This window comes from Spirosoma humi (genome assembly GCF_054776575.1).
In genome coordinates this window covers 1,613,927-1,729,269 of record NZ_BAAHBR010000008.1, presented here as the reverse complement: position 1 = coordinate 1,729,269, position 115,343 = coordinate 1,613,927, and the positions used below count along the sequence as shown (strand labels likewise).

92 protein-coding genes (2 of these 92 running past the window's edge) are annotated in these 115,343 nt (G+C 51.0%); 54 read left to right on the top strand and 38 right to left on the bottom strand.

Features of this window, described 5'->3' with window-relative positions; genetic code table 11:
* On the bottom strand, nucleotides 1-207 hold the 5' end (the start) of the coding sequence (locus ACYU8Y_RS15840; protein WP_460938901.1) for a nucleoside permease. 1,017 nt of this gene lie to the left of the window's left edge; 207 of the gene's 1,224 nt are visible here — the first part of the coding sequence; the start codon lies at nucleotides 205-207; its stop codon lies beyond the left edge, outside the window.
* Nucleotides 208-395: 188 nt separating this feature from the next.
* Between ACYU8Y_RS15840 and ACYU8Y_RS15835 the strand changes: the two genes are divergently transcribed.
* The gene (locus ACYU8Y_RS15835; protein WP_460938899.1) at nucleotides 396-1,115 is read left to right on the top strand and encodes a DUF4292 domain-containing protein; all 720 of its coding nucleotides are present in this window, start codon (nucleotides 396-398) and stop codon (nucleotides 1,113-1,115) included.
* Nucleotides 1,116-1,300: 185 nt separating this feature from the next.
* On the top strand, nucleotides 1,301-3,511 hold the full coding sequence (locus ACYU8Y_RS15830) for a M28 family peptidase (protein WP_460938897.1): 2,211 nt from the start codon (nucleotides 1,301-1,303) through the stop codon (nucleotides 3,509-3,511).
* 74 nt (nucleotides 3,512-3,585) lie between these two features.
* Here the strand turns inward: ACYU8Y_RS15830 and ACYU8Y_RS15825 are convergent, their stop codons facing one another.
* Both ACYU8Y_RS15825 and mutS read right to left on the bottom strand, forming a co-directional pair.
* Nucleotides 3,586-4,089, bottom strand: a complete 504-nt coding sequence (locus ACYU8Y_RS15825) for a Rad52/Rad22 family DNA repair protein (protein ID WP_460938895.1) — start codon at nucleotides 4,087-4,089, stop codon at nucleotides 3,586-3,588.
* A gap of 31 nt (nucleotides 4,090-4,120) precedes the next feature.
* A complete protein-coding gene (gene mutS / locus ACYU8Y_RS15820) occupies nucleotides 4,121-6,796 on the bottom strand; it encodes a DNA mismatch repair protein MutS (RefSeq protein WP_460938893.1) in 2,676 nt (891 codons plus the stop codon).
* A 361-nt stretch (nucleotides 6,797-7,157) separates the two neighbouring features.
* Between mutS and ACYU8Y_RS15815 the strand changes: the two genes are divergently transcribed.
* From ACYU8Y_RS15815 to ACYU8Y_RS15805, 3 genes are all read left to right on the top strand, one after another.
* Nucleotides 7,158-7,688 (top strand): RNA methyltransferase, encoded by a 531-nt coding sequence (locus ACYU8Y_RS15815; protein ID WP_460938891.1) that lies wholly within the window; start codon nucleotides 7,158-7,160, stop codon nucleotides 7,686-7,688.
* Nucleotides 7,689-7,762: 74 nt separating this feature from the next.
* Nucleotides 7,763-8,239 (top strand): hypothetical protein, encoded by a 477-nt coding sequence (locus ACYU8Y_RS15810; RefSeq protein ID WP_460938889.1) that lies wholly within the window; start codon nucleotides 7,763-7,765, stop codon nucleotides 8,237-8,239.
* 185 nt (nucleotides 8,240-8,424) lie between these two features.
* Nucleotides 8,425-9,354: a sensor histidine kinase gene (locus ACYU8Y_RS15805; protein ID WP_460938887.1), complete on the top strand. Its 930-nt coding sequence runs from the start codon at nucleotides 8,425-8,427 to the stop codon at nucleotides 9,352-9,354.
* Nucleotides 9,355-9,437: 83 nt separating this feature from the next.
* On the opposite strand, the gene ACYU8Y_RS15800 is transcribed toward ACYU8Y_RS15805, so the two are convergent.
* The 3 genes from ACYU8Y_RS15800 to ACYU8Y_RS15790 are packed head-to-tail and all read right to left on the bottom strand — an operon-like array spanning nucleotide 9,438 to nucleotide 15,290.
* Complete coding sequence (locus ACYU8Y_RS15800; protein ID WP_460938885.1) at nucleotides 9,438-13,208, bottom strand: PVC-type heme-binding CxxCH protein; 3,771 nt, start codon at nucleotides 13,206-13,208, stop codon at nucleotides 9,438-9,440.
* Between the two features lie 33 nt (nucleotides 13,209-13,241).
* The gene (locus ACYU8Y_RS15795; RefSeq protein WP_460938883.1) at nucleotides 13,242-14,357 is read right to left on the bottom strand and encodes a Gfo/Idh/MocA family protein; all 1,116 of its coding nucleotides are present in this window, start codon (nucleotides 14,355-14,357) and stop codon (nucleotides 13,242-13,244) included.
* 57 nt (nucleotides 14,358-14,414) lie between these two features.
* Nucleotides 14,415-15,290, bottom strand: a complete 876-nt coding sequence (locus ACYU8Y_RS15790; protein WP_460938881.1) for a sugar phosphate isomerase/epimerase family protein — start codon at nucleotides 15,288-15,290, stop codon at nucleotides 14,415-14,417.
* A gap of 135 nt (nucleotides 15,291-15,425) precedes the next feature.
* Here ACYU8Y_RS15790 and ACYU8Y_RS15785 point away from each other — a divergent pair, with 135 nt between their 5' ends.
* Entirely contained in the window at nucleotides 15,426-16,298 is an 873-nt protein-coding gene (locus ACYU8Y_RS15785; RefSeq protein WP_460938879.1) for an AraC family transcriptional regulator, read from the top strand.
* Between the two features lie 52 nt (nucleotides 16,299-16,350).
* On the opposite strand, the gene ACYU8Y_RS15780 is transcribed toward ACYU8Y_RS15785, so the two are convergent.
* Together ACYU8Y_RS15780 and radA are read right to left on the bottom strand one after the other, a co-directional pair.
* Entirely contained in the window at nucleotides 16,351-17,244 is an 894-nt protein-coding gene (locus ACYU8Y_RS15780; RefSeq protein WP_460938877.1) for an alpha/beta fold hydrolase, read from the bottom strand.
* Nucleotides 17,245-17,361: 117 nt separating this feature from the next.
* Nucleotides 17,362-18,747 (bottom strand): DNA repair protein RadA, encoded by a 1,386-nt coding sequence (radA, locus tag ACYU8Y_RS15775; RefSeq protein ID WP_460938875.1) that lies wholly within the window; start codon nucleotides 18,745-18,747, stop codon nucleotides 17,362-17,364.
* A 250-nt stretch (nucleotides 18,748-18,997) separates the two neighbouring features.
* Here radA and ACYU8Y_RS15770 point away from each other — a divergent pair, with 250 nt between their 5' ends.
* Nucleotides 18,998-19,672: a porin family protein gene (locus tag ACYU8Y_RS15770; protein ID WP_460938873.1), complete on the top strand. Its 675-nt coding sequence runs from the start codon at nucleotides 18,998-19,000 to the stop codon at nucleotides 19,670-19,672.
* 99 nt (nucleotides 19,673-19,771) lie between these two features.
* Here the strand turns inward: ACYU8Y_RS15770 and ACYU8Y_RS15765 are convergent, their stop codons facing one another.
* On the bottom strand, nucleotides 19,772-20,191 hold the full coding sequence (locus ACYU8Y_RS15765; RefSeq protein ID WP_460938871.1) for a LytR/AlgR family response regulator transcription factor: 420 nt from the start codon (nucleotides 20,189-20,191) through the stop codon (nucleotides 19,772-19,774).
* Between the two features lie 242 nt (nucleotides 20,192-20,433).
* Nucleotides 20,434-20,865, bottom strand: a complete 432-nt coding sequence (locus tag ACYU8Y_RS15760) for a LytR/AlgR family response regulator transcription factor (protein ID WP_460938869.1) — start codon at nucleotides 20,863-20,865, stop codon at nucleotides 20,434-20,436.
* A 366-nt stretch (nucleotides 20,866-21,231) separates the two neighbouring features.
* Between ACYU8Y_RS15760 and pheS the strand changes: the two genes are divergently transcribed.
* The 4 genes from pheS to ACYU8Y_RS15740 all read left to right on the top strand — a co-directional run bounded on the left by pheS (nucleotide 21,232) and on the right by ACYU8Y_RS15740 (nucleotide 25,347).
* On the top strand, nucleotides 21,232-22,272 hold the full coding sequence (gene pheS, locus ACYU8Y_RS15755; RefSeq protein ID WP_460938867.1) for a phenylalanine--tRNA ligase subunit alpha: 1,041 nt from the start codon (nucleotides 21,232-21,234) through the stop codon (nucleotides 22,270-22,272).
* A 94-nt stretch (nucleotides 22,273-22,366) separates the two neighbouring features.
* Nucleotides 22,367-23,578, top strand: a complete 1,212-nt coding sequence (locus ACYU8Y_RS15750) for an exodeoxyribonuclease VII large subunit (protein ID WP_460938865.1) — start codon at nucleotides 22,367-22,369, stop codon at nucleotides 23,576-23,578.
* Between the two features lie 84 nt (nucleotides 23,579-23,662).
* A complete protein-coding gene (gene xseB, locus ACYU8Y_RS15745) occupies nucleotides 23,663-23,851 on the top strand; it encodes an exodeoxyribonuclease VII small subunit (protein WP_460938863.1) in 189 nt (62 codons plus the stop codon).
* 149 nt (nucleotides 23,852-24,000) lie between these two features.
* On the top strand, nucleotides 24,001-25,347 hold the full coding sequence (locus ACYU8Y_RS15740; RefSeq protein ID WP_460938861.1) for a DUF937 domain-containing protein: 1,347 nt from the start codon (nucleotides 24,001-24,003) through the stop codon (nucleotides 25,345-25,347).
* 52 nt (nucleotides 25,348-25,399) lie between these two features.
* Here the strand turns inward: ACYU8Y_RS15740 and ACYU8Y_RS15735 are convergent, their stop codons facing one another.
* Nucleotides 25,400-25,957, bottom strand: a complete 558-nt coding sequence (locus ACYU8Y_RS15735; RefSeq protein ID WP_460938859.1) for a DUF4136 domain-containing protein — start codon at nucleotides 25,955-25,957, stop codon at nucleotides 25,400-25,402.
* A 153-nt stretch (nucleotides 25,958-26,110) separates the two neighbouring features.
* On the opposite strand from ACYU8Y_RS15735, the gene ACYU8Y_RS15730 reads away from it, so the two are divergent.
* From ACYU8Y_RS15730 to ACYU8Y_RS15705, 6 genes are all read left to right on the top strand, one after another.
* The gene (locus ACYU8Y_RS15730) at nucleotides 26,111-27,193 is read left to right on the top strand and encodes an SDR family NAD(P)-dependent oxidoreductase (RefSeq protein WP_460938857.1); all 1,083 of its coding nucleotides are present in this window, start codon (nucleotides 26,111-26,113) and stop codon (nucleotides 27,191-27,193) included.
* A gap of 66 nt (nucleotides 27,194-27,259) precedes the next feature.
* Nucleotides 27,260-28,210, top strand: a complete 951-nt coding sequence (locus tag ACYU8Y_RS15725; RefSeq protein WP_460938855.1) for a tryptophan-rich sensory protein — start codon at nucleotides 27,260-27,262, stop codon at nucleotides 28,208-28,210.
* A gap of 265 nt (nucleotides 28,211-28,475) precedes the next feature.
* Entirely contained in the window at nucleotides 28,476-31,097 is a 2,622-nt protein-coding gene (gene clpB / locus ACYU8Y_RS15720; RefSeq protein ID WP_460938853.1) for an ATP-dependent chaperone ClpB, read from the top strand.
* Between the two features lie 218 nt (nucleotides 31,098-31,315).
* Entirely contained in the window at nucleotides 31,316-31,531 is a 216-nt protein-coding gene (locus ACYU8Y_RS15715; protein ID WP_460938851.1) for a hypothetical protein, read from the top strand.
* 136 nt (nucleotides 31,532-31,667) lie between these two features.
* Nucleotides 31,668-33,194 (top strand): FAD-dependent oxidoreductase, encoded by a 1,527-nt coding sequence (locus tag ACYU8Y_RS15710; protein WP_460938849.1) that lies wholly within the window; start codon nucleotides 31,668-31,670, stop codon nucleotides 33,192-33,194.
* Between the two features lie 24 nt (nucleotides 33,195-33,218).
* Entirely contained in the window at nucleotides 33,219-33,863 is a 645-nt protein-coding gene (locus ACYU8Y_RS15705; RefSeq protein WP_460938847.1) for a TetR/AcrR family transcriptional regulator, read from the top strand.
* Between the two features lie 57 nt (nucleotides 33,864-33,920).
* On the opposite strand, the gene ACYU8Y_RS15700 is transcribed toward ACYU8Y_RS15705, so the two are convergent.
* Nucleotides 33,921-34,664, bottom strand: coding sequence for a M48 family metallopeptidase (locus tag ACYU8Y_RS15700; protein WP_460938845.1), 744 nt, complete (start codon nucleotides 34,662-34,664; stop codon nucleotides 33,921-33,923).
* A 291-nt stretch (nucleotides 34,665-34,955) separates the two neighbouring features.
* On the opposite strand from ACYU8Y_RS15700, the gene ACYU8Y_RS15695 reads away from it, so the two are divergent.
* The gene (locus tag ACYU8Y_RS15695) at nucleotides 34,956-35,357 is read left to right on the top strand and encodes a Dabb family protein (RefSeq protein ID WP_460938843.1); all 402 of its coding nucleotides are present in this window, start codon (nucleotides 34,956-34,958) and stop codon (nucleotides 35,355-35,357) included.
* Nucleotides 35,358-35,419: 62 nt separating this feature from the next.
* Here ACYU8Y_RS15695 and ACYU8Y_RS15690 read toward each other — a convergent pair whose 3' ends face one another.
* The gene (locus ACYU8Y_RS15690) at nucleotides 35,420-36,892 is read right to left on the bottom strand and encodes an MFS transporter (RefSeq protein ID WP_460938840.1); all 1,473 of its coding nucleotides are present in this window, start codon (nucleotides 36,890-36,892) and stop codon (nucleotides 35,420-35,422) included.
* A 161-nt stretch (nucleotides 36,893-37,053) separates the two neighbouring features.
* Between ACYU8Y_RS15690 and ACYU8Y_RS15685 the strand changes: the two genes are divergently transcribed.
* Nucleotides 37,054-38,196 (top strand): acetamidase/formamidase family protein, encoded by a 1,143-nt coding sequence (locus tag ACYU8Y_RS15685; RefSeq protein WP_460938838.1) that lies wholly within the window; start codon nucleotides 37,054-37,056, stop codon nucleotides 38,194-38,196.
* Between the two features lie 24 nt (nucleotides 38,197-38,220).
* Here ACYU8Y_RS15685 and ACYU8Y_RS15680 read toward each other — a convergent pair whose 3' ends face one another.
* Nucleotides 38,221-38,643 carry a hypothetical protein gene (locus ACYU8Y_RS15680; RefSeq protein WP_460938836.1) on the bottom strand — a complete coding sequence of 141 codons (423 nt, stop codon included), beginning with the start codon at nucleotides 38,641-38,643 and terminating at the stop codon, nucleotides 38,221-38,223.
* Between the two features lie 87 nt (nucleotides 38,644-38,730).
* Nucleotides 38,731-40,395 (bottom strand): ArnT family glycosyltransferase, encoded by a 1,665-nt coding sequence (locus tag ACYU8Y_RS15675; protein WP_460938834.1) that lies wholly within the window; start codon nucleotides 40,393-40,395, stop codon nucleotides 38,731-38,733.
* 279 nt (nucleotides 40,396-40,674) lie between these two features.
* Between ACYU8Y_RS15675 and pgi the strand changes: the two genes are divergently transcribed.
* The 5 genes from pgi to ACYU8Y_RS15650 all read left to right on the top strand — a co-directional run bounded on the left by pgi (nucleotide 40,675) and on the right by ACYU8Y_RS15650 (nucleotide 45,689).
* Nucleotides 40,675-42,333, top strand: a complete 1,659-nt coding sequence (gene pgi / locus ACYU8Y_RS15670; protein ID WP_460938832.1) for a glucose-6-phosphate isomerase — start codon at nucleotides 40,675-40,677, stop codon at nucleotides 42,331-42,333.
* Between the two features lie 162 nt (nucleotides 42,334-42,495).
* Complete coding sequence (locus tag ACYU8Y_RS15665; protein ID WP_460938830.1) at nucleotides 42,496-43,356, top strand: porin family protein; 861 nt, start codon at nucleotides 42,496-42,498, stop codon at nucleotides 43,354-43,356.
* Nucleotides 43,357-43,497: 141 nt separating this feature from the next.
* Nucleotides 43,498-44,400 (top strand): hypothetical protein, encoded by a 903-nt coding sequence (locus ACYU8Y_RS15660; RefSeq protein WP_460938828.1) that lies wholly within the window; start codon nucleotides 43,498-43,500, stop codon nucleotides 44,398-44,400.
* A 154-nt stretch (nucleotides 44,401-44,554) separates the two neighbouring features.
* Nucleotides 44,555-45,121: a precorrin-2 dehydrogenase/sirohydrochlorin ferrochelatase family protein gene (locus ACYU8Y_RS15655; RefSeq protein WP_460938826.1), complete on the top strand. Its 567-nt coding sequence runs from the start codon at nucleotides 44,555-44,557 to the stop codon at nucleotides 45,119-45,121.
* A 19-nt stretch (nucleotides 45,122-45,140) separates the two neighbouring features.
* Nucleotides 45,141-45,689 (top strand): NADPH-dependent FMN reductase, encoded by a 549-nt coding sequence (locus ACYU8Y_RS15650; protein WP_460938824.1) that lies wholly within the window; start codon nucleotides 45,141-45,143, stop codon nucleotides 45,687-45,689.
* Nucleotides 45,690-45,692: 3 nt separating this feature from the next.
* On the opposite strand, the gene ACYU8Y_RS15645 is transcribed toward ACYU8Y_RS15650, so the two are convergent.
* The 6 genes from ACYU8Y_RS15645 to dtd all read right to left on the bottom strand — a co-directional run bounded on the left by ACYU8Y_RS15645 (nucleotide 45,693) and on the right by dtd (nucleotide 52,159).
* Nucleotides 45,693-46,028, bottom strand: coding sequence for an MGMT family protein (locus tag ACYU8Y_RS15645; protein WP_460938822.1), 336 nt, complete (start codon nucleotides 46,026-46,028; stop codon nucleotides 45,693-45,695).
* 98 nt (nucleotides 46,029-46,126) lie between these two features.
* Complete coding sequence (locus ACYU8Y_RS15640; protein WP_460938820.1) at nucleotides 46,127-47,287, bottom strand: serine hydrolase domain-containing protein; 1,161 nt, start codon at nucleotides 47,285-47,287, stop codon at nucleotides 46,127-46,129.
* 572 nt (nucleotides 47,288-47,859) lie between these two features.
* Entirely contained in the window at nucleotides 47,860-48,432 is a 573-nt protein-coding gene (locus tag ACYU8Y_RS15635; RefSeq protein WP_460938818.1) for a DUF3109 family protein, read from the bottom strand.
* Nucleotides 48,433-48,539: 107 nt separating this feature from the next.
* A complete protein-coding gene (locus ACYU8Y_RS15630) occupies nucleotides 48,540-50,963 on the bottom strand; it encodes a LysM peptidoglycan-binding domain-containing protein (protein WP_460938816.1) in 2,424 nt (807 codons plus the stop codon).
* A gap of 16 nt (nucleotides 50,964-50,979) precedes the next feature.
* Nucleotides 50,980-51,624 carry an O-methyltransferase gene (locus tag ACYU8Y_RS15625; RefSeq protein ID WP_460938814.1) on the bottom strand — a complete coding sequence of 215 codons (645 nt, stop codon included), beginning with the start codon at nucleotides 51,622-51,624 and terminating at the stop codon, nucleotides 50,980-50,982.
* Between the two features lie 82 nt (nucleotides 51,625-51,706).
* Nucleotides 51,707-52,159 carry a D-aminoacyl-tRNA deacylase gene (dtd, locus tag ACYU8Y_RS15620; RefSeq protein ID WP_460938812.1) on the bottom strand — a complete coding sequence of 151 codons (453 nt, stop codon included), beginning with the start codon at nucleotides 52,157-52,159 and terminating at the stop codon, nucleotides 51,707-51,709.
* Between the two features lie 302 nt (nucleotides 52,160-52,461).
* Between dtd and ACYU8Y_RS15615 the strand changes: the two genes are divergently transcribed.
* Entirely contained in the window at nucleotides 52,462-52,674 is a 213-nt protein-coding gene (locus tag ACYU8Y_RS15615) for a hypothetical protein (protein WP_460938810.1), read from the top strand.
* A gap of 71 nt (nucleotides 52,675-52,745) precedes the next feature.
* A complete protein-coding gene (locus tag ACYU8Y_RS15610) occupies nucleotides 52,746-53,042 on the top strand; it encodes a hypothetical protein (RefSeq protein WP_460938809.1) in 297 nt (98 codons plus the stop codon).
* A gap of 17 nt (nucleotides 53,043-53,059) precedes the next feature.
* Here ACYU8Y_RS15610 and ACYU8Y_RS15605 read toward each other — a convergent pair whose 3' ends face one another.
* On the bottom strand, nucleotides 53,060-54,976 hold the full coding sequence (locus tag ACYU8Y_RS15605; protein ID WP_460938807.1) for a S9 family peptidase: 1,917 nt from the start codon (nucleotides 54,974-54,976) through the stop codon (nucleotides 53,060-53,062).
* A 277-nt stretch (nucleotides 54,977-55,253) separates the two neighbouring features.
* Between ACYU8Y_RS15605 and ACYU8Y_RS15600 the strand changes: the two genes are divergently transcribed.
* Nucleotides 55,254-56,039 (top strand): DUF2490 domain-containing protein, encoded by a 786-nt coding sequence (locus ACYU8Y_RS15600; RefSeq protein ID WP_460938805.1) that lies wholly within the window; start codon nucleotides 55,254-55,256, stop codon nucleotides 56,037-56,039.
* On the opposite strand, the gene ACYU8Y_RS15595 is transcribed toward ACYU8Y_RS15600, so the two are convergent.
* Together ACYU8Y_RS15595 and ACYU8Y_RS15590 are read right to left on the bottom strand one after the other, a co-directional pair.
* On the bottom strand, nucleotides 56,036-57,304 hold the full coding sequence (locus ACYU8Y_RS15595) for a sensor histidine kinase (protein ID WP_460938803.1): 1,269 nt from the start codon (nucleotides 57,302-57,304) through the stop codon (nucleotides 56,036-56,038). The genes ACYU8Y_RS15600 and ACYU8Y_RS15595 overlap by 4 nt on opposite strands.
* Nucleotides 57,301-57,978, bottom strand: a complete 678-nt coding sequence (locus ACYU8Y_RS15590; RefSeq protein ID WP_460938801.1) for a response regulator transcription factor — start codon at nucleotides 57,976-57,978, stop codon at nucleotides 57,301-57,303. Before ACYU8Y_RS15590 ends, ACYU8Y_RS15595 begins: the two co-directional genes overlap by 4 nt.
* 344 nt (nucleotides 57,979-58,322) lie before the next feature.
* On the opposite strand from ACYU8Y_RS15590, the gene ACYU8Y_RS15585 reads away from it, so the two are divergent.
* The 4 genes from ACYU8Y_RS15585 (at nucleotide 58,323) to ACYU8Y_RS15570 (ending at nucleotide 64,911) form a co-directional block, all read left to right on the top strand.
* Entirely contained in the window at nucleotides 58,323-59,759 is a 1,437-nt protein-coding gene (locus ACYU8Y_RS15585) for a TolC family protein (protein ID WP_460938799.1), read from the top strand.
* Nucleotides 59,760-59,770: 11 nt separating this feature from the next.
* Nucleotides 59,771-62,998 carry an efflux RND transporter permease subunit gene (locus ACYU8Y_RS15580; protein WP_460938797.1) on the top strand — a complete coding sequence of 1,076 codons (3,228 nt, stop codon included), beginning with the start codon at nucleotides 59,771-59,773 and terminating at the stop codon, nucleotides 62,996-62,998.
* Nucleotides 62,999-63,131: 133 nt separating this feature from the next.
* Nucleotides 63,132-64,274 (top strand): efflux RND transporter periplasmic adaptor subunit, encoded by a 1,143-nt coding sequence (locus ACYU8Y_RS15575; protein WP_460938795.1) that lies wholly within the window; start codon nucleotides 63,132-63,134, stop codon nucleotides 64,272-64,274.
* 151 nt (nucleotides 64,275-64,425) lie between these two features.
* Nucleotides 64,426-64,911: an ankyrin repeat domain-containing protein gene (locus ACYU8Y_RS15570; protein WP_460938793.1), complete on the top strand. Its 486-nt coding sequence runs from the start codon at nucleotides 64,426-64,428 to the stop codon at nucleotides 64,909-64,911.
* Nucleotides 64,912-64,976: 65 nt separating this feature from the next.
* Here the strand turns inward: ACYU8Y_RS15570 and ACYU8Y_RS15565 are convergent, their stop codons facing one another.
* Nucleotides 64,977-65,693: an SDR family oxidoreductase gene (locus ACYU8Y_RS15565; protein WP_460938791.1), complete on the bottom strand. Its 717-nt coding sequence runs from the start codon at nucleotides 65,691-65,693 to the stop codon at nucleotides 64,977-64,979.
* A gap of 255 nt (nucleotides 65,694-65,948) precedes the next feature.
* Between ACYU8Y_RS15565 and ACYU8Y_RS15560 the strand changes: the two genes are divergently transcribed.
* Complete coding sequence (locus ACYU8Y_RS15560; protein ID WP_460938789.1) at nucleotides 65,949-67,304, top strand: glycoside hydrolase family 88/105 protein; 1,356 nt, start codon at nucleotides 65,949-65,951, stop codon at nucleotides 67,302-67,304.
* 203 nt (nucleotides 67,305-67,507) lie between these two features.
* On the opposite strand, the gene ACYU8Y_RS15555 is transcribed toward ACYU8Y_RS15560, so the two are convergent.
* The gene (locus tag ACYU8Y_RS15555; protein ID WP_460938787.1) at nucleotides 67,508-67,948 is read right to left on the bottom strand and encodes a nuclear transport factor 2 family protein; all 441 of its coding nucleotides are present in this window, start codon (nucleotides 67,946-67,948) and stop codon (nucleotides 67,508-67,510) included.
* A gap of 237 nt (nucleotides 67,949-68,185) precedes the next feature.
* Here ACYU8Y_RS15555 and ACYU8Y_RS15550 point away from each other — a divergent pair, with 237 nt between their 5' ends.
* The 14 genes from ACYU8Y_RS15550 (at nucleotide 68,186) to ACYU8Y_RS15485 (ending at nucleotide 91,739) form a co-directional block, all read left to right on the top strand.
* Entirely contained in the window at nucleotides 68,186-70,114 is a 1,929-nt protein-coding gene (locus ACYU8Y_RS15550) for a tetratricopeptide repeat-containing sensor histidine kinase (protein ID WP_460938785.1), read from the top strand.
* 58 nt (nucleotides 70,115-70,172) lie between these two features.
* Nucleotides 70,173-72,098 carry a tetratricopeptide repeat-containing sensor histidine kinase gene (locus ACYU8Y_RS15545; protein WP_460938784.1) on the top strand — a complete coding sequence of 642 codons (1,926 nt, stop codon included), beginning with the start codon at nucleotides 70,173-70,175 and terminating at the stop codon, nucleotides 72,096-72,098.
* A gap of 114 nt (nucleotides 72,099-72,212) precedes the next feature.
* The gene (locus ACYU8Y_RS15540) at nucleotides 72,213-72,689 is read left to right on the top strand and encodes a DUF6252 domain-containing protein (protein ID WP_460938782.1); all 477 of its coding nucleotides are present in this window, start codon (nucleotides 72,213-72,215) and stop codon (nucleotides 72,687-72,689) included.
* A 3-nt stretch (nucleotides 72,690-72,692) separates the two neighbouring features.
* The gene (locus tag ACYU8Y_RS15535) at nucleotides 72,693-73,334 is read left to right on the top strand and encodes a response regulator (protein WP_460938780.1); all 642 of its coding nucleotides are present in this window, start codon (nucleotides 72,693-72,695) and stop codon (nucleotides 73,332-73,334) included.
* Nucleotides 73,335-73,435: 101 nt separating this feature from the next.
* Complete coding sequence (locus ACYU8Y_RS15530) at nucleotides 73,436-74,128, top strand: hypothetical protein (RefSeq protein WP_460938778.1); 693 nt, start codon at nucleotides 73,436-73,438, stop codon at nucleotides 74,126-74,128.
* Between the two features lie 59 nt (nucleotides 74,129-74,187).
* Nucleotides 74,188-74,952 carry a hypothetical protein gene (locus ACYU8Y_RS15525; RefSeq protein WP_460938776.1) on the top strand — a complete coding sequence of 255 codons (765 nt, stop codon included), beginning with the start codon at nucleotides 74,188-74,190 and terminating at the stop codon, nucleotides 74,950-74,952.
* Nucleotides 74,953-75,587: 635 nt separating this feature from the next.
* The gene (locus ACYU8Y_RS15520) at nucleotides 75,588-77,282 is read left to right on the top strand and encodes a hypothetical protein (protein WP_460938774.1); all 1,695 of its coding nucleotides are present in this window, start codon (nucleotides 75,588-75,590) and stop codon (nucleotides 77,280-77,282) included.
* Nucleotides 77,266-83,277 carry a hypothetical protein gene (locus ACYU8Y_RS15515; RefSeq protein WP_460938772.1) on the top strand — a complete coding sequence of 2,004 codons (6,012 nt, stop codon included), beginning with the start codon at nucleotides 77,266-77,268 and terminating at the stop codon, nucleotides 83,275-83,277. The genes ACYU8Y_RS15520 and ACYU8Y_RS15515 overlap by 17 nt, the downstream gene beginning before the upstream one ends.
* Nucleotides 83,278-83,298: 21 nt before the next feature.
* Complete coding sequence (locus ACYU8Y_RS15510) at nucleotides 83,299-84,192, top strand: hypothetical protein (protein WP_460938771.1); 894 nt, start codon at nucleotides 83,299-83,301, stop codon at nucleotides 84,190-84,192.
* An 8-nt stretch (nucleotides 84,193-84,200) separates the two neighbouring features.
* Entirely contained in the window at nucleotides 84,201-86,318 is a 2,118-nt protein-coding gene (locus ACYU8Y_RS15505; protein ID WP_460938769.1) for a fibronectin type III domain-containing protein, read from the top strand.
* A 2-nt stretch (nucleotides 86,319-86,320) separates the two neighbouring features.
* Nucleotides 86,321-89,158, top strand: coding sequence for a fibronectin type III domain-containing protein (locus tag ACYU8Y_RS15500; RefSeq protein WP_460938767.1), 2,838 nt, complete (start codon nucleotides 86,321-86,323; stop codon nucleotides 89,156-89,158).
* Nucleotides 89,155-89,595 carry a hypothetical protein gene (locus ACYU8Y_RS15495; RefSeq protein WP_460938766.1) on the top strand — a complete coding sequence of 147 codons (441 nt, stop codon included), beginning with the start codon at nucleotides 89,155-89,157 and terminating at the stop codon, nucleotides 89,593-89,595. Before ACYU8Y_RS15500 ends, ACYU8Y_RS15495 begins: the two co-directional genes overlap by 4 nt.
* 197 nt (nucleotides 89,596-89,792) lie before the next feature.
* Nucleotides 89,793-91,151 carry a cytochrome P450 gene (locus ACYU8Y_RS15490; protein ID WP_460938764.1) on the top strand — a complete coding sequence of 453 codons (1,359 nt, stop codon included), beginning with the start codon at nucleotides 89,793-89,795 and terminating at the stop codon, nucleotides 91,149-91,151.
* Nucleotides 91,152-91,361: 210 nt separating this feature from the next.
* Nucleotides 91,362-91,739: an HPF/RaiA family ribosome-associated protein gene (locus ACYU8Y_RS15485; RefSeq protein ID WP_460938762.1), complete on the top strand. Its 378-nt coding sequence runs from the start codon at nucleotides 91,362-91,364 to the stop codon at nucleotides 91,737-91,739.
* 85 nt (nucleotides 91,740-91,824) lie between these two features.
* Here the strand turns inward: ACYU8Y_RS15485 and metK are convergent, their stop codons facing one another.
* From metK to ACYU8Y_RS15465, 4 genes are all read right to left on the bottom strand, one after another.
* Complete coding sequence (metK, locus tag ACYU8Y_RS15480) at nucleotides 91,825-93,102, bottom strand: methionine adenosyltransferase (RefSeq protein ID WP_460938760.1); 1,278 nt, start codon at nucleotides 93,100-93,102, stop codon at nucleotides 91,825-91,827.
* An 84-nt stretch (nucleotides 93,103-93,186) separates the two neighbouring features.
* Nucleotides 93,187-94,377, bottom strand: coding sequence for a lycopene cyclase family protein (locus ACYU8Y_RS15475; RefSeq protein WP_460938758.1), 1,191 nt, complete (start codon nucleotides 94,375-94,377; stop codon nucleotides 93,187-93,189).
* A 144-nt stretch (nucleotides 94,378-94,521) separates the two neighbouring features.
* Complete coding sequence (gene lipA / locus ACYU8Y_RS15470; RefSeq protein WP_460938756.1) at nucleotides 94,522-95,415, bottom strand: lipoyl synthase; 894 nt, start codon at nucleotides 95,413-95,415, stop codon at nucleotides 94,522-94,524.
* A 132-nt stretch (nucleotides 95,416-95,547) separates the two neighbouring features.
* Nucleotides 95,548-96,333, bottom strand: a complete 786-nt coding sequence (locus tag ACYU8Y_RS15465) for a hypothetical protein (RefSeq protein WP_460938754.1) — start codon at nucleotides 96,331-96,333, stop codon at nucleotides 95,548-95,550.
* A 206-nt stretch (nucleotides 96,334-96,539) separates the two neighbouring features.
* On the opposite strand from ACYU8Y_RS15465, the gene ACYU8Y_RS15460 reads away from it, so the two are divergent.
* Nucleotides 96,540-96,974 carry an OsmC family protein gene (locus ACYU8Y_RS15460; protein ID WP_460938752.1) on the top strand — a complete coding sequence of 145 codons (435 nt, stop codon included), beginning with the start codon at nucleotides 96,540-96,542 and terminating at the stop codon, nucleotides 96,972-96,974.
* A 16-nt stretch (nucleotides 96,975-96,990) separates the two neighbouring features.
* On the opposite strand, the gene ACYU8Y_RS15455 is transcribed toward ACYU8Y_RS15460, so the two are convergent.
* Nucleotides 96,991-97,854: a hypothetical protein gene (locus tag ACYU8Y_RS15455; protein WP_460938750.1), complete on the bottom strand. Its 864-nt coding sequence runs from the start codon at nucleotides 97,852-97,854 to the stop codon at nucleotides 96,991-96,993.
* 507 nt (nucleotides 97,855-98,361) lie between these two features.
* Here ACYU8Y_RS15455 and ACYU8Y_RS15450 point away from each other — a divergent pair.
* The 5 genes from ACYU8Y_RS15450 to ACYU8Y_RS15430 all read left to right on the top strand — a co-directional run bounded on the left by ACYU8Y_RS15450 (nucleotide 98,362) and on the right by ACYU8Y_RS15430 (nucleotide 106,495).
* Complete coding sequence (locus ACYU8Y_RS15450; protein WP_460938748.1) at nucleotides 98,362-99,150, top strand: FecR family protein; 789 nt, start codon at nucleotides 98,362-98,364, stop codon at nucleotides 99,148-99,150.
* 29 nt (nucleotides 99,151-99,179) lie between these two features.
* Nucleotides 99,180-102,335 carry a SusC/RagA family TonB-linked outer membrane protein gene (locus tag ACYU8Y_RS15445; protein WP_460938746.1) on the top strand — a complete coding sequence of 1,052 codons (3,156 nt, stop codon included), beginning with the start codon at nucleotides 99,180-99,182 and terminating at the stop codon, nucleotides 102,333-102,335.
* A 78-nt stretch (nucleotides 102,336-102,413) separates the two neighbouring features.
* Nucleotides 102,414-104,093 (top strand): RagB/SusD family nutrient uptake outer membrane protein, encoded by a 1,680-nt coding sequence (locus ACYU8Y_RS15440; RefSeq protein WP_460938744.1) that lies wholly within the window; start codon nucleotides 102,414-102,416, stop codon nucleotides 104,091-104,093.
* Between the two features lie 250 nt (nucleotides 104,094-104,343).
* Entirely contained in the window at nucleotides 104,344-105,087 is a 744-nt protein-coding gene (locus ACYU8Y_RS15435; protein WP_460938742.1) for a 3-keto-disaccharide hydrolase, read from the top strand.
* 82 nt (nucleotides 105,088-105,169) lie between these two features.
* On the top strand, nucleotides 105,170-106,495 hold the full coding sequence (locus ACYU8Y_RS15430) for a Gfo/Idh/MocA family protein (protein WP_460938740.1): 1,326 nt from the start codon (nucleotides 105,170-105,172) through the stop codon (nucleotides 106,493-106,495).
* Nucleotides 106,496-106,545: 50 nt separating this feature from the next.
* On the opposite strand, the gene ACYU8Y_RS15425 is transcribed toward ACYU8Y_RS15430, so the two are convergent.
* Complete coding sequence (locus ACYU8Y_RS15425) at nucleotides 106,546-107,835, bottom strand: DUF2851 family protein (RefSeq protein WP_460938738.1); 1,290 nt, start codon at nucleotides 107,833-107,835, stop codon at nucleotides 106,546-106,548.
* A 110-nt stretch (nucleotides 107,836-107,945) separates the two neighbouring features.
* Complete coding sequence (pyrF, locus tag ACYU8Y_RS15420; protein ID WP_460939046.1) at nucleotides 107,946-108,782, bottom strand: orotidine-5'-phosphate decarboxylase; 837 nt, start codon at nucleotides 108,780-108,782, stop codon at nucleotides 107,946-107,948.
* 111 nt (nucleotides 108,783-108,893) lie between these two features.
* On the opposite strand from pyrF, the gene rfbC reads away from it, so the two are divergent.
* Nucleotides 108,894-109,439 carry a dTDP-4-dehydrorhamnose 3,5-epimerase gene (rfbC, locus tag ACYU8Y_RS15415; protein ID WP_460938736.1) on the top strand — a complete coding sequence of 182 codons (546 nt, stop codon included), beginning with the start codon at nucleotides 108,894-108,896 and terminating at the stop codon, nucleotides 109,437-109,439.
* Nucleotides 109,440-109,481: 42 nt separating this feature from the next.
* Here the strand turns inward: rfbC and ACYU8Y_RS15410 are convergent, their stop codons facing one another.
* Nucleotides 109,482-110,174: a type 1 glutamine amidotransferase domain-containing protein gene (locus ACYU8Y_RS15410; RefSeq protein ID WP_460938734.1), complete on the bottom strand. Its 693-nt coding sequence runs from the start codon at nucleotides 110,172-110,174 to the stop codon at nucleotides 109,482-109,484.
* A 272-nt stretch (nucleotides 110,175-110,446) separates the two neighbouring features.
* Here ACYU8Y_RS15410 and ACYU8Y_RS15405 point away from each other — a divergent pair, with 272 nt between their 5' ends.
* On the top strand, nucleotides 110,447-110,842 hold the full coding sequence (locus ACYU8Y_RS15405) for a hypothetical protein (RefSeq protein WP_460938732.1): 396 nt from the start codon (nucleotides 110,447-110,449) through the stop codon (nucleotides 110,840-110,842).
* Between the two features lie 85 nt (nucleotides 110,843-110,927).
* Here ACYU8Y_RS15405 and ACYU8Y_RS15400 read toward each other — a convergent pair whose 3' ends face one another.
* From ACYU8Y_RS15400 to ACYU8Y_RS15385, 4 genes are all read right to left on the bottom strand, one after another.
* Nucleotides 110,928-112,514 carry a hypothetical protein gene (locus ACYU8Y_RS15400; protein ID WP_460938730.1) on the bottom strand — a complete coding sequence of 529 codons (1,587 nt, stop codon included), beginning with the start codon at nucleotides 112,512-112,514 and terminating at the stop codon, nucleotides 110,928-110,930.
* 104 nt (nucleotides 112,515-112,618) lie between these two features.
* Nucleotides 112,619-113,644 carry a DUF6807 domain-containing protein gene (locus ACYU8Y_RS15395; protein WP_460938728.1) on the bottom strand — a complete coding sequence of 342 codons (1,026 nt, stop codon included), beginning with the start codon at nucleotides 113,642-113,644 and terminating at the stop codon, nucleotides 112,619-112,621.
* 121 nt (nucleotides 113,645-113,765) lie between these two features.
* Nucleotides 113,766-114,383, bottom strand: coding sequence for a hypothetical protein (locus ACYU8Y_RS15390; protein WP_460938726.1), 618 nt, complete (start codon nucleotides 114,381-114,383; stop codon nucleotides 113,766-113,768).
* A 56-nt stretch (nucleotides 114,384-114,439) separates the two neighbouring features.
* On the bottom strand, nucleotides 114,440-115,343 hold the final stretch of the coding sequence (locus tag ACYU8Y_RS15385) for a DUF3857 domain-containing transglutaminase family protein (protein WP_460938724.1). Its footprint extends 1,007 nt past the window's final position; only the last 904 of its 1,911 coding nucleotides appear in the window; the start codon falls outside the window, past its right edge — the gene reads right to left on this strand; it ends in the stop codon at nucleotides 114,440-114,442.

Sequence of the window (115,343 nt, the reverse complement as noted above, 5' to 3'; positions counted from 1 at the left end):
CGCAAAGTAGCGGTCGGCAATCATCCCGACGAAGAAAGGGGCGATGATCATAGCCAGTGAAAACGCAGCATATGCATTACCTACCTGATCGCCAGTGGAATGAAGTTGCGTTAAGAGGTATTTACTCATTTGACCGTACCAGGCTCCCCAGACAAAAAACTGGAGAAACATCATGGCAGAAAGCTTGACGCGGGTCGTTGACAGCATTGTAGAGTATACAGTTAGGTTTTAAGCCGATGAAGGTAACGAACGCCCGTCAGCCCTGCAAGCCAACTAGCCCCGAAAGTTGGCAATTGACCCGAAATGAATTTTACTGATTTCGACTATGACAGTACCTGCCGACGTTTTATAAACAGGTTCCGTATCTTTACGAACTATCTGACTAATCTTTTTGCATGAAAAAGCAACTCATTACCCTTGTGGCCCTTGTAGCCATTCCAGCGTTATCTTTTGCGCAGACGGCCTCGGAAGTAATCGACAAAAATATTGCCGCTTTAGGGGGCGCGGATAAAGTGGCTGCGGTTAAGACAGTTCAATTTGATCAGGGCATGAACATCATGGGTATGGACATGACCGCAAAAACAACGACCATTGTCGGCCAGTCATCCCGTACTGATATATCGGCAATGGGCCAGCAAATCACGCAGGTAGTTGATGGTGATAAAGGCTGGGCGATCAATCCTATGTCGGGTGGCTCCGGGGCACAGGCATTACCCGACGATCAGGTTAAGATCCAGAAAGGCAACACTTATATTATTGGCACGGAACTGGTTACAGCGAAGGACAAAAAATATCCGGTCGAACTGGTCGGCAAGGAGAAACTAAACGAAAAAGATGTGTTCAATCTGAAAGTAACGAGACCCGAAGGTGTGGTCAATTACTACGTAGATGCGGCTACTTTCCAATTGGCAGGAAGTAAAGCAACCGTTAGTGTACAGGGCCAAAGCGGTGAGATCAAATCGCAGTACGGTAATTACAAAACGATCGACGGACTAACGTTACCCTCTACGATTGAACTCAACAGTCCTGCCATGCCGGGCCCTGTAACCATGACTTTATTTAACATGGTGTTCAACCCTAAAGTTGATTCGGCAATTTTCGCGATGCCAAAATAATGGGCCTCAAGCCTTGTAAAAACGAGTAGAAATCTATCATTTCTTACGCAAACCATAGGTTTTAATGTATGTTCTTCGAAGAGACGCCAGTAGGCGTCTCTTTTTTTATGCCCATTATTCATTTGTATTTCTGAAATTTAACCGTAGTAAATAGCGATATTTGAGCAGTATACAACCTGATTCTTATGCAAACCACCTCTCTACTCAAAATTGGCTACGGAACGCTTGCTATGCTGTTAGGCGTAGTAACCGCTCGTGCTCAATCAAGTCCGGCACTTAGCGGCTTCGTACCCGCCCGACAGGCGGCCCAGGTCAAGCTCGAAACCGAGTTCAAAGCCAAACAATCGTCGGCTGCGTTTAAGAACCACCTCGAAAAACTCAGCAGCGTACCTCACCTGACCGGTTCGAAAGAAAATGAGCAGGTGCGCGACTACATTGCCGAAACCATGCGCAAGGCGGGCTGGCAGGTGGATATTTACCCGCACGATGTCTTGTTGCCAAAAGGCCCCGGTGAAATTGCCGTCGAACTGGTCGAACCGATTCGTCAGCCCCTGAACATCCGGGAATATCTCTTCAAAGAAGATAAATACAGCAGCGACCCGCGCCTGACGCCCGGTTACAATGCCTGGTCGGGTTCGGGTGATGCCACCGCCGAGGTCGTTTACGCCAACTACGGTCGGAAGGAAGATTTCGAGCAACTGAAAGCCATGGGCATTTCGGTCAAGGGCAAGATCGTTCTGGCCCGCTACGGCGGCAATTTCCGGGGTTACAAAGCCCAGTTCGCCCAGGCAGATGGGGCGGTTGGCGTCATTATTTTTACGGACCCGGCCGATAGTGGCTACATGCGGGGCCTCACTTTTCCCGAAGGGCCTTATTATAGCGAAAGTGTGATTCAGCGGGGTTCTTTGTTGACAACCCCTTACACCGGCGACCCGCTCACCCCCGGTGAAGCAGCTTTGCCGATGGATGCCAAGAACACCCCTAAGCGACTCGATCAGAACGCCATCGGTCTGCACAAAATCCCGGTAACACCCCTCCCCTACGGTTCCGCTACGGAAATTCTGAAGCGGATGGCAGGCGTACGGCCTGTTCCGGCGGGCTGGCAGGGCGGTCTGCCCTACACCTACCGAATCGAAGGTGGCCCTGCCCTGAAAGTGCGGTTGATGGTAAAACAGGAAAAAACGATTCAGCGGATTTATCAGGTGGTAGGCACCCTAACGGGCTCTGAATTCCCGGACGAGTGGATCATTGCCGGTTGTCATTATGATGCCTGGTCGTATGGCGCTACTGATCCAAATTCGGGCACAGCGATGTTGCTGAGTATGACCGAAACAATGGGCAAGCTGGCGAAAGCCGGACAACGGCCCCGGCGCACGATTAAAGTATGTCACTGGGATGCCGAAGAACCGGGGGTGATCGGGTCGGCCGAGTGGAGTGAACAGTTTCGGGATGAACTCTCGCAGAAGGCCGTGGCCTATATGAATTACGATGCGGCTGTATCGGGACGGACGTTTGGCGCAAGTGCATCGCCCTCCATGAAGAAGCTTATCATTGAGGCTACGCAATCTGTTCAATATCCCGACTCGAACAAGACGGTTTACCAACACTGGATGGGCCATAAAGCCGCGGGAAACCCGACTCGCGTAACAGGATCATCGGCTCCGGCGCTGGTAGCCGGAGAGCCAACCATCGGCAACCTCGGTGGCGGTTCCGACCACATTGCGCCGTACATGCACATCGGCATTCCGTCGTTGAGCGCGGGTATGGAGGGACCAACGCTTTATCACTCGCAATACGACGATCTGTATTTCTACGATAAATTCGCCGACCCGACCTATAAAATGGGGCCGATGATGGAGCAGGTTGTCGGTACCATGACCATGCGGTTAGCCAATGCCGACCTGGTTCCTTATGACCTGGCCCGCTACCCAACCGATCTGGCCGTTCATCTGAAAGCTGCCGAAAAAGCCATTCAGACGTACGCGCCAACCTACTCGATTAATCCGCTACTCAATGCCGTTGCTGATATGAAAAAGAATGCCGACGCCTGCGAACTGGCCCGGCAGAACTATCTGCAAAGCGGACGCACGGATAAATTGGTTGAGTTGAACAAGGAATTACGCTTGCTGGAACGGTCATTCATCGATCCAAAAGGGAACGCTTTTGGGGGCTGGTACAAATCGCTTTACGCATCGTCGGACCCAAACAGTGGGTATGCCTCCTGGATGCTGCCTGGCCTGCTCTACGAAGCCTCGCTGAAATCGACGGCCAACCTGCCCGATCTGGAGGCCCGCTATAAAAAAGCGATTCAAACGCTAAGCGACAAGCTGCTCGTCATTTCGCAAGGGATGGGAGGAGGAAACGCCCCGGCTGCCATAGGCAGTGGTAATAAATAAGGAGTAATCGTATCCGTGGCCTGTGAAAACACAGGCCACGGATACATAATTGTGCATCCAGAGACCGTATATTCCTACACCGCTTTCGCCGTTGGTTTCGCGTGTTCGGGTTTGAGCACCACAACGTCGCGCACCGCACCGCCCGAATTGATTTTTTCAACCATTTTGTCCAATAAAGGCGTGGCCCAATTGGGAATATACTTATCCGTTGTTTCGATCATTACTTTCGGGAAATCATACAACGCCCGACCAAGGCCAAACTGCACAGCGCAGCGCTTCATCGCATCACTGATTCCCCCTTTTACAGGCTCAACACTGGTGCGGCTGGCTCCATCCGTTTTCCGGACAATCTCTCCGCCGGGTAAAATAGCTGTGATGGTGCACAGAAAGCCGCCGTCAATTTCCTTGATTTCATTTTGCCATCCCGCCCAGCCAAACTGATCGTCGAACCGCTGCATGACGCAACGGTTAGTAATGTACGGCACGACGATGATCTTCTGACCATCCTTGGTTTGGCTCTGCACCCGCCATTCGATTTCCTGTACCGTCAGTGGGGCAGTTAATGCTTTAAGTTCCATGTTAAGTTATTTGTTGTTTATCTACGTTCATTTACTCTGCCATCTTCAGCAATTCATTTAGCTTCAGCAGCGCTTCAATAGGGGTTAATCTGTTGACATCGATGGCGCGTAGCTTCTCCTTGATGGCTTCAGATTTGGGATCACCGGACTCAATGATGCGCAGGGCCAGTTCCCGTTCCTGGGGTACGGCCTCCCGGATTTTTTCCCGGTTGTTTTCCCGATGGTGCGACGACTCCAGTTGCTTCAGGATCTCGTTGGCCCGGCTAACGATCTGAGCGGGCATACCCGCCATCTGGGCTACGTGAATCCCGAAGCTATGCTCCGAGCCTCCTTCTTTCAGCTTGCGCAGAAAGATCACTTTGTTTCCCAATTCCTTCACCGACACATTGTAGTTTTTGATGCGCGGGTTATCCGTTGCCAGGTCGTTTAGTTCGTGATAGTGCGTGGCAAACAACGTTTTCGGCCGACAGTCGGTTTTGTTATGCAGGTATTCTGTGATGGACCAGGCAATCGAAACGCCGTCGTACGTACTCGTACCACGCCCGATTTCGTCCATCAGAATCAGACTTCGTTCGCTCAGGTTATTCAGAATACTGGCCGTTTCGGTCATTTCGACCATAAACGTACTTTCGCCCCGCGAGAGGTTATCCGACGCGCCCACGCGCGTAAATATTTTGTCGACCAGCCCCAGTTCGGCCACCGATGCCGGCACAAAACTACCCGACTGCGCCATCAAGACAATCAGAGCCGTCTGACGCAGCAGCGCCGACTTACCGGCCATATTGGGCCCGGTAATGATAATAATCTGCTGGGTTTCGTCGTCCAGGTAAATATCGTTGGGAATGTACGGCTCGCCAGGCGGCAACTGCTGTTCAATTACCGGATGTCTTCCGTCTTTAATATTCAACACTTTGCTCTCGTTGATTGACGGGCGGACATACTTATTCTTGACCGCTACCCGGCCAAACGACGCCAGCACATCCAGCACCGACAGCACACGGGCATTCTGCTGAATAGCGCCTACGTACTCACCGGCCGCAATCACCATTTCATTGAACATTCGGGCTTCGATCTGGAAAATCTGTTCCTCAGCATTCAGGATTTTGTCCTCATATTCTTTGAGTTCCGGCGTAATGTAACGTTCGGCGTTGACCAGTGTTTGCTTCCGGATCCACTCTTCAGGAACGCGATTTTTGTGGGCGTGGGTTACTTCCAGGTAATACCCGAATACTTTGTTATACGCAATTTTGAGGGAGCTTATGCCCGTTCGCTGCACCTCGCGTTCCTGCAATTGCAACAGGTAATCTTTCCCCGAATAGGCAATGGCCGTCAGTTCGTCCAGCTCGGCGTTGATGCCGGGCTTAATCATGCCACCCTGGTTGGAAAGTGTCGGTGGATCTTCGCGCAGTTCCGTTTCGATCCGGTCGAGAAGAAACGAAACGGGGTTCAACTGATCAGCGTACTTTTTTAACGATCCGGAATGAAGCCCAGGCGATTCATGCTGACTCAGCGCCGTAATCAGCAGTTCTTTGATGGGCAGCACGTGTTGCAGCGATCGTTTCAATTGCAGCAACTCGCGCGGACTTATCCGCCGAACGGCCACTTTCGATACTAGGCGCTCCAGATCGCCGATTTGCCGCAAATGCGTTACCATCGCATCGGCCAGGTCGATATCGTTGACGAGGAGTTCGACCATGTTGAGTCGTTCGTCGATCAGGGCTTTCTCCTTCAGCGGCAGGTTAAGCCACTTACGAAGCAACCGAGCGCCCATCGGCGTTACGGTCTGGTCAAGAATCTGAATCAACGGAATGCCTCCCTCCTGCTGGGCAGCCGTCAATTCGAGGTTGCGGATTGTGAAGCGATCCAGCCAGACATACCGGTCTTCTTCCAGCCGGGTGACACGGGTTATGTGTTGTAAATCTTTATGCTCTGTCTCGTTCAGGTAATGCAGAATGACGCCAGCCGCAATGATTCCATCGGGTAGCCCATCAATACCAAATCCTTTGAGGGATGTCGTCTGAAAATGCTGTTTCAGAAAGTTGTACCCAAAGTCATAGGTAAATGCCCAGTCTTCGAGCGTATACGTGTGAAATTTATCACCGAATAACGTGGCGAATTCCTGCCGATTGCGCTTGCAATAAAGGACTTCCGACGGATTAAAACTTTGCAATAATTTATCGACATAAGCAGCATTTCCCTGCGATGCCAGAAACTCGCCCGTTGAAATATCCAGAAAAGAGATACCAAACTGATCATCCGGATTACCGGCTCCGCTCTTACCAAAATGGACGGCTGCCAGGTAATTGTTACGCCGGGTATCAAGCACGTTGTCGTTGAACGACACACCGGGCGTGACCAGCTCGGTAACCCCGCGCCGAACGATTCCTTTGGCTACCGATGGGTCTTCCAGTTGATCACAAATGGCAACGCGCTCACCCGCCCGGACGAGTTTAGGCAAGTGGGTATCAAGGGAATGGTGAGGAAAACCAGCCAGTTCCTCGTTCGATCCGCCATTGTTCCGTTTGGTCAGGGTAATGCCCAAAATCTTGCTGGCCCGAACGGCATCCTCACCAAACGTTTCGTAGAAATCTCCGACACGAAAAAGCAGCAGTGCGCCGGGATATTTGGCTTTAATCTGGTTGTATTGACGGTTGAGGGGCGTTTCGGTTTTCTTAACCTGGGGCTTTGCTGCGGTGGCTGATTTCACTGATTTTTGTTGGATTGTCGTAAACAAAAATAGTGATTTTTCAGGGCAAAAGCGAGTGATTTGCCCTACACCTCTGTTCTTTGTCCCTTCACAAAAACGACGACCGTGTCTCAATTCCCACACCTTTGCACCACGCCTGCAAGGTGAAGAGGCAAGCCCTGGCGGAGAGGCCCCCTGCATCCGCATTGCATGACTTCTGCAACGCGAAACGTTAGGACAACGCCAGTGTTACCTAAATGAATAGCAAAATCCGTTTACGGCTGTTGGCCGCATCCTCCGGACTTTCCATCGAGTTCGCGCATGAAGATTGTGTCTATAACGCGCTACATTTGCGACTCAAATAGCTATTCGTCTTTATCCAATGCCTCCTCGCAAACTCGCTCTCGACGAACTTAACCGCCTGTCCGTCTCCGCCTTCAAAGACACCGAAAAATTCCCGTACTGCCTGATTTTAGATGATGTCCGAAGCCTGAACAACGTAGGATCGGTCTTTCGTACTGCCGATGCGTTTCGGGCCGAGAAACTTTACCTGGGCGGTATTACGGGGCAACCTCCCCACCGCGACATTACCAAGACAGCGCTCGGTGCCACCGAGTCTGTCGCCTGGCAACACGTTCCCGATGTGGTAACCCTAGTCAAACAACTACAGGCGAAGGGATGGCTTGTAGCGGCTGTGGAGCAAGCTGAAGGCAGTACCTCGCTGGCCAATTTCGCCCCCGTATCAAACAAACCCTATGCGTTTGTGTTGGGTAATGAGGTAACGGGCGTCCAGGATGAGGTTATTCAGGTAGCGGATCTGGTACTCGAAATTCCCCAGTTTGGCACCAAGCACTCGTTGAATATTGCCGTCACAGCCGGAATTGTTTGCTGGGATTTTCTTCAGAAAATGTAACAAAAACTTAACATTAGGCTTTAGATTGTCACGAAAAAATCGTATTTATTTGTAAATTTTTTCTTTTGAATCAAATGGCAAACAAAACTGCAAAAACCAAACACAAATCGCTGGCATCCGACATTGCCAGTACGATTGAAACCAAACTCAGCGAAGCGGGTGAGGCTACCAAAAAAATGAAAAAATCCATCGAGAAATCGGCGGACAAACTAGCCAAAAAACTAGCTAAATTGATGCAGAAGGCCGAAAAAAAGGCCACGAAGCCAGTTAAGTCGAGTGAAAAGAAATTAAAAAAAGAAGCGTCTAAAGCGAAGAAAAACGCTCAAAAGGCCGAGAAAAACGCCAAACGTACCGCCAAAAAGGCCGTTGCACTGGTTTCTGAAGCGGTTGACACGGCGACCAAAGCGCCAGCGCCAAAAACAACGTCTCGCCCAGTACGCACTCAATCAACGGCAGCAAAACCAGCCACCCCGAAAACTACCCGCTCAGCACCCGTCAAAACGACGAACAATGCGGCAGAACCCGCGGCAATTCCAGAAGAAAATTCTTAATCCCATTCAATACAACCCCTATTTATGGAATGCCCGCTTTTGGCGGGCATTTTCATTGTACCCTATTCTTTTTATAGGCATTTTCGTGTGACATTTACTATGAGACTTCGTCTACCATAGGCTATATCTGCTTTTGGTTATAGCACCTTTCTGCCACAGACGATTAATTCAATCAAGACGGCATTATGCCCAATCGTTATACTGCCTTTCCTTTATTAATTCCTGTTCTTGCCCTGCTACTTTTAGCTGGCTTTCTGCTCAAAATGTGGCTCTCTATGCCAACGACAGCCTCCGGTGGAAATCCAGCATCACCATGGGTCATCCTGTTTGGTCTGATTCTGATTATACAGACACTGGCCGGATATGGAATATGGTGGTGGCTACGCAGGCGTCAGCGATCGATGGTACGAACCGATGTCTTGCATTCAATTGTCCATGAATTCCAGACGCCGATTACGGCCATACGAATGGCCGCCGACATTCTGGACTCCCCCATTGCGCACAATCAGCCGGAGCGAACCGAAAAATACGTTCGTATCATTCGGGAAGAAACAGAAAGGCTACAACACCAGGTCGAAACGATGCTAACATTGGCTCGCGCTGATCAGAATACGTTAACGCTCAACCTGGAGCCAATTCAGTTACATCAACTGCTTCACTCTGTGGCCGAACGGCATGGCGAATACCTGACATTGAGATTACTCGACGCAGATTCGCACATTCTGGCCGACCGGCTTCATCTAACGAATGTGCTGCATAACCTGCTTGATAACGCTATAAAATATAGTTCGAACCAACCCCAAATCATGATTCAGACCCGAGTCGATACTGATGGCCTGACCATCGCTGTCAGTGACAAGGGGGTGGGCATTCCCGCCAAGTTGATCAACCAGATTTTCCAGCCTTTTTTTCGGGTTCACGCCCGAGATCAACCAAGTGTCAAAGGCTTTGGCTTAGGACTGAGTTATGTGCAGCGAATTGTTCAGTCGCATAAGTGGACAGTATGGGTGAAAAGTGAACAGGGAAAAGGCAGCGAATTTATGATCCAGATTCCTCCTCCTTCCATTTTACCGCCAGCCTCTAAAGTTATTCTGAGCCGTCGAACGGCCATCTGACAATACGAAGAGATGGATAAAGACAATGGGCAGCTACCACGTGGTAGCTGCCCATTGTCTTTATTATCCGAGTGCAAAACGGGTTATTTTGCGCTTATGCCGGTAGTTGCTTTCGTTACCTTCATCACGCCATTCATGATCCGCCAGTGGCCGGGGAATGTACAGACAAATGGGTAATCGCCGGGCGTAGCTGGTGCCGTGAACTTAAGCCGGTACGTTTGGTCCGGGTTCACTAACGGCGTCGCTGCGATAACCTGCGCGATTGAGGGAACATAGTTCTTTTCAGCACCATCTTTAGCCGTAATGAGCTTATCGGCAGCGGCCCCGATAATGTCCATACTCTTTGGTTTTCCGATGACCAGATTATGCTGCATGGCATCGGGGTTTTCCAATACGATCTCGACCTGTTTACCGGCGGTGACGGTAAACTCTTTCTTGTCGTAGCGCATCTCTTCACGAACCGTTTTCATCCGAACGACTTCCACGTTTGGATCAACAGGTTCGCTTTTCGACAAGCCCCAAACTTCATACAGGCGGGCCAGGCGTTCGCGGTTGTCGGTTGATACACTATTCGTCAAGCTGGCCAGAAACGTCTTATCCGCGTCGCGAATTTGAGCCGTTTGCTTCATGTTCCAGCCGTCCAGAACCCCTTTCATGATCGCTTCGCCCTGTACAGAACCCAGCTTCTGGCTTTGCCGCAGTAAAGCAACGATCGAATCCACAGGGGCTACGGACGCATAGCTGCGCGTGGCCCGCTCCAGTGCATAAGCACTCAGGCTTTGCGGGGCGCGGTAGGTAAGCGTATGGGTGGCATTGTTGTTCTGTTCGTTGCTTTCCGCGATGGCGTTTTCCCGGTCGAGCATAACGGAGATCGTGTAGTCACCCGCCCGCTCGAACAGCACACCCATATCGCCAACCCAGGGGCCATTGTTCGATTTGCTGATGGTGACCGTTTCGCCGGGTTTGATACCGGTAGCGTGCGTCACACTCACAAAGTTAATTTTGGCCTCTTCCAGATCACCTTTTGGCCCTTCAATTCGAACGGCCATTGGAATAACGGTCCCTTCCGGAATGGCAACGCCCCCCGCGTTGGTAACGTCTACAAAAATACGGGCACCCTCCCGAACCGATGGCGACTCGGGTGTTGTCCGAATGGCCGCCACCACCAGATCCGGCTGATTACCGGCCGGACTTACCGTTGTTCGTTGCTCGGGTGCGTTGGGGCCGTGCCCTTTGGCCGAATGGCTGTTCATGTCGTGGGCAGGCTTCGGCTGCGATGGAGCGTTTATGGCTAGTTGCCCCATGTATTTTTTCAAGAGCTGACCATTCTGGCCCGTTAATGCACAGGCAAAGGCATCGGGCAACCAACGATCATTCGTTTCAATGGCTTTATCGAGACGCGCCAGAATTGCGTTTTCGGTAGCGTCACTTTGCGGTGATTCCGACAGGGCTAGTACCGTATTCAGCACAACCAGCGGTTCTTTATCGTTCAGCAAATCTGCCTTCAGCAATGTGTTGACGGTTTCCTGCGTGTGCGGCAACACCTGAATGGCCGTTTTGCGCACACCCGCATCCTGGTGTTTCAACGCTGCCGTAGCAGCCAGTGTGGCGGTGTTGTTCGATCCGTCCAGTTCACCCAGTCCCTGCAACGTCCACAGCGCATGGATGGCGGCCGGATTGATACCAATTTCATCGACTGACGGATCATTTACCAGCGCAATAAGCTGAGGAACGACGTCCTTGTTATTTCGTTCGATGAGCAAACGCTGCGCCGTTGTCCGCCAGAACATATTCGTGTTTTTGAGGGCGGCTACTAATTCCGCCGGTCGACTTCCTTTGCTTAAGGTCATCGGCGTATAAGCCGGTGCATTTTTATACCCGACGCGATAGATTCGGCCATGCGTAAAATCACGGAGGGGCGTGTCATACGCATTACCCGAACCGTTGGTAGCTCCTTTGGGCGTAGGGTTGTGCTGGATGATAAAACTATACCAGTCAACGACCCAGACAGCGCCATCGGGCCCAACTTCGGCGAAAACCGGCGCAAACCATTCGTCGGCACCCGCCACCAGATTAAAGCCTTCAGCATCTTCGAAATTAGTCCCTGTTTTCTGCATCACATTCTGGTGCAGGATGTGGCCCGTCGGTTCAGAAACAAAGGCAATTTTATTCCAGTATTTCTTTGGAAAAGCGCGGGCGGTATACAAGTTATGTCCCGCAGCGGCCGTAAACCCGCCAAATACGTCCACCTGGCGGACCTTTTCCGTGATGGGCTTCATATCCTTGTGCGTGTCCGTGCTGCGGCTCCCGTTTTCGCGAATGTGTGCCGCACCATGGTAATAGCGGTTGGGTATGGCCATATACCAGCCATGCGAGTTGTTGGCGGTTGACCCGAAAATATCGCCCGTTTCCGAAAAACCCAGTCCCCAGGTGTTGTTCGACGTGCTGGTCATGTATTCAAGCTTCGATCCGTCGGGTTTGAAGCGGAAGAAACCCTGCGAGAACTTGACGCTATCGGCACCGACTTTTCCTTTAAAGCCCGCATAGCCTACGCTACCCCAGATCCAGTTATCGAACCCGTAGTGTAAATTACTTGGCCCGGCATGGGTATCGTACGTTCCGAATCCGGTAAAGACAATCTTCTTCACATCGGCCTTATCATCCCCGTTGGTATCCTGCAAGAACAACATATGCGGTGCCTGCGAAACATACAGGCCCCCATTGCCGAAAGCCATCCCGGTTGGAATGCTTAGCCCCTCAGCGAAGTTGGTGAACTTGTCGGCCTTCCCATCTTTGTCGGTATCTTCACAAATAACGATGTAATCCGACCCGCCTTCGGGCTTGCGCTCATTGGGGTAATCTTTTGTGACCAGGGCATAAAGCCGTCCGCGTTCATCCCAGGCCATCGCAATGGGGTGCATCACGTTGGGTTCATGCGCAAATAAATCGAGGGTAAAGTCGACGGGAACCTGAAGGTGTTTCATCGACTCTTCCGGCGAAAGCGGCTTCTGCTGTAGTTGCGGACCAGGGCGTTTTTCGTAGTTCGGCAGTTGCGCTTCGGTATAAGCAAACGGCTGCGGTTTCAGGTCATCATGCCTCTTCTTTACCTCATCACCGACGGCCCACAAGATACCCCGCTCCAGCAACTGCTGAAATCCGGGTTGGCTCCAGGTCCGTTCATCATGGCCATAAGCGGTATAAAACACACGTCCTTTACCATACTGGCGCGTCCAGGTGTAGGGTTCTTCCTTAACGCCCGGCTTATCGGCAGCCTGAACGGCTTTGATGTCACGAACAGCCAACACGTTGTTGTCCGCCTGTAAATGGCTATGCAGATACGTTTCGTCGTAGGCCTTAAACGAAGGCAAGCCCGCTACGATTGGGTTATTAGGTTGCGTAAAATGGGTCTGAATCGTGTCCATCTTATGCCGCCAGAACTGCCCACCCACAACCTTATCGACGTATTCGGTCGAGTTACGGAAGCAGTAAGACGCACAGTGAACAGGAATAAGGCCCTTACCCGAGGCCACATAGTCCAGCAACGCTTTTTCCTGCGGCTTTCCAATACTGTCCCAGTTGGCAAAAATCAGCAGACCATCGTATTTGTTGAGGTTGTCCGCATTCAGGTCCTCCAACTTGTCTGTATAAGTGATATTAATGCCCTTGCTGCCCAGTGCGGCCATCAATTGCGGCACCCGCTCGATGGGTCGATGGTGGCCGTTGTCGCCCAGAAATAAAATTTCCGTCCGGCGCGGCTTAAGCAGGTCCTGCCGACTAGCGGTTTGTGTCGCCGTTTGGCGAGCACATTGGGCAAGAACCAGCACTACCCCAATTGCAGTGAGTATCTTTTTCATAGCTTTTCGTATAACCGGCCGGCAAGGACGGTCCTAGATCGTAAAATCAGGTAACTTAATTAGTGCTCCACCCTGTAAAGCCGACTCGTGGGCCAGAATACCCACGCTCGTCCAGTTGGCCGACTGCGCTGCGTTTGGAAATGGATCACGGTCTTCAACGATGGCCGAGACAAACTCATGCACCATGTGCGGGTGTGAGCCGCCGTGGCCGCCCCCCTGCGTAAACGACAGATGTTGCTTTTCGTCGGCGTCGTACACGCCTTTCGTCGTGAAGCCAGCAATTTCGGCGGGCAGTAATCGGGCATAATCCGGTACGGTAACTTTCTCCGGAATTTCCGTTTCCGGTTTTTTGGCGGTGTGAATGACTGGTTGCTCCTCTTCGATCAACTGCCATTCAAACGATTTTTTATCCCCGTACACTTCGAAGCTTTCCCGGTATTGCCGCGCCACGTCGAACAACGATCGATACACATAAGCCGACAAATCGCTGTTTTTAAACTTGATATGCGCCGACTCGACCGCAAACGGCGAGTTGTGAATTTTGGCCAGCTCCTCCCGAATCGTACCCGATCCAAAACAGGATACGTAATCGGCTTCGAGTTTGAGCAAACCGGCCACCGGACCTACGCAGTGTGTTGCGTAATGCATGGGCGGCAAACCCGGCCAGTAGTCGGGCCACCCATCCATATCCTGCTGGTGGCTGGCTTTCAGAAACTGCACTTTGCCCAGCTCTCCCTTCTCGTATAACTCCTTCACAAACAGAAACTCACGGCTGTAAACCACGGTCTCCATCATCATGTATTTTTTACCCGATTCCTTACAGGCTTTCACAATTTCCATACACTCCTCAACGGTCGTAGCCATAGGCACCGTACAGGCTACGTGTTTACCCGCCCGAAGGGCTTTCAGGCTTTGCTCCGCATGGTTAGGAATGGGGGAATTGATGTGCACAGCATCAATGGCTGGATCGGCCAGCAATTCGTCGTAGTTACTGTAACGGGTTGAGATACCGTACGCGTCCCCAATTTCATTCAGTTTTTCGACGTTGCGCTGGCAAATGGCATACATATTGGCATGAGGATGCCGCCGATAAATGGGAATAAATTCGGCTCCAAATCCGAGTCCGACAATAGCGATGTTCAGTTTCATAAAGAGTGAAAGAATGAATGAGTGAAAGAGCGAAAAAAATAAAAAGCGATTATCGGTCTACAGTTGGAGCAATTCGCTCTTTCTCCCTTTCGCTTTTTCACTCTTTATAAACGCCAGTCCATCAACGGCCAACTGCTCGGGCGATTCGAACATAGGTCGGAAAATATGCGTAGCCGCTGCCAGTTCGGGAGGGTTTGGGCCAAACGCTTCAATGGCAATAGGCCCCTGGTAATTGATCTCTTTCAGTACGTCGAATACATCATCGAAATGGACATGGCCCTTACCGGGTGTGGAACGATCGTTTTCCGAAATCTGTACATGAACCAGATACGGTGCACACACTCGTAAGGCATCGCCTATGTTTTTCTCCTCTATATTGGCGTGGAACGTATCGAAAGCCGCCCGGCAGTTTGGGTGGTTGACCATTTCTATGTACCGGACCAGATCGTCAGCGCAGGTCAGCAAATACGTTTCGAACCGGTTGAGGTATTCGGCGGCCAAGACAACACCCTGCGTCTGGGCATAGTCGGCGACTTCACGCATGCTGATCACCGACCAGTTCCATTCGTCGGCCGTAGCGGGTTTACCCGTAAACACGTTGAAACCAGCGTAAAACGGCCCCATCAGGATTTGCGCACCAACCAGGACGCAGCAGTCAATCACTTCTTTTAGGTGCTTTATACCCGCCTGCCGAACCGAGGCATCAGGACTTATCAGGTTATGCTCCGGGCCACAAAGCGTACAGGCCTGAACCATCAGCCCTACCTCCTTAAGTTGCTGGCCAATGCGCGTCCACTTCTCATTATTACCCGGCGTATTGATGGGGATTTCGACAAAATCGAAGCCACTCCGTTTCAGAAATGCGAATGTATCAGCTAAATCTTCGTCCATAGACATTGTCCAGACGAACATATTCATTCCTATCTTATTCATATTCGTTCCATAAAAAATCAAACAAATATAAATAGTCCTTATCTTCGCCGTTTAGCCTTAATTGGCTAATATTAACTCTATTTTTGCCCGCTTTATAATTATTGAGCGTAATTTGTGTTAAAAACTAACTACTGAATGAAACAGCCTCTTCGTAAAGACCTTGAGCCTGTCGCGGCCTCATTCATTGTAAAAAAATTAGTGGAGCCTCACTTCGACCCTAACTGGCACTTTCATCCGCAGTACCAGTTGTTTCTGGTGGAAGAAGGAACGGGGACGCGCTTTATCGGCGATTCAATTAAACCGTTCGGCCCGGGCGACCTGGTTTTTCTGGGGCCGAACCTGCCGCATCTCTGGCGCAGCGACCAGATTTACTTTGATCGGCAGTCAGAATTAAAAACCCGGGGTATTGTCGTTTACTTTACCGAAGACTTTCTGGGAAATGATTTCTTTGCCAGGCAGGAAATGGCGCAGATTCGTCAGTTGCTCGATCAGGCCCGGCAAGGTCTTGAGTGGACGAAGCATACGCGCAGTCGGGCAGAAACCGCCCTCCATCAGTTAACAAATCAAGCCGTTGGCTTCGACCGGGTGCTTAGCCTGCTGGCGCTGCTTAACGATCTTTCCCGCGCCACCGATTACCGCTATTTGACCAGTCCAGGTTATACGAATACGGTGAAGCCGACCGAAACCGACCGAATGCAATTGGTACATGACTATGTACTGGGGCATTTCCCGGATGACCTCAGCCTGGATACGATTGCCGACCTGGCCGGGATGACCTCACCGGCTTTTTGCCGGTATTTTAAAACGCGGGCTAATAAAACGTTCTCGGAGTTTGTCTCGGAGGTTCGTATCGGGCACGCCTGCAAATTATTGATGAACGGAAAGCTGAACATCACCCAGATCAGCTTTGAGAGTGGCTTCCGAACATTGTCGAATTTCAACCGGCAGTTCAAGGATATTACCGGCCAGACCCCATCAGCTTATGTAAAAACGTACCGGCAGTTATAAAAAGCGGCCTGCCCTTTTCGAAGGGCAGGCCGCTTTTTATAATAATCCAGGCTTAGTACAGCGTCGTTGATCCTACTGACTCGTGCGCAACAACACCCTCCTGAATAAAGGCAAGTAAGTCGGCGGTTAACCGGTCCTTCTCGGTAATGAACAAGCCGTGAGGGGCGCCATCATAAACAAGGTACTGCGCATTTGGCAATGCATTGGCCGTCCGTTCACCCGATGCCTCAATGGGTACCGTTTTATCGGCATCACCATGAATGATCAACGCAGGCACCTGAATTTGGGCCAAGTCATCCCGGAAATCCGTCTCGGAAAATGATTTGGCACATTCCAGCGTAGCCTTATGAGAAGCCACATAAGCCCGGGCAAAATCACCATCGAGGTGGGCCTGGCTTACGGGATTACTCAATAAGCTGACCCCGTAGAACTGCTTGCCAAACGTTTTCAGAAAATCCGCCCGATCTTTCTGAATATTTTCGGCGATTTCATCGAATACGTCCTTATCCACTCCGTCTGGATTGTCTTCTGTTTTGAGCAAATAAGGTGTTACGGCACTGACAAAGGCAACTTTAGCTACTCGGGCACCACCGTGGCGGCTCATGTAACGGGCCACTTCGCCCCCGCCCATCGAAAAACCAACCAGCGTTACATTTTGCAGGTTCAATTCATCAAGAACGGCTTTTAAATCATCGGCCAGTGTATCGTAATCATAACCGTCCCAGGGTTGGCTCGATTTACCAAAGCCCCGGCGGTCATATGCCACAACACGAAGGCCGTGTGCGGGTAATTCAGCCAGTTGGTAATCCCACATTTCGTGGCTCAGCGGCCATCCATGAATCAGGACAACCGTTGACCCGGAAACACCGGTACTGGTTCCCAGGTCCTGGTAAAAAAGTTTGATGTCGTTCCCGGAAGCATCCGTTCCTGCTTTAATGTAGCTCATAACGTAGTCACTTTTCTAGTTGAGTTGTTCTATTCAGTTTATAGAACTGTAATAGCAGAAAATAGTTAGAACGAAATACCTATTCTCTGCTTTTCCGTTAAGTAGTAGACGCTTTCGTTACATCAGCACGCCCTGAAATACCTCGTCCAGACGGGATACAGGCTTAATATTGATTTTATATCCTTTGGTGTCGAGCCCTTTTAAATTATACTTCGAGATAAACATCTGCTTGAAACCCAGCTTTTCAGCTTCCGCAATGCGGGATTCGATACGACTCACGGCACGCACCTCTCCCCCCAGCCCGATCTCAGCCGCGAAAGCCACCGACGGCGGAATAGCAATGTCTTCGTAACTCGACACAATTGCCGCGCAAACGGCCAGATCGATAGCCGGATCTTCGACCCGTAACCCACCGGCAATGTTGAGGAATACGTCCTGCTGACCAAGCCGAAAGCCGCCACGCTTCTCCAGAACGGCTAGCAGCATATTCAGCCGTTTGGCGTCGAATCCGGTGCTGCTGCGCTGTGGCGTGCCATACGTAGCGACGCTTACCAGCGCCTGACTCTCGATCATCAGCGGCCGGTTACCTTCCAGCATTGACCCAATGGTAACGCCACTCAGGGCTTCGTCGCGCTGTGAGATCAGAATTTCGGACGGGTTCGTGACTTGCCGAAGCCCGCTACCAAGCATTTCGTAAATCCCCAGTTCATCGGTACTCCCGAAGCGGTTTTTGTTGGTCCGTAGAATTCGGTAAGTCGTATGGCGGTCACCTTCAAAGGTCAGTACGGTATCGACCATGTGTTCCAGCACTTTCGGACCAGCCAAGGTTCCCTCTTTGGTAATATGGCCAATCATAAACACAGGAATGCCACTTTCCTTGGCATACTTCATGAACTCGGCCGCGCATTCGCGGACCTGCGACACGCTCCCCGCCCCCGACTCCACCAACGACGACTGCATGGTTTGGATTGAGTCGATAATCAGGATTTCAGGTTCAAAATGTTCCGCTACCCGAAAGATATTCTGAGTAGATGTTTCGGTCATCACGTGGCAGTCGCTGGTCGGAGCATCCAGACGTTCGGCCCGCATCTTGATCTGCTGCTCACTTTCTTCGCCGGATACGTACAATACGCGCATACCCGTCAGGCTGAGGGCAATTTGCAGCAACAAGGTCGACTTTCCAATACCCGGCTCACCGCCGATCAAGACGAGTGATCCGGCCACAATACCGCCCCCTAACACCCGATTCAGTTCACTATCGACGGTATAAATTCGCGGTTGCTCTTCATAATTGATCGCGTGAAGCGCCTTGGGCTTAGCTGCTACCTTCAGACCACCCGGCCCGGACGACGGGCTACGCCAGCCGCCTTTCTCGGGCTCGTCTTTCTGAACGACTTCTTCAACAATACTATTCCATTCGCCACACGATGGGCAGCGGCCCATCCACTTTCCGGACTGGTGACCACAATTTTGACAAAAAAAAGTAGTTTTTAACTTGGCCATTTGATGCTATATGACTTGTCGGCAAACCGCCTTGACGCTATTATTCAGAGTAAAGCTGTAGGATCAATTAAACCCTCAGGGCAAGAGGCAATCCAATCGCCAGACATCGCTTCAGCGACTCATCTTACATGGGTTATTCGGTACTTATAGAACGCCGTTCGCTCGAAATAAGTTGGTGTTCCGTACCGTCCATGCTCAAATATCGTTTACTAAATCGTTTACTAAGAAGTACATCATTCTACCAACAACAATGAAAAAAATCCTGCTTTTCGCATCTCTCACATTGCTACCTGCCCTGTCGTTTGCTCAGGGAGGTTTTCAAATCGGTATTAAGGGAGGAGTTAATCTTTCTAAGCTTAGCTTTGGCAATTTCATCAATACAAGCGCTAATCCCAATGGCTCACCAAACGTAAGTGTTGATGGGCAGACCTTTCGTAATAACCTGAGTGACAGCTTCAATAGTAAAACGGGTACGTCATTTGGTATTTATACGCGCTTTGGTAAGAACCTCTTCATTCAGCCCGAATTACTGTACTCGACACGGGCGGGCCAGTTTGGGGTTATTCGGAATGGACAAACGGAAACGGTCACGGTTAAAACCACCAGTTTCGATGTGCCGCTCCTGCTGGGGATCAAAGGCGGCCCGATTCGGGTTATGGCTGGACCGGTCATTTCGTTCCGGATCGACGATAACCAGAAATTGGGGCAAGCCCTGAGCCAATACACAAGTGGCAGCTTAAACGATGCCTGGGCTAAAGCTTACTACGGATACCAGGTAGGCGGAGGTCTCGATCTTGGCTCTTTTGGCCTCGACGTTCGCTATGAAGGAAACATCTCCGATATCGCTCAGATTGAAGATAATCAGGGTAAATTCAGCCAACGCCTGAAATCATGGCAGGTTACGCTGGCTTACCGGCTGTTTTAACAAGCCGTACGTTTTAGAAAGCTACGCGATAAATAAGGGGCTGATATGCTATGTAAAACCAGCACGTCAGCCCCTTTCGTATAAGCTATTCATGGAATTCTAGTTCAACAGTTTGAGCCAGTACTGGGCCAGTCGTTGCGTGATATCTTTCATACGCCGACGAGAAATCGCCACCTCCCGGCCATCGGCCATCCGCACCTGCCGTTCACGATTGAAAATGTTCCGCTGAACGTAGGCCAGGTTAACGATGTATGATTTGTGAATACGCAGAAAGAGTGAGCCATCCAGCGTTTTCTCAAATTCTTTCAGAGTCTTCGATACCAGATACCGTTTCCGATCGCGGGTGTACAGGAACGTGTAGTTCCCTTCTCCCTGTAAACACAGGACATCATCGACTGAAATGAAAATTGTACGATTAAGGTACGGTAACGCAATACGTTGTGTACCACGCTGATAAGACGTTGGAAATTGTGGGACGACGGCTAAGGGTTGTGCAGAGGAGAAAATAGAAGCTTCCATAGTGGAGAATAGTTTTGGTTCGGCGTTTATGATGAAACAAAACTACCCGATGGGGGCTGGTTCAAAAAAAATAGTCTGATTGGCAAGGGCTACCAAATAACGGTAACCAATTGCTAATCAGACTATTGCACTAGATATGGTGCGTAGCATCGGGGGAATTTACCCAGCCTTTTGCGTAAAACTACGTAGTGGCAATATGCATTATTTACGGCCACTTTTCGAGTAAAACCCAGTTAGGCAAATTAACTAACAGCAACGGGACGGAAGTCGCGGATACGATCAACGAATACCTGCGCCCGCCGACGGGAGATTTTCACTTGCTGACCATCGGTCAATTCAAGTTCACCTTCTTTCTTAATAAAAAACTTACGAACAAAACCTAGATTTACAATACAGGATTTGTGCACCCGAACGAACGCCTGCCCATCAAGTAATGTTTCGTATTCTTTTAATGTACGGGAAACTAACATTTTAGTCCCGTCCTTCAAAAAGAAATTCGTGTAATTGCCACAACCTTCCAGACGAACAATTTCATCGACAGATACGGTACGTTTCCGATCATAAAATGGAATGAGAAGTTTTTGGAGACAGGTTGAATCGGCAATTTTTTCCACACTATTGTGGAAAGGTCTGGACAAACTATCAAAGAGGGAGTCGTTAACGAATGCGTTCATAGTCGTTCTATAAGATGATTGTGTATTAATAGTTAGAGGCTGACATTCAGATACTTATTGCACTATTTCGAGATTCGAAACGGCTCCCTATATCCTCCGCCGTATACCATACAGTTACAACAATCAGACCTACTTGGGGAAAATGGACGACAAAGGGAAAACTTACGTCACCTAATCCCTTATCAATCAGCCATCGTTTACCGATTAATCAACAAATTATAAGCTCATTTCAGGTACCCTTATACGTTTACGGGTGTCAAGCGCCGGGTAATAACGACCCCAACTGGCTTAACTCCACTCTAGAGGCCCTACGCTCTCCTGAGTTTTGCTTACCTTTGTTAAAGCAAGTAGTGAAACACGTAGCGTATGCTGGATAAAGTAAAAGACCTACACCAGGAAATTAAGCAATTCGACATCAACACGCCGGAGCAACTAGAGTTGTTCCGGATGAAGTTTATCAGCCGTAAAGGGGTTATTACGGAGCTGTTCGAAGGTCTGAAAAGCGTTCCGCAGGCGGATCGGCGGGCGGTTGGGCAGGAGCTAAACGGCCTTAAAAACCTCGCCCAGGAACGATTTGAAACATCTAGTCAACTGGTTGATGAGCAACGGGCCTCAGCGAACAGCGCCCCTCCCGTTGATTTAACCCTGCCAACTATACCGAACCTAACGGGTACACAGCACCCATTGAGCCTGGTTCGGCAGCGAATTATTCAGATTTTCGAACGAATCGGCTTCAACGTAGCCGATGGGCCCGAGATTGAATCGGACTGGTACAACTTTGGCGCGCTCAATTTTCCCGACAATCACCCGGCCCGCGATATGCAGGACACGTTCTTTGTCGAGAAAACCTCGGAAGGGGCGTCATCCGATATGTTGCTGCGTACCCATACGTCCAACGTACAGATCAGGTTGATGGAGCGGCAGAAACCGCCTATCCGATCCATTATGCCGGGGCGGGTATATCGCAATGAAACCATTTCGGCGCGGGCGCACTGCATGTTCCACCAGGTGGAAGGCATTTATATCGACCGAAACGTAGGTTTTAAAGACCTGAAAGATACGCTCTATCATTTCGTAAAGGAGATGTTCGAACCCGGAACGCAGATTCGTTTCCGGCCCTCCTACTTTCCGTTTACCGAACCGAGTGCCGAGATTGACATATCCTGTCAAATCTGCGGAGGTAAAGGCTGTAATATTTGTAAGCATTCGGGCTGGGTCGAAATTGCCGGTTCGGGTATGGTTGATCCACAGGTGATTGCCAACTGCGGCATTGATCCGGAAGAGTATACAGGCTTTGCCTTCGGAATGGGCATCGAACGCATCACGCAGTTGAAATACGTCGTGAACGACCTGCGGCTCTATACCGAAAACGACGTGCGCTTCCTGCGCCAGTTCGAAGGACTTTAACTTAATTTTGAATGAGCGAATGACTGAGTGATTGAATAGCTGGCGCAAACGCTTATTCAATCACTCAGTCATTCGCTCATTCGCTCATTCTAGTATGTCTCCCATTCGCCTTTCTGATTTAGCCTTTACGCTCGAAGCCGTTGTAGACGAAGCATTCGGCCAGAAAGCCGTATGGGTTGTGGCCGAAACCAGCGATATAAAAAATTATCCTGATCGGGGCTACTGCTTTCTGACATTAGTTGAGCGGGATGCCACGGGCGCGTCGGGCCGGGAAACACTGGCCAAACTCGATGCCGCTATCTGGCGGAAGAATTACCACGCGATCAGCGATTTCGAGCGGGCAACAGGCGTAGCGTTTGCCCGAAATATTCAACTGCTGCTGCTGGTATCGGTAGGCTTTAGCCCCGTATATGGCTTGCGGCTCGAAATTCTGAAAATCGACCCCTCCTATACGCTGGGCAATCTCGAACGGGAACGGCAAACGGTACTCGATACGCTGGTTAAGAATCACCCCGATTTGGTTTGGCTCGAAGCCGGGCAGTATATAACCGCCAATCAGCTCCTTCCCCGTCCGGCCGTTATCCAGCGGGTAGCGCTTATTACGGCTCCCAACTCGGATGGCTGGCGCGATTTCCGCCATGAGCTTGCTCAGAATCCATTTGGCTACGATTTTGTCATTGACGAATACCTGACGCAAGTGCAGGGACAGGGGGCCGAGCGGGCTATTTGTGGTCAGCTGGCTCGTATCGACAGCAGTGGTATACCGTACGATGCCGTTGTTATTGTGCGTGGGGGTGGCTCACAACTGGATTTTGGTTCGTTCGACACGTATCTGATGGGGCAGACAGTGGCGGGATTTACCATTCCGATTCTGGCGGGTATCGGTCACGAACGCAACGTAAGCATCACCGATTTACTTTGTCACCAGAGCGTAAAAACGCCCACCAAAGCCGCTGGCTTTTTGATCGACCATAATCGCCAATTTGAAGAAACCTGCCTTCAGTTGCGCGACCGTTTACGCGTGATTGCCCGCGATACGCTGCAGACAGCCCGCGAGGAACTGGACCGTGAAACAGAGCGCCTTCGGTTCGTTTCGCAGACTTATTTTCGCGAATGCCATACGAACCTTACCGAGAAAGCGGTTACCTTACGGCACCTCGACCCATCCAATGTACTCCGTCGCGGTTATGCGCTATTGCTTCGTAATGGCCGAATTTTAACTCAATCAGCGGATGTTCAACCTGGCGAAACGCTTGAGGTGCAGATGCGTGACGGACTGATCACGACTAAAGTTATAGGTTTGTAGAAAGTGCTTACGCGCTTCCATGAACCTTGACGGGTGGCTTTGCTGTAGCTGGCTGCCCTTTCATTTTTTATCTGACGAGAACGAATGACATACCAGGAAGCGTACGACCAGCTTAGCACGCTGGTTTATGAAATTGAAAATGAGGAAGTACCGCTCGATGAGCTACCCGAAAAAATTCGGCTGGCGACTGACTTGATCACCTTTTGTCAGGATCGGCTCCGGGCGGTTGAAACGGAATATCAGGAAGTTATCGAACGACTGCCCAAGCGCTGACATGCGGAATTTATTAATGGCCTATGTGTAACCTTTGCCAAACCTTGCCTAATTTTAACCCCAGGGTCAATATATTAAGGTGCTCAGCGTCGTTTTAGGCTATGAGGTAGTAGACAGCACCATTTTTTGCCTGATCGAGCCGTTATTCTATGAATTTATTTGCCAACCTAACTACTGTTTTCAATCCGGAGGTTTTGTCGCGTATTGCCGATTACATCGACGAGCCAATCGAAAAGACCAGCAAAGCCGTCGATGGCCTTGTGTATACAATTATGGGCGGGCTGATGAAACGCACAACGAGTGAAATTGGCGTCAATCAGTTATATAACCATATTCAGAAGGGCCGTTATGATGGCGCTTCTCTCGAGAACCTGCTCACCGTTCTTCGGGACCCCGCTTATACCAATACGCTTATTACGCAGGGCAATGATGTCATCAGCCACTTACTGCCTGCTATGAAAAGCTCGATTGGCAGCATGATTTCGAGCTATGCCGGTATCCGTAATTCGTCGGCTATTTCGCTGTTGGGCCTCACAACCACCCTGGTTCTGCATGTGCTTGGCAAACAAGTGAAAGATCAAAAACTAGATGCCGATGGCTTGGCGGCTGCCCTTTTTGCTGAACGGGAAACGCTGGTCAGTAAAGTTCCTGAAGAATTTATGCCCCGGCTGGTCGAGAAAGTTGGGCTTCAGCAGATCGTAGCCGGGCTGGCAGCACCCGCCCGGCGTGTTGCCGTCGAATCATCGGGCCGGACAGTTTCTACCGCTACCCGTCCGGCAGTTAGTTATGATCTTACTGACGATTCGGATAACGATAGTGGGGCATTGACCAAATGGGGCGTTGGGGCCCTCATCGCCGTAGCGCTTGCGTTTGGAGGGTATTACCTGTATCAAAATACGCAGAAATATTCAAACGACGGACAAGAATTAACCGACGCTGCGTCTGTGTCGAGCGACACGATTCAAGCCGATACCGTAACCCGATCACTTGCGGTGCCGAAGGAGCCCGTTGCCAAAACAGCCCCAAAAGCAACGTCAGCCGTTTCCGCTTCCCTTTCGGCCGCGCCAGGTAGCACAAGTCTTGCAGCGGCTACTGGCACTGGTAGTCTGGCACAGGAAATGACGCCCTACCTGAGTAATCCGGCCTTACCCAAAGGGCGGGTGTTTCCTTTATCGGGTGTTGCTTTCCAGCCAGGGTCTTTGTCAATGACCCCCGGCTCGCAGGCAACCATCACAGAATTGGCTACCTTATTAAAAACGTATCCTCAGTTGCAGGTATTGCTGGTTGGTTATGCAAACGATGCGCAGGGCGGTTTCACCAATAAAAGCCTATCGTTCAAACGGGTCAATATCTTAAAGCAGCAGCTTGTAACATCCGGTATCAATTTCCAGCGCATCGACGCTATCGGGCGGGGAACAGGCGTTGCAAAAAATGATACGACAGGACCACCCAAACCGACATTGCGTAAAATTATGTTGAAGGTCGTTTCGAAATAGACGATACAAGACAACAAAAACGGCTTCTCTGGCAACGGTGGAGCCGTTTTTATTAGGATGCCTTTCCGGGAAACTTACTAAACACTTTACCCACCGCTTCATTGATCTGGTCGGGCGTCACGCCTTTCTTACTCAATATACTCGATACGGCAGCATCCCATAACAGATTCTCCCGGCGCGCATCAACGATGTGTAAACTGAGCGTTCCTTCCCGATACGTACCAACCGGAACGTCCTGACTTTGCCAGTGATACCGGCGCTGCCCAATGTAGCGCGGGGCTTCGTAAATGGTGGTTGGACGCGTCTGCGTTTTTTCGTTGACAACTGTACCGATATTCACCAGTAGATCTGGCTGGCCTGACGCAGAACCACCCACTTGCCGAAACCCTCGATTAATCATTTCCGCAGCGACAGCCCGCTTTACTTGCTCCATCGTTGCCTGATAAGTGGTGCCGGGGCTTGGGTCAATCCGATTGGTATCCACAAAGGCGAACGTTCGGTACGTCGACCAGTTTGCGGAACTATCCCGTTCATTTTTGACAATCCGGTAACTGGAGCAACCTGCTGCTACTCCCATAAATAGAATAAGAAGACTAACGACTGTTTTCATAACGTCTCAATTTGTAGCGTATGAACGTATTGTAAGCCCATTTTGTGTCAAAAATTTAGACGCTGGCCCACGCCCAAACGGTTGATCATCGAAACAACTTGCGACGGTTGCAGTTCCATAAGGGTGCGTAAACTCCACTAACTAATTACACGTATGAATCCAGAAACAGGAAAAACTGCTCTTATAACGGGGGCTTCCAGCGGAATCGGTCAGGAATTGGCCAAACTCTTTGCACAGGATGGCTACAATCTAATTTTAGTAGGTCGTAGTGACGATAAACTGGATCGACTGGGCGAAGTATTCAAAAGTAATTATGGTACTCAGCACGTTACGGTCATTCATAAAGACCTGGCCCAGGAAGATGCCGCTCAGGACGTCTATGACCAGATAAAAGCCAAAGGCATTACGGTCGATGTCCTGGTCAATGATGCGGGTGTTGGCTTATATGGCCTGTTTGCCACGGATACGGACTGGGAGCGCGAGAAGTCAATGATTCACCTTAACGTGCTGTCGTTAACCCAAATGACGAAGCTGTTCCTGTATGACATGCTGGCTCGTAATGAAGGTAAAATTCTGAATTTGGCTTCCCTACTGTCCATCACGCCTACCCCGTTAATGGCGGTCTATGCAGGCACAAAAGCCTACGTATACAACTTCACCCAGTCGCTGGTAAACGAACTGAAAGATACCAATGTGACGATTACGGCGCTTCTGCCCAATGCGACAGATACCGATTTCTTCAACAAAGCCGACGCCGAGAATACGAAAGTAACCGACGAATTGCAGGATCCCGTTATGGTTGCCAAGGCAGGTTACGATGCGCTCATGGCGGGCAAGCCCAAAATAGTGCCTGGTGGCTTCAAGAATAAATCGTACGAAGTTATGGCCTATGTGGCCCCTCAGGAAACGCTGGCCGCGCTGATGCGCGACAAGATGTCGCAAAAACCTGAGCCCGAAGAAAAAGAAGCATCTATTTCCTTAGCCTGGGGCATTGGGTTCGGCATTGCAGTCATTGCCGGCATTGCCCTGACAATTGGCTACAAAAACACCAGCGACTTTCAGAAAGCCCGCTATCGGTATAAAGCCAAATCATTAGGCGACTCTTTGTCGGATACGCTGTCCTCGGCCTTAAATACAGCCGTGAGTAGCGTTGTTGATGCGTATCAGACGACGAAAGAGAAAGCGCAGAAATTGGCGGACAAGGAAGAGAAAGTACAGGAAGAAGTAGTTGCCTAAACCAGCTAGCCGCACCCGTAAGCATTACGAATGCTTACGGGTGCGAATCACTCCCGCTCAAATATTATGAAAAACTCATCGTTTTGGCGTATTGCAACGGCCGTCTTCGCCGTGGGCAGCATACTTTACACGACGGCATCCAGCAGCCGCTCCCGGCGACAGAGCAGAGAGCGTCATGAAGCCGGTCTGGGAGGTTCTGAATATGAATACGATGTACCGATCGAATATGAAAATGTGTTTGAGAAAAACATGATCGTTCCGGCAGGTTGGTCGTTCGGTGTTGTGTGGTCTACAATCTATTCCGGCCTGGGAGCGCTGATGGTTCATCAGGCATTGCACTCGCAAGAATATAACCCGCGTTATACGAAGGCGTTACCCTGGTGGTGGACGAGCTGGACACTCAATGCTATTTTTGGCCGCTTCTTCTCGCAGAACGATCCGCGAAGCATTGTCATTTCCGATCTTGTTACGAAGTTCAATTTACCGGCAGCTCTGGCCTTGCACCAGAGTCTGGAAATTGGCCAAACAGACGTACCCGCTCCCGAAAAGTATCTTCGTATTCCCGTAAGTCTTTACGCTGGCTGGTTAACTACGGCCACGGTAGTAGGCACCCCTAATACACTACTGACGGTTAATGCCTGGGAGCCAGACGAAGAACGGGACCAACCCATATCTGCCGGTATTCTGATAGCGACGGCTGGCGCGGGTTACCTGATTGCCCGTCGGCTCAACGATCCTTGGTACATGCTGCCATTCGTGGCCGGATTCGGTGGTATTGCGACACGTCAGCTGAAGAAGGAGCCGGTTGTTGGCTGGACAGGTGCTCTTTTGGCGGCTGCCTACGCAGGCTTGCTTGCCTACTGGCTACCCAAAGGTAAATTTCACGAATACGAGCGAATCATCGTCCACGATACCGAAGTAGAGGTGCTGGCCGACCCCGTCGAAACCTGGGAACCGCACAAAACGGCCATTGCCAGAGAACGAATGAAACCCATTGAGGCCGAAGGGCTTGATTAGCTCATCAAAGCCGCTTTACGATTGTAGGGCGGTTTTTTTTATGAGCTAGTTGCTATGATTCATAAGGCCGGGTACTGTCCGAACAGGGACAGGATAAGGCATATACAATTCCTCACTAAAAATATGTCCCATTTTGAGCAATTAATAAGACATTATGGCCTAAAAAACAGGGCTACAGTGCTTTTATACGCCAAAATGTCCGAAAAAACAGCCCGGCCCGCGATTTGTTAGTATACTGTCGTCAAGTAAACTACCCTATACCATCATGGACTTCAAGAATTACACCATAAAAGCACAGGAGGTCGTGCAGAAGGCATCGGAGATCGCCCTGGGCAACGGCCAGCAGGGGATCGAAACCGGTCATTTGCTACAGGCAATTCTGTCGGAAGATGAGAACGTTATTGGTTTCGTCGCCAAAAAAGCGGGAATCAATTTAAAAAATACCAGCGGTGCTCTGGACGCTATCCTGACCACCTACCCCAAGGTTTCGGGCGGAAATGCTAGTGTCTATCTGTCGAATGACACGACTGCGGCCCTCGCTAAAGCCAGTAGTTATACCAAAGAATTCGGCGACGAATTTGTGAGCGTAGAGCTTATGTTTTTGGGACTAATGGCCGGTAAAGACCAAATTGCAACGTTATTGAAAGATGCCGGTTTCAATGAGAAACAAACGAAAGCGGCTATCAACGAACTTAGAAAAGGAAATTCGGTGAAAGATCAGAACGCAGAAGCTAAATATCAATCGCTGGAACGGTTCAGCATCAACCTGAACGAACGAGCCAGAACCGGTAAGATTGACCCGGTCATTGGCCGTGATGAAGAAATTCGGCGGGTGCTGCAAATTTTGAGCCGCCGGACCAAAAATAATCCCATCCTGCTGGGCGAGCCCGGCGTTGGTAAAACGGCCATCGTTGAAGGGCTGGCCCAACGAATCGTGTCGGGTGACGTTCCGGAAAACCTGAAAACCAAAACTATCGTCTCGCTCGATATGGGTCTGCTCATTGCCGGGGCCAAATACAAAGGCGAGTTTGAAGAACGGCTGAAGGCTGTTATCAAGGAAGTTACGGATTCGGATGGGCAGATTATTCTGTTCATCGACGAGATTCACACGCTCATTGGGGCGGGTGCCGGTGGTGAAGGGGCTATGGACGCAGCAAACCTGCTGAAACCAGCCCTGTCGCGTGGTGAATTGCATACCATTGGTGCCACCACGCTGAAAGAGTACCAGAAATACATCGAGAAAGATAAGGCGCTCGAACGCCGGTTCCAGGCCGTGATGGTTGATGAACCGGACATGACTGATGCCATTTCGATTCTGCGCGGTATCAAAGAAAAATACGAACTGCACCACGGCGTTCGGATTAAAGACGATGCGGTCATTGCCGCCGTTGAGCTTTCGACACGGTACATAAGCGATCGTTTTCTTCCCGACAAAGCCATTGACCTGATGGATGAAGCGGCCGCCAAGCTGCGCCTGGAAATGGATTCGGTTCCTGAAGAACTCGATGAACTGAACCGCCGGATCATGCAGTTGGAAATTGAACGCGAGGCCATTCGGCGTGAGAACGACAAGGAAAAAGAAACGCTGCTCAACAAGCAGATCGAAGATCTCAGCGAACAACGTAACGACCTGAAAGCCAAATGGGAATCGGAAAAAGAATCGGTCAACGAAGGCCGGACGCTGAAAGAGCAACTCGATCAGCTTCGTTTTGAAGCCGACCAGGCCGAACGCTCCGGCGATTATGGTAAAGTTGCCGAAATTCGCTATGGTCGTATACCGGAAATTGAAGCGAAGCTTAATGCACTCGCCAAAGAAGGAACTGGGCAGGAGAATTCTGAGCGAATGATGCAGGAAGAAGTTAGCGCCGATGACATTGCCGAAGTAGTTGCGAAATGGACAGGCATTCCGGTATCGAAAATGCTGCAAAGCGACCGCGAAAAACTGCTCAACCTGGAAAAAGAGCTGGGCAAACGCGTAGCAGGTCAGGCAGAAGCCATTGAGGTAGTAGCCGATGCTGTTCGCCGGAGCCGGGCCGGTATGCAGGACCCCAAACGGCCGATCGGCTCGTTTATCTTCCTCGGCACCACGGGTGTTGGTAAAACCGAAGTTGCCCGGACGCTGGCCGAATACCTGTTCAACGATGAGAATGCGCTGGTACGCATCGATATGTCGGAGTATCAGGAACGCCACGCCGTGAGTCGCCTGATTGGTGCACCTCCGGGATACGTGGGCTACGACGAAGGTGGCCAGTTGACCGAAGCCGTCCGTCGGAAACCATACTCCGTTGTACTGCTCGATGAAATTGAAAAGGCACACCCCGATGTCTGGAACATTCTGCTGCAAGTGCTCGACGAAGGACGCCTAACGGACAACAAAGGCCGTGTAGCGAATTTCAAGAACACGATCATCATCATGACCTCGAACATTGGCAGTCACCTGATTCAGGAGAAGTTTACCGAAGATGAAGGCTGGAACCACTCGCTGGTACTGGACGAAGCGAAATCGGCCGTGATGGAATTGCTCAAACAAACCATACGACCCGAGTTCCTGAACCGGATCGACGAGATTGTGATGTTCGAGCCGCTGACGAAGGCCAACATCCGCAAGATTGTAGACATTCAGTTCCGTCAGATCAAGCAGCGTCTGAACGAAAACGGCGTTCAGCTCGATGCTACCGACGAAGTGCTGGACAAATTGGGCGAAGAAGGATTCGATCCGCAGTTTGGTGCCCGTCCGCTGAAGCGGGTATTACAACGCCGGGTACTCAATGAGCTGTCCAAGAGCATTCTGTCGGGCGAAGTCAAAAAAGACTCCGTTGTGCTGATGGAACTCAATAGTGACGGCGAGATCGCCTTTACTAATCTGGATGCGGAAATTGAACTGTAATTAATTAATAATGAAAAGCCCGGTTGCTGCGAAGTAACCGGGCTTTTTTGTTTACATCCATTTAGTAATCTGTAGCGTTTTTGACACTGAAAAGTGCAGCAATGAAAATGGAAACGCTGGTGCTTGTTAAGAAAGTAGTAGTTTAACCGATGAGTATCCATATAATCTGCCATAGAGATTTCAACGAATACTGAATCGTATATCGCAGCCAGCAAGCTATGCCAAAACACGAGTTTAAAGTGAATGACTGGGTAACGCTAGTCGATGAAGAGGCTATAAACGAGCAACAAGCCGTCAACCCCGATATTGACTGGCCTGTACCGGTCATTAGTCAATACGGGGAACGGGTTCACTGCTGGAACAGCAAACGGCGCGAATTTACCATTACCCTCAGCGCCACCGAAATTCGGAAGGTAGAACCACCCAACAGGTGAATACTGACTAGAATTAGGAGGAAGCCAGAATTGCTCAGCCAGTCGATATAAGGGTTGAACTTATGCATTATCCATCACGTTGACTCCTCATATTATTTAATGACTCAATAGTCATTAACTTAAAAAAGGAACGGATATGGCAAAGACAGACATTCTCATTGTTGGGGCTGGCCCCACCGGCTTGGTTCTGGCCTTATGGCTCACCAGGCAAGGACTTCGCGTCAGGATTATTGATAAGAGCAGTGGACCGGGTGAGACTTCGCGCGCTATGGCTGTTCAGGCCCGAACGCTTGAATTCTATCGTCAGCTCAACATGGCCGATGCGGTCGTAGCGGCTGGTTACAAAACCCCGGCTATGAACATGTGGGCACGCGGAAAGCGGAAAGCTCAGATCAAACTGGTTGATGCGGGCAATGATATCTCGCCCTATCCCTTTGTACTGGTCTATCCTCAGGATCGCCACGAGCGATTCTTAGTGGATCGGCTGCAGGCACTGGGAATCGAAGTCGAGCGACAGACCGAACTGGTCTTCTTCGAAGACAACGGAGATAAGGTTACCGCTCTCCTGAAGCATAAAGACGGACATGAAGAAACCTGCGAAGCACTATACCTGGCTGGCTGCGACGGCGCTCGCTCGCCGGTTCGTCACCAAATTGGCAGCGGGTTCGAGGGCGGCACCTACAAACAGTTATTCTATGTAGCCGACGTTTCAGCCAGCGGAATCGAGCCAGGCGGGGAAGCCCATATTGCTTTCGACAAATCTGAATTCGTCTTGATGATGTCCTATGGTCAGCCTGGTCAATACCGATTGATTGGCACTGTTCGTGACGAACGCGCCGAACACCCCGAAAACCTCACGTTCGAGGATGTTGGCCATGAGGCCATAAATGGCCTTCACGTCAAAATCAATAACGTGAACTGGTTCTCCACCTATCGGGTTCACCACCGCGTTACGGATCGTTTCCGCCAGGGCCGTGTCTTTTTGCTCGGCGATGCCGCACACGTACACAGCCCGGCTGGGGGCCAGGGTATGAATACGGGAATTCTGGACGCGATCAACCTAGCCTGGAAACTTACAGCCGTGGTGAAAGGGAAAGCGCCCGATAGTCTGCTCGACAGCTATGAGACAGAGCGTCAGGCATTCGCGCATAAGCTTGTCGAAACTACCGATCGCCTATTCACGTTTGCCACAGCCGAAGGCGGTTTTGCTGACTTTGTACGGACGCGCATAGCTCCCATCTTCGCCAGTATCGCGTATAAAATGGAAGACGTGCGGGAGTATATGTTCCGGGTCGTATCACAAACGACGCTGAATTACCACGAAAGTCCGTTGAGTGTCGGCAAAGCTGGTAGCGTTCAGGGCGGAGACCGGTTGCCCTGGGTACCGCTTCCGGGTGCAGACAATTATGAACCGCTCTCGACAATCGGGTGGCAGGTGCATGTCTATGGCGAACCTTCAGCGAATCTAAACGCCTGGTGCAATCAACATCAGCTCCCACTTCATCGTTTTGTCTGGCAGCCTGAGCACGAGAAAGCCGGACTGGCGAAAGACGCAGTCTATATATTGCGGCCTGACACCTACGTTGCTCTGGCGGACCCGAACGCATCGACAGCAACACTAGAGCGGTATTTTAATGAGCGCGGAATTAATCCAGATGCTTAAGGCTCATGGGGAGAACTAGACGTTATGGACAATAAACCTAAGTGGAATCGGCGTAAGGAGGCACGCCCAACCGAGATTATTGAAGCAGCCATGCAAGTGTTTATCGAACAGGGCTTTGCAGCTGCTAAACTGGACGATGTTGCCAAGCGTGCCGGCATCGTCAAAGGAACGTTGTATCGTTATTACGACACGAAAGAAGACCTGTTTCGGGCAGTCGTGCAGTTTGCGGTCGAGACCCACCTGCAAGCGATCGAACAGGTGGCCAGTGCTTTTCAGGGGTCACTTCGCGAACTCGTACCGACCCTGCTCATACGGGCAGCCGAGGGGATGGGCCAGAGCCATATCCCGGCTCTGGCCCGGCTGGTCATTAGCGAGAGCCGCAGCTTTCCTGACCTTGCCCGCATTTGGCACGACAATATTGTGGCTAAACTGCTTTCGCTGCTAACAAGTCTGATTACCGAAGCACAAGCCCGTGGCGAGGTCCAGTCCGGTGATCCAAAGGTTCACGCGTTCTCGATTGTCGGCCCGATAGTGATGGCGTTACTATTCCATGAGGTACTCGGTACAGCCAGTGACCATGCCCCGGACCTGGGCACCCTTGCCAGACAACATGCAGAAACGGTGCTACGGGGTCTGATGGTCGCGCCCGCTGACTCTTCGAATCCATAGGAAACTTCCGTAAAACCGAGCAAGAAGCGATTAACCCGTTAATCGCTTCTTAGCTGGTTACTTCGCTAACCCATCTCGCCGGGCACGATCGCGGACACGCTGAGCGCGACTCTGGCTATCGGGGTGAGTTGATACAATCGACGCTAGCTTGCCACTCTTCGCCCCGCCGTTCAGTTTGGCAAGTTTCTCAAACGACGTAGCCAGTGCCATCACATTATACCCATTACGCTTCAGGAAATCGTAGCTATAATCATCCGCTTCGGTTTCCTGCTGGCGACTGAATTTGGCACTCATTAAGTAGTCAGCCACATCGCCTAGCTGCGATTGAGCTATCTTTCCTATTGTCCCTGATCGTGAAGCGATCCCTGTGCGAACAGCCGACATTTGAAGGCCTCTCTTCATAGCATCTTTGGAGTCATGGTTGATCACGTGGCCAATTTCATGGCCCATAATCGCGAGTAATTCGTTATCGCTCATAATATCCATCAGCCCCTTGAAAACACGTACGCTTCCATCGGCGGTAGCAAAAGCGTTGACATCAGGCACTTTATACACTTTGTAATTGAGCGGCAAGCCGCCCATAGTCTGGTGGCGACTAACGATCTTGTTCAGACGTAATGTGTAGGGATCGTTGGCCGCAGCTACGGGGTTCTTAGCATCCATTTCCTTGATAGCCTGCCGCGATAGGTCGGCGACCTGAGCGTCAGAAACAGTAGCTGAGCTAACCGCCTGCATTAACGCCTGCATCAGGCTTGGGTTTGTATTTGTCTGAGCCTGGCTCGTGAAGGGTAGCCAGCTCATGGTAGTAATTAATAAGATGACACGTTTCATAAGCTGAGTTTTTGAGTGAATAAAGGGCTATTAATGGTAACAAATTCATTCTATAGACATGTCAAACGCCCAAAAGTTTATTATAAGGATAGAAACAGAGCGCGTTTGTAGTCTTACAAGGTACTATTGACGGCTAGCGATAACCTTACAAACTGCTTTTTCGTACTGATTTTCAGCCGGATTTGCCTAAAGCTAAATCGTTTGGCATTTTTGCTTCCGAAAACAATCGTTTTGTCGCAAATCCAATAACCAGATTAATACATGAAAGAGCAATCGCGGAGAAGCTTCGTAAAAAAGAGTGTTGCGGCCGGGTTAGGCGCCGGGCTTCCATCGGTTACAAGTGCCCCAAAGGAAATATTCGTCCACCATGTTCTGTTTTACTTAAAAAACGCTGGCAGTGAAGCCGATAAAGCCAAGCTGCTGGAGGGCCTGAATAAGCTGGCAAAATGCCCCACCATTAAAATGGTCAACATCGGTACACCCGCAGCGACGAACCGTGAGGTCATTGAGCGGTCTTATACCTACTCATGGCTGTGCTTTTTCGACAGCCCCGCCGATGAGGAAGCTTACCAGAAACACCCTATCCACGATGATTTCCGGAAGAACTACGCGTCACTCTGGGAAAAAGTGGTCATCTATGATTCGATTGGACCGAAGCGATAACCTGATTGTTGAATGGGTGCCCGCAGATTTTCCATTAGCCCCTGCGGGCATCCAATCGAACATCAAGTAGCCAGACCAGCCGTTTGCCCATCGGCAGTCGTGACGGCTGCCGGCTGAGCGGACCTGCCACGCGTTAGCGAAATAAGGGCTCCGGTCAGCACCAGTCCTGCCATCGTGAGGTAGGCATAGTGCATCCCCAAAAGTTGAGCGGCTGTGGCTTCGGGCGTTATTTCGTGCGCCAGTGCATACCGATTGCGGGTACTGTACCAAACGGCAGCGGCCAGCGCAATACCAACTACAAATCCCAGGTTGCGCATAAACGCAATCATGCTGCTGGCAATACCACGTTGTTCCAGCGGGGCCGCATTGAGGGCACTACTACTGTTGGGCGACTGAAATAAGCCAAAACCCAGACTCACCAGTGCACTTCGCCAGACCACGTCTTTCCAGTCCCAGCTGGCATCCAAAAACGAAAAGGCAAAATAGCCGCCTGCCGTCATCAACAAACCAAAACTTGATAACCACCGGGTGCTGACACGGCCAGACAGGTAGCCCCCCAACGGAGCAATAACACTGAGTGTCAACGGGCCCGCTAACAAAATCAGTCCCGCCCGCCCAGGATTTAAGGCTAGTATCTGCTGCAGAAAAAAAGGAATCACAAATAGGTTGCCCCCGGAGGCAATAAATCCGCAGAACGCGGCCAGAATAGCCGCCGTAAAAGGCCGGATACGGAACAGGTTGAGCCGTAACATAGGTTCGCTGACCCGCATTTCCCAGATTAAAAAAAGCACCAGCAGAATACCACCAATCGACAGCAGTCCGATAACAAGTGTATCATCCCAGCCATAACTAGGTTCCGGGCCGAAATCCAGCCCGGTAAGTAAGCTGACAACCCCTACCAGAAATAACCCCGCCCCAACCAGATCGAACCGTTGATTCGTTACTTTAGGACTTTCGGGCAGTATTGTCCAGGCCCGCCAGATGGCCAGCAAGCCAATGGGGACGTTTACGAAGAATATACTCGACCAGCCAAATTTGCCGAGCAAAAAGCCACCGATAACGGGTCCCGCGCTGGAACCAGCGGCTACAATGGAGCCCATCAGGCCTAAAGCCTGTCCCCGCTCCTGAGGAGCAAATGTATCACTGATTATGGCCGGACCCACGGCATAGATCATGGATGCGCCGATTCCCTGAAGCACCCGAAACCCCACCAGCGACCACAAGTTCCAGGCTAGCCCGCAAAGCAGCGATCCCAGCACAAACACGCAGAAACCGGTGATGTACAATTGCCGACGGCCGACCCAGTCCGACAGTTTACCCATAATAAGGAGCGTACTGGTCGTTGTCAGGAGATAACACAAGACGATCCACTCTACACTATCGCCAGCGCCCAGTTCCCGGCGGATAGTCGGCAGGGCAATGTTGACAATGCTACTGTCGAGCGTAGACATGAACGTACCAAACATGATCGTTCCCAGAATAATCCACTTGTTGGGCGCAGACGAAGCACTGGTTGAAACGGGCTGTACAGACACAGAGAAATCAGATTAATTCTGGAACGTAACTGGCTAAATAAGCGGGTTGTTCAGGATACAGACACGTTAATTCAGACTGAATGACGGCTTCGCTACCCAATTGCCCGCCGATTCCCTATCTTACTACGCCTATTCAACAATCTCGTTTCCCATACAACCTCATGAAAACATCCCGGCGTTCTTTTTTACACAAAACTACCCGAAATGGCCTGGCGCTCCTCTCAACAGGCAGTCTGACTGCCGAAGCCGTACTTGATTCCAAAACGGCGAACACTACCGCAGTACACCCGGCTACGACTCCGCTAAAACCCGATCATGTCGTTCGCTCCCTACCCGAGAATATGGTCTGGGGCTATTTCGGGGCAGATGTCCCGCCGGTGTACAAAGTGAAAGATGGCGATGTAGTTGAGATTCAAACCGTCAATCCGTCGGGTGTGAGCCGCACAAATCCGGAAGAGTTTTACACCAAAAATAACTTACCTCTCGACCAGCACGCGCAGGAAGTGATTGCCATTATGAAAAATGTGAAACCCGAGCCGTCGGGTATTCGCGGACATATGCTCACCGGCCCCATTTATATTGAGGGCGCCCAGCCCGGCGACAGTCTTGAAATCCGAATTCTCGATCTAACCTTTCCGGCGGGCTTTGGCGTCAATAGTGTCTGGCCGGGCGGAGGAGGCATTCCAGACGAAGTTAAAACCCGCGAAACATTTGTTTATCGGTATGACGCCAAACGAAAAACGGGCTCGCTGAAAGAAGGTGTCGATATTCCACTCAAGCCATTTATGGGTGTCATGGCCCTGTCACCTCCCGCCGACATGGGCCGCCAGAGTTCAATTCCACCCGGATTTTATGGGGGTAATCTGGATATCAAGCATTTAGTCAAAGGCACGACCTTATACCTCCCCGTCTCGGTACCGGGCGGGCTGTTCACAACCGGCGATGGACACGGCGCGCAGGGCAACGGTGAAGTGAGTGGCGTGGCTATAGAAACCGCCATCAACCTCACCGTCAAATTCATTGTTCACAAAGGTAAAACGCTGAAACAGCCTCGGGCCGAAACGCCAACCCACTTTATTGCCGTGGGTCTGGATAAAGATCTGAACAAGGCGATGAAAAATGCGCTCTCGGAAGCCTGCGCCTTTATAAAGGATGAACTGGGCTTTACGTTTAACGAAGCGCTGTCCATTGCCAGCACCGGTGTCGATTTTGAAGTTAGTCAGGTAGTGGATCAGACATTGGGCGTTCATGCCATGATCCCTAAGTCGATATTCACCAAGAAGAAATTTGCGTATTGGTCCTAGCGTAACGCGGACGTTTTGTCCGCGTTATTTGGCCACAACCTGTACCACGTACGTTCGAAGAGGTTGCCCGCTTCCGGCGGCATTCATTGGTTTAGCCGAGAAAATAACGTTTGCCGTACCCACCGTAACACCTTTTATCTGAAAAACCGTTGGGCTGGCCCCCGTACGTTTCAGTGTATCAACGGCTGGGGCGAGTTGCTGGCGGGACACTTCCACGACTTCCTGATTATCGGATGTGCCAATCAGCTCGACGGAGTTATCGCCACGGCTTGGGACCGAAATTTCTTTAATTTCGCCAACAGAAACCCGGAGCTTTTTCTGAGAGCCAGTACCTGGCTGGCTGCTTTTAGTACAGGCCAGAAGGCCCCCTGCCAGACCAATTACCCAAACAGATTGGGTCATCCGGCGGAGCCAGGTACGAGCTAATACGACAGGTGATAACGTCATTGGAGTATCCATGCCGGTATAACTCGCGGCCTACCCCAACGGTTTAAATCGAGTCAATTCTGATACGTTTCAGGGAGAGCCTGGGCCTTACTTTGCTTTTCGCTGATAGAAAACGAAGCCATTTTCTTCGCCGGTTTTTCGAACATCGGGCAACGAATCGAGCAGGGTTGGCTGTTCGCTGGCTTTGCGAATAAACAAAACATCTTTGTCTATTCGGCCCCGCAGAAGCCATTCGTCGTTATAGGAGTTGGGATTCGTCACTGGCGGTTTCCGGGTATAGAAATAAGGGCCATAACTATGGTATCCGAAGGTTCGTACGTAGACGTCCTGCCCCTGGGCGCGCTCAAAAAAACGCATGGCCGCATCCTGCGAAATGCCTTCGATACGGCCAATAAAAAACCAGAGTGTCAAGGTAATAAAGATGGCCATACCCCCGAAAAGCGTTACCGATGCACGAGCTGTCTCGCGCTGGTTGAACCAGATGATCGCCAGCACCAGAATGACCAACAGCCAGATACCCGGCAACACCTCCCAACCGGTCCAGTTCACCTTGGCATCCAGGTTGCCCTGGGTAAACGCATCCTGGTCGGCATACGATTTCACGATATCCATACGATGAGCCAGGATGGGCAGGCCAACAATGGCGGCTACATAAATACCGCCGACCACCAGCAAACCCGCCCGCATCCAGTTGTTGAACTGGATTTTGCGTTCTTCCAGTTGCATCAGCGTCAGCGCAGCAAAGTAGGTTAAGGGAAAATAACACAGGGACGAGTAGTGCACGATTTTCGACTGCACAATGCTGAACAGAACCAGCACAACCCAGAACAGGATGAGCATCCATTTTCGGAATTCCCGCTGGTAATTCCGCTCGATAAAAAGCGAACCGAAAGCTCGGATGCCAAAGATAGATGCCGGAAAACAGCCCACCAGCAGAATAATAACGTGATAGGCGGGAAAGCCGACATGGCCCGCATCGGGTGTACTGAACAGCCGAAACTGATAAGCCAGGAAGTTACGCATCAGCTCCGGGCCATGCAGAAAAATATCCAGCCCGTACCACGACAGCGATACAAAGGCCGCAGCCACTGAAAAAGCCAGAAATTGCAAGGGAGAAATAAACCAGCGAAAGCGGCTCAACATCCAGTAAACGAGCAGAACCAGACAGATAATCAGATAGGCTACCGGCCCTTTGGTCATAATTCCCAGGCCCAGTACCAGGCCACCGATCAGAATGTATGTCCACTCATTTTTGGGGACCGTCATCGCCCCCCCAAGGCGTTCCCGTTTCCAGGAGGCAAAGATCAGATTGACTAAACCACCAAAAATGAACAGGTTGAAAAATGGGTCGATAATGCCCGACCGGAAATACAGATGGGGCGTTACCGACCCCAAATAAGCCAGTGCCCACAACCAGCCAAACCGATGGCCATGTAATTTTTGGCCAAGGTTGTAGAGGTAAATCAAGGTGATGATACCACAAATGGCATTGGGTAGCCGCGCCGAAAATTCATTGATACCAAAGAGGTTCATCATAGCCGCCTGAAACCAGAAAAACAGCGGTGGTTTTTCGTAAAATGGCTTGAAATCTATGTGAACGTGCAGATAATCCCCCAGGGCAATCATTTCACGGGCGCACTCGGCAAAGTTGATTTCGTCCCAGTCGAACAGTCGGACGCCCCCCAGAAATGGGATAAAGAACAAGGCCCCTGTAACGAGCAGCACCAACGAATAAAAAAGTTTTTGATTCATTAAGGAAGTATAAAATGTCACTAATGAGCTCCTTTCCCTGGAAAAGAACGTGTAAAAATAGCCGAAAAAAGATTGCCGGGATTACCGATATTCGCGCCGACAAGTCAGTTTATGGTTTTTGGTATTCGTTGTCTCTCAACTCCGTGGCTTGTGTCCCCACGGGCCACTCCATCCGGATGGTAACGTTGGCTGACGCGAAATGGCCTGTGTCCCCACAGGCCAGGGAAACGTTACATACCGAATACCGTAAATCGCAACCGTTATAACCAGCAACCCCTTATGCTCGCTAATCATCGATTCACCAGTTTACCGGCTTATAATCAACTTCAAGCCCATTACGACAGTCTCAAAGATCAGCACATGCGCGATCTGTTCGCCCAGGACCCTGAACGTTTTAATACGTTCACGCGCCAGTTTGAAGACATACTCCTCGACTTCTCCAAAAACCGTATCACCGCCGAGACCCTCGGTTTACTGGAACAATTAGCTGAACAGGCGGGCCTGAAAGACGCCATCGGTAAGATGTTCTCGGGCGATAAAATCAACCGGACCGAAGACCGTGCCGTACTGCACATTGCCCTGCGGAATCGCTCCAACTCCCCTATTCTGGTCGATGGTAACGACGTGATGCCCGAGGTGAACGAAGTGCTGGCGCACATGAAATCGTTTACGGAACGGATCCGGTCGGGCGAGTGGAAAGGGTATACCGGTGAAGCCATTACCGATGTCGTAAACATTGGCATTGGTGGTTCAGACCTTGGCCCCGTTATGGTAACCGAAGCACTGAAACCTTATGCCGATGACAAAAAGCTGCGCGTTCATTTCGTTTCCAACGTTGATGGCGTACACATCTACGAAACGTTGCAGACCGTTCGTCCCGAAACAACGCTGTTCCTGATTGCCTCCAAAACCTTTACCACGCAGGAAACCATGACCAATGCACAAACGGCACGGCAGTGGTTTCTCGATTCGGCTAAGGATGAAGCGGCCATTGCCAAACATTTTGCGGCTCTGTCGACCAATAAGAAAGACGTTGAAAAATTCGGTATCGATCCCGACAATATGTTTGGCTTCTGGGATTGGGTGGGCGGCCGATATTCGCTTTGGTCAGCCATTGGGCTTTCCATTGCGCTGTATGTAGGCTTCGACAAATTCGAGGAGTTACTGGAGGGTGCTCATGCGATGGACGAGCATTTCCGCGACACACCCATTGATCAAAATATTCCCGCTATCCTGGCTTTGGTGGGTATTTGGTATAACAACTTTTTTGGCGCCCAAACCGAAGCCATCCTGCCTTACGATCAGTATATGCACCGCTTTGCGGCTTATTTCCAGCAGGGTGACATGGAAAGTAATGGCAAATCGGTTGACCGCGACGGAAATCCTGTCGATTATCAGACTGGGCCAATCATCTGGGGAGAGCCCGGCACCAACGGCCAGCACGCCTTTTACCAGCTGATTCACCAGGGAACGAAACTGATTCCATGCGATTTTCTAGCACCGGCCATCAGTCAGCGCCCCATCGGCGAACATCATAAAATTTTAATGGCTAATTATTTTGCCCAAACGGAAGCTCTGATGAACGGCAAAACAGAGCAGGAAGCAGCCGACGAATTACGTAAATCAGGCAAGGCCGAAGAGGAGATTCAGTTCCTGGCTCCGTTCAAAATGTTTTCGGGAAATCGACCAACGAATTCTATTTTATTCAAGAAATTAACCCCACGAACGCTTGGCAGTCTGATTGCCATGTACGAGCACAAAATCTTTGTCCAGGGCGTTATTTGGGATATTTTCAGCTTCGATCAATGGGGCGTCGAACTGGGCAAACAGTTAGCCAGCCGCATTCTGCCCGAGCTTCAGAACGATGCCCCTGTCAGCTCACATGATAGCTCGACAAACGGGCTGATGAACGCTTTCAAAGCGATGCGGACAGCGTAGGTATATGAAAGTATGACAGCCTATTTTTTTACTCGTTCGACAAATTAAAATTTTTCAAAAATTAGAATAGTTCAAAACATTGCTAAACGGCGGCCTGTTAATGGGGTGTAATGACAATTACATCCCATTGTTGTATAACTCAACGCAATAAAACAAAACGCTATGAAACGGCAATTTTCACTTTTGGCAGTATGCCTCTGTGGTATCGGCTTTGCAAACGCCCAAACCACAACCAATACCTACTCGACAACAGGTACAACCACGAACGCTTCGTATACATCGCCAGTAACGACCGACAGCACGAATTCGACCAATAACATGTCGAACTCGATGAACACGAACAGCTCAACGACAACGCCTAACACAACGTACTCGACCAACAGTACGCCAACGGACGTTACGACCACCACGACCACTGTCGATACAGATCGTCCGGAGCGTGTGAAAGCGACCAAAGACTACAAAAACTTTGTGTTCGGTATTTACGCTGGGTTGAACTCAACAAAACTTAAAGGCGAATCAACCGGTGGCGACATTTCGGGACGTTTGGGCTATCAGGCTGGTTTCTTTGTGCGGGGCGGTGGCCGGTTCTTCGGTCAATTAGGTGCAGAGTACTTTGCCTCTAGCTCGAACTATTTTACGAGAAATGACGGTCAGACAATCAGCCAGATTCAGGACCAAATCAACATCCAGTACATCCAAATCCCTGTGTATGTTGGTTACAAACTGCTTGAATCGGATCGTGGTATTTCGGCTATCCGGCTGCAAGTTGGGTTAGAGTATGCGAACCGGATTAATTCGAACAGCGGTCAGTTTAACCTGAGCAACTCGGAGATCAAGAGCGGTACCTTCAATGGTCTGGGCCAACTGGGCTTTGATATTGGTCCCCTGCTGATCGACCTTACTTACCATTATGGTTTGAGCGATTCAATCAAAAATCCAACTAACGGGAATGTAACGTCGACTGGTTTCAACGGTTCGTCACGCCGTATCCTGAGCGCAAGCGTTGGGTTTAAATTCTAATATCACGTAGTGAATTAATTAAGGCCGCCTTCCAACGAGGGCGGCTTTTTTATACCGTCAGCACCCCAAGATATCATTTATTCCCCCAAACATTCCCCATCTGTGGGCGGTTGTAGGAATAAATACTCAACGTGTCACACTATGAAAACATTGACTAAAACAGTTCTTCTGGCAGCAGGCGTATGCAGTACGAGCCTTGTATTCGCCCAACAAAATTCGTATGACGACCGCTATGATCGGTACGAACGCAATGATCGCTCGTACCGGCGCGATGAGCGCAGAGATGACCGACGCATGGAAGAGCGGCTCGACGAGCGCCGGGAATATAACCGTCGGGAGCAAGAAGAACCTCGGTACAATAATCGGTACGAAGAACGGCGGGGCGACAGTCGGCGAGATGACCGCATGTATGACGAAGCCGATTTGAGCAAAGCGTACGACGAAGGGTTTGAAGATGGACAGCGCAATCAAATCGTCAGCGAGCGGCAGGAGCGTCGTGAGAACTACAAGCATTTTACCTTTGGCGTATATGGCGGAGCTAACTCAACCCGCTTTGAAGGTGAGACTACCTCGGGACAGGGGTTGACAGGACGGCTAGGTTACCAGCTTGGCTTTCTGGTACGGGCCGGTGGCCGGGTTTATGGCCAGATTGGCGCAGAATACTTAACGTCGAGTTCGCAATTTTACAAAGCAGGTGACGGCCAGGCCGCCAACGCGGGTGAAATCATCGGCAACATTGACCAGCGCTACCTGCATATACCAGCTTACATTGGTGTAAAACTGGCGCAGTCAGATCGTGGCGTATCGGGTATTCGGCTGGCGGTAGGTGCTGAATACGCAACACCATTGAGCACGGACAAAAACGACTTTAACCTGGGTAATGCTGATTTTCAGGCAGCTACGGTAAACGGTCTGGCTAACCTAGGGTTCGATGCAGGCCCAATCACACTGGATTTCGTCTACCACTACGGATTTGCTGACGTGATCACCAGTGGCAACAGCAAGCGCCGGATATTAGGGGTGAACCTGGGATTCAAATTCTAGGTGAATAAGCGTTTCAAGTTGCAAAAGTCGTAAGTCAAAGTAGGTATAGAAGTCGTAAGTTTGTCACGGGACCGTATGGTCTGTCTGACACCCGCGTCTTACTCCTGCTGCGACTTACGACTTTTTTGTATTACGTTATTTACAACCCGTTCTTATGAATACCCTCTTCCCTATTTTTGTCAAGGCTGAAAACCTGCACGTGCTCATTGTGGGTGGAGGGTATGTTGGGCTGGAAAAGCTTGCAGCTCTGCTGGGTAATTCGCCGGAGGCCAACGTTACGCTGGTGGCGTCTGAAATTCGGAGCGAGATCCAGGATATAGCGCGGCAGTATCCGAAACTACACCTCATCCAGGAGTCCTATCACGCTATTTATCTTTCGGATAAAGACCTGGTTATTGTCGGCACCAATGATAAGGCGGTAAATCGGCAGGTGCAGGAAGACTGCAAAGCCAGACGAATTCTGGTCAACGTAGCGGACACACCCGATTTGTGCGATTTTTACCTGAGTTCGGTCGTAAAGAAAGGAGACCTGAAAATCGCCATATCCACCAACGGTAAATCGCCCACATTTGCCAAGCGGTTCCGGGAAGTTCTCGAAGACATTTTACCCGACAGTTTGCAGGAAACCCTGGACAACCTGACGGCCATCCGAAATCAACTTAAAGGTGATTTCGTGCAGAAAATGGAGAAACTAAACGAGATCACAAAGGTGTTGCGGTAGATATCAACGCACCACGGCCATGCACATCCTCGCCATATCAGGTAGTCTTCGGGCTGGCTCTACGAACACAGCGCTCCTACGCACTGCTGCCGAACTGGCTCCGGCTTCGGTAACCGTCACGCTATACGATGGACTGGATACTATTCCTGCTTTCAGCCCTGAACGTGATAAAGAAAACAAAACGGCGTCGATCGATGCACTCCGACAATTACTTCAAGACGCTGATGCTGTGCTTTTTTGTACCCCGGAGTATATTCACGGGATACCGGGTACGTTGAAAAATATGCTCGACTGGCTGGCTTCATCGGGTGAATTTGTTGACAAACCCGTTGGGATTATCAGTGCCGGGCCATCCGATACGGGTGGTTCACGGGCGCATGCCTCGCTGTCGTATACACTTGGAATTCTGACGGCTCAACTGCCTGAAAAAGCTTCGCTCATCGTGCCGTTCGTTAAAACAAAAATCGACGCCAGCGGTCACCTGACCGATCCCATCCTGATTCAGCAAATAAAGGATGTTGTTGAGGCCCTGATCGATGCAGTCCAGTCGAAACAACAGCCAGCCTGACGGCTATAGGGCTAGTTCGACCATAGGGTCCCAAAAACGGGTTTTAAACTCGACGACCCGATCATTATCGACCCGAACGCCTTCATCTTCGAGCAGTTGCTGCATAATAGTTGGTCCGCCGAAGAAGTGTTTTCCCGTTAACACGCCTACACTATTGACCACCCGGTGAGCGGGTACGTCGGGGTGGCTATGACTCCCATTCATGGCCCAGCCCACCATGCGGGCACCGGCCCGCAGGCTCAGGTAACGGGCAATCGTTCCATAGGTTGTCACACGGCCTTTGGGTATCAGGCGGACAACCTCATAGACTTCCTCAAAGTAATCACGTTGTTCGGGCATACACGGCCAGCTAGTTGTTCCGATCGGCAAAGTAAGCATACAGGCCGCACACAAGGAAAGCCTTGGGCTGAATCATCCTGACTATTTTTCGTTGATAGTCATTCGCCTTTAGCTTTCATGCCTGCGATCAACTCCCGGAATAAAACCGGCCACCAATCGATGTTTCCCCATCGTTTCCCAAAACGGACGATGACCGTTTCATGGAGCGGGCTGCAATAAATAAATTGCCCCTGATCGCCCAGCGCAAAAAAATCGGCTTCTTGGTGCGGGCCGTTATGGTACCCCCACCATAAATATTTGTAATAGCCTATCGGGCTGGATATCCACTGCCCAAGGGGTGGTTTGTTGCGGCTCAGGTACCGTTGATAATCGGCCGCTTCGTCGAATAGCGGTGTACTGGTGCTCTGCCTGATCCAGGCTTCCGGAATAATTTGCTGATTCTCAAACCGACCCTGATTTACGTAGAGCAAGCCAAGTCGGGCAAAATCGCGGGCAGTCGCGTTAAAGCCAGTATCCATTTTCGCAAAACCGGAACTACGGCTATCGATATTCCAGGAAGCTGGCCGCTCGGTTCCCATCCGGCTCCATAGTTTCTGCGCGCAATAATCGGGTACAGCCAGGCCCGTGGTGTTCTCCAGTAGGCGCCCCAGCAACAGCAAGTTGTAGGCATTGTAATGATAATAGCGGCCGGCCGGTTCGATGGATTCACAGTGAAGGAGCTGTTGACGTAAATCAGAACTGTACTGAATACGGGCCTCATCGCACCAGGGCATTCCACCTTCTCGGTACAAAAGACCGGAACTCATACAGAGTAAATGCCGGATTGTTAACGCCGGGCTGATGTGATTGGCTAGTTCGGGGAGTTGCGCCAAAACAGGGTTATCCAAACCGGGCAAAGCACCTTCGCTCAAGGCGATTCCTACCAGTGCCGATACTAATGCATGCGTGACCGCTAAGGATGTGACAACACTGGTAGCCGTGTAACCGTCGAAATAATTTTCATAGACCAGCTCGTTCTGATGAATGATCAGAAAGGAAGTTGTGCCCGACTGCCGCAGAAATGACTCCAGTGGCTGTTGGGATGACTTTTGCTGGTGCGTGATCGTTACCGGGCCTACTACCAAGGGCGAACCCGACACCAAAGGCATCAGCCGGTCCGGATTATTGGAAACCAGTTGTTTAGAAAAGCGCCGATGATCGTCGAGATTCGGTAGACTCCAGGCGATACACCGGTATATATACGATAGATTGGTGTCCATGTTCCTTATAACCCACCGACATTTTTTACATCCACTTCTCTTAAACGATTAGCTCCAAAATGCATACAAGATTATCTACAGTACATTCTCCTTAATCTATTAAAACTAAAATAGACGAACTTTATGACACCGTTTTATGAACGAAATATATTTAATGGTTAAAGATATATTCTTTTTTTTATCTGAATCTATGCGGATTTATAATTTTATCTGCCAAAGGGGGCTATCGGAAAATTTAGTACGGGCCTTATTGAATCGCTCAGTCTGGTTGCGTGAGGCTTCACGGCGTGTAGACGGTAAAGGCTATACGTTAAGTTTTACCTAACTTATGATCAGAACAGGCTTTTCTTCGAACCTGCCGGTGAACTAGTATCATTTTTTTATGTAGCGCAACGGCTCAATACTTGCTCGTATGCCCTGATTGTTCAGATCATACTTCTGAAAAACAACCAGGGCAATCAGAACAACTTACGGGCATAAAAAAAGAGGGCCGATTTATCTGGAAGCTGCCTGTCAGTTTGCAGATAAATCGGCCCTCTTTTTTCGGCTGACTATGTGGGCAGCGTAACCCGTTAAATGTCACTTTTCTCTTCGATCGCTTTCGATAAGCGGCCATACCATTCTTCACCGTAGGCCCGCACAAGCGCTTCCCGGACAAATTTGTAAATGGGCACATTCAGTTGTTCACCCAGGCCACAGGCAGGACTACAAATTGGCCAGCGATCATAGTTCAAGGCATGGAATGACTCGTATTTTGTGACACGAATCGGATACAAATGGCAGGAGATGGGCTTTTTCCAATCGACCTTTCCATCATTGTAGGCTTCTTCGATGCCGCACTTGAGAATACCGCGATTATCCCAGGTCGCATACACGCACTCCCGTCCAGCTACGGTTGTGGTTACAAAACCACCGGTTTCGTCGGATTCGTAGCCCCCTCTCTGTTCAATAACCCGAATCCCTTCCGGTGATAAATAGGGCTTTACATCTTCATAAATTCGATCCAGAATAGCGGGTTCGTCGCCTTCCAGGGGCGCGCCCATATCGCCTTCAACGCAACAAGCGCCTTTGCATTTATCTAAGTTACACACAAAGAATTTTTCGGCGACGTCGTCGCTGATGCAGGTATTGTCAATCAGTATCATGTATGTAAAGATACGGGTTGGCTGACAAATTTTTGTAATAACCCCTGCCAATAAAAAAAGCTGTCCCGCTCTGGGACAGCTTTTTTCGAAAAGAGTCATTCAAGCCTTTAAGGTTTCATAATCTTAATTTTCTGCCCCACTTTGACACCGGCATCCGTCAGGTTATTCCAGGTCTGTATCTGCTCGATAGAGACCCCGTAGATTTGCGAAATCCGGAACATGGTTTCACCTTTTGCCACGGTATGATAAGTAACGGCCGACTCAGGTGCCGTGGTTGTTTTGGCCATCACCGATGCCGATGGTTTCACCAGCCGACCGCCGGGGGTGAGTTTCACGGCTAGTTTTTTTCCAACTTCGAGTTTATCGGCGGTGGTCAGATCATTGATGGCAAGCAGCTCATCAACCGTCAAGCCATAGAGTTTGGAAATACTGTAGTACGTCTGGCCTGGTTCTACGGTGTGCGTTGCCGCCGACCGGTTCACAGCAGCAGCCGTCGATGGACGGGTTGAAACCGATTCCGACACCTCTTTGGTTTCCGTTCTGGTTACAGCGGGGGCTTCCGGGCGAGTTTCCGTTCTGGTCACGACGGGGGGAGCCGGGCGGGGTGGTGCTTTGGTTGTTGGCGCGGCAGTCGGAATGGTCAATGACCCATCAGCCTGCTGCTCCCGTGGCCCCTCGTATTTACCCGTTTCGGGGCGGCCCACGTCAGGGCGACCCATATCCGCATCGGCTACCCGAGCTGGCTTCGGGCGGGGAGTACTTGCATAAGTATCCTTGGGTCTTGAGGTAGTCGTTACGGGGTTGCTGTCCACCCTGTCGCGCTCGGGCGTAGTAGCAACCGGTACCGTTTTCGTTGGTTCCGGTCCATCGGGCGTTCGCACAATAACTACCCGCTGCGATCCATCGCTCGTTTCTGACCGATTCGTGCTGGCGGGTACAGGCGGCCGGGTTGTGGTTGGGGCAGGGCTTGTCGTGGGCTGGATAGACGGCCGTTGGGGCTCCGACCGCTGGGGAGTTGCCGGCTCCGATGTACCATCGTTCGGGGTTACTCCGCCACCAACTAATTTGGGCTGATACATTTTTCGTTCCGAAGCATTGCGTGGAATTCCATCACTGCCGGAAACGGGCCGGGCGGCACCACCCGTTGACGCCGATGCCACATCCTGACGTGCGGGAGGAGTTGGCGTGCGGTCGTAGACCGGTGCCGTAGGCGAGTTGATAATTTCGATTGGCTTGTTGTTAGGTCGGCGTTCGCGGAGCCACATAACCCGCCCGGTAGCCAGTTTTTGGACCCGATCCAGGCGGTTGTACCGCATCAATTTTTTTAGCCGAAGTCCGTAGCGTTGCGATATGCTCCGGGCCGTTTCATCCTCGCGAACGGTATGAAAAGGCACCAGTGCCTTTTTGCGTTTCTTCGCCAGGTAATAGACATCATTGACAAGTACCGGATCGCGGTCGCTCATATCATTGTACCGCAAAAAACTCGACAAACTGATTTTGGCTTTCCGTGCCAATGAGCCAGCGTTATCACCGGCCTGCGCCTGAATACCCGGCAAGCCGTTGATCTCGTACAGAACCGGATCGGTTTTGCTGCTCATACCCGTCGTTACGCGCCGTAGCACAGGAAAACCAACGTCATTCTGAACGAACTCGGGCGTTTTTTTCGAATCGACATTTACGATCTTCTGCCGAACATCGTTGATCTGGTCGCTGGCAACAGGGATCGCCATGACGTAGACTTTGTCGGTCGGCACACCATCGCCCAGCACCCAGCGATTGTATTTGCGGAGTTCAAATTCATCGACGCCCAGTTCCTCAGCAATGGAACGCATGGTTTTACCGCCCCCGTTCGGGTATTCGATGAGCGCAAACCGGTTGCTCGTCTGATGGAACTTCAGTGCACTCTCGATGGCTACCTTGTGGGCAAAGAACCGCAGAATGTACCGATCCGTGTTACCGTCCAGGGCTACTTCGCGGGCGTAAGCCCAATCGGGCGGAATCAGCTTGGTAATGCCACCCGCCCCGAGGTAATAGGAATATAGCGAAGCAACCCAGTTGTTGAACTGGCTGTTGTTTTTCTTCAGGTATTTAGCCGCTCCGTGTGTAGAGCTGGTAATGCTTTTTCGCTCGTCGATTTCTTCATCCACGCGCAACCCATTATCAATGGCGGTTTCACGCTTGAACTGCCAGTAGCCAACAGCTGTCGATGACGATACGGCATCGGGTGTGAGCGAACTTTCCTGAACAGCCAGGTACTTAAAATCGGTCGGAACATCTTCGTCGATCAGAATGGACTCGATCATGGGAAAGTACAAAACCACCCGATCAAGTTTAGCTGTCCAGTATTGCCGGTTAGCCAGCAACGCATTCACATCCTGCTGCACAATACGCCGGGCATCGGGATTCAGCCGAACCGATATATCGGCAAACGTTACCTGCTCCGGTACAGTCGGAATCGATGTGGTTTGGGCCGATACCTGTACTCCGATCAGAACGAGGCAAAAGATTAGGGAAGAAGTCAGTTTATTCATTGTCATTGTCAGTAAATCAATTCCGTTTTCTAAGTATCATAATCCCATCCCGGACGGGCAGCAATACGTTCTCTACGCGCGGATCGGCATGAACTTTTTGGTTAAAGGCCTGTACAGCAAGGGTATCCAGGTCCGACGGTTTTACCGGCCCAGCCACCTTGCCAGACCACAAGACATTATCGGCCAGGATGAAGCCGCCGGGTCGCAGCTTGTCAATTATTAGGTCAAAATAAAGAGACAGATTCCGCTTGTCAGCGTCGATAAACACCAAGTCAAACGCTTGGGTTAGGGTTGGCAGTATATCCGCTGCCTGTCCAAGGCGAAAATCAATGGCATCGTTGAGCGGTGACTGCCGCCAGTAGGACCGGGCAAATTCTTCCAGTTCTTCGTTCTGATCGATCGTGATGAGCTTCCCCCCATCGGCCAGCCCTTCGGCCAGGCAGAGGGCCGAGTAGCCCGTGTAGGTACCGATTTCAAGTACGTACCGGGGCCGGATCATCCACGAAATCATTGATAGAAAGCGGCCCTGTATATGCCCCGACAGCATTCGGGGAGCCATTACGTGGGCGTGGGTATTTCGGTTGAGCCGATGCAGCAACTCACTCTCGGGCGAGGTATGGGCATCGGCATAGGCCGTTATATCGGGGGGTAAAAAATCCATTCGGCAAAATTCACCGGCTCACAGTTGGGGTCGGTTTTAGTAAAAGTAACGGATAACGGTAACATATTGGTCATGACTGACCTTAAATCCGATCTTTTGAGTCGATCAAAATAGTTACTGGCCCATCATTGAGCAGAGACACTTTCATATCGGCCCCGAACTCCCCCGTCTGAATTGGGTTTCCCAACTCCGCCGATAATTGAGTCCTCATCGCTTCGTACAAAGGGATAGCCACTTCCGGCCGGGCGGCTTCGATAAAGCTGGGACGGTTCCCTTTTTTGGTACTGGCGTGTAACGTGAACTGGCTAATCAACAAAATATCACCTCCAACGGCTGCCAGATCGAGGTTCATCTTTCCGGCCTCGTCGCTAAAAATTCGCATGCCCACAATTTTTCGACTCAACCAGTCAACATCTTCGCCAGTATCGGAATGGGTAATACCCAGCAGAATGAGAAATCCGGTTCCGATTTGACCTTTTACCTGATTATCAATAGTAACGGAAGCGTGAGAAACGCGTTGAATGACCGCAATCATAGTAGAAACACAATAGGTAAGTCGGCAAAAGTACGTATGGATACGTATACTTGTCGAAGATGCCGTCAACAAGTTTATAAACCACTTCCTCAGAATTGTTATATGTTTACCGCCAGAATACATTAAACTTGCATGAATAAGCCAATTTTAATGTATCCGGTGCCCGGTCAGCCGATCAATTTTTACCGTATACTAGATTATTAAAAAAAGTATCCGTTCTATTTAAACCATTTACAAATTTAGGAGTCATAAGCTTTACGATTACCTGTTAACATTGACGCCCCCTGGCGGACTCACGAATTATGAATAAGACATTCTTTCTACTGATCTTACTTATTGGCGCATCGGCAGCCTTTTTCGGCTACTGCGCCATGATGATTGATTGGATTCAGGATTTTTCAAACGGGATTTACGGGCAGAATCATCTGGAAGCCACGCTCGAATCCGGCGCCTTACTGCTCTACACATTTCTTGGCGTGAAATTTTTCTATCGACACGTGAATTCGCTGAGGTAACCCAAAAGCTTACCTTAATTTTGGTCTCTCAATTAGGAGACTTGAGGGAAACCTCGTAAGACAATACGCGTATGTGGTGGAAGAAAACAAAAGTATACAGTAAACAAATTTTGAAAGACGCGAACCTCGATCCGGTTCCGTTTGTGAAAGAACGGGTTCGTATGGAATTTGCCCGAACCGTTCTGGAACCCTTACCCATTACGCAAACCGACCAGGGCAATCAGGTCGAGTTTCAGGCCGATGCTATTGTTCTGAGCCTACCGGCATGGCAAACGTTGAAAGCAGAACTAACCGCCCTTTCAGAGGCCGTTAGTCCCGCTCAGCGCAGCACCATTACCAAAATCATCGACTCCATTGAAAATGAGTAGTTGTCGTCGGTCGGCAGCTACCTCAGTACATTCGGACTTCGAAGGTATTTATCCAGGAACTCTTTCACCGCTTTATAGGCGGTGATTTCGTTTTCTTTCTTCACGAAACCATGCCCTTCATCCGCAAACGTGACGTACTCGACGGGAACACCGTTTTTCTTCACATTAGCCACGATCTCATCCGATTCAATTTTCAATACGCGCGGGTCATTGGCTCCCTGAATGACCAGTAGAGGCTTTTTGATGCGCTGGGTATGAAACAAGGGCGACTTGTTGTATAAGGCAACGGAGTCTGTTTTCGGATGACCAATTTCTTTAAACATGGCGTCGCGCTGGGGTCCCCACCATTCGGGCATGCTGTTCAGGGTGCGAAGCCAGTTTGCCACACCAAAAATATCGACGCCAACAGCAAAATCGTCGGGCGTGAAGGTCAGGCCGGCCAGCGTCATATAGCCGCCATAGGAGCCGCCCATGATACCGATTCTGGCCGGGTCTACATAGCCCGTAGCGGCCAGCAATTTCTTCGACTCAACACAGTCTTTCAAATCGGCATCGCCATGTTTGCGGTCGTCGGCGGCATAAAACGTTTTGCCGTATCCTGAACTCCCCCGGTTGTTGACGGCCAATACCACATAGCCGCTGTTTACCAGATACTGGACCAAAGGTGAATATGTCAGGCGTGTCTGGCCACCCGGCCCACCATGAATAGACAGAATAGCCGGGAGTTTATCACCAGCGGTTGCCCCTTTCGGTTTATACAGCAACGCAGGCACTTCCATCCCATCGAATGATTTGTAGCGCACAACGTCACCAGCAACCAGGTCGTTGGCATCGATTTCAGGATTCAGGCCCCGCACCAGTGGCGTAACTTTCCCGGATTTGAAGTCGTACGAATAAAGTGTCGCGGGCGAATTAGAACTGTTTACATAAAACGTCATTCGACCTTCGCTGTCGGTAATGTTCACCCCCGTTACGTCGCCACCGGGCAAAGCGGGTAATTTTATGGCTTGATTGGTACGCGTATCAATGATTTTGAGTTCGGTGCGGGCATCGTTGTTTACCGACAACACACGATAGCGGCCATGGTACGACAGGTAATCCGATGAAATATCCCAGTTTGCTTTGTCGAGAACAGTGCTCTGCCCGGTGGCCAGGTCATACACTTTAACATAAGCAAACTCATTGCCTTCGTCTGTCGAAATCAGAAGTTTCTTCCCGTCGGGCGTGAAGCCTTCCGGACTATTATTCACCTCACCTTCGTGTTTGGTCAGCAGTTTGGTTTCCCTGGTTTTTGTGTCATACAGAAACACGTCGCCATTCGTTGTCGTGATGGTTTTGGCCAGCGCGATGTACCGTTTATCAGGCGATACGTCGCCGGGGAAAAAGCCGCCCGGATTTTCAAAGATCAAGCTTGGTTTTAACGTAGTCAGGTTCATTTCATACACATCGAAAGCAGCCCGGTTGCGCTGGTTCGACTGATAAAAGAAACTCTTACGATCATGGCTTAGGCCGGCAAACTGAAATTTAGCTTTTTCGGCGGGTGTCAGATCAGTGACTTTCCCACCTTTCTCCCGCAAATAAATGTGATTCAGTTCGTTACCCCCCTGGTCACTGCTGTACAGTATCCGCCCGTCGGGCAGATAGCCGATGGAAAAAATGGCGTTCGTTTTCGACGTGGTCAACTGTTTGGGCTGCCCCGTCCCATTGAACGGAATTTCGTAGAGATTGAACACGCCATCCTGGTTGCTGCTGAACAGCACCGTCTGCTCGTCGGGCGAGATGTCGGACCCGCCGAATCGGATGGTCTTCATGAACTGCTCGATGGTATATTTCCGAACAGCCGTCGGCTTTGGGGCGGGGCCAGCCAGTGTAAGACCCGCCAGTACACTCAGGCTGATGACCAACAGAGTCCGTGGGAGAAGTTGTCTATTCATAGGAAGACGATTTGCTGAGAAATGAGTTTCTTGCCGAATCTAAGTAGCCGCAAGCTGGGCAAATTTGCTGAATATTTTCTGCGTTACAGGCTGCTTACCAGATTTTTAGCCTATGATTTGAGCGAAAGGTAGTTTTGCGTAATTGCGGGAAACGCATACCCATTTATTGGTTAACGGCCTGGATGTCCAGATTACCAAATTATTAAGGATTAGTCCGCTGGTTTCACACGACAGTAATGGTGAGTAATTTTACGCTACTGTATTATACCAATCCATCGTGACCCGCGTTCAATTTGCTTTTGCCCTACTAACCATACTTCTTGTCAGTAGCGTTAGCCGTAGTCTTGCTCAAACATCGCTCACTCCCTCCTCCCCCTGGGGAACCTGGCTGATCGCCACCGTCCAACTGCCTGCTGGCGAAAAAAAATGGGGTGGTTTTGCCGAAGTACAGGGCCGCGCCAATGGCGTGTTCAACCAATTTTTCTACAATGAATTGAAAGGTGGCGTCAGCTACGACCTTGACAAAAACTTTACGCTGACGGTGGCGGGTGGCCGCTATGCGACGTACGATTATCAGGCCCTATCCGACGGGCCGCTGAATACCGAAAAACGACTGTGGGAACAGCTTATCATTAACCAGTACCTGACCCGGCTGAAATTTGAACATCGCTACCGGGTAGAGCAGCGCTGGTTCACGTTTCGTGATGGAACAACGCCCTACCGAAGTCGTATCCGCTACCGGCTCAACATGTTTGTGCCACTCAATAACCACACAGTCACGGCGAAAACGGCTTTCCTGTCGGTGTACGATGAGGTTTTCCTTAACCCCGTTGGGCCAACATTTGAACGGAACCGACTGTATGCGGGCGTCGGCTACCAGTTCGACCAGCAATGGATTTTGCAACTGGGCTGGGTAAATCAGACCAATTACAACGCGGCTAATTTCGATCAGGGCATCTTCACTCCTCAGTTGGCGACGGGAAAAAACAACCTGGTTGTGGGGCTTACGTACCGGCTGAAACGCCGGAGTACCTCGGAGAGACTCCCGACGCAACCCGATTAAGGCTGCGACCGGGTAAGGCAAAACTGGTGGATGCCGCTGGTTTCCTGGTAGTCGATGTTTAAGCCGTAACTGTTACCGATCTGTCGGATAATGGACAAACCCAGTCCTACCGAGTCGGGACCTGTACTTTCTTTCTTGAACCGCTCGAACAGCCGCTCCGGCGATGATGTCAACTGACCACCCGTATTGCTCAGGCATAACTGATCGGTAGTCGACACCAGATCGATCCGGCCATTGACCAGGTTGTGTTTGATGGCGTTATTGACCAGGTTCGTCACCAGAATATCGGCCAGGGCGGGGGGCAACTCCACCTCAAACGGCTCCACAGCCTGCATACTTACCGACAATTCTTTGAACGATAGTACTTCTTCCATATCCGTTAACTTTTCGGTCAGCAGACTGGCAAGATCGATTGTCTGACTATCGTTGAATTGCCGATTTTCAATTTTGGCCAGCAGCAACAGGCCCTGATTCAGGCGCGATATACGCCGGGAAGCCTGGTAGATACTTTCAATCCAGTGCGTTTGTGTTTCGGTTAGCTGCTCGCTCTGAATGAGTTGTTCCACTTTGGCATTGATAAGCGCCAGGGGAGTCTGCATTTCGTGAGATGCGTTTTCGGTAAACTCCTTCAGACTCCGGTAGTCCTGCTGCATCTTGTCGGCCATCTTCTGTAACACATCGTTCAACTCCTTAAACTCGGTTATCTGGGGTTTATCCAGCGCAAGCGACGTACCACTGCTTAAATCGAAGCCCTTGATACGGGCCAGCGTATCGTAAAAGGGATACCAGAGCCGCCCCGACAGCTTGCCCTGGAACCAGAACGTACCTACCAGCAACAGGCCCAGAAAAAGCATCATCGCCACCGTCATGACTTCAATGAGCCGGTAGGTCTGAATCAGGGATTTACGAATCTCGACCCGATGCACAACGCCCTGAATAGGCTGGTAAAACGTCAGTTGCCGAAAGGGCGTAAGCTCATCATCGTACCGATTCAGAATGAGCGTATCCGAAAACTCCTCCCCATGCGTAGCCTTTCCCGTCACGGGTATCACGTCAATTTTGTTCTCGACAAAATAGGGAATGTTCGACCAGGCGTTGTGGACTCGAACGTACGATTCGAAATCACGCTTCTCGACCCGCAGCCGGTTCTCGACTTCATCGTAAATAACCAGCCGAATGATCTGGTAAAACGCAATCGCCGTCAGCAGGTAGATAACCAGCGAAAAGGCCAGGTAGATTCGATTGGTTTTGGTGAGAAGTTTCAAGATTGACCGAATTTATAGCCGATGCCGTAAATGGATTGTACGTAGTCGGCGGCCCCTTTTTCCAGCAATTTGCGACGAAGATTTTTAATGTGCGAGTACACCATATCGAACGAATCGGCGGAGTCGATGTTGTCGCCCCAGAGGTGTTCGGCAATCGAGGCTTTGGTGAGGGCGACGTCCACATTCGACAGAAAATAAAGCAGCAGATCATATTCTTTCCGGGACAGTGGCGTGGCCTGCCCCGACACGAACACGTTTCGGGTATGAGGCACTACAACGATCTCCCGAAATCGAATTTCAGTATGCCCACCGAATTGCCGTCGGCGCATTAGTGATTTAACCCGGGCGTTGAGCTCCGACAGGTGAAATGGTTTGGTCAGGTAATCGTCAGAGCCAATTTCCAGGCCTTTCAACTTGTCTTCCAGGGCGTTGCGCGCCGATATAATAATTACGCCCGTGGTTGCAATGAGTCGTTTGAGTTTTTCGATGATCTGAAATCCATTGCCATCGGGCAGGGTCAGATCGACGATAACGCAGTCGTAGGTGTACAGGTGAATTTTCTCTTCTGCCTCCTGAAACGTAGCAGCCATTTCGCATATATAGCCGTCCTTCACCATGTACTCCGTGATGCTTTCGGCCAGTCCCTGTTCATCCTCAACAACCAATACTTTCATGACGTTACCCAAGCTAGTAAACCCCTAAAGTAGTCGTCAATGTTGGAAATATTTGGGAGATGATCAGGCCGTCCGTCTCCTGGTTCTGCTTTTTTTGTCATTCTGACGCAGGAAGAATCTTGATATTTCCTTACTTCTGAGTTGGGATAGTTTAAGATTCTTCCTGCGTCAGAATGACAAAAAAAAGCTCATAATTCATTTGTATAAAGTTAAAGCGAGTTACGCTCTCAAAAAATTACGTAAATCAGTCGCCAAACGCCCGTTTTCCCAAATGTTTCCAACATTGCCTTCTTGTTTTGTAGACACCTGGTCGTAAGTCAGCTTAGTTCGGCCGGGTGTTGTCCATGAAAGAGACACCTATCCGTCATTTGTCAAACCGATTCCCGGCCCGTGTTGTCTGTCCCAGAAAGGCAGGCGGGCTACTTCTGTTCAGCATGAGTCTGCTCGCGTTTCAGGCACAAAGCCAGACAACGACGCTCAATCAGATCGTTGACCAGAGCGTTCGGCAGTACCCATTTCTGAAAGCGAAACAAGCCGAAGTCAGCAGCGCCGAGCGACGCATAAAAGCCAGCCGGACAGACCTGTTACCCTCGCTCATTGTCCAGGACCAGTACACCTACGCGACGACCAACAGCCTCAACGGGTCGTTTTTCCCGAATGAAGGCACGGCTATTTCGACGTCGGGTGGCGTTCGGCCAACGGCGATCTCACAGGCTAGTTTTGGCAGCTTTACCAGTGCCGTAATCGAGTGGCGGGCCATTAACTTCGGACGCATTAAAGCCAATATCGCCGTTGCCGAAGCCGATTTGCAACGGAGTCGGGTTGATTACGAAAATGAGATTTTCCAGCATCAGGTTCGCACGATCGACGCCTATCTACTCCTGCTTATCAATCAGAAGCTGGTTCAGATTCAGCGGAGTAACCTGGAGCGGGCGCAAACCTTCAAACGCGTCGTTGATTCAGGCGTCCGGTCGGGAATGCGGGCGGGTGTCGATAGCTCACTGGCTACGGCGGAGGCCGTTCGGGCGCGGTTGCTTCTGTTAAGCAGCCAACAACAGGAACAGGTCCAGCGACTGCGGCTCTCCGAATTGGCCGGACAAATTCAGCCCAATCTACAGGTCGATAGCATGCGCTTTTACACGAGTCTGCCCAACGGCACTTTCCTGTCTGACTCTATCTCGCCCAAAAACCCAACATTGCGGCTATTCCAGTCGCAAATCAATTTATCGGCAGCCCGCAGTCTGGCTACGCAACGATCCGGAATGCCAACGATCTCATTGGTGGGTGTCGGAAATGCCCGTGGGTCCGGTTTTTCGAATCAGGGCGATGTTTTTCTGGCTAACCAGACAAACGGTCTGGGCTATCAGGTCGGGAATTACCTGGTTGGCATTGTGGCCCGCTGGAATCTGACCAATATCCTGCGGGTTCGGCAGGACTATCGCGCGGATCAGTTTCTGGTCGAACGGTCGCGGCAATTATTTACGACCCAACGTCTGCAAATCACCCGGCAATATCAGGAAGCCGAAACGCAGTACCAGGTAGCCCTGGAACAGGCTCGTCAGGCCCCCGTTCAGCTTCAGGCCGCCAAGCAGGCCTACAACCAGGCCAACTCGCGTTACCAGAGCGGCCTGACCGATTTACCGACGTTGCTCCAGAGCGTCGTAACCCTTAACCGCGCCGAAGTCGATGGCTACGTAGCCACCAGTAACGTGTGGCGCTATCTTCTGCTGAAGGCGGCCGCCGAGGGGGACTTATCCCTGTTCATGAACCAGGTTAAATAAACCGAATAACTATGTACAACATCATTCGTTCCGCGCTGAGAAAACCAATTTCGGTGGTTGTGGCGGTCATGGGCCTCCTGTTCTTCTCGGTGATGTCGCTGTTCACCATTCCGGTCGATATTTTCCCGAGCCTCGATCTGCCCACGATCTATGTCGTACAACCGTACGGGGGTATGGCTCCCGATCAGATGGATGGCTTCATTGCAACCCGCTATCAGGATCACTTCCTGTATGTATCGGGCATTCGGGACATCGACGTCAAAACGATTCAGGGCTTATCGCTCATCAAACTCTCGTTCTACCCCGGCACCGACATGGCCCAGGCTGCGGCTGAGGTAGCCAACAACGTTTCGCGCGCCAAAGCCTATATGCCCGAAGGAACCGTGCCGCCCCAGGTAGTTCGGTTCGATGCCAGTTCGGTACCGGTAGGGCAGTTAGTGTTTGAAAGCGCTAGCCGCTCGCTGAATGAAATTCAGGATTATGCCTCATCGCGGGTGCGGCCCATGTTCTCCCGTATTCCGGGCGTATCCAGTCCCCCACCCTTCGGCGGCAACCAGCGAACGGTCATTATCAAAGTCAACCCGCAGTTGGTTCGTAGCTATCAGCTTACGCCCGAGGAGGTTATCAAATCCATTATCATCAACAACCAGCCATCGCCCGCCGGAAATATACGCATTGGAGAGAAAGCCCTCATGACGCCCGTCAACTCACTGGTGAGACGGCCCGAAGACTTCCTCAACATTCCGATTCGGGTAGGTTCTGGCCCTACGGTGTTCGTTCGGGATATTGGTACGGTCGAAGATGGTGCCGACGTAACGGTGGGTTACGCCCTGGTAAACGGTCGCCGGGCGGTGTATATTCCGGTGGTTAAAAAGTCGGATGCCTCTACGCTGGATGTGGTCAGCAACATCCGTAAAGCCATGCCCGACCTTCGCGCTGCGGTGCCGGAAGATGTCAAGATTTCCTACGAATTCGACCAGTCGGTCTACGTGACCAACGCCCTCAAAAGCCTGGTTACGGAAGGCATTTTAGGGGCCGTTCTCACGGGGCTGATGGTGCTGCTGTTTCTGCGCGACTGGCGCAGTGTTATCATTGTGGTAGTCACAATTCCAATTTCGATTCTGTCGGCGGTGATCATGCTGAATCTGTGCGGTCAAACCATCAACATCATGACCTTATCGGGTCTGGCATTGGCCATCGGGATTCTGGTTGACCAGGCCACGGTAACGATCGAGAATATTCACCAGCACCTGGAAACGGGTAAGCCCAAGGCTGTTGCCATCTGGGATGCCTGTAAGGAAATCGTCTTCCCCGAATTTCTGATTTTGCTGGCCATTCTGGCCGTATTCGCTCCGGCTTTCGTCATGAGTGGCGTACCACGTTCCATGTTCCTGCCCCTGTCGTTGTCCGTTGGGTTCGCCATGATTGCGTCGTTTCTGCTTTCGCAAACGTTCGTACCGGTACTGGCGAACTGGCTGCTCAAAAGCCATCCTCCCCATGAAGCACCCACGCTGGCCCTCGATGCACAGGAGCGCCACGCCATGCTGCACGAAGGCGATCATCCGGCAGCCAAGGTCACGGGCTTTGATAAGTTCAAGCAACGGTATTCGTCATTACTGGACAAGGTCCTGAACCGCCGGAAGCTGGTCGTGGGTGGCTATCTCGCCGGTAGTCTGGCCGTTATTGTCGTCTGTTTCATGGTCATTGGCACCGACATTCTGCCCCACGGCAACAGTCACCAGTTTCAGATGCGGCTGCGGATTCCCGATGGGACACGGGTGGAACGCACCGAGACGGCCACGTTGAAAGTACTCGATATCATCAAACAAGCCGTCGGTGCAGACAACGTCGAAATCTCTTCGGCCTACGTCGGCACGGTTCCGTCCAGTTACGGTACGTCCAACATTTTCGTGTTCAACAGTGGTCCGCACGAAGCCGTGTTGCAGGTTTCGTTGAAAGAAGAACACCCCGTGAACATGGACAACCTGAAAGAAGACCTCCGGGCACGCATTGCGAAGGCGTTACCAACCGCCAACATTTCCTTCGAGCCAATCGAGCTGACGGAAAAGATCATGAGTCAGGGCGCATCCACGCCCATCGAAGTGACGGTTGCGGCCAAAGATCTACCGGAAGCTGGTCGGTTTGCTAACAAAATTCGGGAGCGAATGACGAAGATCGACTTTCTGCGCGATGTTCAGATTGCCCAACCGCTGGCCTACCCTATCCTGAAAGTGACGATGAACCGCGAACGGGCAGGCCAGTTGGGCGTTACCTCTACGCAGGTAGCCCGGTCAATGGTAGCGGCAACTTCGTCCAGCCGGTTTACAGATAAAAACCTTTGGCTCGATGAATCGAAAGGGCTGGCCTATCAGGTACAGGTGCAGATCCCGGAATATCAAATGAGCAGCGCCAGCGACATTGGTAATATTCCGCTGAAGAGTGGAGAAATGCACCCGCTCCTGTCCGACGTAGCCACCTTCTCGGAAGGCACAGCACCGGGCGAATACGACCGGGCCGGACCAAACCGTCTCGTCACGATCACGGCCAATTTGCAGAAAAAAGATTTGGGTACGGCCCAGAAAGCCGTTCAGCAGGCCATCAAAGAAGCGGGTGAACCCCCTCGTGGTGTACTGGTCGAACTGGGTGGGCAAACCAGTCTCCTGACCGATACGCTGAGCAGTTTGCAAACGGGTCTACTGGTCGCTATTGTGATTATTTTCTTACTGCTGGCTGCCAACTACCAGTCCTTCAAGCTGTCGCTGGTGATTCTGGCGGCCATTCCGGCGGTGGTAGCCGGAGCCCTGCTCATGCTGCTGGCCTGTGGCGCTACGCTCAACCTGCAATCGTACATGGGTCTGATTATGTCGGTGGGCGTGTCGGTAGCCAACGCCATTCTGATGGTCACGAATGCCGAGAACCTGCGCCTGGAAATTGGCGACACGCGCAAGGCCGTCGTGCTGGCTGCCAACAGCCGGATTCGCCCGATTCTGATGACCAGTATCGCCATGATTGCCGGCATGGTACCGATGGCTTCGGGCCTTGGGGAAGGGGGCGATCAGATTGCCCCGCTTGGTCAGGCCGTTATCGGTGGACTGATTGCCTCGACGCTGGCTGCGTTACTGATTCTGCCCTGCGTATTCACCCAATTCCAGACCAAAGCGACAACCCAGTCGGTGTCTCTTGACCCGGAAGATCCGGAGAGCAAATTCTATCACCACGAACTGAGCACCAGCGCGTAGTCACTAAGTCAAGGCGTGGTCCGTATCCGCACGGACCACGCCTTAACTCAGAGAAGCCCTTCACGACAATTATCCAGTTGCTATGCGACAAGCTAATCCCGAATTTATAATCACTTACTAGCTCATTAATCAAATGAAACTGCTCTTATATCTAATCGGAATAACCTCCGTTGCCGTTGGCTTTACGGCCTGTTCGTCAGCCAGCAGCGATAATAAACCGGCGGCTACCAAAGAACCCGAGGTACAACGGGTTGAGGTGACAACGGTACAAGCTCTACAACCCAGCAACCGGGTTACGCTGCCGGGCGAACTAAAGCCCTGGAACCGGGTAAATATCTTCGCCAAAGTGAAAGGTTTTGTGCGCGAAATCGTCGTCGATCGGGGAACAAGGGTGCACAAAGGACAGGTACTTGCCCGGCTCGACGCACCCGAAGTCATTTCTGAATTGAGTCAGGCGCAGGCGCAGGTTCAGGCACAGGAAGCCACGCTGGTAGAGCAAACAACGCGCGCCCGCGCCAGTCGACTGACCTACAATCGGTTGGTTCAAACGGCCAAGATGGAAGGCGCGGTATCGGCCAATGAACTGGACCAGGCGCTGGCGAAGATGCAGGCCGATAGTGCCATGGTTGCCGTAGCCAGAGGAACGGTGCAGGCCGCCCGCTCCAACTACCAGGCCAAAACGGAACTTCGGCAATACCTCACCATCACCGCCCCTTTCGATGGCATGGTAATCGAACGGAACATCAGCCCCGGCGCTTTGGTTGGTGCGGGCGACAGTGGCAAACCGTTGTTCGTACTGGAAGACAGCCGCACGCTGCGCCTGACGGTCGCCGTTCCCGAAACCTTTGCCAACCAACTTCAGAGGAAAAGTGCCGTTTCGTTCACGGTCAATGCCATGCCCGACCGGCATTTCAATGCCAAGCTGGCTCGTTCGGCCGAAAGTCTGGTCGAAGCCAACCGGGCCATGATGGCCGAATTTGACGTTGCCAACGCATCGCACGAGCTTAAATCAGGTATGTACGCCGAAGTGATGATGCCCGTAGTAAGGTCAGGCAAAACGATGTTCGTTCCGACTACATCGGTGGTGAGTTCGAGCGAAAAAATGTTTGTTATTAAAGTGAACGACAACCGGGCGCAGTGGGTATCGGTTCAGAAAGGCAATGTTGTCGATAGTTTGGTCGAAGTATTCGGCGATCTGCCCGCCGGAACAACCATCGTAAAAAAAGCCTCCGAAGAGATCCGGGACGGACAGGCGATTCAGGCCAGCAGACAATAGATGGACGAGGGCGTCGGCCGTATGTCGTTATCGTTTCCCAAAGCTGACGTACTATCGACCCAGAGCACGCATTTTTTGAAACAAACAATCCGTGTTCTTTTGTTTACTTGTCGGGTAACGTCAATTTCGACGTACTGAACTGCACTTGTCTATGTCTTTTTATTCCTATCGACCCGAAGACCTGCTCTTTGATGCTGCCCGTAAGGGTGACACGGCTTATATCAAAAAACTAATTGACGAACAGATCGATGTAAACATACAGGATGGTAAAGGATTTACACCCCTGATCATAGCCGCCTACGATGGGCACATCGACGCCACGAAAACATTATTGGACGCGAACGCAAACATTAATGCGCAAGATTTGAGTGGCAATACGGCCCTGATGGGCGTTTGCTTTAAAGGCTACCCCGAAATTGCCAGTTTGCTGATCGAACGGGGTGCCGACCTGAACATACAAAATGGAAACGGGGGTACCGCCCTGATGTTTGCCACCTTGTTTGGCCGTAACGCCCTGGTAAAACTGATGCTGGATGCGGGTGCCGACAAATATATTCAGGACAAGCGCGGCCTGACTGCCCTTGATCTGGCTGTTCAGCAGGGCAACGAAGAAGCCTGGCAGCTGCTGAAAGATTAGTTAATTCGCCTTCAGGATGGCGCAAGGCCGGGCCACGTTGGCTCCAGCCTTGCGCCATCCTGAAACTACTTCCCACCCGGCCGCGTCGGGCGAACTTCAATCTTGCTGGGGAGCGTACGGGCGGGCATGTGAATCAGGTCGGCAACGATCTGACCAATGTCTTCCGGCTGTATTTTCCAGGCGTCTTTCTCAGTGGGCTCGTGATCGTTAAAGTAAGTGGCTACCGAGCCGGGCATGATCGTTGTCACTTTGATGCCCTCGCTGCGTAAATCGAGCATAATGGCCTGCGAGAAACCAACCAGGCCAAACTTACTGGCGTTATAGGCCGCACCCTTCTCAAAGAAATTGGTCCCGGCCAGACTCGAGATCGTAATAAAATAGCCCTCGGTTTCTTTCAACGCAGCCAGCGTAGCTTTCGCGGTATAGAACACCCCCGTCAGGTTAATGTCGATGGTTTCGTGCCATTGTTCGGGAGTAAGCTCTTGAATTGGAGCAAAGTGACCTACACCGGCGTTGGCAATGACGTAGTCGAGCTGGCCCCATTGCTGCAAAATAGTGTCGACAGCCCGTTGCTGCGAGGCCAGATCACGGACGTCGGCCGCCAGACCCAGCGCGTAGCCCGGCCTGATTTCATTTAATTTAGCCGCGGCCAATTCAGCGGCCACCGATGAGCGGCTGGTGATAGCCACCTTAATACCATCCCGAATTAAAACCTCGGCAACGCCGTAGCCAATGCCTTTTGAGCCGCCTGTGATGAGCGCGGTTTTGTTGTTGTCTGCCATGAGTAAACCAATGATGTAAGAATCTGGCGAGATAAGTCGCCCAGAAAAACAACCCAAGTAGCCATCCTAAAGTTTTGGAGGTTCTTCGGCAAAATTTAACGGCGCAGGAGGGTACATGATAGAGGATAATTTGCCTCGTGTAATCTTTGATAACTAAATCACAGTATCCAGGATTAACTGACTCACTGCGCTTCCAATCTCTCGACTCCGTTCCTATTGCCTACCTGTACCATCATGCCAACGTACCTATCCACTATGCGTCCACTGGGTCTACTACTGGCGGGCCTTACGGTCGGCCTTACCCTGCACGCTCAGCCGGGCGCACCGAAAGCCAACGATTCGACAACGCCCCTGCATCTGCTCCAACCCGACTATCCGGTGCCTTACGGCCAGCCGAAAGTAGCCGATGTAACGGGGGTTCTGAACCGGATCTACACGTATCTGGAAGCCAACACGCCCACACAACTTATTGACAAAGAGACAAAGAAAGACCTGACTGCCGGCAGTACCTTCAATCCCAACGCAATCTTTAAACCCGGCGATTTTCGGTTAATCAGTTACGAGTGGGGCGTTACGTATGCCGGGATGCTGCTCGCTACGGAAGCCACCGGCGACGGTCGGTACGCGGATTACACCAACAAACGGCTTCAGTTTATTGCCGAGCAGGTCCCATATTTCCGGGCTCAGGTAACGGCTGATCCCAAGGCCAATACGCCAATGCGGTCGGTGATGGCTCCCCACGCCCTCGACGATGCCGGGGCCATGTGTGCTGCCATGATCAAGGCCAGCCGCGCTGGGGGCGTTAAGGCGAACATGCGGCCCCTGATCGACAACTACATCAACTACATCCAGACAAAAGAATTTCGGCTGGCCGATGGCACCCTGGCCCGTAATCGGCCACAACCCAATACGCTCTGGCTCGATGATCTGTTCATGAGTGTTCCGGCGCTGGCTCAAATGGGGAAACTCACCGGCGATCAGACGTACTATGCTGAAGCGGTGAAACAGGTGACGCAGTTTTCGAAACGGATGTTCAACCCGCAGAAAGGGCTGTATATGCACGGCTGGGTGGAGGGCATGAGCGTTCACCCTGAGTTTCACTGGGCGCGGGCTAACGGGTGGGGTATCCTGACAGCGGTCGAATTACTGGATGTATTACCTACCGGCCACCCCGGCCGCCCGGCCATTCTGGACTTGTTGAAAGCGCATGCGAAAGGCCTGGCGGCTCAGCAGTCTGGTTCGGGATTCTGGCATCAACTGCTCGACCGGCCCGACTCCTACCTGGAAACGTCGGCCACAGCCATTTACGTATATGCCTTTGCGCACGCAATCAATCAGGGCTGGCTCGATCCGCTGGCTTATGCCCCCGCAACCCTGCTTGGCTGGAATGCCGTATCGACAAAAGTTACGCAGCATGGTCAGATTGAGGGCGTTTGTGTGGGTACGGGTATGGGTTTCGACCCAGCATTTTACTACCATCGGCCCATCAATGTCTACGCAGCCCACGGCTATGGGCCGGCTTTGCTGGCAGGTGCCGAAATAATCAAGCTACTGAAAAACAAAACGTTTGAAATCAACGACAGTTCGTTGCAACTGACACAGCAGAAATAACGAACACAGGCAGATGCCAATCAGGCAGGAGAGTTCAGGAGAGTCCGTCGGTAGAATCGAGTTAATTTTAATAAATTTATCATAGGTTGTAATCAAACAAGCCCACCAGATTTCTGGCGGGCTTGTTTATGTTTTACTCAGTTTCATACTAAGAGGAGGCTGCGGACACACAGCCCCTGGCGAGATGAAAACACGGGCAAACGTTATATTTTCACGGCCTGACGCGCCAATAATTTCCAGTTTCCTTTCTGCTTCACCCAGACCAGTAAAACCGCCAGTTTGGCCTGACCAGGTTTCCCATCGTTGGCGGTTTCGGCCATGAGTTTATGCCGCACCATGGCGGTGTTGTCTACCACCGTAATGGTTTCTTCGGTTAAATCAATCGTTTTGAAATCCGATGACCCACTGGTGAGGGCTTCGACAAAAGCCTTCTTGTCCTCTATTTTTCCCGTCGAGTGGCCATAACTCAGGTCGTCAGAAGCCAGCGACTCAAGTTTTGCTTTATCAGGGTCAATCATAAGCTGTCGTAATTGCTGAACAGCCTGAGCTACAGCCGCTTGATCTTTGCCCTGTGCCAGGGTCCTGGTGGTTAGCAGGCAGCCTAAAGAAGCGACAAGCGCAACGAGAATGGTTTTTGTATACATCACTGATCGGGGTTACTTGAAAAATACCATTGATAAACAGACTCCGTAAGAGCGTTCTGTCATGGTAGTAAAAGCGGAAGCACAGGATTTTTACCGTATGAGGTGTTCATCAATCGACTTTAACCCCACCGGGCTGCGGTCATAAAGGATTTGGCAGGCGGTTTAAATGACCGTATGCTAAACCATTTATAGTTGACTATGAATTAATTAGTAATTAGCCCCTAAACTCTGTCACCGATGAAAAACGTTTATCTGCTTGTCTATTTCAGTTGTTTAACGATAGGTATTGTTGGGGCACAGGTGCCGCAAAGCCTCGACTCCGTAACGATCTATTTAAAGAATCATACGACTCAGGATACCAACTACGTTCGGGCGCTGAACACCCTGGGCCGGGAACTGCACTCAACTGCCAACCCCGACTATGTACGGGCGGACTCCGTACTCTGGGTATCAGAGCAGCTAGCCATAAAGCTGCAATATGGCCTGGGGCTGGCAAAAGTCTACACCAATCGGGCATCCATTTATTACCTGACAGATCGACCGCAGCAGGCGCTGGAGTATTTTCAGAAAGCCCTGGCAACGGCCGAGAGCAACAAACTCAATCCCCGATTCATTTGCGGGGCCATATCCAACGTAGCCGCGGCTTTGAGTAAGTTAGGACAGTACGATAAAGTAGTGACGATGGAACTCCGCTCGTTGCGGCTTCAGGAACAGCACAATGTACAGCCACGAATCGCCACGACCTATGGCGGTATTGGCAACGCCTTCCGGCAGTTGAATAAACCGCAGGAGGCTCTTACCTATTACCAGCAAGCGCTGGCCATTATGCAGTCGACAAAAAATACGAGTGGCCTGGCCATCATCGAGAACAACATGGCCATTTGTTATGATAACCTCAAGCAGTACGAGAAATCGATTCCTTATTACAAACGAGCGTTAAAGCATGCTCAAGAAGTAAAATTCGAATTGCTTCAGGCCGACATTCTGGTCAATATTGGCCTGGCCCTGAAATTATCGAACCGCCCCAAAGAAGGTATTCCGTTTGTTAAACGCTCGCTGGCCATTGGTCAAAAACAAGGCAACAAAGCCACGATGGCCACGGCCTACTTTAACCTGGGACAGATCTACGAAGACCTCAAATACTACACACCCGCCGAAACGTACTTGAAAAAAGCGCTTCAACTGGCCAGAGAACGCAATAACAAAGAACAGATCGACAACTACACCCAGGGGCTGGCCGACCTGTACGGGGGCATGAAAAACTTCCAGCAGGCCTATGTCTTTCAACTGGAAAAGAACCAGCACATCGACTCGATGACCTCCGTCCGGACCAGTGCCGAAGTGCAGCGGCTGGTAGCCAAATACCAGGCCGAGAAAAAGGAAGCGCAGATAAAATTACTCCGTCAGCAGGCACAGATCCAGAATGAAGAGCTGACCAACAAACGATTACAGACAAATGGACTACTCATTGGTGGTGTACTGCTGCTGCTGCTCGGTGCTGCCGTATCGGCCTGGCTACTGAACCGGGCAAGGATTCGGCGGCTCGAAGAAGCCCAGGCCCTGCGTAAACAGATTGCCCATGACCTGCATGATGAAGTGGGCAGCACCCTAAGCAGCATCTCGCTGCTCAGCGGCATGGTCAAGGGGCTCATCGAACAGAACCGCCCCGAATCGGTGGAGCGGGCGATCCAGAAGATCAATACCGATGCCCGCCAGATTCTGGATGCCATGGACGAAATTATCTGGACCCTTAATCCCGGTAACGATTCGCTGCACCGAATTGCCATCCGGTTGCAAGAGTACGCTCAGCCGCTGATGGAGTCGAAGGATATTCGCTTCTCGCTCGTAGCCGATCCGGCTCTCGACGTTTTGCCCATTTCCATGGAAGTACGCCGAAACCTTTATCTGATTGGCAAGGAAGCCATCAACAACCTGGTCAAGTATTCGCAGGCCAGCCAGGCGACGATGCGCTTCGAACATCAGAAAGAGCAGCTCCGGGTGGTGATCGAAGACAACGGTCGGGGTTTCGACACGGCCCAGCCCAGCCAGCGGACCGGCCAGAGCAGCATGCAGCAGCGGGCCAAAGCCATGGGCGGCTCTTTAGAAGTGCGTTCAGCGCCCGAACAGGGGACTAGTTTAATACTGATCACGGCGCTTGTGGCTTAATAGCCTTGACGTTACGATAGATTGGCTCACATTCGTATAAGTCTGATTTAAATACTCTATGAAAAACAGCTACGTAGGATTTGTTCTTATATTAAATTTATTCATTGGCACACAGACGTTTGGCCAGGTTCCCAAATCACTTGATTCGCTGGAGGTTTACCTACAAACGCATACGGCCACTGATACCAACTACGTGAATGCCCTGCTGCAAACGGGGAAGTTGACGACCCGAATAAAAGCCAATTATGACCGGGCTGACTCGTTGTTGCGGACGGCCGAGACAGTAGCCATTAAATTACAGTTCGGGCTGGGCATTTACCAGGCAAATACCTATTTAGGTGCCAATTACTACCTGTGGGATAAGCCACAACAAACCCTGGACTATCTTCAGAAAGCATTAGCTATTGCTAAAGCCAATAAGCTCCCTCCACGCTTACTGGCAAACGCGATGACCAACCTCGCAACGGCGTATCGCAACGTAAATCAGCACGAAAAAGCACTCGTCATTTCCCTGCGCTCGCTTCGAATGCAGGAGCAGTATGCGATTCTGCCCCGCAATGAAAATACATACATAGGCATCGGCCTTGCTCTGAAAGACACCAGGCGGCCCCGCGAAGCCATCGAGTATTTTCAACAGGCACTCGTGCTCAACCATCAATTGAAAAGCCCTTACGGCATGGCGATTACCGAGCAGAATATCGGCCGATGCTACGATAATCTGGAACAGCCGGAAAAAGCGCTGGCCTACTACCGCAGAGCCCTTAAACACGCCAAAGAGTCCGAATCAGACTTGCTACAGGCCGACATTTTAGTCAATACGGGTTTGGCCCTACGAAAAGTAAACCGACTTGAGGAAGCCAAACACGCCATAGAGCAGGCACTGGCCATTACCACCAAACAGCAGATTAAATCGGCGATGGCTACGGACTACTTTAACCTGGGCCAGGTCTACGAAGAACTAAAAGATTATAAACCAGCGGAGCGGTTCATAAAAAAAGCCCTTCAATTAGCCAATGAACTGAACGATAAAACCAAGATTGGTATCTATACCCAGGGACTGGCCGATTTGTATGGAGGCATGAAAAACTTCCAGCAGGCCTACGCCTTCCAGCTCCAGCGCAACCAGCACATCGACTCGATGACCGCCGTGAGAACCACCGCCGAAGTGCAGCGCCTGCTGGCCCACTACAAAACTCAACAAAAACAAGACCAGATCAACCTGCTCCGCCAGCAGGCCCAGATCCGGGAGGAAGAACTGACCAACAAACGACTCCAAACCAACGCCCTGCTCATCGGCGGACTGCTCACCCTGCTGCTGGGGGCCGCCGTCTCGGCCTGGCTGCTCAACCGGGCCCGCCTGCGCCGACTCCAGGAAGCCCAGACCCTGCGCAAACAGATTGCCCACGACCTGCACGATGAAGTGGGCAGCACCCTGAGCAGCATCTCGCTGTTGAGTGGCATGGTCAAGGGGCTCATCGAACAGAACCGCCCCGAATCGGTGGAGCGGGCGATCCAGAAGATCAACACCGATGCCCGCCAGATTCTGGACGCCATGGACGAGATCATCTGGACCATCAACCCCGGCAACGATTCGCTGCACCGCATCGCCATTCGGTTGCAGGAGTACGCTCAGCCGCTGATGGAGTCGAAGGATATTCGCTTCTCACTGGTGGCCGATCCGGCGCTCGACGTTTTGCCCATCTCGATGGAAGTTCGGCGGAACCTTTATTTGATTGGCAAGGAAGCCATCAACAACCTGGTCAAATATTCAGAAGCAACCCACGCCACCATGCGGTTCGAATATCAGAAAGATCAGCTCAAAGTGGTCATTGAAGACAATGGCCAGGGTTTCGATACCGGCCAGCCAAGTAGCCGAACCGGGCAGCAGAGTATGCAGGAGCGTGCCAAAGCCATGGGCGGCACACTGGCGGTGAAGTCGACGCCCGGCCAGGGCACCCTGCTGCAATTAGTTGTTTACCCATAGGCCTCATACATTTATCCGATTTACGAGCGTCGGTGGATACGCTACTTTTGTCAGACAAGGCCCGACGGTTACGTGACCTGCCCGGATAGCCTCCTGACGCACTACAGCTATCGTATGAAAACGCTCAAAATCGGTTTTGTGCTTGGTCTGATCGCCCTTTCGATCGCCTGCAGCAAAAAAGACGACACCCCCGTTGCATCGGTCAGTACGGGCGTCATGACCGCCCAGATCGATGGCCAATCGTTTACATCGGACCAGGCCAGCGCAACGTATAATAAAGTGAGTAAAGACCTGACCCTTGTCGGCTACAACGGTATCCATATGACCGGGTTCACGCTGGAAAAATTTACGGGTGCTGGCACAATGGCCCTTGTCGATATCAGCAAAACCGGCAGTACGGGCAGCTATATCGACGTGAAGACAAACACAAATTACACAATCCGGGAAGGACGAACGGGCACCGTTACCGTAACGAAGTTTGACGGAAGCAACCTTGAGGGCACGTTTTCCATGAAGACCTACAACAGCCAGCAAAAGCGCGAAGTCGTCGTTACAAATGGAATGTTCAAGGTACCGGTAGAGACTTTATAGCGTATGATTCGTATCTCTATTTTCGATGACAATGACTCGCTGCGCGAAACGCTGGCGCTGGTTTTCGACGCGACCGACGATCTGATCGTGACAGGAAAATACCCGAATGCACTCACGGCGGTCGATGAGGTCGTGTACAACCAGCCGGATGTCATTCTGATGGATATCGACATGCCCGGCCGTACCGGCATCGAAGCCGTCAAGCTCATCCGGGAGCAGACAACACGGCCTAAAATTCTGATGCTCACGGTGTTTGAAGACGTCGACCGCATTTTCGCGGCTATCTCGGCAGGGGCCGTGGGTTATCTTCTAAAAAAAACACCTGCCGATAAAATCATTGATGCCATTCGGGAAGTGATGAACGGAGGAGCCGCGATGACGCCCTCCATTGCGTTCAAAGTCCTGGAAGCCTTTCGCCAGCCAACCGGTTCGTCATCGCGAACCGATGCGTTTTTGCTGACGGATAAAGAGAAAGAAGTGTTGCAGCGCCTGGTGGAAGGCGACAGCTACAAACTCATCGCGCACCATTGCACCATGAGCATGGGAACGGTCCGGACGCACATTGTCAATATCTACGAGAAACTGCATGTCAACTCCAAATCAGAAGCGGTAGCCAAGGCCTTGAAGACGGGATTATTCAAGTGACTGATCTGTCTGCGGCAAGCTAGTATCCCGCCCGTTCTACATCACTGACCTTTGGCAAAGTAAGTTTAAGATCAATTATTCACCCGTAATCCGGTCAATTCATGAAAACGCAGCTACTTCTAGCCTTACTGCTACTCGCCCTGTCCTTTACGGCCTACGCTCAACCGCCTTTTTCGGCCACATTGACGAATCCTACTAGTTCGACAATCAAGTTTGACCCTAAGAAAAAGATTCCTCCGCTTAACCTACCCTGCAAGCTAACCAACGGAAAAGACCGCCCCTACGCCTGCGAGTTTTCGTTCGACAAACTGGAGTTTTATGGAAACGATGGATCGTTGCTGGGAACGGCAAAACGGGTCGCAGGCCAGCCCCAACCGATACAGTTGCCGTTTACCAAAGCGAAAAAGTCGGCTCCTGCCGGACAGTCGGGCCCGATCACGTACACGGTCAAAGCCTACTTTACCCGTCGCAATAAACCGGCGTTTCCGGTCAGTAAAGGATACCAGATTCGTACCTGCAATGTTACGTACTGTTTGCAGTCGGATCAGACTTCTGTCGCCTTGTCGGCGATATCAATGCCCGCGGGTATAAACGAGAAAGCCGTCGTCACCTTCGATCTGCAATGGATCTATGGCAAAAAAGATGGTTTGATGCTCGGCCCCCGCGAGTTGTATATCGAAAATGATGTAACCACGACCAAGTTCAAGGTGTCGACAGAGTTCACCATGCGCGACAAGTCAGAAGCCTGGATCGACATTGCCCCCGTTATCATCGGCGAACCGACCACGAAGTAAGAAGCTGCCGGTCGTCTTTCAACCGTCTATCCGTCCATTTCCGTTGCCCCTGACCAGCCATGCCATCTGCCTTTTTGCCCTTGCTTCTGCTAGCCATTTCGCTATCGGCCTGCCAGTCCAGTTCCACAACCAATAACCAGTCAGAGAGCAGCGGGCCGCCTGCGTCACTTACCGCTACCGTTCCCGAAAAAGAAGCGGGTCACGATCGGGCGGTAGCGGTTTCCAATGATTTCCTGATCGTACCGGGAGAGCGGGTTGGGCCAATAAAGTCGACGACTTCCGAAGCCGAATTGGTAAAACTCTTGGGGCCTTCAGTCGTTACAGCGAGCGACACAATCTACGGCGCCGAAGGAGAGGAATTTATGGGTACGACGCTGTACAAGAACACTTCCGATGAGGTACAAATTATTTATGCGGACGAAAAGCGGACGAAACCCGAAACGATACGCATCCGGCCGCAACTAGTTGACGATGAAGGTCTCCCTATTCCAACCGTAGCACCTACCCGCTGGACAACGGCGGATGGACTACGCATTGGCACTACGCTGAAAGAACTGGAAAAACGAAACGGTAAACCGTTCAAGCTATGGGGGTTCGAATGGGATTATGGGGGCATGGTGTCCAGTTGGCAGGGCGGCAAACTCACACCGCCGAATAAAAAATCATTTGTATCAATCGGGCTCGGCGCTCCGGTTTCCAGAACGCCTGCGCAGGAAAAAGCCTATAATAAGCTCATGGGCGATGGCGAATTTATGTCATCGACCCCAGCCCTGCAAGTCCTGAATCCGGTTGTTGTGAGCATTGGCGTCGGGTTTGCTCAATAGGTTCGCGTACCCATTCTGTTCCTTGCCCTGCCATGATCGCTACCGACATTCAGCTAATTTTGGAGCAGGTTGTTCAACATACGCTCAGCGTGACTGACGCTGAACACTACTTTCTGACCAATTAGAAGCCATCGGTACGCAACCCGAAAACCGTTGCTTCCTGTAGTGGGCTACTGATCGTATTCGGACTGGGCCTGTTTTTGGTGCATCATGCGTGGCAACTACGAACGACTCCGAATCCAGGCAGCTATTCCCAGCAAACAAACGGAACCGTCACCCCGATCGTAGGCAACGCTACCTGGTGTACGAACCAAAATCGCCGGAAACAGGCGCGATCCAATCGTTTTCTGACCAATGGATGGGGCCGCTCCTCGGCCTGAGTTTGCCGGTTTGTTTTCTGTTTATTTTTCTGCTTGCCAGAGCCCGCTCCACTCGTTAAGCGTACGGCAGGTAGTTATACGTATTTCAGCTCGTTGAGCAGCGAACCCCAACAGATATATACCACTAACAATCAACTACTTATATTACAGATCCAGTAGTAACGTAGTTTCCCTATCATACATTTATCCGATTGATGCGCGCAGGGTCTGTCGGTAGTTTTGACACAAGTTAGTCGAGTCAAATCTGCGTTAGGAATGCGTGTACGTATACTACTTTTCTTTTACGGGTTTTGGTTGATCTGCCCTGCCTGGGCGCAAACAAATCCACCAGCGGGAAAGACCTCACCCGTGAAGGTATCGGGTGGACTGAACGCGTATGCAGGCTTCTATACAGTCAGCGGCATTGCCAGCCGAAACCAACCTTCTCCGTTCGGCTTAAGCGGCTCCGTAACGGTCGCTTTACCGGGTGGCATTTCGCTTCCGTTTTCGGCGGTGCTGGGCAATCAGGGCAGCAGTTTCCGGCAACCGTTCAACCAGTTTGGCGTGTCGCCTACCTACAAATGGGCTACGGTACACGCGGGTTATCGGAACGTATCTTTTTCCCCGTTCACGCTGGCGGGCCACACCTTTCTCGGCGGTGGCGTTGAACTGAATCCCGGCAAACTACGGTTAGGGGCGGTCTATGGCCGGTTCAACAAAGCAATCTCCACGAATCTGGCCGAACCCGACATTGTTCCGGCTTACGGTCGAACGGGCTATGCCGTAAAGGTAGGCTACGGCAAACCCGGTAATTACGTCGACCTGATCATGCTGCGGGCCAAAGACGATTCGGCCTCGATCGTGTCAGTCCCGCAGTCTGTTTCCCAGACCGTTACTCCCGCCGAAAATCTGGTGGTTGGCCTGACAACCCGGCTATTGATCGTCAAACACATTACCGTTGAACTGGACGGTGCGCTGAGTGCCTACACCCGCGACGTGCGAAGCAGCCTGGTTTCGGCCGAGGGAAGCAACCCCGTAGCGCGTTTCTTCGGCAGACTCATCACGCCCAGGCTCGCTACGCAGCTTACCCAGGCAACCCAGGCCGCTATTGGCTACCGGGTTCCGAATGCCGGTATCAAACTGCAATACAAACGCATCGATCCTAATTTTCAAACAATGGGGGCTTACTACTTCCAGAGTGATATTGAGAGCTACGCCATTGCCCCTAACCTGAGCCTGATGGACGGGAAGCTCCGCCTGTCGGGCAGTTACGGCATTCAGTACGATAACCTGGCCAATAACAAAAGCGCCCGTACCGGCCGAAAGATTGGTTCGCTGGCGGTTTCCTACAACCCGGCTACGGCCTTTGGCATTGATGTCCAGCTATCCAACTACGGCATCAGTCAGCAAGCCGGTTTCCGACCCCTCATCGACACCATCCGGCTCGCCCAGAACAATCTTTCGGCAACGGTCAACACGCGCTATACGCTTCAGAAAGAAGATGTACTTCAGGTGTTTACCCTCACCACAACCTACCAGAAATTAAGCGATCTGAACACCAATACCGCCAGCCAGACCGAGAACAATAACATCAACCTGAACCTGGGCTATTTCTACCAGCAAACCACCACGGGCTGGGGCTTCAACGGGATGCTGTCTTACACCCAGACGCAGTTGCCGATTGCGGTCGGCGATACCAACCGAACGGTGCGTTTCTTCGGGCCAACACTGGGTGCCACGCAGTCCTTCTTCGAAAAGAAATTAACAACATCCGCCAATGCCAGCTACCTGATCAACCAGCAATCCGGCATAACGGGAAAGGTTATGACGGTATCTGTCAACGGCGGCTATCAGGTGGCGAAACGGCAGACACTCACGGTGTCGCTCAATTATCTGAATTCAAACACGGGTCTTCAGGAACAGACATTCAACGAACTAAGAGGCAATCTCGGCTATGGCATCTCTTTTTAAACAGTTTCTTCTGATAACGACGCTTCTTACCCGCAAAGACGCAACGGTTACGCAACGAACGCGAAGAACCTTAGTCGCCTTGACAATAATCCTGGCGACGGGTACGGGTAAACCGGCCTTTTCGCAAACCTTCCCGCTACAGATTCAGGTAAGTGTGCTACCTCCCTACAGTGCCTATTTGCAGGACTACCCCGGAGCGGGGCAGCAGGTGCGGGTTTTCCTGATCAATACCAGCCGAAATACCTACCAGATTCGCCTATCGGGGCAGCTGACCGGCGACAACGGCATCGAGATTCGCACATCGCCCAACTACCGTCCGCCAAGGCCTTTAACCGTACCACCCGGCCAGACTTTAGTAAGCCGCAACGATCTGGAAGGGCTTTTTGACTTGAACCAGATCGAGGTAACGGGAATCGACAAAAACCGGCTGGCCCGCGGCTTCCCCCTACCCGACGGCACCTATCAGCTTTGCGTGCGGGCCTACAATGAAACGGCGACGAATACAGCCGCAACCGCCTTTGGGCAACCACTTTCGGCTGAGTTCCCGCTGGGCTGCTCAGCCCCTATTCTGGTCCGATCGGTTGAGCCGCCTATACTGATTTCGCCCCTTTGCGATGCGGGCGTGACGGCGACGACTCCGCAGGCCGTTGTCTTTACCTGGACGCCCCCGGTGGGTGTTTCGCCAGCGCAGGTAGACTACACAGTCCGCATTGTGGAGCTACCGCAGGAAAATGTTGACCCGAATGTATTCATTGATGCCGTAGCCCTGCCAAAGTCGGGGGTAGAGGTTCGGAATGTACGAACGAGTACGTTTCTGTACGGCCCCACACAACCGCCCCTGGTGGTAGGCAAGCGCTATGCCTGGCGGGTACAGGCTATCGACCGCTCCCGGAAACTCAATTTTCTGAACGACGGCAAGAGCCCGGTCTGCTCGTTTACGTACGGCGGAGAAGGGGCCATTCCCGCCGAAAAAAAACCGGTAGCTTATGTATATAAATCTGGCTCGATTGGCGCAACATGTTCCTGTAAACAAACCCCTACCGATCAGTCGGTGGATAACAAACCGGCTTTATCAGCCGGTAAAGCGACGGTAGCCGGTTTTCCGCTGACATTTCTGAAAACAGCCGACGGCGTAAAAGAAGTGGACGGTGTCCTAACGGGCAATGGAACCATACCCATGCCCATTGTCAACAATGCCCTATTCAAGTTGCGGGTTCAATTGGTCAATGTGCAGTGCAACGCAGCGGGCGAAGTCATCAGCGGTTACGTTCAGGCGATTCGGACAGACGATTTTCCTGGCATCTTCCCTAAGGCCAGCAAGCCCAGCGTCGATCCGCCCGGCATACCTGTCATCAGTACGGCAAACGCCGACAGCGTAGGGGCTCAGATTCAGAAACTGAGCGAGCAGATGCAAGCATTTCCAGGACATTTACTGTCGCAGGCGGGCGAAGTAGCCAAAAGTGTGGGGATGGAAGTACCGTTCGGAATCGATAAGAAACTTGGCCCCATCAGCACAAACATTGCCATTACTGATGTAATCTTCACCCCCGAAGATGCTTATTTCAACGCCAACACCTTCATCGAATCACCGGGCTTAAGTGCGCAGTTCAACGGAATTCCGCTGGCTGCCTACCACGTTTGCATCAAGCCCGACGGTGCCTGTGGCGACAAAGTACTGTATCTGGCCAAGGACATGGCCGCGTCGAGTCTGCTCACCCTGAAAGGGGGTGCAGTAGCCCTAAAAGCCTTACAGCAAAACGTCACGCACGTTGTGTTCGATGAGAACGGCTTCAAGACGCTCCACATAGCAGCTGGTATCAACACACCGGGATTGCTGCGAAAATCGGATGATCAGCCCATGGAGCTGTTGACAAAATTCGACATTCCGTCATCCGATGCAAAAGACTTTAAGAACTGGATGGCCCAGGTACAGGCCGACGACGACTTCTACGTGAAGGGGCTTTCTGACTTTGTCCTATCGATGAAAGACAAGGATGGAAATCCCCAACCCGCCATTTACGACCACGATGAAACCCAGAATCCGGGTGTCTTACCAGCCAACTACGACCCGGGTAAAGACCCCACCTGGCATGGCCTCTATCTGCCTAAACTCTCTATAAGTATTCCCTTCCTGAAGTCACTCAACAATGGCAAGGAGGTTCCAGTCGGCGTTGACAACATGATTTATGACAGCAATGGTTTCACGGGCGATGCCGTCGCGGGCGACGAAGCTCACCCCCTTATTGCGCTGGGTAACGGTAACATGTCAAGTTGGTATTGCTCGGCCGATCAGCTTCGTCTGAGCTTTTACGAAAGTGGCTTTAAATCGTCCAGCCTCGTGGGCAAAGTGGTGCTACCCGTTTGCAAAGTGGACGACAAAGCGGCTCCGATACCCTATACCTGTACACTTTCCAAACCTGACGGTACGCTGGAGGCTCAGTTCGTTCTCCAGCCCAAGAATCAAATCCATACCGATGTATTTGGCGTGGCCGACATTGCCCTTGATTCGTCATCATCCATTACGGCCAGTTACATGAGCGGTTCCTTTAAGGCCGCAGCCTTGCTATCGGGTAAAATCAGCTTAACAGCCGGACCATTGAAAATGGACCTGGTCAAATTTCAGGAAATGGGTTTATCGACCGATAAGGGCTTTACGATCAAATCGCTTTCAACCGCAAGTCCGCAGAAATTCATTGCCGGTCTGCCGTTTACCATCGATACCCCCAAAGATCAGCCCATCTTTTCGCCAAGAGGGAACAACCAGTACAGCCTCAATTTTGTGGGTGGCCTGGATCTTTCGGAGAACATGGGCCTGAAGGGAAATGTAACGGCTAACCTTATTTTCTCTACGGGTCTACTGAATGGGCGACCGGACTGGAAATATGTAGATACGGACGTAACAGCTGTTTCGGTTGACGGAGCACTCGGCCCGATCTCTGCCACGGGCACAGTGGCCTTTAGCAAGAAGGAAGTTGACCCGACCTACGGGGATGGCTTCCGGGGCGATGTAACCCTGATTATGCCCTTCGGGGCGTTTGGCCTGAAAGGCTACTTCGGTAACGTCAACAATTTCAGCTACTGGGGTGTGGCGGGGGAATATGTGTTACCTTCTGGCGTACCGGGGATTCCCCTGGTGCCGGGCGTGCTGTTTTTCCGAGGGTTTGGCGGGGGCGTTTTCAGCAATATGGCCAAGCAGAACGACGGCAGTTTTAAACCCGTTGCGGGTGAACTCACGTTCAGCGCAAAAGCCATCGTAGGAACGGGCGACGGTACCTTGCTGACGGCAACCGGCGATTTAACGGTTGGCATCACCAAAAGTACAGGCGATGGGGGCGGCTGTTCGGTGAGTTATATTCAGATCGATGCTGACGCTTACCTGCTTTCTAAACCGAATGCCTATAAAAGTGCAATGGCTACGGGTAAGGGGCTCATCAAATGGGATATTGCTCAGGGTCTTTTCAAGGCTGATTTTAGTATAACGGCAGGCTATGGGAGCAAAGGAACCGTTGGGCTGTATGCTACTTCCGAAATCAATTTGCAGGTAAATCCATCGGCAGGTAAATGGTATTTCAGCTTTGGTGAGCCCGACGGGCGGGTGAGTACCGAGCTATGGGTAGCCAATAAACGACTGTTTCAGACGGGGTCTTATTTCATGACGGGAAACGACCTGCACGGCGTAATCTTACCGCCCCAGCCGTATGGTATGGACGATGCCACGCTGAAACAACTTGGCTATACCGATGGGGATGCCGCCCGGCAGGCTTTTGAAACGAAGGTAAAAAGCTTCCTGGCTTTTGGGGTTGGCTACCAGTTGGAACCGCAGAAATATTCACTGGGCCCATTCTACGTCCGTTTTGAAGGAAGCCTCGGTTTCGACGCCTTACTGGCCGAGCGGTCAGGCTGCGACGAAGTTGCCCAGAACGGGCAAGTCGGTTTTAACGGTTGGTATGCGAATGCCCAGGCCTATGCCTATGCGTCCATCTCGTTGGGCATGCATATAGACCTATGGATTTACGAAGGTGATCTGGAGGTGTTAAGCGTATCGGCGGGAATACTCCTGCGCGGTGGGTTGCCCAATCCAATCTGGTTTAAAGGGAATGGCTTTTTCAAATACCGGGCGCTGGCCGGGCGCATTCGGGGGCAGGCCAATATCGAGTTCTGGTACAATAAAGACCTGAAATGCGCGCCTTCGTTCGAGCCACCCAATCCTTTCACCGATCAGCCGCTCATCGCCCGGCTCGGACCGGGGGGGGCCGATAAAGTATCAACCCTGTCGCCGTTTTTTGTCGAGTTCAACTACCCCATGGAGTCGATGATTGACGTGGATGTTATCGATCCCGATGGCAAAGAATTTCGGCAGCGGTTCCGCCTTCGGTTCAAGAATGGACAGCGATTCAATTTTGCCGTAACGAACAACGGGGGCGCTAGTGGCCAGCTCATCAGTTGCTCCGCAGATCCGAACGGAAAGCTGGTCTGGAAAACAAACGATGCGGGGGATATGAACTACGTAGCCTACTATTATCGCAATTCAGCGTTGTTGCCGAATGCCGACTATACAATGACCATCGGTGTAGAGGTATGGGAATACCCGGTCGACAAATACTATGCGCTGCCCAGCAGCCCGACAACGGCCGGCATTTACATGTATCCTAAAACAAAACAGGGCGTTCAGCCAAAACCCGTCGAGCAAACTGAAACCCTGAAATTCAGTACCAAAGACTGTGTCAATACACTTACCAAAGACGGGCCGGAGCCTTCCGTCTCGTTCTCCTACCCATTTGAAGGCCAGCGGTATTTCATGAAAGGGGGGGTGGGTACATCGTTTATCAAACTAACGGCAACCATGTGCTGTGGCGACAAGTTCAATGCCGATCCAAATTACAAACTCATGGCGCGCCTGACTCCATACAATGGGGGCACCTTCGATTCGAAAACGGATGGGCTGCTGGCTCCTGTTTCGGCCAGGAATACGACCAGTGGCGCTGGCGTGAACTTATACGAGTACGCAATGCCCAACGCCGTAAAAAACAAAACGCTCTATAAGTTCGAACTCGTTCGCATTCCCACGGATGGCTACATCGCTCAACTGGAAAAAGACGCCAGAACCAAAGCTAAAAAGGCCGAGAACTGGCACGTAGGGGGCGGTAACACGCAGGGTGTAGGCGCACTTCAGGGGGGCCTGACGCTAAATGGCGTGACCATGCCAAAAACAGATTACGTGGGTGCACCCAGTGGCCCCATGCCAACGGGCATGTCGTCTAGCCAGCCAGGGCAGAACACGACGCAGCAACAGGTCTCGTTTGCTACCCTGCAAAAAGGAATCGATGTAGTTGCCCAGACAGAGCAAACCAACTGGAGCAAAACGCAGGCAGGGTTCCTGATGAATGAGAACACGCTGAAGGAGAGCGACATGAAGGCGTTTAACGTAAAAGTCGGCGAAGGTTCGGAGGGCGACCTGACCGATTATAAACAGTTGTATGAGCAGGTGTTGTATAGCTACTATTTCAAAACGAGCCAGTTCAATACACTGGCTGATAAACTCGCAGCAACATCGCTGATTCCGTTGAAGCAGAATCGTTGGGGGAGCTATGCCTACCAGTTGCCGGTTAGTGGACCCGAAAACTTCGAGTCATTTGAGGTGAGTATAACAAAATTGCCCAACGAATTGAAACTACCTCCGTTCGTGCGCCTGGGAGGTGTCGTGGGGGGTAAATATTTCGATGACGTTATCCTGCCTGCAGCAAGCCAAATTCCGGCCGTAAAGCAAAAGGTGCACGTGGAAAGCGTATTGCCATTAAACGTGGATAACATTGGCAGTATCTATGCCAGTGCGCTGGACGACAGCGATTTCCCTACCCTGAGCGCGCAGGACCTGGCCGACCGGATGCCAACCTTCGCCTATCCACCTGGCAAGGGGCCGGAACCACCCATGTCGAAGGCGACCATTGATAATTTCCTTTCGGGTAGCCGTCCACCCACTGTCATCAAGAAATAACCAGAGACCAAGCTGACTACTATGAAAACGCTATTGCTATTCCTCGTTTTGCTGAGCGCTGTTCTGTCGACAGCCTCTGGTCAGGGCAACCTATCCAATGCCAAATCGGTTGGAAACGCCCCAAAAGCCACGCCCACGAATTTGCCCAGCGATGCCGCAACCATGCTGGTCAATGTCGGTCATTACAATGGCGAAGCGCGTACGCTGGTGGCCGATTATATCCGATCCACTGTAACCATGGGCGATGCCAAAGCCGGTAAGGTAAATGGCGGGGCGGTATCCGCCATTTCGAAGCAGGGGCCTATCGTCATTGGTGGATTGAAAGGCAATGCCGCCCTGGAGAGCTACGTGTTTGGCGAATCGGCTACCGCTGAATCATCCGGGCTCAGCGTTATTTACGATAGTAATCCTGTCGACTGGTACCTTCATGATCTGGCGGGCGGGGAAACAAGCACCGCTTTTTTTGCACTGAAAATCACCTATCGGGCTTGTGAAAATGGCAGTGTGACGTCGAAAAATGCCGCCCTGAACTGTATTATAGAAAGTTATACAAATGCAAAATATCATGTGTTTGATATAGATCTGACTAAAAATCCGGAGTGGCTACAGCGGCAAAGGATCCGGGCCATGGCTACGGCTTATAATTTCGATGTGATGTACAACTACAAAAACTCAGTTGACTACTTCAAGAACATCACCCATCCCGACTTCCTGACGTCTGCCTACGCCATTCAGTTTCAAAGCTTAGATGATGCTTTTTTTCAGCTTGCCGTAAAAAATGACGGTACGGATGGGCTTTTTTCCGATGAAAGGCGCTACGTGAACACCGATCCAAAATACCAGACAGCCCCCCCTATGTTCGATGCTGCTCTGTACTCCTCCCAGAAGAAAGTAAGCTTCATGCTTATCAAATAAATCTAGCCATGTTCCGACTACTCAGTTTTTGTTATCTACTTGTTGGACTAACCACGGTGAGTCTGGCCCAACGACAGCCCAAAGCGACACCATCGGCCAAATCGGCAAAGCCTCGGTCTGCCACAGCAACCGTCTCAGATTCGCTACCACGGGCCCGAGTGGGCGCGTTGGCCCGGTCTTATGGTGACTCGGTAGTGGTTCGCTGGGCACCCGACAATGCGTTGTTATTCAAGGCGGCTACGCGCGGTGGCGGCTACCGCGTTATGCGCATGAGCCAGGCGCCCGGACAGGGCTTGCAACTCGATTACACGCGCACGGTAGCTCCCTGGTCAGTCGATGAATGGAAACAGAGATTTAGTCCGCGCGATTCGCTGGCCGGAGCGTGTCTGCAAGTACTCTGGGGCAAAAACGAAGTCGTTCGGGGCGAGGCCACCTTCGATCAAATTCTTCGGCAAAAACAGCAGGCCGATCTAAGGCTGATGATGGGCCTGACGCTGGCGGATGTGAACCCGCGCTACGCCCGTGCTATGGGATTGGGCATGACCGATACTGATGTTAAACGGGGCGTAACCTATATCTACAGCATTGCCCCCCTCGTCAATCAGCAACAAAACCCGGCCGACTCGGCCTTGGTGTCTGTGACAAATACTGGGCCGTTGCCAAGGCTACAGATGCTACCTGTCGTGGGGCAATCGGGCGACCGGGTTATCAAATTACTCTGGAACCGCGATCTGGCCGACCGCGAGTTCACGGCTTACTACATTGAACGCTCTGATAACAACGGCCAAACCTTCCGCCGGATTACTCGCCGTCCCTGGATTCAGCCGATCGATGGCCCTAACAAACAGGACATTACGTTCCAGGATTCATTGGCACAGAACTATCGGTCTTACCAGTATCGGGTTATTGGCCTGAATCCTTTTGGGGAACAGAGCTTGCCGACAGTAGTAACCGTTCGTGGTGTTGATCGTACACCGCCCGGTGCCGTATCGCAGCTGAAAGCCGAGCACCTTGGGGGGTCCCGTGTTCGGCTCACGTGGCAGCATACCAAAGCCCCAGCCGATTTATCCGGCTACCTTATCGGAAAAGCAACCGCTATTGATGGCCAGTACACACCGTTGATCACGACAACGTTGCCCGCGTCGCAACGGACATTTACCGATACGACAGCTATCCCCTCCCTGCAAGCCTATTACGTAGTCGTAGCCCTGGACACGGCCAAAAACGCCAGTCCGTCGTCGCCCGCCTACTGTATGTTTACCGACAAGTCGGGACCTACCCAGCCGAAGGGGTTGAAAGGGTATATCGACTCAACGGGCTTTGTTCGAATTGTATGGGAACGCAGTAAAGAACCGGATCTTATGGGCTATAAAGTACTGATGGCCAATGATCCGACGCACCTATTTATTCCCGTCACCAAAACCTACCAGTCGGTAGCGTTTTTCGATAATACAACCTCGTTGAATACCCTGACGAAGCGTCTTTATTATCGGGTCGTTGCCTATGACCGCTCTTATAATCCCAGTCCTGCATCAGCAATACTAACCCTTACCCGGCCCGACAAGGTGCGGCCTTCGGCACCCGCGATTAAAAGCTACGTAGCGAGTGATACAACGGTTCAGCTAACCTGGGTTAACTCGGCAAGCGACGATGTATTTCAGCAACGGCTCCTGCGTCGCGGGGCATCCACCGAACGCTGGCACGAATTGGCTCGCTTGCCCCGCAGGCAAACCAGCTACGTTGATGCCAGCATAAAGGCGAACGAAAGTTATCAATATACATTAATAGCGGTTGATTCGGCCGGGTTACAATCGCCGGAATCGTACCCGCTAACCGTTCGAACGCTACAGACCAGGACCCAGCCAGCCCAGCAGCTCCGGGCCAGCCTGACTACCGACCAGAAAGCCGTAGTGCTGAACTGGAAATTACCGAACGACCTCGCCCGCTATGTCATCTACCGTGGCGATAACGGGCAGCCGCTGCGCTCCTACGATGCCGTCAATCGTGAGCACACCTTTACCGACAAAGCCATTCCGAAAGGCCGGTACGAGTATGCCGTAAAAGTGATTTATCAGGATGGCCGCGAATCGGGACTCTCGAATCGGGTGAAAATCGACATCAACTAACCATGAAACTAACTCTATCCTGCCTGTTACTGAGTGTGGCGATGTTGCTATCGACCCGGCTGTTCGCTCAGTCCAACGCCCCTACGGGTCTAACTGGTACGGCACCGGCTTACAACCGGGTGGTACTGACCTGGAAAGACAACTCGACGAATGAAACCAAATTCGAGATCGAGCGAAATAACTTCACCAGTTTCACTAAAATTGGTGAAGTAGCCGCCAACGTTACGACCTATACGGATAACAGCGTGGGGGGCGGCACCTACCGCATTCGGGTCGTTTTCGCGACCGGAGCAACGGGTTTGTCGAACGAATTTACCATCAGCACCCCACCCGAACCGCCGGGAACGCCAACGGGCCTTACGGTAATTGCGCAGAACAGCAACAGCCTTAAACTGACCTGGAGCAATGGCTCCGGCAGCGCTCCCACCGACTACCGGATTGAGCGGGGAACAAGCACGGGCGGCTCGTTTACGTTGTTGCAAACCGTCGCCTACAGTCGTGCCCCTACATTTACCGACAACGGCGTCAATGGTGGCCAGCCGTATTGTTACCGGGTAAGGTCGCAAAACGGGAGTGTCGTATCCGACTTTACAGCGCCCGTTTGTGCTACTCCTCCCCTGGCACCGACCAATGTCAAAAATCTACAGGCAAATGCACTGAGCAGCAGTGCCATTAAACTGACTTGGGATCGCTACGGCAAAGAATCCGGAATCGGCATCGAACGCCGAACGGGCCAGTCGGGCGATTGGCGCCAGATAGCAACTACACTGGCCGACGGGGGTGAATTCACGGACAACAACCTGAGCAGCAACACCGAATACTGTTACCGCATTTCGGAAAGCGGCTATGCGTACTCGGCCACAGCTTGTGCGACCACGCAGCAAAGTGCCCCCAGAGCGCCCGCCCGACTAACCGCTACAGCGGTGTCATCGGCGCAGATTGACCTAACCTGGGCCGATCTGTCGGATAATGAAACAGGTTTTGAACTCCAGCGGGCCGATAGTCCAGGCGCCCAATTTTCAACGATCCAGAACTTAGGCTCCAACGTAACAGCGTTCAGCGATCAGGGCTTACAGGCCAGCCACTCGTATTGCTACCGGGTCCGGGCCGTGAACAGCATTGGGGCCAGCGACTATACGGATAGCCAGTGCGCTACGACACAGGCTCCCCCGGTAGGGGCTCCACAAAATCTGGTTGCTACTGCCACCTCGACAACCCAGATCAATCTGACGTGGGTGGGCGTATCGGGAGCTACCAGCTACCAACTCGAACGAAGTCCCAACGGCAACGATGGCTGGAATAAAGTGGCCGACCCAGCCGGTACTGCCGTCAGTTACGACGATCCAGGATTAACGCCGAATACCCGTTATTACTACCGGATCCGGGCTGTTGTCAATGGCACTCCGGGTCCCTTCAGTAACGTAGCCAACGCCAGTACGCCCGATAGTCCCCCGACAACCCCAGCGCGATTGGTCGCCACGGCGGTTGCCTACAACCAGATCAATCTGGCCTGGGCGGATCTGTCGGGCAACGAAAGTGGATTTCAACTGGAACGGAGCCCGACCGGGAATGATAACTGGAACAAACTGGCGGACCTCGGGGCCAATGTGACGAGTTACGAAGATAAGACCGTTCAACCCCAGACGCATTATTTCTACCGGGTACGCGCAGTCAATGCCGCCGGTCCATCGGATAACTCCAACGTGGCGGATGCGACGACACCCGTCGGGCCGCCCGTGGCAACACAGGACCTTAATGCTACAGCTACGTCAACTACCCAGATCAGTCTGACCTGGAGTGCGATTGCCAATGCCGCCACTATCCTCATTGAACGAAGCCCGGACGGCACGAGTGGCTGGGCGTCCTTAACGACTGTAGCCGGCGCGGCCACCAGCTATACCGACAACAACCTGGCGGTCAATACACATTATTATTACCGAATCAGGGCTGCCAACGCAAGTGGGCAGGGACCGACCAGTAATGTGGCGGATGCGACGACCCCCGATGTACCACCAGCCTCACCAGCCCGTTTGACGGCGACGGCCGCATCACCTAATCAGATCAATCTGGCCTGGGCTGACCTGTCGGGTAATGAAAGCGGTTTCGAGCTTGAGCGCGGTGCCAGCACCAGCGGCACATTCGAAAAAATTGCCGATGTACCAGCTAATACGACCAGTTACGAAGACAAGAATCTGACGGATAACCAGCCGTACTGCTACCGGATTCGGGCAAAGAACGCAGCTGGACCATCGGCCTACAGCGATGCCGCCTGCGCTACCACGCCCCTGGCACCACCTGCCAACCCGACTAACCTGACAGCGCAGGTATCCGACTATGATCAGATTCGGCTAAACTGGTCGGCGTTGGGCGCTTCAGCCGTCACCGTAAGTATCGAACGATCGACAGATCCCACATCCGGGTTCGCGGAAATAAAGCAGCAGCCAGCGAGCCAAACCAGTTACGTAGACATGGGTTTGCAGGAATTTACAACCTATTATTACCGCCTTCGGGCGGTGAATCCGGCGGGCAATTCGGGATATTCGAACGTAGCCAGCGCACGCATTGAAGAAGTAATTATTGCGGTAGAAGACGAATTAGCTACCCATACGACGCTCTATATGAATCAGCGTGACCTGCACATCAAAACCAACTGGTATTCGTCCCTGCGCACTACCATTCAGGTGATGACGGCAACGGGTCTACCTGTGCTCACCGACATTCGAAAAGTGAATCCGACCGATGCCTGGCACTATACCCTCGATCACTTGCCGACGGGTGTTTACATCATTGTCATCGTTGCTGACGGGCGTTCGCTCACCAAACGAATACTAATCCCATGAAAAATAACTTATTTCTTCTCTTCCTTCTGGTGAGTCTTTGCGGTTGCCAGCCCAAGGCAATCAAACCGATCACCGATTTGCTAGGCAAAGTCTGGAAAGCCAACACGGTCAATGAAGCGGACCGGCTGGTGTTTACGCTGGGCGCTGCGACGAACATCAAGCCCGGTTACTCCAACTTCAGGCTGGATTTGAGTCAGCCTACTATCGTTAATCTGAAAGATCTTGACGGTCGGCTCGTCACTGGCACCTGGTCCGTCTCGACTGATAACAAGCGGTTGATTCTGGAGAATCTCAACCCAAAACCAACCAACACCGGTGGCCGCATCGAATACTACATTCTGGCTCAGCCAGATGGGTCATCCCTGCAACTTGAGCGCACCTCGGAAAGTCGAAAAACCGGCAATACAATTGACCAATACGCCTTGATTCCAGAATGAGGCTGTAGTTAACCGCCGTTGACAATAAATGTATTGTCGCCCAGGTTAACCATGAATTTATTGTCAGCCGTCAATGGACTACCGACGACATTCTTAGCACAGTCACTCAACGGGCTAGCGACTACGCCTAGCGATTCTGTGCGGTCGTTCGTATCTTTATTGTCGGCCCGAGCTAGATTCAGGCCAACTTTTTCTGAATGGAAACAAGTACCTACCCTACTCAACCCGTTCCGTTGCATCCTGGTTTGCCCTTCTTGGGCAACACGCTGGCCTTTCTCCGGAATCCGCTTAGCACCCTGGATACGTTGCAGCGAAACCATGACCGCCTGGTTCACCTACGCATTGGCGGCCGGAATCAGTACCTGGTGCTGCAACCCGAAGATGCCAAACACATTTTGCAGGAAAATCACCGGAATTACGGCCGTTCACCAGCCTTTGACATTCTCAAAATCTTCCTGGGCAATGGCCTGCTTACCAGCGATGGCGACTTCTGGCGCAGGCAACGTCGACTGGCCCAACCGGCCTTCCACCGGCAGAAACTGGCCGCATTAACCCAGACAATGATTGCGGAAACGGCCGACTGGATCGACGAACTTAGTGACCATCAGTCGAAGGAGCCCGTCAATGTCTCGCAAGCATTTATGGACGTAACCATGCGCATTGTCTGCAAAACCCTGTTTGGATCAGATACCACCGGCAAACTCGACGGCCTCTCTAACGCACTGGACACGCTCAATTACCTGGCAAATAAGCGAATGCTATCACCACTCCGGTTTCCTTATTCGTGGCCAACCCCCAACAACCAACGGTCTAAACGGGCCCGAAGGCAGGTCGATTCGTTTATTTACGGGCTTATCGACGAACGGCGAAAAGCGCTTGACGAACGCGATGATTTACTGGGCATGCTGCTCAGCGCCGAAGATGAAGAAACGGGAGAGCGGATGTCGGACCAGCAATTGCGGGATGAGTCTGTAACCATTTTTTCGGCCGGTCACGAAACGACGGCGGTTTCGATGGCCTGGACGATCCATCTCCTTACCAAACACCCCGACGTACTGGCCCGACTCAAGGCCGAAAGTCAATCCATGCTGGGCGACGCCCGAACGCCACCACCCGAAGCGTTTCGCACGTTAACCTACACGATGCAGGTAATTCAGGAGTCTCTACGGCTTTATCCACCCGCCTGGATTATGAGCCGACGAGCGCACCAGGACGATTACGTAGGCCCCTACACGATTCCGGCGGGCGATACGGCGCTTGTTTGCCCCTACCTTTTGCACCGCGACCCGGCCAACTGGCCTGTCCCTGATCGGTTCGATCCTGACCGATTTGCGCCGGGTGTCCCTAAAGAACGTTTGCACTCGTATGCTTACCTGCCTTTTGGCGGGGGGCCACGTTTGTGCATCGGCAATCAATTTGCGCTTATGGAGATGCAAATCTTACTGGCCTTATTTGTTCGCCGTTTTACCCTTAAGCCCGTCAATAATCAGCGTATCGTTCCCAAACCATTAATAACCCTGCGGCCGAACCAGGCTATTCGTGCCATTTTAGAGTAACTGTGCAATTATACTTTTCGAAGAACTTTACGCTGAAACCGTTCCACGCGTAACAAAAAGTTTACATATTTCAACCATTTACCTCGTAAAGCACAGAGTACGCGTGAAACAGGGTTGTATCTTTCGTAGGTGCTATTGACTTTCTGATCGATAAAGCCAACCTTAGTTAATCCATTGATGTTCTAATTAATTCACCTTAAAAACGACACGATGAGACTACAAATTAATGCCGTTAAGTTTACGGCCGATCAAAGCCTGTTAGATTTTATCCAGGCTAAACTCGACAAATTAGACACATTCCATGACCGTATTATCGGCGGAGAGGTGTTTCTAAGGCTGGATGGAGCCGACTCCAACAAGGTTAAAGAGAAGATAGTAGAGGTCAGGCTGATGTTGCCGGGCAAAGAACTGTTCGTCAAAGAACATGACAAGAGTTTTGAAAGCGCAACGGACCGCGTGATGGATGTGCTGAAAGACAAGCTTGTTCGGTTCAAACAAAAACGCAATGACATTTCCAGTCCTGCCATTACCGAAGCGAAAACGCAGGTAGAAGACGAAGATGAGGTCTATGAGACCGATGAGTTATAAACGAATGCTTTATTATCATAAGCAGAAAAGCCACTCTTACGGAGTGGCTTTTCTGCTTATGATGCGAATGAAACCCAAACGCATTTTACACACCGAACTCAGCTTTTACCTGATCAACAAAATCCAGTTTTTCCCAGGTAAACAATTCCACTTCGACTTCTTTCGTCTGCCCGTTCGAACCAAACGTTTTTGTCACAACTTCATTTTTGCGGCCCATGTGCCCATAAGCGGCCGTTTCTGAATAAATGGGATTGCGGAGCTTAAGCCGTTGCTCAATAGCATACGGACGCATATCGAAAATGGCAGCTACTTTTTCGGCAATCTCACCATCGTGCATGTCTACTTTCGCGGTGCCGTACGTATTCACGTACAAACCACAGGGCTTGGCAACGCCAATGGCATACGAGACCTGTACGAGTACCTGATCACAAAGACCGGCAGCGACCAGATTCTTGGCAATGTGCCGGGTAGCATAGGCTGCCGAACGGTCTACTTTGGAAGGATCTTTCCCGGAGAAAGCCCCCCCCCCGTGAGCACCTTTGCCCCCGTAAGTATCGACAATAATTTTACGACCCGTCAGTCCTGTATCGCCGTGAGGGCCACCAATAACGAACTTACCCGTTGGGTTGATGTAATACGTAATGTCATCGGTAAACAAACCATGAAGCTCAGCCTTCTGAGCGGCTTTCACGCGTGGAATAACAATGTTGATAATGTCATTCTTGATTTTAGCCAGCATCGTTTCGTCATCTGCGAAATCATCGTGCTGGGTTGACACGACAATAGTATCGATGCGGATTGGCTGGTCGTCGTCCGAATACTCGATCGTTACCTGCGACTTGGCATCTGGCCGAAGGTAAGGCATCAGCTCAAGTTCGTTGTTGCGGATCTGCGACATCTCACGCAGAATAGCGTGGGCCAGATCCAGCGGCAACGGCATGTAGTTATCCGTTTCGTTGGTTGCGTACCCGAACATCATGCCCTGATCGCCCGCACCCTGTGCATTGGCCAGCGTCTCAAAATCGGGGTTCTCCACCTTACGATCAACGCCCTGATTAATATCAGCCGATTGATCGTGAAGGGCTGAGAAAATACCGCATGAGTTGGCCTCAAACATGTATTCGCTCTTGGTATAGCCGATTTTACGAATGACATCACGCGTGATCTTCTGAACGTCCAGATACGTATCCGTCTTAATTTCTCCAGCCAGCACGACCTGACCTGTAGTAACGAGCGTTTCGCAGGCTACTTTACTAGACGGATCGAAGGCCAGAAAATTATCGATCAATGCATCGGAAATTTGGTCAGCGACTTTATCGGGATGTCCCTCGGAAACAGACTCGGAAGTGAAGAGATAAGGCATTGCGCTATCTATAGGACTTGGTTAGAAAGTGCAAAGCTACAAGTTTCTAAGTAGGGGGCAAGTCGCTACCGGTTTCAGATTACCTTATCCGGTTATCTTTCGGCGTAGGACGTCGAAGAAAGCGGCCAGAAACGGCCTGAATGGCATAGTCGCAAACAACTGTAGTTCTTCCATAAATCCGGTTTCTTCATCCAGAAAGGTGAAAACCCGCCCTGGATTCTCGGTGTAAACCCGCGTAAAAATATCATCAGCCGGGTGACGATGCTTCTCCAGTACATTGAGAAAAATGCTATCGTATAGTTTAAACCGGCGGGCAAACCAGGGAGTAGTCCGGTGGGGTTTACCCGTTTTCGCCAGATTTTGGACAATTGTCTGTAAATACCGCTGTGTTCGCTGGAAAGTGTATCCCGTCGACGCTTTGGTGTAGCCGCCCGATGTACCAATCCGAACGATGTGTTCGGACGGATTTTCCAGAGCGGGTTCATCCGACATAGGAATCACACCGGCTTCGGTTTCGGTAATTTCGTAGGAACCAGCCTGTACGTATCGATCAATGTATTGGCGTAGCTCGATCTCGTATTCCTCATCGGTGAGCAGCTTATCGTTGAACAACGTAAACTCAACCAGTGCTGTTCGTTCATCGAATGGCAAAACGTACAGAAATCGGCAATCGCCCTGTTGCGCTACCCGGAAGTCCATGATTTCTGGTTGTTGGGGATCAAAACATACGTGCTCCGTTTTAATGACCCAGCCCTTAAAATGCTGTAATAGATTATGATTTTCGGGCTGATCCAGTTTCAATAAAAATGTACTATCGAACACATAATCAGCAATAAATGGCTCATCATCGGCAATAACGAACCCACCCTGGGGCGTATCTTTTATTCGATTGATAGTTGCCTGCTTCCGTTCGATTGTCGGGTGTTTGGCCAGTTCCTGTAGTATAAACTCGTAGAAATCAATACTCCGCAGCATCTTGTACTGGTACGCGCCCATTTCGATAGGTCCGGCATAGGTCGTTCCGTGAAAGCTGACCGTGTCCCAGGAGCGGAACAGTATAGACCAAAACGGGTTTGACCAGATTGCCGGTTGACTATTGGAACGGGAAGAATCCTGTTTTCGCTCCCAGAAGCACCAGGTGCGGTCGTTGCTGGTTTTCGCTACTCGATCCAGAATTAAAATGCTTCGGTCGCGCAGCGGTGACTGACTCAGGTAATATGCCAGACTCAGACCCGCCATGCCTCCCCCTGCAATGATGAAGTCGTATTTTTTCATGCGGCAAAGAAAAAGTCCGAACCCACGGCCCGGACTCTCTTCTCTAAATCTAGATTACACTTAATTGTTTTAAGAAGGCATAAAAGCGCTGAACAACTGACTCTTATCTACACGCCTGTCATCCCTGGCCGCAACCAACCATTTCTACACATTCACATGCTTCTCCGCATGGTAACTCGACCGAACCAATGGACCGGATTCTACGTATTTCAAGCCACGTTTGAGCCCTTCTTCCCGGTATTTGGCGAACGTTTCGGGATGAATCCACTCAATTACCTCGTGGTGCATTTTGGTTGGCTGCAGGTACTGGCCCAATGTCAGAATGTCGAGCCCATTGGCCGCCAGATCATCCATTGCTTTGGCCACCTCGTCGTAGGTTTCGCCCAATCCGAGCATAATGCCCGTCTTTGTGCGCTGGCCATATTCTTTCGTACGCCGGATCTGCTCCAGGCTACGCTCGTAGCGAGCCTGTGGCCGAACACGCCGATAGAGCCGCTCAACGGTTTCCATGTTGTGCGATACGACCTCCTGGCCTGCTGAAATCATCCGTTCGAGGGCTTCCCAGTTTCCTTTCGTGTCCGGAATCAACGTCTCGATAGTCGTTGCGGGTGAAGCTTCCTTGATGAGCCGCACTGTTTGATACCATATTTCGGCACCCCGATCTTTCAACTCATCCCGATTGACCGATGTGAGCACCGCATGCTTGACCTTCATCAGTACGATAGCTTCGGCAACGCGACGTGGCTCATCGGTGTCGTATTCATTGGGACGGCCTGTGGCGACAGCACAGAACGTACAACTTCTGGTACATACATTGCCCAAAATCATAAACGTAGCCGTACCGGCTCCCCAGCACTCGCCCATATTTGGGCAATTACCGCTCTCGCAAATTGTGTGGAGTTTATGTTCATCCACCAATTTACGGACTTTTGCATATTCGGGGCCGATGGGCAGTTTCACGCGAAGCCAGTCGGGACGTTTCGGTACGCCCGCCCGGTTACGTTGTTGTTCGGAGGGTATTACGGGTAGTTCAATCATGTCACCTCAATCCTTTCCAGCAAAATTCGTTTTTCGGGCGTAAAGTTCACAAATCGGGAGTGAGGACGCAAAAGGAATGAAAGTGACTGCGGACGACAAGGTTAACAAAAACGTATTTTCTTTGTCCGCTTTCTATTTCTTAGAGCCGAAAAATAAGGTAATGTAGCCCGACGTAAAGAAACTACGGTTTCCATCTTCCCGTCTGCCCGCCGGATCGGGATTAGGGATAATAACAATTTTGTTTGGGAAAGCCTCGGCCAGAAAGCCAATTTCGACACCCGTGGTATTGTTTCGAAAGGCGCTCAGCTCAAAGCTAAGGGCCGCTTTCAGGTTCAAACCAACGGTCAGTTTCGATTCGCCAATGCCCTGAAAAAAGCCGCCAGCTCCCGTAACGGTTTCGCCGGCAGCAGTAGCAAATCCGTTTACCTGCGATGCCGGTACAGTACGGGTCTGGTTCCCATAAGAAACTTCAAGATAATAGGGCTTGATAATACCCAACGATGGGCCCGCAGCCAGAATACCGCTGATAGCGATTCCTTCCTCGGCGCTACGCTGAAACAGCTTTATCTCCCGGCCGTAGGAAGGCCGCAAAACAAATAAATAATTTTCTTTCCCGTCTAGATAGCCCGATCCAATATTGTTGATAGATGAACGGAGTTCTTTAGGGTGCTTTACATTAACCAGTTCGACACTGAGGTAACGGTATTGCGGCATGCCGAACAACGAATTAGACAACTGCTTTGACTGCCTGAACGCAAAACCTCCGACAATCCCTGAGTTGGTATTCGTTGTGATGCCAAACGTGGTTATTGTCCTGTAATTATCTTCCTCAACATCAGCCTTTTGTGCTGCGGCCCGCTGCCCTGGCAGCAGCAAGGTACACAGCAAAAAGCTGGTCAATACGTATATAGTTCTCATTATCGTAGAATGCTGAATTAAAAATACTATTTTTTGCTGTTGTTAACAACATATACCCGAAGTATTAGCGTAACTCCCCTCCCCTGTATATGTTTACGGCTATAAAAGCATCAGTTGGTAAAAACCATATGTTGTAAGTTTGCAGGACACAAGTAACTCATCGACGTTACCTACTTACCAACTATACATTCATCACATACAGTTTTATGGCCACAATTCATATTGATTATTTAGGCGAGTTACGTACCGAATGCATCCATTTACAATCGGGCACCCACATCAATACTGATGCACCCACCGATAACCAGGGCCGGGGCGAGGCATTTTCTCCTACTGATCTGGTTGCCAATGCGCTGGGCACCTGCATTATCACAACAATGGCCATTTTTGCCCGTCGGGATAGCATTGAGTTAAAGGGCAGTAAGCTGGACGTAACCAAAATTATGAGCAGCCAGCCGCCCCGTCGCATTGCCCGCATTGAGATTGACCTGACACTACAAACCAACGGGTTACCCGACGAAGCAACCCGCGCCCGTCTTGAAGCCATTGCGCACAGTTGCCCGGTAGCCATCAGTCTGCATCCTGACATTGAACAGGCCGTCAGCATTCGATGGGAAGAAAGTTCTCCCGTATCAGAATAAGATGATTTACTGGGCCTTATCGGCTCTTCTTTCGTTTCTGCCGCCAGCGTTTTACGTCGGCGGTCAGGTTTTCGAGGAAAAACGATGGCCCTACGGATAAGTATAGCCCCGTATAATTGATTTGACTTTGGGGAACATCCCGTTTTAAAATGAATCGGTAGCCTGTCAGCACATTGAGGCCAAACCAGTGCAGGGGCCGTAGCCAACGCACCAGAGGAAACTGATAGGCTGCCGATACACCCACGCCTAATGGCAAAAAAACACCTCTAGCGACTTCATTCTTACCGGCCTGATCGTCGTTGACTTCATACCTGGAATGGCCATAACCGAACTCAATGGGTATGCTCACTTCAAAGGCCTTTCGGCGGAGTAAATAGCGCTCATAATAGACGGTGGCAATCCGCAGCCGGCGCGTAACAGACTCCGATGTGTTGGGTAACAACCCTGGCCGGTCGATATGCTGATTGAGGAAATAGAAGCCCACACCCGCTTTGAAACTGGCTGACCGACCGCCCTGAAGAGCCGGTCTATCTCGTTTGGGTGGAAACAAGAACCCAGCCCTTATCCCGTAGACACTAACCGGCACCCGACGGTTATCTTCGGTTCGGGTATCTTTGAAGAAGAAGAAACGTTGATCAGTAGACGCCGTAAATGTCAGTGATTTAGGCTGAGTCGTTTGTACACGCGTCGTATCGGCGTTCTTTTCAAGGGGTTGCCATAGCGTACCCCCACACGCTGCCCAGGGCGTTATCAGAAGTAAAAGGCCTGCACAGATCACCTGCACAATACCCTGAAGAGTTGGCTGCAAAGTTTGGTTCTTTTTTTTCGTCATACCGGTGCGTATATAACCCAGAAAGACAACAATGGTTAGAATACGCATCGCTACGGTTACTTATAAATCAGCCAAATACGATTAATTTATAGTAAATCGGTGGGTCTAGAAGGCAAGAAAACCCGTGAACGCTTCGTAAAGCAGTCATCGTGGAACCGTTAAGTCTATAAAAATCGACGATATGCGCAAGGTGAATATGAGATTAATACAATACTCGTGCATTGCCACTGCTATTTTTCACTTCCTGGCATGGAACGAATCGCACATAAATAACTACGTTTTTTACAAGAAAATCTAACTACTCTCCACTTCGAAAACGTTCCCGGCAACGCTTGCATAAAAAAAAGTTGATTTTTTCTTTCCATTATCTAATCTTATTAACAAGATTATCATAACGTTAGAGAAACTGCTCCTCCTCCGAGATTAAACTCATCACCAAATAGTCCATAATTTCCACAACTACTAACTCTTGCCCCTCTTATGACCAAACCCTCACTCCAATAAGTAGAAACCCCTACGCCTGTCGCTTTGGCTTACACGAAACTGTTGTATACCGTGTCAACCAAGTCATATTCTGCCTACAGCGCTGAGGAGTTCGCCTTCGACGATCTGTTTGTCCGTTGGGTGAAATACCCTGACGACGAAGAGGTGGCCTCGTATTGGCAGATATGGCTCCTGAATCATCCGCATCAGGAAGAAACGGTTGAGATAGCACGTGAGTTGATTCGTACGGGTAGCCGCCCCAACACCCCAGGATTATCGGCCGACGACGTGTCGTCGGTATGGGGACGGATTCGCGAATCACTTCAGACGATGGACGATGTTCGTCCGCTGCAACCCGACATGCGGGCCGTGGTTGGCTGGTGGTATTTTATCAGAACGGCTCTGGCCGCATCGGGTGTGATAGCCCTGATAGGCTGGGCACTCTGGATGCAGTACGGCCCCAACCAATCGGTTTGGAGCATTAATGCCCCGGCTGGTCAAACCCGCCAGATTCGCCTACCCGACAATTCAACCATGACGCTCTACCCTAACAGCAGCGTTCGGTATGCACGAAGGTGGAGCGATGAAACACCAAGAGCCGTATGGCTAGACGGGGAAGCCGATTTCGCGATCACGCACAAAAGTGATACCTCGTCGGCTCGCCTGTTCAGAGTGCATACCGGTGGCCTTACAATTGAAGCGCTCGGCACCATTTTTCGGGTACGGCAACGCCCCAATGGCACCTATGTGGCGCTGACATCGGGGCAAGTCAACTTGCTGGTGAAGCACCAGGGGCCTATACAACTCAACCCCGGTGAGGCCATCGAAGTGGCGGCTGGTTCAGCCAAGATCTTACCTTAATAAAACCCTTTACCCTAATCTAATTTAACATGCAGACAACTATTACCCAACCACCACGCCTGGCGTGGCTTCCTCTGCTTGGCCTTACGGCACTGGTGCTGGCTGGCCAATCGGCGTACAGCGCCCCCCCGGCGCACCCGAATACGGCTCAGACAAGCCCTAAACAGGAGCGCGTCATAACGGGCAAAGTGCTGTCGTCCGACGATAATACCGGTTTACCGGGCGTCAATGTGGCGGTGAAAGGTACCACCCGCGGCACAACCACGGACGCGAATGGCGATTACAAAATAAATATACCGAATGAGCAGGCCGTACTCGTGTTCTCATCAGTAGGCTTTGTCTCCCAGGAAGTTAAGGTTGGCAACCGTTCTGCCGTCAACATAACCATTCAGGCTGATACCCGCGCCCTCAATGAAGTCGTCGTCGTTGGGTATGGTACCCAGAAGAAGAGCCAATTGACAGGAGCCATCTCGTCGGTTTCGGCAAAGCAAATCACCGAACAACCCATCACTAACATAGGTCAGGCGATGCAAGGCCGTGTTGCCGGTGTAGATGTAGCGCAATCCGGGAGTAAGCCAGGCTCGACACCAACGATCCGGATTCGGGGTCGCCGTTCGTTCAATGCCGGCAATAACCCGCTGTATGTTGTCGATGGAATTCCGCTCACTGGAGATAGAAATGAACTGTTGGGCACTCGTCCATTCGATTTCACCTCGGGTGGTTACGAAGACTTGAATCCGAATGATGTTGCTTCCCTGGAAATTCTAAAAGATGCTACGGCAACCGCAATTTACGGGGCCAGAGGTGCTAACGGCGTCGTACTAGTAACGACCAAACGGGGCAATAATAATGGAAAGACAACGATCAGCTACGACGCCTACGCGGGTGTCACAGATCCGTTAGACAAAGTTCATCTGTTCAATGGCCCAGAATTTACTGAATACGTCCGAGAAGCCTACCGGTCTACCAATGAGTACAATGACGCCAATGGAAAGCCCGTACCAACAGGTGTAGCAGATGCCTATGCAGATGCCCACGTTGCCCCTTTAGGCGGAGACCCTGCCGTAGCCGCCGGTATTGCAGCCAATCGGAACACCGATTATCAGTCATTGATCCTGAGGCAGGGGTTTCAGCAAAATCACTCCCTTGGCATTCAGGGAGGAACCGATAAAACACAGTTTTATATTTCTGCTGGCTACTTTCTTGACAAAGGCATTAATCCTGGTCTGGATTACTCGCGTTATTCATTGCGGGCCAACGTTGATCATCAAATCAACAAGGTTATCAAAGTTGGCGTCTCTTCGTATATGATGTACAGCGTTCGAAACGGAGCTAACCTTAATCCATACGGTTTCACACTTTCGCAAAACCCACTTGGCAGGCCCTACGATGATAACGGCAATATCATTTTCTCGCCTACCAACGATGCCCTGTTGACTAACCCATTGGCAGAAATTGTGCCGGGCGCTCAGGTAGATCAAATCAAAAAATACCGGATTTTCAACAGTATTTATGCCGAAGCCAATATCATCGACGGCTTAAAATACCGTGTCAATTTTGGTCCCGATTTTTCTGTTTCGCGAGCGGGTCGCTTTACTGGCTCCCAGACAAACGACCGAAAGGGTGGTGATCCAACGGCGTCTAACAACAATCAGTTTGGATTCAATTATACATTGGAAAACATCCTGACGTATACCAAGACGTTTGGTGATCATAATTTAGGAATAACAGCCCTACAATCTATTCAACGGGATAATTTCGAATACAGCAACCTGTCCGTACAAGGCGTTCCGGCCGAAACACAGCAATATAACAATGTAGGCAATGCCAGTCTGGTGCTGGGCGTCGGCAGTAATTTAATTCAATGGACGCTCAACTCGTTCATGGGTCGTATCAACTATGACTACAAGGATAAATACCTGGTAACCGCTACGCTCCGTCGCGATGGTTCAAGCCGTTTTGGTGAAAACACTAAATACGGTAACTTTCCAGGTATCGCTTTAGCCTGGAACATCAACAACGAGGATTTCCTGAAGAATGTGTCCTGGCTCGACCAATTGAAATTACGCGTTAGCCGGGGTTCTGTAGGAAACCAGGGGGTGGTTCCTTATCAAACACAAGGGCTGTTGAGCCGTACCGTTTATGCCTGGAACAATGCGGCAGCTTATGGGTATCGGCCTAGTACGATTGGCAATCCTGATTTGAGATGGGAAACATCGACATCATCAAACATTGGTATAGATTTTAGCCTATGGCGGGGACGGGTAGCCGGTTCGATTGAATTCTACCAGACCAATACAACTGACCTGCTACTGTCTGACCAATTACCTCAGTCTATTGGCTTTAACGCCGTTACAAAAAACGTCGGCGAAACCCGTAACCGGGGGGTCGAAATTAGTTTGTCGACTGTAAACGTTAACTCAAAAGGTGGGTTTAAGTGGACAACGGATTTCGCCTTCACCAAAAATAACGAAGCCATTATTTCCCTCTACAATGGTGCCGTTGATGACCTCGGCAACAAGTGGTTTATTGGAAAGCCGTTAACGGCCTATTTTGACTATAAAAAAGCAGGTATCTGGCAGACGAGCGAAGCCGATGCTGCGAAGTCATACCAAAGCGCTGTTGGGCAAATTAAAATACAGGATACCGACAATAATGGCAAAATTACAGCCAATGACCGGGTGTTCCTGGGTTCAGATATTCCCAACTTCAGTGCTGGGATCACCAACCGCTTTAACTACAAAGGGTTCGATCTGTCGTTCTTCGTCTATGGACGTTTTGGCCAGACCATTCTGAGCGGATTCCACCGGGACAACAACCAGTTGGCCGGCCGATATAACCAAATCAAAGTAGACTACTGGACGCCCAATAACCCAACCAATGAATTCCCGCGGCCTAATCACAACCAGGAATTCCCTGTGAATAACTCTGCCTTATTCTACTTCGATGGCACCTTCGTGAAGGTTCGTAACATCAACTTTGGTTACACGTTCACGTCCAAACTAACCCAGAAATTGGGTATGCAGTCGCTGCGTGTCTTCACTAGTATTCAGCAGCCGTTCATCTTCTCGACCTATCGGTCGAAATACAACGGTGTCGATCCGGAAACAGCCGATGGCACGATCAATAATAACGTTACGCCTGCTACCCGGATAACGACCTTTGGCTTGAACGTTAAATTTTAACCATGCCGGACGAGGCTGTTTGACACAATTTTAATTTCTAAAAAAATGAACCGTATACATATAAAAAAGTCAGTTTGTATGCTTGGCATACTAGCCTTTATGCTGGGTAGCCAATCTTGTAAAGACGTACTGGAGGAGAAAGTTATTTCCAGTATCGGGAATGATTATATCAATACGCCAAAGGGTTTCGAGGATGCTACCAGGGCATCTTATGCTCCACTACGGAGTTTTTACGCAACGCAGCAGGGACTGACGATGACGGAATTCGGTACAGATTTGTATACGACGGGTTCTGATGGCAGTTATAAAGGATTCCATTTCTACGATACCCAGCTAAATAGTTTTGTCGATATTCTACAGGGCGTTTGGGAAGAGCTTTACCGAGGTATCAACACGTGCAACGCGGTTATCGAACGAGCACCGGCAGCAACGGGAATTAGCGACGTGCTAAAAAAGCAGCGGGTAGCAGAAGTTAAGTTTCTTCGCGCGCACTACTACTTTATTCTAGTACAACAGTGGGGCGGTGTCGACTTACGTTTAACGGAAACGTTGGGACCGACCAAAAAAACCAGTCGGGCAACCGAAGCTGATATTTATAAAGCTATTGTGGCTGATCTCGAATCGGCGTTGCCGGATCTGGAAAATAAAGCCAGATCATCGGACTATGGTCGTGCGACGAAAGCGGCTGCAGAACATCTGCTCGCTCGTGTATACCTGACAAAAGCAACATCGTCAGCGAAAGCAACCGACGATTATGCCAAAGCCGCTACATATGCTCAGAATGTGATTACTAACTATGGGTTTAAATTATTGCCCGATTTTGCGAGTGTTTTTGCTCAGGGAGCAGGCGAAATCAATGATGAAGTAGTTTTCGCGGTTCAGTATACGTCTGATCCGCTGACTAATGCAGCCTCATCTCCATTAGCCAGTTCGGGGGGTAATACCGGCGGTAACAACCTTCACTTATTCTTCGGGATGCAGTATGATACGCAGGCTGGCATGGTTCGGGATGTTTTTTATGGCCGCCCCTTTAGGCGTTTACGTCCGACAACCTATGCTCTAGAAACTGTTTTCAAAGATCGCGTCAATGATTCGCGGTATAAAAAGTCGTTTCGGGATACCTGGTTAAGCAATGCTCCCGGCACGTATAACACGGCCTTCGACAAATCGAAGTCAACCGTTACGTTCAAGGCGGGTGACACGGCCATTTTTATTCCTGGTTACGAAATGCCGCTGGCCGAACGGGCAAAAAAACCCTATCAGGTCCTGGTACCCAGTGCCTACACGGAAACCCTGTTTTTGCCACTTCAAAAATTTTTCGACCCACTTCGTCCGGACAAAACGTATGAACCTGGTAGCCGCGACTATCTGGCGTTTCGCTTAGCCGAAACATACCTGATATTGGCCGAAGCTCAGATTAAATTAGGGAAAACGACAGAAGCGGCTACGGCTCTCAACGCAGTACGTCGGCGGGCAGCCTGGCCCGGCAAAGAAGCAGCCATGGAAATCACGCCAGCGAATGCCACGATGGACTTCTTGATGGAGGAACGCGGTCGTGAATTAATGGGTGAACAGATGCGCTGGATGGATTTAAAACGTTGGGGAAATCTAGTAGAGCGCGTTAAACTCTACAACCCCCAGGGTGCAGTAAACGTGAAAGAGACGAATAACCTTCGCCCAATTCCGCAAACCCAGATTGACCGAACGGAGAAAGCAGCCGATGGCAGTCCAGGGTTTCCCCAGAATCCAGGATACTAGTGAGTGAACGAAAGAGTGAACGATCGAAACCTGGCGTAAGCAATTTCCACCGCTACGGCAGACCGATCGTTCACTCTTTCACCCCAGTAGAAATAGGCGTTCCAGCGCTTATTTTGGCAATATTGGATCGACATTGTCAATAAGATATATACGCTCTGTCTGGCTCCTACTCGTTTCAACTACCATAATACAACCCCTAAATCATCTGTAGCGTAAAGCAGCCACAGAGAACATTGTCGAAAAAAAGTATATGAAAAAATCGTTCATTTTAGGTCTTTTGGCCCTTGGCCTGATCGCTGCCGAAAAACCACAGGCCCCCAACACGCTGAGTGCTCAGGAGAAGAAAGACGGCTGGAAATTATTATTCGACGGTAAAACAACCAACGGCTGGCGAGGTGCCTACAAAGACAGCTTCCCGGCTAAAGGCTGGACCGTTGCCGATGGGCTGCTCACCATTCAAAAATCTGACGGGTCTGAATCACAAAGCTTTGGCGACATCGTTACCGATGGCGAATACAGTGATTTCGATCTGATGTTCGATTTTAAACTGACGGAAGGAGCCAATAGCGGGGTTAAGTACTTTGTGGCGGAACAAAGTCCCAAACCCAAAGGGTCGGCTTTTGGCCTTGAATTCCAGGTATTGGACGACGATAAACACCCGGATGCCAAACTGGGCCGGGATGGTAACCGAACCGTTGGCTCCTTATACGACTTGATTCCGGCCAGTAGCAAAAAAGCCAACCCCATTGGCGAGTGGAACACAGGCCGTGTTATCTCGAAAGGTAAACACGTGGAGCATTGGCTCAACGGCAAGAAAGTAGTGGACTACGAGCGTGGCAGCGAAAAATTCCGGGAACTGGTTGCGATGAGCAAATACAAGGCCCCCGAATACAACGCCAATGGCCGTTTTGGTGAAGCGCCGAAGGGCCATATCCTTCTGCAGGACCACGGCAATCAGGTATCATTCCGAAACATCAAAATAAAAAATCTTTAACCAAGAAACTGATTAACAGCCATTAGACTTTCGGGGTAAGCGCCTTTACTAATTGTCTGTTGTTCCCGGCTTATCATATCATATGGAAAATCGTCGTGAGTTCATAAAAAAATCTGCTCTTGCCGGACTTGGCATGAGCTTTTCGGCGGGTAGCTACGCCCGTATCCTCGGCTCGAACGACCGCGTTCGGGTTGGCATCATTGGGTTCTCCGACCGATTCCGTCAGTCGCTGGCACCCGCTTTTATGGAGCACGCCAAAGCCCAGAATTTCGCATTCGTCGGCGTATCGGACATCTGGAACCGTCGGCGCGATGAAGCCGAACAATTTTTGAAAGGTAAAGGCTGGAACGACGATTCGTTTTTCAAAGCCCGTAACAACGACGAACTCCTCGACCGGAAAGATGTCGATGCGGTTATCATCAGCACTGCCGATTTCCAGCACGCCCTGCATTGTGTAGCGGCTGTTGAATCGGGTCGTGATGCCTACTGCGAAAAGCCTTTTGCCGAATCACTGGACGACGCCCGAAAGGCGGTAAAGGCCGTCGAAAGTTCGAAGCGAATTGTGCAGGTTGGCTCGCAACGCCGGTCGGCTCCCAACTATCACTCGGCCAATGAGTTTATCAAATCCGGAAAATTTGGGGATATCACCATGGTTGAAATGACCTGGAATGTCAACCAGCCTGGTCGCTGGCGCCGTCCCAAGTTAGTATCCGAGATACGCAAGGAAGACACCGACTGGGATCGCTACCAAATGAACCGCCCAAAAACAGCCTGGGACCCACGTAAATACCTGGAATTCCGGCTATTCTACCCATACTCGTCTGGTATTCCGGGCCAGTGGATGTCGCACCAGATTGACACGGTTCACTGGTTCAGTGGGTTGGATCATCCCCGCTCGGTAGTTGCTAATGGCGGAGTGTATAGCTGGAAAGATGGGCGCGTCAACGCCGATACGTTCACGGCTGTATTTGATTACGGCCCGGATAACGATAAAACGAAAGGATTCCAGGTACTGTACTCCTCCCGAATGAACAATGAAGCGGGTGGTGTGAAGGAATATTACTTCTCGAACGGCGGCATGATTAACCTCGATACGAACAAAATCTCGCCCGAAGGTGGTCTGGAAGCTAAATACGCCAAAGACATGAATATGCAGGCGAATCTTCTGCCAACCATGTCGCTTGGCGAAGCAGCTAAAATGGAAACCTCGGCCAATACCGGTGGCGACCCAATGACCTCGCTTCACATGCTGAACTGGATGGGTTGTGTTCGTAGCCGCAAGGAGCCCAACGCACCGGCGCGGGTTGGTTTCAACCACTCCGTTGCCAACATCATGGCCACTACGGCCCTGCATACCGGTAAACGTGTAACCTGGGACTCTGCCAAGCAAGATGTGGTAACCAGCTAGATTTGACGATGTAGGCAATAGGCTGTATATGTCTCAATACAACCTATTGCCTATCTGACCAATGCTGCACCGACCTGGCAATTCAGGCATTTTTTAACGGAGCAGAACTCGTTGTAAAGTTCAATAGCCGCCTGCGAATCGAACGCTGTCCGAATCCCAAGTCCAAGGGTTTCCCAGTTTTCAGTCAGGCGGTTTTTTTCTGGAGGTAATTGTTCAAGCAGGCTGATGGCCCGGTCAATGTAGGCGGGTTGTCCCCGATGATGGGCATAAGCCGCCAACAAGGGAACAACTGTGTTGATCACAATATTTTCAGCCGCCTGCTGGCCCAGGGCGGGTGCGCCTTTTTCCGTAGTCTTTCCAAACCGGTAGTGCGTTTGCCAATAGTCGGAGGGCGTAATCTGCAATGCCTTACTGAATCGCTCAACATCCGTTGTTCCCACAAACAGGGAAAACAAACTGCTGTGTTTGGTCAATAAGCGAGCAAATTGGGCTAACCGAAGCGTTGGGAAATTAGCGGGTCGCAACCGGCCCCATTTCCAGGCATGCGGCATTACCTGCTTTTGTGTAAGCATGTATTTAGCCGACAGAAACCGGTATTCCCGCTGTAAGGCTACGACATACTCATCCGATTCGTCGGCAGGTAATAAACCGGCCGTTCCAAACAGCATTGCTTCGGCCTGCAGCAAGACATCCCGGTGTTTCAATATTGCTTTCAATGGCAACGCCCGACTCAATTGCATCATGGGATCCGTATTGATTTTGAATCCCATGTTAGCCGCCAGTACCCGATAAGTCGTTTCCTCCCAATCACCATTCGTTGCTTTGGCAATTTCCTGCACGCTGGCAGCCTTGCGTTCCAGCCGCTGCAGCATGGCTTTATCCAGCATGGACGTAAGCCGCAGCGGAGAAACTGCCTTGAACTGTCCGGCGCAGGGAATAATGTCTGGCGATTCGCTAAGTACCTGATAACGTGCCATTAATGCAGGATCGGTAAGCGGCCCGAGTTCCAGTGTGGGCAATGGCATACCATCAGATCTATCCACCCGATGACCGTTTGGCCCCCGATCATCCTGCCAGACAACGTGCAGGATAACGTTATCGTATGCCCGGTCGTGCTGATGGCGATGTGCCAGCCAATCCGATGTTCGGATATGCATCTCTACGGTCCCGACCCACTCCACATCGGCAATGAGCAGACGGGCATTTGTAAAATCCGGTCCAGCATCATGATTTCGAAAGCCCGTGTGCAAGACCTGCACAACCTCGCCGTCGGTGGTTGTCAGGTTGTTTCTGGAGAAATACTGATACTGCCAGATGAAATACAGAAAAGCTTCGGGCACAGGAAAATAGCTAACAGGTGCTAAGGCACCTTAATTGGAAAGTCAATATAAACATAATTAACAAAAATGATGCTTAATAAAGACTCTTAAAAGCTATTTATTGCTAGTATTTAAGCTAGAGCAGCCAAATGAGCGGCCATTTCCTGTTGCAACCGTTTTGCTTCCTCCCCGGCCCGATCCGCAAAATCGGCTCCATCGGAGGCATATAGAATGCTTCTTGACGCATTGACCAGCAATCCACCCGACTTCGTCAACCCTAACCGTGACACATCGGCCAGGCTGCCGCCTTGTGCGCCAACACCGGGAACAAGCAGGAAATTATCGGGTGCCAGCCTACGAATTTGCGCCAGTTCATCTGTCTGAGTGGCCCCTACCACAAACATCAGTTGATCGGGGGTAGCCCACGTCTGAGCCTTGTGAATGACAGCTTCAAACAACGCCTGTTTGTTCGGGCCATCTTGAATCTGCTGACGCTGGAAATCGGCGCTTCCCGGATTTGACGTCAGGGCCAGCAAAATAACCCATTTCCCGGCGTAGGCTAAAAAAGGAAGTACAGAATCACTACCCATATACGGGGCTACCGTAACCGAATCGAAGGCTAGTCCGGCCGCTGTGGGGTCAAAAAACGTGCGGGCATACAAGTCAGATGTGTTTCCGATATCCCCCCGTTTGGCATCGGCAATGGTAAAGCAATTTTTCGGGATATAGTCCAGTGTTTTTTGCAGACTTTCCCAGCCGCCTGGCCCCTGCGCTTCGTAGAAAGCAATGTTCGGTTTATAGGCGACAGCCACATCGGCGGTTGCATCAATAATGGCTTTGTTGAACGTAAAAACGGGATCCGTTTCGGTTCGTAACTGCTTTGGAAGTTTGCGGGGATCCGTATCTAGCCCAACACACAAATAAGATTGTTTCTGAAAAATCTGTTCCCTTAATTCCGAATAGGTCATGCTCAATACCCGGCCAATGGCTAAAATGATTCTGCTCAAAAGTACAACTTATGGTACCAGTTTCATAAATTTGCTCACAATAGAGATACCACTACGTAACACATCTGGATTATGCACGTTCGGCAAACAGCCATTGAAGGTCTAATTGAGTTAACTCCACGCGTATTTGAAGACGAACGCGGTCATTTCTTCGAGTCGTATAACAAGCCGCTTTTCGTATCGCTGGGCTTACCAATGGATTTTGTGCAGGACAATCAGTCTTTTTCCGTCAAGGGTGTTCTTCGGGGACTGCATATGCAGAACGAACCATTTGCGCAAGGTAAACTTGTTCGGGTAATTACAGGACAGGTACTGGATGTGGCAGTGGATTTACGGCCCGGTTCGTCCACGTTCGGGCAGCATGAACTCTTTTTGCTGGATGCCAAAATCGGCAATATGGCTTACATCCCGGAAGGTTTCGCCCACGGTTTTGTTGCCCTGGAAGACAGTATTTTCAGTTACAAGTGCACGAATATTTACAACAAATCAGCCGAGTCAGGCATTATCTGGAACGACCCGGATCTGAATATAAGCTGGGGGGTTACGAACCCTATCGTTTCGGAAAAAGATCAGGAATTAAAACCACTTCGCGAGCTATTCCCTCATGCCGTAGTCTAACAAACAGCGCACCGAGGCCATTTTCCGAACAGCCTCGGTGCGCTATTTTTCATACATCTCTTCCAGAACTTTCCGGCCAACCTTCCGGGCCGAAAGCGGATTTTGGCCAGTTACCAGCCGTTCATCAACTTCTATATAAGGCAGAAAGGGAATTAAGCTTTTGCTATAAATGGCTTTTTTTTGCCGGAGTAGGTCTTCCAGCAGAAAGGGCACTTCTTCATCCAGCCGGACAAGCTTCTCCTCCATATTCGAAAAGCCCGTTAGTTGCTTATTATCAATCAATAACGATCCATCAGACAGCGTTACATTCAGCAAGGCACTTACACCGTGGCACACGGCTGCTACCATCCCTCCCTTTTCATAAATCTGACGTGTGATCGCCTGCAAAGCCGGATTATTAGGAAAATCCCAGAGCGTGCCATGACCACCGGTGAAGTAAATAATCTGGTATAGCGCCGGATTTACGTCGTCAATAGGTATGGAGCTTTCCAGTTTAGCCCGGAATGTAGGATCGTGATACCATTTTTCGTTTATGGCATCACGCCGATCCATGCTCTTTTCATCAATAGGCACTGGCCCGCCGTTCGGGCTGGCAATGTCGTAAGGCAGGTTACGGCCCGCCAACTCATCGTAGAAATGCGTTGCTTCACTTAACCACAAGCCTGTTTTGTGCGGCTTCGTCGGATAATCGGTATGGTTTGTGCAGACGATGAGCGCACGATAAATAGGATCCATAAGACGAAATGACGTTGGGGCCGATAAGTTCGAGGTTTACCGGGAAACTTCAAACCATAAACGATAAACAAAAGCCACCAAGTTGTTTATAACCGGCTTATCGGAGATGGGCCCGACTTCCTTTAATAACTTACTTTCGCCCTGAAACTTAGCGAATAGTTGGCGCGCCATTAAATAGCATAGTAATTATTTTGCAAAAATGTCAACCTACAGACGGAAGTTACTGTATACTTAGTATATTTGTTTATAAACCGTATCCGTACTTGAATTCTATGCAAACTATTACTTATAATTCGCTTCAGGCTGAACATGCCTGGATGATTGTATCTGATCAGCTTCAGCAACGGAATAACATGTTAGCAAAGAGCATTTCGCATATGGAACGCAATCCTAGCGATTTGCCGATGGCCAGCCGACTGATTATGTTACGGTATCACCTCAAAATGAGTTTACGGCAACTCACCCAGGAAGCCCGTCAACAAAAAAAGACGATCCAGGAGGGTAATCAGTTAGCTGAGCAATGGATGCATGTGCACCAGTTGTTTTTCCTGTTACGGCAAATTGATAACGAGCTTGGCCGGGCCACGACGGAGAACGCCCTACTCCGCTCATGGCTGGAAACGCTCGAAGGGCGTGTTTACCGGTCAGCGCTGGTGCATTTGAATTAGCATACACAAGATATATGTAGTTATAAGCAAGAAGCCGGCGAGAATTCTCGTCGGCTTCTTATTTGATCAGACAACGCACACCATTTTATTTTGCACGACTATAAGTCAGGCGTTTTACGGTAATGGGGGCAGAACCCGGTCTGCAAGGTACGGTTACAGGCACGGCAGCAGGCTCTTGACTAGCTACTGGTTTGTTGATAATCGGTGGGACAGAACTAAGTTGGTCTGTAGGGCCGCCTTTAGACGCTGACAACCACTCAAGCTCTACCCAGCTATTCGTCGCGGGGCCATCCGTTGTCATTGCAAATTCAATTTGTCCGATGGTATGTTCCAACCAGCTATCGTTCTGACTGAGGTCTATTTCATAGGTATGAAATTCTCCATCATTGATAATCGGAAAATCCATGTACCGATCTGGCGTACCATATATGGTTTGGTCTTCGCTCCGGCGCCATTTGAGCCGCACTTTATCGCTCTGCGTCTTGAACGCTGCACGCAGGTACAGTTTTGGGTTCGTACGGCCATTCCAGAAACCAAATGGTGAGGTAATGGCATTTTTACTTTCGGGGGTATTCAGGTTTATATGAAGCTTACCGTTGATGGGCCAGCCCGTATCTCGTGCCTGATGATAATACCAGCCTTTCCGTGAGGTATCGAAACGGTAGTTAAGACCAGCGGTCAACCGGGGTTTTGCATAAACATACTGGCGAATGTCGTTCAGGTGGCCTACGATCAATTCGTAGTCCCATTCATAAACCATGTTATGATCCAGAATTACCCGATTTGTAGCCGCAATATAGGAGGCAACCTGGCTGTACTCGTCGCCCCCAAGGTCACTTCCGAAATACCCTCTTTTCCATTCGTAATTATCCTGTACGTACAATCCGACCCCATACCCCTTATCATTCACAGACGCCATCCAGGGTTCTGTTGGATGTACATCGCCAAAGATAGTCGTACTCGGGGGTTGTATACGTTCCAGATGCAACGGCCCGTTTGTATAGGGTGAGCTATCTTTATAAAACCACATATTGTGGTAATCGCCGTTCATGTAAGCACAGGGAAACTCCTGCTGGCGGGCCTCATACTGCGTTTTGTCGGAACGGTTCATGACAACTTTAGCATGAACCTTCACCACGTTCCCGTCCAGACGAATCCAGTGTTCAATGGTGGCTTCACCCGGTTCGTTGTTTAAGGCGAACTGCTTGGGAATCGTTTTTACATATAATAGATTTTCCTGCTTTTCAAACGTAACTATCTGAGACGGATTGCCATGAGAATCTCCGGCCTGAATAGGATCCCAGCCAAGGTTGGACCAGCCGGTCGTGGATTTCGACGAGTAGTCAGCGGGACCGCTGTAAAGGGCAATCTGCGTTTGCCGACCAAGATCGGAATTGTTAACCATGTTGGTCGTGCTTACCTGTCCACCATGACTGTCGAGGGAAGCCAGGTAGGTAATGGCACCACCGTAGTTCGTATTGACGCCTACCCTAATTTGCCCGTTCTCGATCGTTTGAAGCCCATCGGCTGCCCTCCTTAATGAAGAATAAGCGGCTGATTGGCCAGCTTTGGGCGTACGAGGTTGTGCACCGAGCAGGCCTGAGAAAAAAAAGCCCGCAATGAAAACCGTATAGTTTAAAGAGGTAAAGCTACAAAAAGTGAGTCGGGCCATACGCGTAGTACAAGTTGGTGTACTTAGCGACCCACAATCAAATAATATGCCAGAAGTAAGTAACCCCTCCTGAATGGGCCAATTACTATTGTCGACGGCTTATGTTATTTCATTAACTGCCTTAAAGCGACATCGGACAAATTACCGGACTGAATCAGCAGCCGGTAGCGAAACGTAACCGATTGCCGCGCTGGTAACGTGTAGTTCAGGGCAGGTGCTTTTCCATTGCTGAAAACCGACGGGCCCAGCGGATTGGCCGCAAACAGGCCATATCCTCTGGCGTGCCAGTAGGTTGGATAGCCAATATTGTTAGGATTATCCATCAACACCAGCGATACGGCTTCGTTGCCAACCGTGCCAGTAAGCTTGGTCCAGGGAGCGCGGGTTCCCCAAACAGCGTCGGCTTCTACCCCCTCGCTGGTGCGATACAGGCCAGTGACCCCGGCATTGTCCAGAACAGGTACTTTGGTAGCTACTCCCTGCGCATCGGTAAAGACTTCCGGTTTGGTTGAGGGTTGTTCGAGCTGACGGGCAAGGCGTAGGGCAATCAGCCCTTCTTTGTTGTCTTTAAAGATCACTTCTTTATCCGCGGCCTTCAGCGTTGTGATTCGGTCAATAACGCGCTTGTCACTACCGGCGCCAAACAGGTAGGTCGTCGTTTCCTGGAGCATTACCTTTCCATCTTTATCCAGCCAGTCGGCCGTAACGACCAGTTCCGCTTTTTCCCTGCCACTTTTCATTGACTTTACACCCGTATGAACGATGGTGCCAAAAGGGCCTTTGTGTTCGGGGCCTATTTCGGTGGAGTTATTCCAGAAGTCATGCCCGTTCACGTCACCATAGTTGAACCACATTCCCACATGGTGCGGATGATCAATACGTTCACCGGGACGAGGGTCCAGCGGCCAGCCGCGGGTTATGAAATTGCCACCAGCCGACAAAATCGGATACAGAACGGGTTTCTTCAAAACGGCCGGGCCCGGATAAATGTAGGCGGTAAAGGGCTTCCCATCTACGGTGACAGTCACCTTCTTCTGGGTTTCATCGTGCGTGAGTTGAATTTGATTCGATTGAGCCCAACTCGTCAACATAGTGCCAACGAACAGACAGGAGAGGAATAGATAGCGCATTGGATCGTTAGTCAACTTTATAAACTACGGACTAAAAAGGCGGCCAATAAAATAGCCCCAGCCTAAAAAGCCGGGGCTACCCAAATGCTACTGAATCCGGAGAGACAAAAACGTATGCGCCTTAATTCCCCATCAAAATTTTGTTCGTTACATCCTGATCAATCGTAATATAACCCGGATAGTTGACCTGCTTGCCCAACAAATCCAGCGTTGGCTTGATCCGGATCGTCAGCTTCGAGGGTTGTGTGCCGCTGGCACCCGATAAATTCTGCACCAGTTGCGTGAAGGCATCGCGCGTTTTGCTATCCGTTAACAACTGATACGCGTTGGTATTCAGCCGTACCGGCACTCGCGTTCGTCCGCCACCGGGCTGAACTTCAATCCGCTGATTCAGAAACCCATTGAACAATTCCTGACCAGCGAGCAGAATCCGGTATTCCAACTGATTGATGCCCGCCACTTTATTGGTTGGGTTGGTAATATCAATATTCAGGCGGGCATCCAGCGGCACATTGCGGGTGAGCAACCCCGTGGCCAGCCGTGGATAACGCGCTGGATTGATGTCTTCCAGCTTCTTCAACTGCCGGACATCAATGCCAGCGAGATAGATGCTATCAGCCGACGCGATCGTATAGCGGCAATCGCCGAGGGTTTTGGCCTGTGATATCTGTTTATTGACCGCGCACTGGCTGAACAACAGCGGCAGGGCTAGTAATGCTAAGGCAAGGCTTTTTTTCATGTCTACCATTTAAATCGTTTTCCTATAAACCTTCGACAATGGACAAAGGGTTTGGTTTAATTGAGTTTAACGAACACCATTTGTGCCCGGTCGGCTTTAGCAACCTTCTTCCGGAAGTCTACCCAGTCGGTATAAGCAGCCGGTAGAAAACGACCACCGTGCATGGTTATTTGACGAATATAGGTCATCCGGTCACCATTTACCGTCAGCTTTGCCGTATATCGGCCGAATTTTGAGTCAATCTCAACCGGCGGTATAGTATACTCCGGTGCATATCCTTTCGGAATTTGGTACGTAATGGTATCGCTGTCTTCATAGTTATAGTTTGCCCCTAACTCGATAGCCGCCCGCCGGGGCTGTAGTTGTGGGGTTGCCTGCGGTAAGGCCGACATCAGATTTAAGGGCAGGAAGAGCCTGGTTCCACTAGCGGTTGCCAACCGGCGCACCGTTAGCCCCAGCGTTTCAATAACAGCAGGCACCGTCCCATTTTGCTCCTGATACGCGAACGTATTTAGCTCGAAGGCCGGAATATGAATCCGTTTAAGGAGCCAGGTACGCTGATCATCGTGGCTCAATCGATGCAGTACATTGGCATAGTCATCCTGTTGCAGGCCTGTATAGCGGGTTCTTACATCCGCCGTAGCATCCCCCTGTTCGGTCAGGGTGATTGAAATTCGACGCTGCTGAAGGTTGTTTGCCGGACGATAAGCCGGTGTTTTTATCAACCGGCCTCCGTCGGGCTGAATAAGGAGTACATGTCGGTTCCCGGTAAAATCGCCAACGTAGCCCGCCGGGTTGTGCCCGTCTGTACATTCCAGAAAAAGGGTATCCCGATTATCGGGTACACAGAGAATGACGTGGTTAAATTGAAAACTCGGAAAATCGACTAATAAGTCAGGCTCTTTATCGCCCGCTCGGACCAGCGCCGGATAAGCCGTTATACCGATTGCCTTTAACAAC

What these genes read in the sequence shown, in the direction of transcription:
- ACYU8Y_RS15835 (WP_460938899.1), top strand. Translation starts at nt 396, where the DNA reads ATGAAAAAGCAACTCATTACCCTTGTGGCCCTTGTAGCCATTCCAGCG.
- ACYU8Y_RS15830 (WP_460938897.1), top strand. Translation starts at nt 1,301, where the DNA reads ATGCAAACCACCTCTCTACTCAAAATTGGCTACGGAACGCTTGCTATG.
- ACYU8Y_RS15825 (WP_460938895.1), bottom strand. Translation starts at nt 4,089, where the DNA reads ATGGAACTTAAAGCATTAACTGCCCCACTGACGGTACAGGAAATCGAA.
- ACYU8Y_RS15815 (WP_460938891.1), top strand. Translation starts at nt 7,158, where the DNA reads ATGCCTCCTCGCAAACTCGCTCTCGACGAACTTAACCGCCTGTCCGTC.
- ACYU8Y_RS15810 (WP_460938889.1), top strand. Translation starts at nt 7,763, where the DNA reads ATGGCAAACAAAACTGCAAAAACCAAACACAAATCGCTGGCATCCGAC.
- ACYU8Y_RS15805 (WP_460938887.1), top strand. Translation starts at nt 8,425, where the DNA reads ATGCCCAATCGTTATACTGCCTTTCCTTTATTAATTCCTGTTCTTGCC.
- ACYU8Y_RS15800 (WP_460938885.1), bottom strand. Translation starts at nt 13,208, where the DNA reads ATGAAAAAGATACTCACTGCAATTGGGGTAGTGCTGGTTCTTGCCCAA.
- ACYU8Y_RS15795 (WP_460938883.1), bottom strand. Translation starts at nt 14,357, where the DNA reads ATGAAACTGAACATCGCTATTGTCGGACTCGGATTTGGAGCCGAATTT.
- ACYU8Y_RS15790 (WP_460938881.1), bottom strand. Translation starts at nt 15,290, where the DNA reads ATGAATAAGATAGGAATGAATATGTTCGTCTGGACAATGTCTATGGAC.
- ACYU8Y_RS15785 (WP_460938879.1), top strand. Translation starts at nt 15,426, where the DNA reads ATGAAACAGCCTCTTCGTAAAGACCTTGAGCCTGTCGCGGCCTCATTC.
- ACYU8Y_RS15780 (WP_460938877.1), bottom strand. Translation starts at nt 17,244, where the DNA reads ATGAGCTACATTAAAGCAGGAACGGATGCTTCCGGGAACGACATCAAA.
- radA (WP_460938875.1), bottom strand. Translation starts at nt 18,747, where the DNA reads ATGGCCAAGTTAAAAACTACTTTTTTTTGTCAAAATTGTGGTCACCAG.
- ACYU8Y_RS15770 (WP_460938873.1), top strand. Translation starts at nt 18,998, where the DNA reads ATGAAAAAAATCCTGCTTTTCGCATCTCTCACATTGCTACCTGCCCTG.
- ACYU8Y_RS15765 (WP_460938871.1), bottom strand. Translation starts at nt 20,191, where the DNA reads ATGGAAGCTTCTATTTTCTCCTCTGCACAACCCTTAGCCGTCGTCCCA.
- ACYU8Y_RS15760 (WP_460938869.1), bottom strand. Translation starts at nt 20,865, where the DNA reads ATGAACGCATTCGTTAACGACTCCCTCTTTGATAGTTTGTCCAGACCT.
- pheS (WP_460938867.1), top strand. Translation starts at nt 21,232, where the DNA reads ATGCTGGATAAAGTAAAAGACCTACACCAGGAAATTAAGCAATTCGAC.
- ACYU8Y_RS15750 (WP_460938865.1), top strand. Translation starts at nt 22,367, where the DNA reads ATGTCTCCCATTCGCCTTTCTGATTTAGCCTTTACGCTCGAAGCCGTT.
- xseB (WP_460938863.1), top strand. Translation starts at nt 23,663, where the DNA reads ATGACATACCAGGAAGCGTACGACCAGCTTAGCACGCTGGTTTATGAA.
- ACYU8Y_RS15740 (WP_460938861.1), top strand. Translation starts at nt 24,001, where the DNA reads ATGAATTTATTTGCCAACCTAACTACTGTTTTCAATCCGGAGGTTTTG.
- ACYU8Y_RS15735 (WP_460938859.1), bottom strand. Translation starts at nt 25,957, where the DNA reads ATGAAAACAGTCGTTAGTCTTCTTATTCTATTTATGGGAGTAGCAGCA.
- ACYU8Y_RS15730 (WP_460938857.1), top strand. Translation starts at nt 26,111, where the DNA reads ATGAATCCAGAAACAGGAAAAACTGCTCTTATAACGGGGGCTTCCAGC.
- ACYU8Y_RS15725 (WP_460938855.1), top strand. Translation starts at nt 27,260, where the DNA reads ATGAAAAACTCATCGTTTTGGCGTATTGCAACGGCCGTCTTCGCCGTG.
- clpB (WP_460938853.1), top strand. Translation starts at nt 28,476, where the DNA reads ATGGACTTCAAGAATTACACCATAAAAGCACAGGAGGTCGTGCAGAAG.
- ACYU8Y_RS15715 (WP_460938851.1), top strand. Translation starts at nt 31,316, where the DNA reads ATGCCAAAACACGAGTTTAAAGTGAATGACTGGGTAACGCTAGTCGAT.
- ACYU8Y_RS15710 (WP_460938849.1), top strand. Translation starts at nt 31,668, where the DNA reads ATGGCAAAGACAGACATTCTCATTGTTGGGGCTGGCCCCACCGGCTTG.
- ACYU8Y_RS15705 (WP_460938847.1), top strand. Translation starts at nt 33,219, where the DNA reads ATGGACAATAAACCTAAGTGGAATCGGCGTAAGGAGGCACGCCCAACC.
- ACYU8Y_RS15700 (WP_460938845.1), bottom strand. Translation starts at nt 34,664, where the DNA reads ATGAGCTGGCTACCCTTCACGAGCCAGGCTCAGACAAATACAAACCCA.
- ACYU8Y_RS15695 (WP_460938843.1), top strand. Translation starts at nt 34,956, where the DNA reads ATGAAAGAGCAATCGCGGAGAAGCTTCGTAAAAAAGAGTGTTGCGGCC.
- ACYU8Y_RS15685 (WP_460938838.1), top strand. Translation starts at nt 37,054, where the DNA reads ATGAAAACATCCCGGCGTTCTTTTTTACACAAAACTACCCGAAATGGC.
- ACYU8Y_RS15680 (WP_460938836.1), bottom strand. Translation starts at nt 38,643, where the DNA reads ATGACGTTATCACCTGTCGTATTAGCTCGTACCTGGCTCCGCCGGATG.
- ACYU8Y_RS15675 (WP_460938834.1), bottom strand. Translation starts at nt 40,395, where the DNA reads ATGAATCAAAAACTTTTTTATTCGTTGGTGCTGCTCGTTACAGGGGCC.
- pgi (WP_460938832.1), top strand. Translation starts at nt 40,675, where the DNA reads ATGCTCGCTAATCATCGATTCACCAGTTTACCGGCTTATAATCAACTT.
- ACYU8Y_RS15665 (WP_460938830.1), top strand. Translation starts at nt 42,496, where the DNA reads ATGAAACGGCAATTTTCACTTTTGGCAGTATGCCTCTGTGGTATCGGC.
- ACYU8Y_RS15660 (WP_460938828.1), top strand. Translation starts at nt 43,498, where the DNA reads ATGAAAACATTGACTAAAACAGTTCTTCTGGCAGCAGGCGTATGCAGT.
- ACYU8Y_RS15655 (WP_460938826.1), top strand. Translation starts at nt 44,555, where the DNA reads ATGAATACCCTCTTCCCTATTTTTGTCAAGGCTGAAAACCTGCACGTG.
- ACYU8Y_RS15650 (WP_460938824.1), top strand. Translation starts at nt 45,141, where the DNA reads ATGCACATCCTCGCCATATCAGGTAGTCTTCGGGCTGGCTCTACGAAC.
- ACYU8Y_RS15645 (WP_460938822.1), bottom strand. Translation starts at nt 46,028, where the DNA reads ATGCCCGAACAACGTGATTACTTTGAGGAAGTCTATGAGGTTGTCCGC.
- ACYU8Y_RS15640 (WP_460938820.1), bottom strand. Translation starts at nt 47,287, where the DNA reads ATGGACACCAATCTATCGTATATATACCGGTGTATCGCCTGGAGTCTA.
- ACYU8Y_RS15635 (WP_460938818.1), bottom strand. Translation starts at nt 48,432, where the DNA reads ATGATACTGATTGACAATACCTGCATCAGCGACGACGTCGCCGAAAAA.
- ACYU8Y_RS15630 (WP_460938816.1), bottom strand. Translation starts at nt 50,963, where the DNA reads ATGAATAAACTGACTTCTTCCCTAATCTTTTGCCTCGTTCTGATCGGA.
- ACYU8Y_RS15625 (WP_460938814.1), bottom strand. Translation starts at nt 51,624, where the DNA reads ATGGATTTTTTACCCCCCGATATAACGGCCTATGCCGATGCCCATACC.
- dtd (WP_460938812.1), bottom strand. Translation starts at nt 52,159, where the DNA reads ATGATTGCGGTCATTCAACGCGTTTCTCACGCTTCCGTTACTATTGAT.
- ACYU8Y_RS15615 (WP_460938810.1), top strand. Translation starts at nt 52,462, where the DNA reads ATGAATAAGACATTCTTTCTACTGATCTTACTTATTGGCGCATCGGCA.
- ACYU8Y_RS15610 (WP_460938809.1), top strand. Translation starts at nt 52,746, where the DNA reads ATGTGGTGGAAGAAAACAAAAGTATACAGTAAACAAATTTTGAAAGAC.
- ACYU8Y_RS15605 (WP_460938807.1), bottom strand. Translation starts at nt 54,976, where the DNA reads ATGAATAGACAACTTCTCCCACGGACTCTGTTGGTCATCAGCCTGAGT.
- ACYU8Y_RS15590 (WP_460938801.1), bottom strand. Translation starts at nt 57,978, where the DNA reads ATGAAAGTATTGGTTGTTGAGGATGAACAGGGACTGGCCGAAAGCATC.
- ACYU8Y_RS15585 (WP_460938799.1), top strand. Translation starts at nt 58,323, where the DNA reads ATGAAAGAGACACCTATCCGTCATTTGTCAAACCGATTCCCGGCCCGT.
- ACYU8Y_RS15580 (WP_460938797.1), top strand. Translation starts at nt 59,771, where the DNA reads ATGTACAACATCATTCGTTCCGCGCTGAGAAAACCAATTTCGGTGGTT.
- ACYU8Y_RS15575 (WP_460938795.1), top strand. Translation starts at nt 63,132, where the DNA reads ATGAAACTGCTCTTATATCTAATCGGAATAACCTCCGTTGCCGTTGGC.
- ACYU8Y_RS15570 (WP_460938793.1), top strand. Translation starts at nt 64,426, where the DNA reads ATGTCTTTTTATTCCTATCGACCCGAAGACCTGCTCTTTGATGCTGCC.
- ACYU8Y_RS15565 (WP_460938791.1), bottom strand. Translation starts at nt 65,693, where the DNA reads ATGGCAGACAACAACAAAACCGCGCTCATCACAGGCGGCTCAAAAGGC.
- ACYU8Y_RS15560 (WP_460938789.1), top strand. Translation starts at nt 65,949, where the DNA reads ATGCGTCCACTGGGTCTACTACTGGCGGGCCTTACGGTCGGCCTTACC.
- ACYU8Y_RS15555 (WP_460938787.1), bottom strand. Translation starts at nt 67,948, where the DNA reads ATGTATACAAAAACCATTCTCGTTGCGCTTGTCGCTTCTTTAGGCTGC.
- ACYU8Y_RS15550 (WP_460938785.1), top strand. Translation starts at nt 68,186, where the DNA reads ATGAAAAACGTTTATCTGCTTGTCTATTTCAGTTGTTTAACGATAGGT.
- ACYU8Y_RS15545 (WP_460938784.1), top strand. Translation starts at nt 70,173, where the DNA reads ATGAAAAACAGCTACGTAGGATTTGTTCTTATATTAAATTTATTCATT.
- ACYU8Y_RS15540 (WP_460938782.1), top strand. Translation starts at nt 72,213, where the DNA reads ATGAAAACGCTCAAAATCGGTTTTGTGCTTGGTCTGATCGCCCTTTCG.
- ACYU8Y_RS15535 (WP_460938780.1), top strand. Translation starts at nt 72,693, where the DNA reads ATGATTCGTATCTCTATTTTCGATGACAATGACTCGCTGCGCGAAACG.
- ACYU8Y_RS15530 (WP_460938778.1), top strand. Translation starts at nt 73,436, where the DNA reads ATGAAAACGCAGCTACTTCTAGCCTTACTGCTACTCGCCCTGTCCTTT.
- ACYU8Y_RS15525 (WP_460938776.1), top strand. Translation starts at nt 74,188, where the DNA reads ATGCCATCTGCCTTTTTGCCCTTGCTTCTGCTAGCCATTTCGCTATCG.
- ACYU8Y_RS15520 (WP_460938774.1), top strand. Translation starts at nt 75,588, where the DNA reads ATGCGTGTACGTATACTACTTTTCTTTTACGGGTTTTGGTTGATCTGC.
- ACYU8Y_RS15515 (WP_460938772.1), top strand. Translation starts at nt 77,266, where the DNA reads ATGGCATCTCTTTTTAAACAGTTTCTTCTGATAACGACGCTTCTTACC.
- ACYU8Y_RS15510 (WP_460938771.1), top strand. Translation starts at nt 83,299, where the DNA reads ATGAAAACGCTATTGCTATTCCTCGTTTTGCTGAGCGCTGTTCTGTCG.
- ACYU8Y_RS15505 (WP_460938769.1), top strand. Translation starts at nt 84,201, where the DNA reads ATGTTCCGACTACTCAGTTTTTGTTATCTACTTGTTGGACTAACCACG.
- ACYU8Y_RS15500 (WP_460938767.1), top strand. Translation starts at nt 86,321, where the DNA reads ATGAAACTAACTCTATCCTGCCTGTTACTGAGTGTGGCGATGTTGCTA.
- ACYU8Y_RS15495 (WP_460938766.1), top strand. Translation starts at nt 89,155, where the DNA reads ATGAAAAATAACTTATTTCTTCTCTTCCTTCTGGTGAGTCTTTGCGGT.
- ACYU8Y_RS15490 (WP_460938764.1), top strand. Translation starts at nt 89,793, where the DNA reads ATGGAAACAAGTACCTACCCTACTCAACCCGTTCCGTTGCATCCTGGT.
- ACYU8Y_RS15485 (WP_460938762.1), top strand. Translation starts at nt 91,362, where the DNA reads ATGAGACTACAAATTAATGCCGTTAAGTTTACGGCCGATCAAAGCCTG.
- metK (WP_460938760.1), bottom strand. Translation starts at nt 93,102, where the DNA reads ATGCCTTATCTCTTCACTTCCGAGTCTGTTTCCGAGGGACATCCCGAT.
- ACYU8Y_RS15475 (WP_460938758.1), bottom strand. Translation starts at nt 94,377, where the DNA reads ATGAAAAAATACGACTTCATCATTGCAGGGGGAGGCATGGCGGGTCTG.
- lipA (WP_460938756.1), bottom strand. Translation starts at nt 95,415, where the DNA reads ATGATTGAACTACCCGTAATACCCTCCGAACAACAACGTAACCGGGCG.
- ACYU8Y_RS15465 (WP_460938754.1), bottom strand. Translation starts at nt 96,333, where the DNA reads ATGAGAACTATATACGTATTGACCAGCTTTTTGCTGTGTACCTTGCTG.
- ACYU8Y_RS15460 (WP_460938752.1), top strand. Translation starts at nt 96,540, where the DNA reads ATGGCCACAATTCATATTGATTATTTAGGCGAGTTACGTACCGAATGC.
- ACYU8Y_RS15455 (WP_460938750.1), bottom strand. Translation starts at nt 97,854, where the DNA reads ATGCGTATTCTAACCATTGTTGTCTTTCTGGGTTATATACGCACCGGT.
- ACYU8Y_RS15445 (WP_460938746.1), top strand. Translation starts at nt 99,180, where the DNA reads ATGCAGACAACTATTACCCAACCACCACGCCTGGCGTGGCTTCCTCTG.
- ACYU8Y_RS15440 (WP_460938744.1), top strand. Translation starts at nt 102,414, where the DNA reads ATGCTTGGCATACTAGCCTTTATGCTGGGTAGCCAATCTTGTAAAGAC.
- ACYU8Y_RS15435 (WP_460938742.1), top strand. Translation starts at nt 104,344, where the DNA reads ATGAAAAAATCGTTCATTTTAGGTCTTTTGGCCCTTGGCCTGATCGCT.
- ACYU8Y_RS15430 (WP_460938740.1), top strand. Translation starts at nt 105,170, where the DNA reads ATGGAAAATCGTCGTGAGTTCATAAAAAAATCTGCTCTTGCCGGACTT.
- pyrF (WP_460939046.1), bottom strand. Translation starts at nt 108,782, where the DNA reads ATGACCTATTCGGAATTAAGGGAACAGATTTTTCAGAAACAATCTTAT.
- rfbC (WP_460938736.1), top strand. Translation starts at nt 108,894, where the DNA reads ATGCACGTTCGGCAAACAGCCATTGAAGGTCTAATTGAGTTAACTCCA.
- ACYU8Y_RS15410 (WP_460938734.1), bottom strand. Translation starts at nt 110,174, where the DNA reads ATGGATCCTATTTATCGTGCGCTCATCGTCTGCACAAACCATACCGAT.
- ACYU8Y_RS15405 (WP_460938732.1), top strand. Translation starts at nt 110,447, where the DNA reads ATGCAAACTATTACTTATAATTCGCTTCAGGCTGAACATGCCTGGATG.
- ACYU8Y_RS15400 (WP_460938730.1), bottom strand. Translation starts at nt 112,514, where the DNA reads ATGGCCCGACTCACTTTTTGTAGCTTTACCTCTTTAAACTATACGGTT.
- ACYU8Y_RS15395 (WP_460938728.1), bottom strand. Translation starts at nt 113,644, where the DNA reads ATGCGCTATCTATTCCTCTCCTGTCTGTTCGTTGGCACTATGTTGACG.
- ACYU8Y_RS15390 (WP_460938726.1), bottom strand. Translation starts at nt 114,383, where the DNA reads ATGAAAAAAAGCCTTGCCTTAGCATTACTAGCCCTGCCGCTGTTGTTC.